Here is a 115,343-nt window from a genome sequence, read left to right as displayed (position 1 = left end):
CACCTGCTTGCCGCAAACGCTGCGCCAAAGCAGGGAAACGTAAGTCAAAGCAGACCATCATGCCCAATTGATAAACAGCATCATTTACCTCAATCGGTACAACCACTGTCTGCGTGCCCGGCTCAAACGTGGCGGCTTCATTATAGCGGCCTTGCTTATCTGCTACCGTCGCTGTAAATAAATGAATTTTGTCATAGCGTGCAACCCTTTTGCCATCAGGGCCAAATAACTGGCTGACTTGGCGCAATCTACCATCAGGTACGACCAACCCGTCTGGCCGATAAGCGCAGGGTAGGGATCCGACCAGTACATAAATGCCATAGGTGCGGGCGTAGTTTGCCAACGTCGCTGACAGGACATCAAATTGCTCAGCAGTAGCAAATTGCTCACCCATGCTACAGCAGTTTTCTGGTAACACAACCAGCTGAGCACCTTGGGCGCGGGCATCAATGATGGCGGCTTTTATGTCCGCTAAGTTATTGTCAATGTTTTGCTGACTGTTCATTTGGATAGCAGCAATAGTAAATTGCGCATTATTTATAGAATTATTCATCGTTTGTTTCTCAGTTATTTTTAAGCTGACAAGGCGCTTATCCCATCTTTGTTATCATAATAGGCTTGTCATTATTAATAGATTATATACACGTAGGACTCTATTTATTCAGCCCATCATGCTGGTGACTAAGCGGCTTTGTGAGATAGAAGTCAAAAACTCATGCGCATAGGGTATAAATTATCATAGCAAAATTGTGGCAAAAAATGCTATCGTCATGACCTGATATCATAAAGTCACCGCCTGAATCAGCATAACACATAGTCGATTTGATATAATTGAGACACCAGAAAGGCAAAGGCATGTGCGTGACACTACGGCCACTAGTAGACTAAGCAAGCCTGATAACGTATCTGATTTATATCGGGTCGACTATACCACCACGATTGGAGTGTAATAAGCTACCCATGAGTATGTCGTTCGGATTGGCGACCACGCTAAGCACGTCACAGAAGCTCACCCCGCAAATGCAGCAAGCCATCAAATTGCTGCAGCTCTCTAGTCTTGAGCTTGCGCAAGAGGTTCAGGCCAAGCTGGATAGTAATCCGCTGCTCGAACGTATCGAGGAGGAGGAAGACGAGTACGAGAGCATTAATGATGCGATGAGGGAGGAGTTTAGTGAGCCATTAACCCTCGATACTTGGAACCAAGGTGCTAGCGCTGATTCATTCGCCGCGTCATCGAGCACTGCCACTTATGATGATGACAGTACGAACGACTATAGTGATGGCTCCATGGATAGCTTCGATAAGCTGCAACAGTCTGGTGTCGATGATGGCGCGATAGATTATCAAGCGCTGGATAACGATGACTATGGGCGCTTTGATACGGACAGTTTTGATGCCAGTCATTTCAGTGCGGGCAGTGCCTCCAGTGCACTAGCACGACCAGATTATGATGAGTTTGATAGCTATCAAGGTGGCACCTGCGCGACGATTCAAGACCATGTACGTTGGCAGCTTAACTTTAAGCGTCTCTCCGAAACGGACACGCTGATTGCAGAATATCTGGTGGACTCGATGGATGATATGGGCTTTGTGCGCCTCGATATTGACGAGTTACTACAAAGCTTTGAGACCATGGCAAGCTTCTATCAATGGGAAGAGCGCGTTGAGCACGATGAAGTCATGGCGGTACTGCGTGTTATTCAATCGTGTGATCCATTGGGCGTTGGTGCGCGCAATCTGAGTGAGTGCTTAGCGATTCAGCTGGCCAAGCTCGATGCTGATACTCGCTATCTAAAAGAAGCGCAAGCGCTATTGTCCGCCAGTGAGCATCTGGTCAGTAATAATATCAAGGCGCTGACTGAGCGCACAGGGTTGGCGCCTGCGCAGATTACCCCGGCGCTTACTCTATTGCGCAGCTTAAATCCTTCGCCAGGTCTACTGTTTCAAAGCTATCAGCCAGACTACGCGCAACCACCTGCCAGCTATGATATCCCTGATGTGCTGGTTACGCCTATCCGTCGCCACCATACTCAGAACATCAGTAATGGCAACAGAGCCGATGCGACTGCGCAAGTCGATGGCTGGCAGGTACGCCTGAATCCTGACACCTTACCAAAACTACGGGTCAATCAAGAATATGCCAATTTGGTCAAGCGCGGCGATGACAGCCCAGACAATCAATACTTGCGTGAAAACCTCACCGATGCGCGGCTATTTATTCGTAGTATTGAAGAACGCAATCAAAACTTATTAAAGGTAGCGACCAGTATCGTGCGCTATCAGCAAGATTTTTTGCAGTATGGGGCAACTGCCATGCAACCATTAATTCTAAAGGTCATTGCTGAAGAGGTTGATTTGCACGAATCGACCGTCTCGCGCTTGACCACCAGCAAAAGCATCTTGACACCGCAAGGCTTGTTTTCGCTTAAGCATTTCTTCTCCTCGCATGTCAGTAGTAGCGACGGCGACATCTCATCAACAGCCATTAGCGCGATGATTAAGCAGTTAATAGGGGATGAAGACCCTAAGAAACCGCTGTCTGACAGTCGCATAAAAGACCATTTGCTTTCAGAAGGCATCGATATTGCTCGCCGAACGGTGGCCAAATATCGTGAAGCGATGAATATTGGCTCATCTACCCAGCGCAAGCAAAAATATTAACTGTCGTAACTCAATGACTTATCATTAAAGTCAGGCAACCTTCAATATACCTGATTATAAATATAAAAAATAAAATTTTTTGATTATATAGAAACCTGAAAGAAACAACAGTTTTTATTACATTTAATTACAATTTACTGTCTTGCTACTAACCTGCTTTCATGACAAATTAGAGTCATACCAAGGACAAAAACGAAGCAGATTTTTATTTTGGTAAAAAATTGGCGATACTAAATTGGCAATACAATAATACGTCAGTTTTTACCGAAAATTTTGTAGCGGTCGTTGGTAAGGCAAGATGATAAAGGCAGGAATGCTATCTCATCTGTTGATTGTAAGTCATAAATAAAAGGACAATAATATGAATGTTTCTATCAGTGGTCACCATATCAGTGTTACCGATGCGATGGACAAAGCAGTTCGCGAAAAACTTGAAAAAGTAGAGCGTCACTTCGATCAGATACAAAGTATTAAAGTGATCTTATCGCTAGACAATAGCGGCGCAAGTGATGGTGGTAAAAAAAGCCATAAAGCCGAAGCGATTATGCGAGTCTCAGGTCAAGAAATGTTTGTCCAAGCACTTGAGGATGATATGTATAAAGCCATTAATGAGATGGCAGACAAGCTTGATAGACAAGTGCGTAAATACAAAACCCGTCAAGAGCGTAAAAAAACTCAGGGTGCAGGGCGTGATGGACGCTATGAAGACCTTACTACCGCTGATGTAGCGCCAGCCGTTTAGTTTTATTATGATTGACGCTCAATATATAGTGGCTAATAAACCCATAAATAGTATAGTCATTCCACTATAAAAGTATTACAGCGTTAACCTCGCTTGAAGTATCACATATACATCTACACTCGGTTGCCTTGTACTACTTTTAAATTGAATCGACTATATGAATAAATAATATAAATAGCCCATCGATTGAGTAATGACGTAATAAGCAATAAAAAAGACCTCAAACGTATGTAACGTTGAGGTCTTTTTATTGGCTATCATATCGTCATTCTTTAACGCAAAAGATAGTGTAATTAATAAGGTTCAGTTTGTCTTAGCTACTAGTTTTTTCGAGGTGACTATCTTCAAGTGGCTATCTTCAAGTGACTATCTTCAAGTGACTATATTAAAACGACTAACGAATCAACCGCTAGCCGCCACCAACTGCTTGTACCACCTCAATATTCATCCCTTCTACGATACGTAGTTGACCAAGTTCGCTCTTTGGGATCAGATCTCCATCGACCTCGACCGCATAGCGACCTTCGCTAAGTCCTAGCTCATTGATGACCAATTGCACGGTTTGATGGGTGGTCTGTAGGTGTTTACCATTAACACTAATGGTACTCATAAAATGTACTCCTTAATTGGTTAAAATTCCTTTTTTCGCCATATCGTTCAGTGACATCATTGTTATCTATCTTTTTCGCGGCTGTTAATAACTGTGTACGTCAAACAACTACCTTGCTCAAGCGAAACGCCGAAACAGCCAGCCATAGCCAACCTACAATCATTAAGACACCTCCAATAGGCGTGATTGCGCCAAACCAACGCGGCGCGCCCAAGGTCATTGCATACAAGCTACCAGCAAATATAATCACGCCAACCTGTAGCAACCATGCGCTCGTCTGAGTCGTATAGTTCAGGCGAATAAGGATGCCAACGAGCAACAAACCAAGGGCATGGACAAACCAATAGAGCGTTGCCGTGTGCCACCATTCAAGCTGCTGAGTATTAACCATGCTTTTGAGACCATGAGCCCCAAACGCGCCTAAAGCAACGGCGACGGCCATATTAATCGCTGCAATAGCTATCCAATTTACCATGCCCAAACTCTTATCATTAGCCAAGCCTATCAATAGTGCAGAATAGAATGTTTGCACCCGCCTTATTGAATGTCATCGGGCAAAATGACACTATCGATGGTCATAGCATCACGAATTTTATCCATAGCATTTTTTTCGATTTGGCGTACACGCTCAGCCGAGATAGAGTAAACCGCTGCCAATTCGTGCAAGGTAGATTTTTGCTCAGACAGCCAGCGCTGCTCAACGATATCGCGTGAACGATCATCGAGGGTATCCATCGCCGCAATCAGTGCTGATGAGTTGTTCTCTTCCCAATCCGATTCTTCTACCATCTCAGCAGGATCGATACCATCTTCTAAAAACAGCTGCGGCGCATAACGACCGTCATCATCATCGCTAGATTGCGCTTCAAACGAAGCATCATAAGAGGTGAGACGCGATTCCATCTCAAGCACTTGCTTACGAGTGACATTTAAGTCATTGGCAATGGCATCTGCTTCTTCTAATGTTAGCTGATTATTGGTCTTTTTGAGACTGCGTAAGTTAAAGAACAACTTACGATGCGCCTTGGTGGTCGCGACTTTGACAATGCGCCAGTTACGAATCACAAATTCGTGAATTTCCGCTTTAATCCAATGCACCGCAAAAGAGACCAAACGCACGCCTTTATTTGGATCAAAACGCTTGACCGCTTTCATTAACCCCAAGTTGCCTTCTTGGATGAGATCCGCTTGTGGTAAACCATAGCCTGAGTAACTGCGTGCGATGTGAATTACAAAGCGCAAATGCGACATAACGAGTAAGCGTGCGGCTTCCACGTCGCCTTCATCATAATAGCGATGGGCAAGCTCTTGCTCTTGCGTTGGGGTTAAAATAGGGATTTGGTGCACTGTATTGATATACGCGCCCAGATTGACCCCAGGCGCTGATAGATGCGTCGGCATCGCTGGCACTAAGTCACGCGTACTCGTATCTTCAAATGCACTCGCATCATAAGGTGGACGCGCAGCAGCAGCTTTTAGAGCTGCATCGCGCGCTTCGTTTTTTTCAGGCGCTGCGCCATCTTTTTTACGTGTTTTCGCAGCATCATTAGCAGTAGTAGCCATATTCTTGACCTTGGTTAAATAGATAAACAAACAGTCAGATAAAAATCTTTATTGTTGTAATTGTAAAGGATAGCGACGCTTAGTTGCTATCAGTTTTGGTAATGATGAAGTGATATATTGTATCGCAATGCTGGGATGATATGCCATCAGCCAGCGCTTCGTTGATAACTGGCTTAGTATCTTTATTGGTGACTTCGTTAACCATCAATCTTAAGCTGGGAGTCGTTCCAGCCTGTTGGCTTTGTTGACAAAAAGCGGTGATATCCGCTTGCGAGTTAGGGTCAGTGGCCACCACATATAACGACTCGCCCGCTGCCACCTCACGTAATGCTACTTTGGTTTTTAACAATGGCATCGGGCAGGCAAGTCCACGTCCGTCTACCAAGTTCTTTATAATAAGGGGTAGCTGCTTTGAGTCGATCGTAGCACTCAACTCAGTATCACCCTCATAAGAGGCAGACAATAAATCTAATAATTGGCGAATAACATGCTGCTGCGTATCAGACAAACTGGCTGGCAAACAGACAGAATAAGAGCCTGTTACGGTGATTAACTGACTGTCAGCGGACATAAAACCTACCCTTAAAACATTAAAACTGGCGTTTACAACTATAGAGAATTCAATAGCCTATTATTATTAATATTAACTTATCAATAGATTTTAGCTATTAATTAAAAAACAATAATGGCAAAGTCTCTCTACCGTGCATCATTATAGCAAATTGCCGCTATGTAGTTGCAGTTGAATATAGTCATCGTAATGTTTGGCTCACTAGAACAACTAAGCAAGGTGTCTTTTCATGGTGATCTGTGCAGATTGCTAGCAATAAACAGGCTGAAATTCAGCTCTAATAATTACATGGTTATGTTGCACAATAGTGACGCGCAGCCAAGTTATTGGTAGTTAAATGCAGACTAGAATTGACCTTATATAAACAAGCTCGTATAGTCGAAATTACGTTGTTATCAATCGGATAGGATGCGCATTTGTATCACTCTAATAGACAGTCGCTATGTGGTAAACCAGACGTCAATATCTCGAATGCGTGTTTCATCGTTAAGGATGCACAAGACATGATATCGTCTACACCCAAGCAAAAAACGGCTCGTTTGCTCGTGCTTGATGCCATAAAAATAGGGGTATCAGCTGCCTTGTTAGCAGTGGCCACTGGCGCCAATAGTAGCGAAAGTACCGCTGCGCCATTTGCCTATGACTCGTGGCAAGGCCCAGCTTCAGAAGCGCTCGATTTACCTAACTTACGCGGGCAAGGGCTGAGCTTTGCGGAACAATATCAAAATAAGCTACTTGGCGAATGGTCGCTACAAAATATCAATGGTCGTGTCAAAATGGAGCACGATCCTTGGGTGCAAGAAGCGGTCAAGGAAATGACGTGGCGGCTCAATGCGCAAGCGCGTCAGCAAGCACCCTTGGGCGTGGTCATTATCGACAATCCCAGTATCAATGCGTTTGCCGCGCCAGGCGGCGTCATCGGCATCAATACAGGGACGATACTGGCTGCGAGTAGTATGGATGAGCTGGCCAGCGTCGTCGCTCATGAAGTCGCGCATATTAGCCAACGCCATTACGAAAGCGGCGTTGATGAACGTAAAAAAGCCATGCTGATGCAAATAGGTGGCATGCTGGCCGCGATTGCCGCATCAGCGGTCGATGGTGATGCGGCAGCGGCAGTGATGATGGGCAGCCAAACGGCGACGATGAATAGCAGCATGGCGTTTAGTCGCAACAATGAGCGTGAGGCTGATCGGGTAGGGATGCAAATCATGACCCAAGCTGGATATGACCCACGGGCGATGCCCAGCTTTTTTGCGACGATGAATCAACAAAGCCAGCTGAATCAGACAGCCAATCGGTTTTTACCCAGTTTTGTACGTTCACATCCCTTGAGCAATGAGCGCTTGAGTGAATCGCAAAGTTGTGCGCAGCAGTATCCAACCATGTCATTAAGCCAGCAACAGCGTCATCAAGCGCTGTTCGATCTGCTTTATTGGCGTGTACAAAGTACCGGTAAGCATGCGTCTGAGACCACCTTGACGGCAGCCGCCAAAAACAGCTTAGGGGCCAAACTGTCACTGATGACTTGGTATAGCGAGCAACAACGCTTTACTGACGCCAATGAGATATTGGCGGAACTTGTTGCGTTACCAGTGGCGCGGCGGCAGGTGTTAGAGCCCTTGTTGTCGATTACCCACAGCCAAATTCTGAGCGAGCAAGGCAAGTGGCAGCAAGCCGCCGAGGTATTAGAGCGTCAGCAGCGTCTGTATCCTGAGCGCCGTGATTTGCGGTTGTATTTGGCTGAGGCGTTGACCAATAGTAATGAGCCGACCAAGGCACAAGCTTTGTTAAAACCTCTGACCCAGCAGCAGCCAGCCGATCGCTATGCTTGGCAAAGCCTACAACTGGCCAATGAAAAAATCGCTAAAACCACTGATTCTGCGCAACTTAAAAATATTGCTACCATTAATGCGCTACGTTATCGCAGCCATGACCAGCTCTGGAATGGACGTTACGAGCGTGCACTTACTTCCTTAACACAGGCCAAACAGTTGGCTGAACGTATGCAAACGACGGGGCAAGCAAGTAGTGCACGTCCGCTATTAGCGAGCATAAATGCAGAAATTAAAGACGTAAAAACCGCCAAAGACTTTAAGCCTTAGGCGGTTATGTGTATCTTTGAATCACCATTTTTAAAATTAGCACACGCCCTAGGCATTGATATTAAACAATGGTGTTTATTACAAAGTTATCAACCTTGCAACGCGTCTTTTACCAGCTTAGAGATGAGCGCTGGATCCGCACGACCTGCGGTTTTATTTTTTAATACGCCCATCACACTGCCCATGTCACGCATAGAGGTAGCACCTTGCGTGGCAATTTCGGCATTTACCAGAGCAGCAAGCTCATCATTATTCATCTGCTTGGGCATGAACTCATTGATGATATCAATTTCGAACTGCTCTTTGGTTGCCAAGTCGTCACGGCCATTTTCGGTAAAAATGCCAAGTGACTCTTGACGTTGTTTTAGCTGCTTTTGCAAAATTTCTAACACGCCTGCATCATCAAGCTCTATTTGACGATCAATTTCAATTTGCTTGATAACGGAATGCACGTTACGCAATACCTTTACGCGTTCAAGCTCACGGGCTTTCATAGAGGTTTTGATATTGTCTGACAGGGTTTGTTTAAGGTCGCTCACTATTATTATCCTTATAAGGTAAGTTTGTTGATGCGCCGTCTGCGAAAGCGCTCCTTTGAATGAAAAACGCTATTACTGGCAGTATCGACCGCAATAACAAAAATTGTAGCATAAAAAACGCCACTGATATCGATGGATAACAGTGGCGTTAGTGTAGCGCTTGTACTTAACTAATCGTATTATCGATTAGTACATACGAGTGGTACGAATAGTTTCGCGTTGTAACTTTTTCTTATAACGCTTTACCGCAGCTGCTTTTTTGCGCTTGCGCTCTTGCGTTGGTTTTTCATAAAATTCACGTTTACGCACGTCAGATAATACACCGGCTTTTTCACAAGCGCGCTTAAAGCGGCGGATTGCGATATCAACTGGTTCGTTTTCTTTAACCTTAACTGCAGGCATGAAGACTCCTTATGAGGATGAGATATAAAGGCATTAGTTTGGTTGTGTATTAGTATTTAGCCGTAATATCTCAAGATTACAGGCATCAACTCAAACTAGGATAATCTTGTACTATAGCACAAGGGCGAGTATTTTAATAATAAATGCGAATAAAGTCAATGGTTTTCATGCATTTATCTCTCAGTATGAGTAATTGAAAAATATTTGGGCTAGCGCATTTTTTACAACCTATTAGGAAGTTTTTGGGTTTACTTATCTTGTTTATATTTGGTTAAATCCGTCACAGATAATCCAACAAAAAATCCCTACTGTCTATAACGGTTTGTCTTGTCTTGTCTTTATGCTATGATAATTTCTATATAGTCAGTGACACACTAATGATTTTTGGGCATTTTATTGAGGATGTTGGAATGAAGAAAACAGTACTAAATACGGCTTTAAGCACCGCATTGTTGGTCGCTCTTGGATTTAGCGTGAGTGCTTGTAGCAGTGATAAAGAAGGTGGGTCGCATGAAGTAAAAGCCGTTGATCGGGTAGATGAGGCCGCCAAGCTTGCTCTTGCCAATGGACCTGAAGCTGAAGAGATGGATTTTCCAGAAACCGCACCGATGCCAGCGACAGATATGGCAGCGGACGGTACGGCAGTTGACGGCGCTATCACTACTGAAGCGGGTGCTGATACGGATATGGCTGACAGTGCCGATGCGACTATGACTGGTACGGATACAGCTGCTACTGATACTAGTGCCGCCCCGCCCGTAGCGGATACCGCAACGACTGACGCTGAAGCAACTGCCAATTAATAGCGCTCAATGTGCAAGGTCGTGACGGATTTTATGCGCTGTAATGACAGCCGCTAAGATGAACCCTTATATAGAGGTATGATCATGAGTAATAAGCAACCGCGTATGAGTTTTGGTAAATGGACATTGTCGGTGTTCAGTATTAGCGCGTTACTGGCGCTTAGTGCGTGTAGTGGTGACAATACAACGGCTGAAGAACCAGCTGCGGTCAGCGAATCAGCTGACGCCGTCGCTGTCGAGCCAGCAGCGCCGGTCGCTGAGCCTGAAGTGGTGACGCCCGAGCCTGCCGTAGAGAGCGAGATCAGTGAAGCGATAGAAGAGCCAGTAGCCGAAGCCGAACCTGAAGTACTGGCTGCGGACGCTGGGGCCAAGCTTTATGAGGCGCAGTGCAAAATGTGTCACGCACAAGGGTTGTTAGAAGCGCCAAAATATGGCGATACCGCTGCGTGGAGTGCGCGCATTACTAAAGACAAAGAGACGCTGTATAGCCATTCTGCTAAAGGTTTTAATAAGATGCCCGCGCAAGCGATCAATGGCGTCACTGAAGCACAAGTGCATGCTGCGGTTGATTATATGTTGGCGTCTGTGAGCTGATGGGGCGTATTGCCATATATTCGCTATTGAAATTTGTTAAACTGACCGTCATTGTGACTGACAATGGCGGTTTTTTTATGCACGTTTTTAATGGTATAAGACAAAAAACGCTACAGAAGATGACACGCAGACAAAAGCATAAAGGCAAAAGTATGAAAGTATTGGGTTTAGAGACGTCTTGCGATGAAACGGGGCTGGCAATTTTTGATAGTGAGCTGATAGACACTGACAATCAAGGTTTGGTCGGGCAAGTGCTGTATTCACAAATAGAGCTGCATGCACTCTATGGCGGCGTCGTGCCTGAGCTTGCCAGCCGCGATCATATTCGTAAGCTGGTACCTTTGCTCAATGAGTTGCTAGAGCAGTGTGATATTGAAAAAAGCGAGATTGATGCTATTGCATATACCAAAGGCCCGGGACTGATTGGCGCGCTGATGACGGGTGCATTATTTGGGCGCAGCTTGGCATATGGCTTAGATATTCCAGCGATTGGTATTCACCATATGGAAGGACATCTGTTAGCACCGCTGATGGGTGCAAATCCACCCGCCTTTCCGTTTGTATCGCTATTGGTGTCAGGTGGCCATACTTTGCTTATTGCTGCTCATGGCATCGGGCAATATGAGATATTAGGTGAATCGATCGATGATGCCGCAGGTGAATGCTTCGACAAAGCCGCTAAAATGCTAGGCTTGCCTTATCCTGGGGGTCCTAACATTGCCAAGCTTGCCGAGACGGGTAATCCTGATGCTTACTCATTACCACGTCCGATGTTACATCGTGGTTTAGACTTCTCTTTTAGTGGGATGAAGACAGCTGTACATAACCTGATTAAAGACACTCCCTGCTCAGGGGGTTCAGGCAATGTTGCCGACAGTGATCCACAAGTTCGCGCTGATATAGCGGCCAGTTTTCAGCATGCTGTGGTCGATACGCTGGTGAAAAAATGTGTTAAAGCACTTAAGCAAGTAGAGATGAGCCGCTTAGTTATAGCTGGCGGTGTGAGTGCTAATAGCCATTTACGCGAAACGTTAGAAGCTGAGTTGGCAAAAATAAACGCCACTGTGCATTATGCACCACCAGCATTATGTACGGACAATGGTGCGATGATTGCTTATGCCGGTTACGAGCGCCTGCAAGCGGGTCAATCAGATGATTTGGCGGTGAGTTGCGTACCGCGCTGGCCGATGACAGAGCTACCAGCGGTTTAAAGGTGACTTTCTCAATACGCTATTCGCTAACCTTTATTAAACCTAAGGATGACCTATGCAGTGGATTGCGATTGGTTTAGGCGCCGCACTGGGCGCGTGTTTGCGCGGCTGGCTTGCACGCTTCAATCCGCTGCATCATTGGATACCACTGGGAACGCTTGGCGCTAATGTATTGGGTGGACTGCTGATAGGGCTCGCTCTAGTGTGGTTCGGGCGGATGGGTAGCGGCTTGTCTGACAATGTGAGACTGTTCGTAATCACTGGGTTTTTGGGTGGGCTGACGACGTTTAGCACTTTTAGCGCGGAGGTCTTTACCTTCGTCAATGACGGTCGTCTGCTGGCAGGATTGGCGCTCATCGGTCTACATGTAGGACTGACATTATTGGCAACAGCGCTTGGCTTTTATTTGTTTAAGCTGATTTTGTAATCTTTGATAGATGTTACTCACTTAATGGTCTGATTTGAGTAGTTCTTTTATTGCAGTCTATTTTAAGTGATCTATTAATTGGTTTTTGGCACCTTTTAGGTGGTTCCCTTAGGGTATGCCCTAATTAAGGCTTATTAACCTGACCTAAAAACAATATCGCATCGGTTTTATTGTCTTTAATCATAAAGATAAACGGATGATCGGCTTTGAATACAGGTGGCGGAGCAGCAGCAGCAGTTGCATCGGCAACAATACCCGTCGCTGCTGCCGCTTCGGTGCCTTTCTCATCCACGATGACCACTGCTTTATGATAGACATCGTCAATTTTTATGGGCGGGCTATTATCGAATAAGTTGAACCCAGCACCTTTTTCAAAAGCCCTTGGCATACCCATATCCGTGAGTAGGTTTTTCATCTGGTAGCTTGCTTCAAGCTTAAACTTTGGCAGATGAACATTCACTTCTTGAGTGACTAAATCTTTACTCCATTGCTTAATCGTATCAGCGCTCAAATCCTGCACCAGCTGCTGCATTGCTGCTTTGTCTTTCGATTTTGGTAATACTACGAGCATAGATAAGTCATCACCCTTGTAAGGCAATTGCACGACCTGCACTTGCTTATCCTCGCTATAACCAAAATGCTCCTGTAGTTGCATCATTTTGATGTTAGGACTCGTACCTATATGATTATAAAAAGGCTGCTCAGTGGTGCTCTGAACCTCGAAAGGTACTTTCCAATCGCCCTTAAAATAAATGGCGTTGGTTAATACGGCAACTGTAATGGGCTTGATACTGCCCTTTGGTAGCAACTCAGGAATCAATTGATTGGTATGCTGAGCAATTTTTTTATTAATGATGAGGCGCGAAGGATTAGGATTGCTTTCAAAATCAAGGTTAGTCACTTGCCCCCCGTAATAACGTTGTACCGTATCTACGTAGGATTTAGTAGGTGTTAACCCTTGTTCCATCCATAAATCGTTAACCGTGGCAAGTTTATAATCAGGATTGGGTTTGTTAAATTGATTATAGAGCGCGGCGCTATTGGGATTGAGAATATCCATTGAGGGATAATAAAAGGTCTTTTGAATTTGCGCTTTCGTTTCCCCTTCTGCTGCGGCATAGAGCATTGCCATCGCAGTGGACAGGCTGTACGGCGAGAAAAACACGTTGTCATCTGCTTGCCCAGTATGTCCATTGATCTGTCGGTACATGGCAGTGGCAAACTGATTGTTGGCGGTAGTGACTTTTTCGATGCCGTCTGGTGTTGACGCAGAAGCATCAGCAGCAATAAAATAAACTGGGCTATCTGCTTGAGCGTCAGCGTTGCTTTTAGCTTTATCTGGTAAGGATGATTTTTCTGGATTTGATGCGGTATTAACTACGCTATCAGTGGGCTTAGTACCCTTCATTGTGCTGTCACAACCAGTAACTACGAATAATAGGCTGCTGACTGCCAATGCACCCATGACACGATTACCGTATAATTTTTTAGGATAACAATACTGGTTATTCTTCATATCTGCTTCACTAATAATGTAGAGTTAAGATGATGCCATTCTAGTATAATCTCTACAATCGTTTAGTCTATTTTGGTAAGCGTACTATATTTTTAATCCTAATTAGTGACTTTAACAGCCTACAGTTCGAAGCCTGTATAGGGAACTAGACCAGTGCGAGCGTCTGATTGGTTCGCCATAGGTATGCCTAACAATACTATCTACTAATGTATTTAAGATCATCACGATAGGCATGTAAATGATAAATTGTAGTGTTATCTTGATTAACGAACAGGACGAACAGCTATGAAAAAAAGGCTAGCAACATTTTTACTGACTGGCATTCTGCTGACAGGGTGTCATAAAGCCATTGTTACTCAAATAAGTAGTTCTCAAAACGTAGTTTCAGCCGTAAAATCAGCTGTTGAAAAAGAATTTGAAGACATTGCAGTACAAGCTAATCAAGGCGATGCTGAGGCTCAATATAGCCTTGCAGTAATGTATGACGAGGGCGAAGGTACACGCGAGGATAACGCTAAAGCCATTGAGTGGTATACAAAATCTGCCAACCAAGGATATGATCTTGCTCAATATAACCTTGCAATTATGTACGACGATGGCGAAGGGGTAGATCAGGATCGCTCTAAAGCTATTGAATGGTTCACAAAAGCCGCTAATCAAGGCTATGCTAAGGCTCAACTTGAACTTAGTAGAACTTACTACAATTACGATGGCAAAGGTACACGTGAGGATTACGATAAGCATATCGATTGGCGCACAAAAGCTGTTAACCAAGGGATTGGTCCGATGAAATTCATCAATGGCGTACCACATCGAAAGAGCGAGCGTGTGCGTCAAAATGATGCCAAAGTCGTTGAGGCGTGGCAGAAATTAGCTAACCAAGGCGATGTTGAGGCTCAATTCAACATTGGTAACGCTTACTACGAGGGTAAAGGTGTACGTCAGGATTATCCTAAAGCTATCGAGTGGTATACAAAAGCCGCTGACCAAGGATATGTTCCTGCCCAATACCAACTTGGAACAATCTATAGCTATGGCGAAGGTGCTCCTCAGGATTATGCTAAAGCCGGTAAGTGGTATCTAAAAGCCGCCAATCAAGGAGATGCTAGATCTCAATATAATCTTGGCATGATGTATCTTAATGGCATAGGCGTACGTCGAAATACAGTTATAGCGAAAAAGTACTTTTCCAAGGCTTGTGACAATGGATATCAATTAGGTTGTAACAACTTGGGTATAAGGACAGAGGATGAATAAAGACTAGGTTATTAGGGAATATCCTAGTCAAAGAATCACAAAGCTAATCTTATCAAGTACACTCAGATGTACACTAATTAAACCCAATAGCCTATAACTATTGAAATCGCTTAGCTACAGGCTAAAATTCAAGTCCTCACTAGGGAACCGTCATTTACCATAATGCTCGTCATAACGTAAGAGAGCGGACGATATTTCTTAACTGGAATAATTTAGTAAATAGCGAAATATTAAACCGGCTTTACTATTCCTTGTAGCAAACTCGCAAACCCTTGCATATAAGCGGTATCTTGGCTCGATGTGCGTGTCGCTGCATACAGCTGGCAATGCACACCATCACCCAGCGGTCGCGAGACGACCCAACCTTTTTTCTCATATTCAGCAACGACCCAATCAGGTAAGGCCGCCACACCGCGTTCACTAGCGACCAGCTGGATCAGCATCGCCGTCAACTCTGTCGTACGAATACTATCAAAACTGACCTGCGCTGGCGTCATAAAATTGGCAATGATATCGAGACGCTTGGCCTCTACCGGATAGGCAATCAAGGTTTCTTCAGTCAAATCACTGGGCTCAATAAACTCTTGCGCGGCCAAATCATGCGTTGGTGAAAGTACCAAGCGACTTTCATACTCGAATAGGGGCTGATAGCTGATACCCTCTATTGGTAAGTCACTGGTGGTAATTAATAAATCGATATCACCTTCCATTAATAAATGATGTGGCTCAGGTTCAAAACCCGTTGCAAAGTCCAGCTCAACGTCTGACCACTCGCGGCGATAATGATTGAGAATCGGCATCAGCCAATCAAAGCAGCTATGACATTCAGAAGCCAGACGCAATCTGCCTGCTTGACCATGCGCTAAGCGTTTAAGGTTGGATTTGGTACGGGTAACTTGCGGCATTATGCTGTCTGCGAGGGCGAGTACCGTTTTACCCGCAGGCGTAAAGGTGAGCGGGCGTGTGCGGCGATTGACCAAGCTGATATCGTAGTAATTCTCTAGCTCTTTTAGCTGATGAGACACTGCAGAGGCGGTGACATGCAGCTCATCGGCGGCCGCAGCAAGTGAACCATGCGCTCGTAATGCAGTTAACGTATTGAGATGACGAAGCTCTAGCATAAGACAGCCTGCCTACTAAGTTGAGAAAAATTCATTATAGTACATATGTTGCTGACTTTCATTCATAGCGTATGATTAATGATTAATGAGCCATGAACAGCTAGCGCTTGCGTAACAGTAGCTGTGAGATAATGACCAATATTAAAGAAGCGACTAATAATAGTGTACCAATAGCATTAACTTCTGGCTTGAGTCCTACTCGTACCATGGAATAAATACGTAGCGGTAAAATCTCATAGCTGGGGCCAGTGACAAAAGTGGAAACCACTACGTCATCTAGCGATAAAGTAAAGGCGAGTAGCCAACCTGCCATTACCGCTGGCAGAATGACGGGAATCAGTACCGTACGCACCATCGTTGATTCGTTAGCACCCAAGTCGCGGGCGGCTTCCATCAAGCGCTCATCCAAGCTGCTTAAACGTGCAAACACAGTAATAACCACAAACGGCAGGCAAAAGGTAATATGAGCTAATAGCAGCGATACAAAGCCCAACTGTAGACCAATCAATAAAAATAATGCGAGTAATGAGATAGCCAATACAATCTCAGGCGACATCATCAGTACAAACAACAGCCCATTTAGTAAGCCTTTGCCACGAAAGTTGTAGCGATGTAAGGCAAGAGCAGTCAATGTACCGATCAAGGTTGAGACGGTGGCAGCGACCAAACCCAAAACGATAGAATGCCAAAAAGCATCGAGCATCGCTTGGTTATTAAATAGCGATTCATACCACTTTAAGCTAAACCCGCCCCAGTTATAGCCAATTTTTGACTTGTTAAATGACATCACCACTAGGACAATAATGGGCAGATATAGCAAAGCATAAATCAGTCCGAGATAGCCTTTAGCCGCTATGCTGCCGATGCTAGGTTTCTTGATGTGACGCTTGTTCTTCACGGGTGAGTTCTTTAATGAGTTATTAGACATTAAGCCACCTCATTAAAGTCGGTCTTGCCGATGCGGCGACTACTGGCACGATAAGCGAGTAATAGTACGGCCATCGCTAGGGTCAATAATACGCTGGCAGCTGCGCCAAACGGCCAATCACGCGCATCCAAAAATTGATTTTTGATAATATTACCAACCAACAAGTTACGGGAGCCGCCCAAAATATCGGCCACATAGAACATGCCCATCGCGGGTAATAAGACTAATAGCACCCCTGAGATAATCCCAGGTGTGGTCAATGGTAGTACCACATGCCAAAATGTCTGCGTTTTCGAAGCACCCAGATCCTGCGAGGCCAGTAGCATGTCATTGCGCAAGTCAGTAAAGACCGCATATAACGGTAATACCATAAAAGGAAATAATAAATAGGTCAGTCCTGCTATGACCGCGCCCTGCGTGTATAAAATATCGATAGGGCTATCAATCACGCCTATCGTTAGCAGCAATTTATTAATCAAGCCATTATTGGCAAACAGCAGTTTGAGGGCATAAGTACGTACTAGAGAGTTCGTCCAAAACGGCAGGATGAGCATCATCATCAATAGCGGCTGCCAACGTACATTGGCTTTAGAGACCAGCCAAGCAAAAGGATAACCGAGCAGCAAGCAGATGACCGTGGTGATACCTGCCATCCATAACGAATGGACAAATACCTCAAAATACAGCGGATCAATCATGCGTACATAGCTGTCGATACTGACAGGCAAGCTAATAAAAGCGCTGCTATCGCGAGTCAGAAAGCTGACAGCGATGACCAATATATTTGGCAATAACGCAAAAATAAGCAACCAGCCCCAGATCAGCCATAGCGTTGCGGTCCGAAAAGGACTTTTGTTGCCCAAATTGAAACGGCTATTAGCTGCCATTAGCTGACATCCTTTTGCACAGACATGCCTTGATGTTCGCTCGAATTGGCGGTTGAATGGTCGATTGAATCGTCATCTGGTAGCACCCATTCCCAGCCATCCACCCATGAGACCTTGACCGCTTCATTTAACTTGTAATCAAAACTGGGGTCATCTTCATCAAAGAATTCAGAGGCTTTAATAATATGACCGTTTGCGAGTTCAATAATCGAGTCTAAGGTGCTGCCTTTATAATTACTCTCAATGACTCGGCCGAGTAAGCCACCATGTTCTTTATCATTGGGATCATAAATCCGTAAATCCTCAGGACGGAGTAGCAAGTTAACGATATCACCCACTTGCACGTCATTGGCAAAGTCCGGACGACGCAAATTACGTAATGTCGTCGGTCCGTCTTGCGCTTGCGATTCACATACTTCGACTTCGATACGCCCATTGCTGACTTGTCCATCACGATCTGGCTGGTCAGCGTAGACGCCTTTGACTTCTGCTCTGAATAAATTGGTCTCACCGATGAATTTGGCGGTAAATAAATTGGCGGGGGTTTCATAAATCTCGATAGGCGTGCCAATCTGCTGAAATCTGCCATCTTTCATCACCGCGATACGGTCTGACATTGACAGCGCTTCTTCTTGGTCATGAGTGACGAAGACAAAGGTGATGCCCAGTTCGCGCTGCAAGCGTTTGAGCTCAGACTGCATTTGCAAACGCAGCTTGTGGTCGAGCGCCGACAGCGGTTCATCAAGTAATAATAGTTTAGGACGATTAATCACCGCCCGTGCGATCGCCACACGCTGCTGCTGACCACCGGATAAATCTTGCGGTTTGCGATTGGCCAAATGCTCTAACTGCACCATGGCCAGCATCTCACGCACCCGCGTTTGAATCTCGTCTTTAGGAATTTTTTTAAGTTTAAGACCATAAGCAACATTTTGCGCAACGGTCATATGCGGAAATAAGGCGTACTGTTGAAACACGGTATTGACCGGACGCTTATCGGCTGACAAGCCTGCCATCTGTACACCATCTAGATAAATCGCCCCAGCGTTTGGTTGCTCAAAACCAGCAATCAAGCGCAGCAACGTCGTTTTGCCACAGCCTGATGGCCCAAGCAGTGTCAAAAACTCACCATGCTTGATATCGAGATTGATGTCCTTTAGCACTTCGGTTTGATCGTAGGTTTTTTTTAGACCAGTCAGTTGTAGCAGCACCTTATCGGCGTTCGGCGGCATAGAAGTTCTATGTGTGTTCATAGGTGAGTCATTCATAATATAGTTTCCTAAGCGCTCGATAGACTGGGGCCGCGACCAAATAAAATCGCTGCAATTTCGATGACTGGCCTGAGCGTAAGCGTGGTCTGGTTGCTGCGTATTATAACAAACCCTTGATATAAATCAGTGCAAGTTCGTTATAAGTTCGCCATACCATTTTATTATGGGCCAAAAATTCGTTCTGATAACCTTTGCTTTCTTCTTAGCATTCTTAGGGTCTGTTGAACATTCAAATATTAGGACTGCTGATTGCTAAAATCGTCCCAAACCTTTTATCAAATCAGGCGTAAACCGACGATAATGTCGAGACCTTAGCTAGGTTTACAACAACGTTTGGGGTGATTTTAGCATCAGCCTTTTAGGGCAGAGCTATTTTTTGCCAATACATGGCGAAATTATCTAACCTAGAATGACTAGGCGTCAAAAATTTCACTGCGTATTGTCTAAAAAATAGCCACTGCCAGTTCCACATTTGAATGTTCAACAGACCCTAGTGTCACAGGCTTATTATTGGTTATTTTAATGTGACTGACTGCCGCTTTACCAGCCATGACCATCTTTAAATAACGAGATTAAAAGCAATTTTTTTATGATTTTTCTCCCTTTATTCCTATACAATAATTTTGTGGTTAAGAAATACAGGAAGCCTGATATGTCGGGCAAAACGCTTAGCCAAGCCATGGTCAAAAAAAGAGATTTATTATTCTAATCATTTTATAATCAAGGAACCCTTATGCCTACTGATATCCGCCCAAAAACAGGTCAAGAAGCGCTCGAACTGCTAAAAGAAGGCAATACGCGCTACATGGATAGCCTCACCAACACTGATCCAATGATGCAAAGACGACCAGAACTGGTGAGTAATCAAGACCCGTTAGCCATCATTTTGGGTTGCTCCGATGCCCGAGTACCGGTCGAAATTGTATTTGATCAAGGCTTGGGTGATTTGTTTGTGATTCGGGTAGCAGGTAACGTGGTTGCGCCTTCGCAAATCGGTTCAGTAGAATTTGCCGCCGAAAAGTTCGGTACAAAGTTGGTCGTGGTCTTGGGACATTCGCATTGCGGCGCCGTCACTGCTTGTGTCGATGCACTGATCAACCCTGAGCAAAATTACTCGCCCAATTTACAGTCAATCGTCGATCGTATCCGCCCAAGCGTTTATAACTTACATGAGCTTGCTACTGCCAATGGGCAAGATGTCGATGCTGATGAATTGGTCAATCGCTCAATAAGTGCCAACGTGCGCATGTCGGTCAGCCAGCTTAAGCATGGTTCGCGGGCGCTAGAAGACTTGACCAACAGTGGTCAGTTATTGGTCGTTGGCGCAGAGTATGATTTAGAAACAGGGAAGGTACGGTTTTTAGATAGTTAGTCGTTATAAAGTTAATGGCTATTCTATTGTCAATATTATCAATAAAATAGCGCTAGCCTTACCTTTATTTTGGGTGAGGCTAGCGCGCTTGTGTTTAATAATTGAATATAACTATCCATATAGATTGACTGTATAGATTATAAGTTCTTACAAAATCCTATCATTAGTCCTGCCATTTTTTATTATGATGAGAGAGTTAAGCAAATCACAAATAGCGTGATTTGCTGATTTTTAACTTCCATAACTTGTCAACTATTAGGATAACTATGTCTACGTCAGCGTCCAATTCAACCAATAATAATGAAGCAACGATAGCGCAGCCTGCAAGCAGTGTAAATACCGCTGGCATTCAGCCCATTTCTGCACAGACTTCAGGCTTTACCTTTAACCACACCATGCTACGGGTAAAAGACCCTGTTAAATCATTGGAGTTTTATACTGGCGTGCTTGGCATGACTTTGCTGGCGGTAAAAAAGTTCCCTGATATGGAATTTGATTTATATTTCTTAGCCAAACTGACCGATAGCGAGCGTGAGAATTTACCCGCTGGTGAGGATTTAGAAATCTTTGCCTTCCGTCAGCGCGGTATTTTAGAGTTGACCCATAATTATGGTACCGAGACTAAATCTGACTTTAGCTATCACGATGGTAATAGTGAGCCACAAGGTTTTGGACATATCTGCTTTAGTGTGCCGAATCTTGATGAAGCGGTGGCTTGGTTTGATAAAAATAATGTCGAATTCAAAAAACGTCCCGAAGATGGCAGTATGAAAAATATCGCTTTTATTAAAGACGTTGACGGCTATTGGATCGAGATCGTACAAGCCGATTTGATGGGCTAGTTTTTAGGACCTGACAAACAACAGCGATGGCGTATCATTGACTTAAAAAGTTCACATATCAAAGGAGTGACCCCTGAATGCCTACCTCTGAGGCAGAAACCGCGGTAAGTAGTGAGACAGTTGCTGGATCGACAACGACAGATGCGTTGACGTATCAAAGCATCATCGATTCGGCGAATGGCATCCTGATTGGCTTTGTTGAGCGTATACCGCATTTTGTGGCTTCGCTCATCGTTATCCTGATTTTTTGGTTTTTATCGATTGTCTTCAAAAAAGTCGTACATAAACTATTGGGTAGCCGCAGTCGTCATCAAAACTTAGTTAAAGTGTTTCAGCGGGTAGGCGGTGCACTGATTATTTTCATTGGTTTTATGATTGCGATGGTCATTGCCGTACCAGGATTTACGCCTGCCAAACTGATTGGTGCGCTCGGTATTGGTTCGGTCGCTATTGGTTTTGCTTTTAAAGATATTTTTCAAAACTTATTATCTGGTATTTTGCTCCTTATCTCAGAGCCGTTTCGTATTGGCGATCAGATTGTCTCAGGGGAGTATGAAGGGACGGTTGAAGATATCAAAATCCGTGCGACGACCATCAAGACCTATGATGGTCGACAAGTGGTCATTCCAAACTCGGATTTGTATACTTCAGCATTGACTGTTAATACCGCCTATAAGCAACGCCGTTTGCAAGTCACCGTTGGTATTGGTTACGAAGATGATATCGAAGCAGCAAAGGCTGAGATTTTACGGGCGCTGGATAAAGTGGATAGCGTCTCTACTAAAGCCAATCCAAGCGTGATTGCGACAGGTTTTGGTGGCTCCTCAATCGATTTAATGGTGCGCTGGTTCATCGAAGATGGCACCCAAGCCAATAAAGTTGCCTCAATCCATCAAGTTATCGTAGAGATTAAGACAGCTCTTGATGCGGCAGGGGTGAACATACCTTTCCCAATACGTACCATAGATTTGAGCGACCCTTCTGTCACCTCTATTGTTAATAAAATGAACGAGCAGCAAGCGCTAGATGTGAATAAAGCTGCCACAGAGTAGTTGGGTTGATACACTGATAAATGTGTCATGCAACTGTTTGAATAGGTCACATTTTTAGACTGCAAAAAAACCGCCGTATCTTTTGATACGGCGGTTTTTTTATGCATTCAAACGTAAGCTTAAAAGCTTAATTTCTAGTCAGCTTTCACTTTAAAATCTGTGTGACATGATTTACAGCTTTGACCGACTTGGCCAAAGGCAGGCATAACGTCATCCATACTGGTAGCGTTTTGTGCTGCCGCGTTTAGCTCAGCCGCTGCTTGTTGAAAGCTATCTGCTTCAGCTTTGAAGCCGTCGACATTAGACCATACTGCTTCGGTGGCATTGCCAGCCGCTTCTTGATTTTCAAAATGACTCCAAGGCGTGGCAGCATCTTCTGCCAAAAACGCCGCCTGTTCTTTAAATACTTCTGCATCGAATGTATCAGGTGCTTCAGCCATATCACCCATGACACCCATCGCATCACCCCAACTTTTCATGCTGTCTTGGCGCGCTTTAACATCGGGGTCAGCTGGCGTGCTACAAGCGGTTATACCTAAAGCTGCTGCCATTAATGTGATGCCAAAAATTGATTTTAATGATTTGTTATTATGAACCTGTGCCATGAAAGTTACTCCTTTAATCTGGCTAATAGTAGGCGCGCTTGCAAATGCTAGCCCTAAATAAAAATATTATTATAAAACTGACTCTCGCCCTTTAGAAACGCAGTCGCTTCTAAAGGGTTTTTGCGAAAAATACATTCTATTGTAACGGTTATCTAAGTAATGACCGTTACAATAGTTGTTATCACATCGTAAAATTTGACTGCACAACATAGATTGTATAGTCAGCGAAAAGTAATATCGATACATCACGTGCTGATATTAATTTTTTGTAGCTTCTGTCTGCGCAGGCACAGCAAGCAAGAAAAATTGATATCAGCAATACCGTAGCGTTTTTAGAATATGTTGACTATATATTGTACAACTAGCTACCACAGTGGTTTTATAACTGAGGTTTATTATGACTAAGAGTTGTTATCATTGAGCTTCAGTGCAAACGACGCTCGTAGCACAACTATAGTTATAGCGACAGCCAATCACGTGGCTTGAGATAAAAATCTGTCAATTCAAACTCAGCTGAACCTGGCTCCGGCTCAAAGCGATAATGCCAGCTGGCCAGTGGCGGCATACTCACTAAGATAGACTCAATGCGTCCGTTACTTTGTAGACCGAACAGCGTACCGCGATCGTAGACCAGATTATACTCGACATAGCGTCCACGGCGATACAGCTGGAACTGGCGTTGCTCATCGGTGTAAGGTGTTTCTTTACGCTGCTCAAAAATGGGCATAATACCGTCAAGATAACCATTGCCTACCGCTTTCATAAAGTCAAAGCAGGTCTCAAAGTCCCAGCCGCGACTCTCTGTATTGACATCATCATAGAATAAGCCACCGATGCCGCGTTGTTCATCACGGTGACGCAGATGGAAGTACTCATCGCACCACTGCTTAAAGTCAGGATAGACGCTCTCGCCAAAAGGCGAGCATAAGTCATGACAAACTTGATGCCAATGGACACAGTCCGCTAGTACTGGATAAAAAGGTGTCAAATCAAAGCCACCGCCAAACCACCAAATGGGGTCTTCGCCCTCGGCTTCGGCGACGAACAAGCGCACATTGGCATGGCTAGTTGGGACATTGGGGTTTTTTGGGTGAACAACCAGTGACACACCCATCGCTTGAGCTTTACGACCTGCAATATCAGGGTGACGTGCGGTGGCAGAGGCGGGCAAGTTATGGACATGAATATGGCTAAACATGACCCCTGCTTTTTCAATCACCTCGCCATCTGCCAGCACGCATGAACGTCCACCGCCGCCCTCAGGGCGCTCCCAGTCATCAGGCACAAAGGTAGCGGGTTTAGTGTTGCTGCTGCCGTCACGCTCTTGTGCTTCTAACGCTTGGCAAATACGCGCTTGTAAGTCGACCAAAAATTCACGCACACGCATGATGTCATTTTTGGTTGGCGTCGTTGAATCTGCTGCTGACAGATTTGGAGAATTATCACTATTTGAAGTACTCATAAAAATATCTATTTATTCAGGTGTAGGGCGGTATTGAAATCTTTGTCGAGTAGATGACCCATGCGATCACGCTTGGTAGCCAGATAGTCTGCATTCATGTCGTTGACACCGACGACCAATGGTACGCGCTCCACGACGTCGATACCATGGCCAGTCAAGTAAGCGACCTTGTCTGGGTTGTTGGTAATGAGTCTCACCGCATCAACGCCCACATGGGCGAGCATCGGGCTGCACATATCATAAACGCGCGCGTCAGCAGGCAAGCCTAACATCAGATTGGCATCTAGGGTATCATGCCCTTGATCTTGCAGGGCATAGGCACGAATCTTGTTGGTCAGCCCAATGCCGCGACCCTCTTGGCGCAGGTATAAAATAGCGCCGCACCCAGTCTCTTGTATCGCTTGCATCGCGGTATTGAGCTGAGGGCCACAGTCGCATTTTAGTGAGCTAAAAGCATCGCCTGTCAAGCATTCAGAGTGGATGCGCACTAAGGGAATAGGTCGTTCTGCTAGCGCGTCATCCTTTTGCTGCAAGCCCGCGGCCTCTGTCTGTTGATCGACCACAGACAGACCGACAGTCAGCATTACATGCTCTTGACCGTCATCATTTTCAAAGATATGAATATCAAACTCGCCGTGACGAGTCGGTAATGTGGCACTGGTAATAAATTGATATGACATTAATGTCCTACATGAGCCGATCATCGAGGCGGTAGCGGATTCTGACATAGCCATATTATTATGGTTAAGGTGTTATCAGTATAACCGGTTCGTGAAGGCAGTGTGTTTATTGTGCTTATTATAAAAACACACAAAGTTCACAGACGACGCACGATGATTAAAGCGACAATTAAAAAAAAATGCTATTATGCCATACTATTTTAAGGGATACAGTGACAAGTCTTTGCCCTTACATTACTATGTCGTCACTAACGGCTGATATTGATGCCAGGCAATAAGGCATAATAGCAACGGTTGATGTCACAGCGTTAAGACTATCGTCGTCTATTATGGCGGCGTATTTATTGCTATGCGTGATTATATAGTTGCTAGCAGTAATTTTATAGTTAACGATATCAATATAGTCAATGACATCCATAATGGTGTCGTGATTATTGCTATTATTAACGTCACTCAGTTATTTATAGTCATAGTAATATTTTAAATAGACCCTTGTCAGCAGATTGGTAGGTATCGTACGGTTTATGCAGCAGTCACCTCATTCCCCACAGTCTCAGTCAGTATCCGCGTCAGCCATTGAGTCTGCTGCTAAGCTATCCAGTCTGCAACAGACGTATGCAGTGATTCCGCGTGCGCGTCCCCAAACGCCGCTACTTGATGCGATCAATACGCCTACTGACCTAAAAACACTCACTACCGCGCAGCTGATAACCTTGGCTGATGAACTGCGGCTTTTTTTGCTGTATTCAGCCGGTCAGAGTGGTGGACATTTTGGTGCCAATTTAGGGGTGGTTGAGCTGACGATTGCGCTGCATTATCTCTTAGATGCGCCGCAAGATCAGATTGTTTGGGACGTCGGTCACCAAGCCTATGCGCACAAAGTTCTGACAGGTCGACGCGATAAGCTCGGAACGATTCGCTCAAAAGATGGTTTAACCGCTTTTCCAGAGCGGGCTGAGTCGACTTACGATACCTTTGGTGTTGGGCATTCATCGACCTCTATCTCAGCTGGTCTTGGCATGAGTCTAGCGCTGCGTTACCAAGGCCGTGCACAAACGGTTGCTTGTATTATTGGTGATGGGGCTATGACCGGTGGCATGGCGTTTGAAGCCATGAATGACGCCGTGCAACAAGATGCCGATCTGCTCGTTATTTTAAATGACAACGATATGTCGATATCCTGCTCTATCGGTGGCTTTTCCCGGCATTTAGCGATGCTATGGGAGTCAGGCTATCAAGTTGATATCTCTGATACTGGCGAGCCTGTGCTGTGTCACCGTCCTGATATGCAGGCCTTTGACCGCCGCAAACGCCATAAAGAGATGCGCGATGTACCGCAGTTAGAAGACAATCTATTTAAAGCGATTGGCTTTACCTATTTTGGCCCCTTTGATGGTCATAATATCCCTGAGCTGTTACGAGTATTGTCGCTTGCCAAGCAAGTAACAGGTCCGGTCTTAGTCCATATTTATACCACTAAAGGTAAGGGCTTTGCGCCAGCAGAATTAGATCCAGTCGGCTACCATGCTATCAGTAAATTGCCTGATGAAGTGAAACCTACAGAACATAAAACTGCAGCAATCCATACTCAAAAAACTAATGTTCCAGAAGCTGATATTTCAGAAGCTAAGCCTGCCTTAAAGTACTCACAAGTATTTGGTCAGTTTCTATGTGACAAAGCAGCGGCGGACGATAAGTTACTGGCGATTACCCCAGCAATGGAAGAAGGCTCGGGGATGATCGACTTTGCTCGTCATTTCCCCGAGCGCTTTTTCGATGTCGCTATCGCTGAGCAACACGCCGTAACGCTGGCCGCTGGTATGGCGACCCAAGGCGTTAAACCTATTGTCGCGATTTATTCGACATTCTTGCAGCGTGGTTACGATCAGCTAATTCATGATGTCGCTTTGCAAGACCTTGATGTGACGTTTGCTATCGATCGCGCGGGTCTTGTCGGTGAAGACGGCGCTACTCATGCTGGCGTGTTTGATTTTGCCTTTTTACGCTGCGTGCCCAATATACTGGTTGCCGCGCCAAAAGATGAAAATGAATGCTACCATTTGCTCAATACTTGTTATGAGTACCAAGGATGTACAGCCGTACGCTATCCACGCGGCGTCGGTACTGGGGCTATTATTACTCAGCCAGCGCAAATTTATAACATCGGCGAGGCGGTAGTAGAGGCCGTATTAGGTAGTGCTGATGCCCCTAAAAAACTGGCGTTATTGGCATTTGGTACGATGGTTGCGACGGCTCAGCAAGCGGCAGAAAGCCTTATTAATGATAATATAGAATCAGACTGTCAGATACACGTCGTCAATATGCGCTGGGTAAAACCGTTAGATACTCAATTGCTCGAAACCTTAATTGAGCAAGGTATTAGCCATATAGCCACTCTAGAAGAACATATGATAATGGGCGGCGCGGGTAGTGCGGTCAATGAGTATTTGCTGAACGAATCTGCTGCTTTTAAAGCCAATCGTCCAGCTGTCTCTAATATTGGCATCTCTGATCGCTTTATCGCACACGGCTCTCAAGTCGAGCAATGGGCTGACTGTGGTTTAGACGCTGATGGTGTGGTCAGTCAACTGCAAATATTATTGTCTTAATTTTATATTGCGGAAATGGATTTATAAAAAGCTTTAAAGGTTACTGTTTTGATTATAAAAATTCGAAAAAAGATAGTCGTATAACCAACAGATATAACGCCTGCTTAGCCGTGGGTGCTGACTTTTTTACAACTTGCGCAGTTTGTGACGACCATTAAAATAGTGGTTGGCTTAGTGAACGTGAAGGTTTTTTCGTCTCTATCGAACAATTTTAGTATAATGCGGTTATTGTTTTTAAAGGCTAGATTTTTAAAAACGACGTTTTTTAATCGTGTAGCAATAGTGTGATGCGACGGCTGATTGGCATGTTGTGAGCACAGATTTAGTATTATTTTTGACAGTTATTCATCAAGTAAATGTTTTATTCATTCATCAAGCAAATAGGTTATTTATGGAACCCATGGTCGTCATCGCAGCGCGTACTGCTGAAAAAGTTGGTAAAGAGATTTTATATGCGCATCAAAACCGCCACAAAATTGAATTAGATATCGAGTCGAAAGGGCTTGATGGACTGGTCACGCGTATTGATCGCTTTAGCGAAGAGCTGACCATTGAAACCCTAAAAGCCAGCTATCCAAATCACTCGTACTTGGGTGAAGAGTTTGGTATGCAAGAAGGTCGCGGTGAAGATGCTGACTGGTGCTGGATTATCGATCCGCTAGATGGCACCAAAAACTTCGTTCATGGCGTGCCGCAGTTTTGTGTGTCTATCGCGGTACAGCATAAAGGCGTGACTCAACATGGCGTTGTCTATGATCCTGTCCGTGATGAGATGTTCTCTGCTAGCCGTGGTAAAGGCGCACGCTTGAACAATCGCCGTATGCAAGTGAGCGAGCGCAAAACGATTGATGGTGGTTTATTTACTACTGGTCATCCGCTTGAGCGCAAACGCAATGGTGAAGTTGTTTCTTATGCCAAAGAGCATTTTGAAAGCCTGCTAAAAATCTCTGAGTCTGGTGGCCAGATTCGCCGTTTAGGCTCTGCTGCGCTTGATTTGTGTTATGTAGCGGCTGGTCGTTTTGATGGCTACTTTGAGATGTCTATCAAGCCTTGGGATATTGCGGCCGGTGAGCTTATCGTGACCGAAGCACGTGGTGTGGTCGTCGATCATACAGGCGCGCACAACTCAATGACCTCAGGCTCTATCTTTGCTTGTAACATCAAATTATTAAAGCCGTTGATGCAGGTGGTTGTCCCAACATGGGGCGACGCAGTCTAGTCAGTTAACGACAAGCTAGTGATGGCATGAGATTGGTCAAATGATGAGTAATTAATACTGTTTTGCTAGTGCATGTTCTAGGGCTAGTCTTCGAGTTTTTAACATAAAAAAAGCTGGCATTATAATGGTGCCAGCTTTTTTATTGCGTCATGTTTTACTGCTTAAACGTTTTACTACTTAAACGCTTTATTCACTGGCCGCTACAGTCTTGGCGTCACTAATACCTTCTAATAAACTCAGCTCATCTTCGAGCAACCCTAGCATATCTTGCAGATGCGGCAGCAGTTTGCTACAAGCAGTGATACAAAATTCAATTTTATCTTGATAGCTAGAAAGCGTGATATTCAGCGCTTGACCATCGACGATGATTGAGGCTGGATATAGCGCTTTTAGCGGTGCACCATTCCAATATAGCGGCTTTTTGGAGCCCGGCACATTAGAGATAATAAGGTTAAATGCCTGCTTCCTTGGGAATAAACCTGTCAACACATTGATGCCTTCCCATGCATAAGCAATGGCGCTGTAGTTGATAACTTGCGCTTTATTCATCCGTCTAAAACGACGCTTACCACTATTCACACTCTTATAAATCAATTGTAAACGCTTGGCTGGGTCGTCTAAGTGCGTGCCCAAATTGGCCATCAAAAATGAGATTTGATTGCCTGAGGCGCTCTCATCACAGCGTAATGACATGGGCACAAAGGCAATTAACGGCTTGGTCGGCAGGGCATTCATAGAGAGCAAGTAGCGACGTAATGCCCCCGAACAAACAGCGAGCACCACATCATTGACGTTAACCTCAAACGCATCAGCGATAGTACGAAAGCGCTGAATGTCATAAGATTGAGCGGCAATGCGCCGCGAGGCTGAGATACGCTGATTAAGAATACTCATTGGCGCATCAAAGGTGCCGACGTAATCTTCATCATCACCATGCTTAAAGTTGTCGAGCAGTTCGGTAAAGACGGGCTTGATGGTAGACAGTTGCTCTTTTAAGATACTGCGCACTGAGCGGTCAGCGGGTAATAACTTATCCACTGACTTACGATGACGCGCTATCAGCGACCATATGGGCAAACTGACAGGTTCAGTCGGCGATTGCGACAAGGACTTTTCGACCAGACGCATGGCAGCAACACCATCGACCAACGAATGATGGATTTTGAAATACAACGCAAAACGTTCAGGGCTACCCTCGGACTCAGGCAAGATACCTTCTATCACGTGACATTCCCACAATGGCATGGCGCGGTCTAGCAATCGGCTATGCTCTTTGGAGATATACATCAACAGCTCACGGACACGTCCGGGGTTGGGCAGCGCCACATGGCGAAAGTGATGTTCGACATCGAATTGATCATCTTCCTTCCAAAACAGCAGTCTTTCGAGCACTTGGTTGAAGGGAAAGCTCGGTGGTACTGTGGCATTTTGCATTTGCTGCACCAGCTTGTAGACGAAGTCACCGTTCGCATTTTGTCCATCTTGTGGTAATTCAAATAAGAACAAGCCCCCCACGTGCATGGGCTGTTTACGCGACTCAAGAAGTAAGAACAACTGGTCAACAGCGGTGAGAAGTCGCATAATAAATCCTTTTATGGCGATAAGTTATCAGTAAAAATTATAGAGTCTACCCACTATAAAGCTGCTACAGCGTTAACCAAGTGCAAACCATACGAGGGTATCGCTTGCACTTGGTTTTTTTGTATCGACCTTTACTGTGGGCTGACCGTCATTAATAAGTGGCTATTTGGCTGACGACTAAAACAATGCTTTTAAAGTATCATAGCTCCAGTGTCATCGCACCGAGTAGCATTACATTGCCTCTATCTTATTATTTTATAACTGGCTTTTCATCAAAAATATATATTAAAAAATGATGGCAGCCAGTCAATAGCTACTGGAAAAAATAGCCCGTTTGTGGCGAGCTGGCAGTCGCCATCTTGCGCATCGGCATACGACCAGCTAAGAAAGCCTGACGTCCTGCCCAGACAGCATGTTTCATCGCATGAGCCATCATCACTGGATCTTTGGCATTGGCAATCGCTGAGTTCATTAGCACGCCATCACAACCAAGCTCCATGGCAATCGCGGCATCAGAAGCCGTGCCGACGCCAGCATCAACCAAAACGGGCACTTTAGCATTTTCAATAATAAGGCTAAGGGTGTGGCGATTAAGCAAACCAAGACCCGAGCCAATTAAGCTACCAAGCGGCATAATGGCGACACAGCCCATGCTTTCTAATTCTTGTGCGACGATAGGGTCGTCTGAGGTATACACCATGACTTCAAAACCATCATCGATTAACGCTTTGGCGGCTTTTAAGGTTTCTATGATATTGGGATAAAGGGTTTTTTCATCACCCAAGACTTCCAGCTTCACCAGATTATGCCCGCCTAATAGCTCGCGAGCAAGCTTGCAAGTCCGTACCGCAGTTTCGGCGTCAAAACAGCCGGCAGTATTGGGCAAAATAGTGTATTTATCAGGGGAGATTACATCAAGCAAATTGGGCTCATCGCTATTCTGACCGATATTGGTGCGACGAATGGCGACCGTGACAATTTCTGCTTCTGAGGCGCCAATGGCAGCCCCTGTCTCGGTCATGTCTTTATATTTGCCAGTACCGACCAACAGCCGCGACGAAAACGTACGGCTACCGACAGTGAAGGTGTCTTGGGAAAGTGGTATAGGGTTGGTAGTAGTGGGAGCCTGTGACATAACTGAAAATCCTAATAGCGAGCATGCAGGGTTGGACAGAAAAATTAACGTTAATGATATGAGCGTTAAAGAAGCGAGCGTTAATCACTAGTTATTGATTAGCCGTTAACTAATCGCTGGTAATTACTGACTACTGGTAATTACTAACTAACTGACTAATAGTAACGCATTGTCAGCAAAATAAGAAATCACATGATAGTCTTATTGAGTATAAAGTGGTTAGCAAATACGCCAGCCACATAAAATGCTACTCGCCCAAAACAAAATGCTATTATAACAAACTCATGCGCGCTTACTTGCAGTCTTTTTGGGTTTAGTCAATGAAGTGCGCCATGCCTTTTTGAGGCATGAAAAGGCTTTTATTTCTGCCGTTATATCTATTTATCAGGTCGTCTATATGATGCAACTGCCGTACAGTTTTGCCAAACGCCATCAACTCTTGGCCATTCTTGCTATTGATCCTGAGCTGCCAGCGACTTTAGTGCTGACCGAAGCCACGCCGTTATCAGCGATTAATGAGGCGGTGCGTTTTTTACAGCAGCAAGGCATACGTGGTGTGCCGACTTACGAGAGCATCAGTGCCGATGACTTTGAAAGACGTATGAACGCCGCTTATGCAGGCAATACGGGCGAATCACAGCACATCGCCGCTGGGCTTGAAGATCATCCCGATCTCGATAGTTTAGCAGATAGCGTGCCTGAGACTGAAGACTTGATGGATCAGCAAGACGATGCGCCAATTATTCGACTGATTAATGCGCTGTTGTCCGAAGCGATTCGCCTTAGCGCTTCAGATATCCATATTGAAACCTTTGAAAAACGTCTGGTCGTGCGCTTTCGCGTCGATGGCGAGTTAAAAGAAATTATTACCCCAAAACGCCAGCTGGCACCATTATTGGTCTCGCGTATCAAGGTGATGGCTAAATTGGACATTGCCGAAAAGCGCGTACCGCAAGATGGGCGTATCAGCTTAAGACTGGCAGGACGAGAAGTAGATGTGCGGGTATCGACCTTACCATCGAGCTTTGGTGAGCGCGTGGTCATGCGTTTATTAGACAAGCAAGCAGGTCGCCTCAATATGACCTATTTGGGGCTTTCTGATAACGACTACACCGAGCTTAAGCGCTTGATTCATCGTCCGCATGGCATTATTTTGGTGACTGGACCGACAGGTTCGGGTAAAACCACCACGCTATACTCAGCATTGACGGATCTCAATGACCAAACTCGTAATATCTTGACCGCCGAAGATCCGATTGAGTTTCAGCTCGATGGTATTGGGCAGACGCAAGTCAATAATAAGGTCGATATGACCTTTGCCAAGAGTCTGCGCGCGATGTTGCGTCAGGATCCAGACGTGGTGATGGTCGGTGAGATTCGCGATTTAGAAACCGCTGAGATTGCGGTACAGGCATCGTTGACAGGACATTTGGTATTATCAACCTTGCATACCAATACCGCCATCGGTGCGGTGACGCGCTTGCAAGATATGGGCGTAGAGCCATTTTTATTATCTTCATCACTGATTGGGGTGGTCGCCCAGCGTTTGGTACGTACGCTATGCACGCATTGCCATACGTGGCAGCCTGCTGATAGAGAACAAGCCAAATTATTTACTGAAATTGGTATAGGGTTACATGCTGAAAGTTTAATAGCACAGACGATTAACTTACCCAAACCCGTTGGCTGTGATAAATGTAATAATTCAGGCTTTAAAGGGCGTACCGCGATATATGAAGTCGTTCCCGTTGATGATACTTTGCGGCGGATGATTCATAGCAATACAGCGGAGTACGAGCTAGAAGAATATGCGCGCCAACAGACACCATCGATACGTGCTGATGGGTTGCGTAAAGTCATCGCAGGAAGGACAACATTGGAAGAAGTATTGCGAGTGACCAAAGAGAGCGCACTCACTGATGATATGATTGTATAAAGCGTGATTGTATAAAGCAGAACGGTTATTGAGTCAACGTCAGGTCAATTGACTCAATAACCGTGTAACGAAAAAAGCCAGTTTGGCTTACTTTTAATAGCGCTACTATTTTGCGGCAGTGCATTCAACTTCAACGCTAGCACCCGCCGCTAACTCTGCAACGCCAAAGGCGGAGCGTATAGGGTAGGGCTTAGCCAATTCAGCTTTATAGACTTTATTAAAATCATCAAAATCGTCCATGTCGGTCAGCATCGCCATACATTTGACGATGTCTGACTTTTGATAGCCGTATTTTAACAAGGTTTCATTGATATTATCTAAGGCTTGTTTGGTTTCGGCTTTGATACCGCCTTTGACCAATTTGCCATCTTTAAAACCGATTTGCCCTGACATGTATAAAGTGTCGTCGACGCGTACCGCTTCTGAAAATGGATAGTTGCCGCCATCGCCCAAAAAGACAGGGCTAGATTTAGTCATGCTTGTGCTATTCGTTGCGGGTGCTGCATTGGCGCTAACGGCAAATCCTAATGAGCACGCAGCCACTAAGAGCGCCTTGGATAAATTGGCAGTAAGTTTATGAGTATATGTGGACATCGCTGTCTCCTTATTATAATACCAAACCTAAAAATTATGATTAGCCTTGTTAAACGCGTTTAGTCTACGGTAAGTAGTACTTTCAGCCGTTTTACTCGCTACTTTCATTTTTGTGTGTGAATGGTATAAGTTTATGGATTAAAAGTGCGCTATAAAAAAAGTCGTTAATAGCGCAGTCGTTGTTATGTCTGTTATTACGTTATCATTTGCTTTCGATTTTATCATCGTTTTCGGTTGTAACGCCGTCTGTTGCAGCAGTCTCAGTCTCGAATTTGGACTTATTATTTTGTCCTTGACGGCGTGCTTCTAACTCTGATTTTGGCACCCAAGCCCAGAGCATTTCAACGACGATAGGGTCACGCTCACTATCAGACTCGCGGTCATGAATCACGCAAGGAATAACCATTTCACCTTTTGGCGTGTTCAAAATGTCCAAGCGTTGCTCATCAGACAAGGTCGCCACTGCAGCCACTTGACCTTTTTTGATTGGGCGATAGAAATTCACCGAATACGATTTAATCAATAATACGCGGTCAGAAGGTAGGTTTAGACCTAAAATAAAGCCAGTCGCGGTTTCAGCCAGTAGGGTAATGGCAACGGCGTGGATAGAGCCGATATGGTTTTGCACCGCTTTGCTATTATTTAAGCTGACCACGACTTGGTTGGGGTCAACTGTTTCATAATAGACGCCCGTCGTGCCGACATAAGGTACAACCTTGCCAAACGCTTTGGATAAAATAGTAGAGCGTGCACCAGCGGGTAAATATTTTGTCACTGATAAGAGTTTGGTAAATTGATTGTTCACAGGCTTTAGGGTGCTCTTGGGCTTTTCGACTGGCGATTTTGTGCTGTCAGATACGGTAGCTGGCAATTTATTGCTCAGCTTGCTAGGGAGTTTTTTTAATAATCCTGACATACAAAAATCCTTCTTTAGATGGGTTAAGTAAAATTTCTAGCATGATACATTGTTCATTATAGTGGCAAATGTAGTGCATGTTATCGTAGCCGCTATGGCGACTATGGTACCTCAACCTAGATGTGGCTACTATTATTAGCATGAACTGCTGCGCTTATTAAATGGCAGTAACGTAACCATAGCATTAGCATTGATTGGGCGTTATGAGAGATCATAAGATATTTTTAGACGAAGTTATTTGCTAGATTAAGTGGCTAGCGATGTTGAGTGCAAAATAACCATGACTTGATAGTGGTATTTTAGCACGCGTTATTTATCATTTTTTATTTCCATTGTGATTGCCGGAAGAAGTTATGCCTGAGATGTCTATTCATGAGCCAACCAATATCATTTATACCGGCGTCGCTGGTACTGGTAAAACCTACCAATTGCTCCAAATTGCTCAGCAATATACCGACTATTTACCGAGAGCGAACGATGCTGATTTGCTGGCACAGCTATTACAAACGTTAAGCTGGCGTGATGTGGTATGTTTGATATTTTTAGATTTTCACTCTGAAAAACAAGATCTTATAAAAGTACCCGAAATTGTCAGTCATGAATTCTTTGTTGCCAAAGCTGCCCAAAATGCGCGTGAGAAGAACTTAAGTAATACAGCGTGGTCGGTGCTGCAAATGCACAGTCCTAGCAGCTCAAAAACCGTGACGTATAAAAACCGTGCTAGCCAAGCTTACTTTGATAAAGACCATAGCGGCGCTTGGTACTTGCTACCCGAAAGTATGGATTTATTAAGCAACTTAGCGCAGCAATTGGCAGAGTTTCAGCAAGCGCAGCGTGACAATACCGCAAGCCAGCATCAAGCTTTTAGCGAGCAGCGTTTTAGTATGGTCAGCTTTCACCAAGCCTATGGTTATGAAGAGTTTGTCGAAGGTATTCGACCTGTCATGGCAGCCTCTGGTCATAACGGTCACCATTTAAGTAAGAACCATGAGACGGGCAATAGCCAAGCACAGATGAGTTACGCCATTCAAGATGGGACGTTCCTTAAACTTTGTCAGCGTGCTGCGCGTGACCCTAAGCGGCGCTATGCCATGCTGATTGATGAGATTAACCGTGCCAACGTCTCACGGGTATTTGGTGAGCTACTGAGCCTGATTGAAGCTGATAAGCGCGCTGGTATGGCAAACGCTATGAGCGTAAATTTGGCCTATTCTGGTCGTGCGTTTAGTGTGCCAGCCAATGTCGATATCTACGCCACGATGAATACACAAGACCATTCTTTAGCGCCACTAGACATGGCCTTGCGTCGGCGCTTTCGCTTCATTGATTGTCCGCCTAAGCCCGAATTGTTACCCATTATCACCGCTGTTGGCAACGCTAAGCAAAGCCTAGAAGATACGCAAACATCAGAAACCATAGATTTGGCTAAGTTGCTAACGGGTTTAAACAATCGAATTACTCAGGCGTTGGGGGCGGAGGCGCAATTGGGTCATGCATTTTTATTCAACGTACAGCATTTGGCGCAGCTACAAACTGTATTGGCGGAGCAAATTATTCCGCAATTGGCGCAAGCGGCTGGCGGGCAAGTCGCTATCTTGCAGTATGTGTTTAGAGATGAGCCGCAGCCGATGAAGGCGCAGTTTATTCAAGATAGCCAAGCGCAGATTAGTGATCATGTGGATGACGAGATAAATCATCAAACGAATGACGTGCGACCCAATCCATTATTTAACGGTCATAATGCCTTTTTAGGACAATCGATTAACACTGGTAGCTATCGGATTAATGCCGATCTTATCGAAAGAACAGGCGAGTTCGCCACTCTATCCGTCTACCAGCGTTTATATTGATAAGGTTGCTAGCTAGTGACGAGTAGAGTAATACAGTCTGAGAGTAAAGCGATAGGTAGCAACGCTAACAGTATCGATATTGCTAATAGCGCCAGAATAAAAGCGCTCGATGCTAATATTATGACGGTATTTGAGCATCAACGCTTAATGGCGCACGATTTCTGGCAAGCGTCTGACTTTCATTGGTTGATGGCGCAAGAGTTTGCTGTATTTACTATTAAACGAAAACAGGGACAATGGCAACTCAAGGTCGGGCATTATATCGGCATCGTATTGTTACCGAGCGGTATGACGCTTGAGATATTACCCAAATTAATTGCCTCAGCATCTACCAGTCGCCCGCAGCAGCAGTCCTTTGAGCCCCATCAAAACAGCGATAGCGATATTGGACAAATCCGTCAATGGGTACAAAACATGCTGTCTGATTTGATTAATAGCAGTAATCAACGTAACGGTAAATCAGCCAATACAAAAAGCTTGGGTCAATTTAACTCGCAGGTAACACCGCTGCCGTTAGCTGCACCATCGCTATCAGATTGGCTCGCTCGCCAGTTTTTACAGCGCTTGGCGCATTATCAACCAACCCAGCATTACCAAGCTCAGGTGGATAATCAGGCAACGCTACAAGGTCGGCTACTTATCAAAGAGCAACTGCGCCGCAATAGTGTACAACCGCATAAGTTTGTCTGTGAGCGCAGCGTGCTCAGTCAAGACATGCTGAGCAATCGTTTGATTAAAAGCGCGCTGGTATGGCTGGCACCGCTCCTGCAAACAGCCATGCCACCCAAGTCCATACAGCTCTGGCAACAAGTGCGGGCGCTTAATTACCATGAGCGGCAGCGCCTAGAGTCGGTATATCAGCAAGCAAAGCGCCAGCTAGCACTACAACCGTTGAGTCAGCTACAAGCACAGGCCGCGCAGCAATTGTTAGAGTTGGCTTACTGGCTATTGCAGCGCTCAGATATACAAACCGGCAACGGTATCGCTGCCAGCCTATCCTCTCAACCTCTATCGCGACCACGCTTGTGTCTATTGATGGATATGAATCAAGCTTTTGAGCAATGGGCAAGCCTACGTATCGCCTCGATGTTTGAGCAACTAAATAAAAATTATCAGGCACTGCATCAAGCACAAAGCGTGTGGCTAAATGATGCAGAAGGACAGACGTGCCTGTCTATCCGTCCGGATTTACTTATTTATCAGACCCCAAATGATGATATTCGTGAGGAGAAAAATGCTAGAAAACATCCCTATGACGATAACCAGAGCATGGCTAGCGCAAAAGAGACGCGTAACTACAGCCATGTAATCGATATAAAGTGGAAGCATCTGAGCCATTCAGGTGCGCTCAGTGCCAGCGATGCCTATCAGTTGACCAGCTATGCGCAAGCGTATCAAGCAGGGCAGGTGTGGTTGGTCTATCCTGTACAAGGTAACGTCAGACAACCTGTCGCGCTCAGACAACAGATTCATGGAAGTGGTAACGCCGATAGTCATAACTCAGCTTCTGCAAAGCTGTGGCTTATGCCTTTTGATGTGCTGAGTGGCACGCTGAATGGTGAACTACCACAAGAGTTATAGACGCTGTAATTACTTCGGTTCATAAGCAAACATTCCCACCGAAAAATGGCTCTCCAAGATAATTTTAATATAATTTGGCTAATTTATAAAATATTCGAAAATAGGTGTTGACACACTCGCCTTTTCCCCTTAATATGTGCACCTCGATAGCGAGGAACATTAAGCAGTTAGCGGCATTGCCAATAACCAATTAATCAACTTAACTATCGTGATAATAGAAAATTTCGGAGTGTGGCGCAGTTTGGTAGCGCATCTGGTTTGGGACCAGAGGGTCGTAGGTTCGAATCCTATCACTCCGACCATCTATTTTAAGAGCCTTACAGGCTTTTTTTTATGTATAATGATATTGTTTTGATGCTATAAGTTTTTGCTATTATAAACAAATCAAGATGTATAAAAGTCCTCTAAGAGCGCCTGTAGCTCAGCTGGATAGAGCATCTCCCTTCTAAGGAGGTGGCCGCAGGTTCGAATCCTGCCAGGCGCACCATTTAGCCTGCAAATCTTGCCTTCCTTGGCAATAGTTATGGCGGTTGTAGCTCAGTTGGTAGAGCCCCGGGTTGTGATCTCGGTTGTCGTGGGTTCGAGTCCCATCAGTCGCCCCATTTTATTTAGTATAACTTTCTACATAACTTTTATACCCACTAATTGCCCTCGTTGGCATTTTTTTTCGTCTGCGTTTTTTATATTTGTGCTTTTTATATCTGAACTTCCTATCTCTGTACTTTCTACCTTTGCATTTTATTCCTTCTATCTCTTCAATTTTTTCCACTGCTCTGACTGTTTTTTGCCGGTTAGACAATCTTATTTTGTTCCTTGTTTTTTACGCACGCACTGTTGGCTTCTTTAGTTGCCAACGGACTTGTTAGGCGCTAAATTTCTTACCAGTGTTTTATGAGCGCTACAGTGAGTGAAAAATAATATCAAACCATTACGCACTGCTGATATCTATTTTCCTTGCTTGCTTGCTTGCTGTGCCTGCGCAGACAAAGATTACAAAAAGTTGATATCAGCAATAGCGTCGCGTTTTTAGGATATTTTATGAGTACAGTTAGTTTTGATTAGGGCTTAACTTTTATTTAGTTATAACTCCCTACTGCTTTTGGGGTAAAATATTAATTATTAAGTAAATATAAATCGTTAATTAAGAGTTTCGCATGATAATGTGGGGGTCATTACGAGGATTTGGCTCATTTAGAGTTATTTACAGTCATTAAGCGCTGTCAATGTTGCCAATATTAGCGTTCTTTACAGAGGCTATAAAAAATCGTATTGTTAAAAATTAGCGTTCGATATGTGTTTAGCGTACGTATAACTTTAATCGCAGTCCACAATAAGTGATTTTTCTTGTGTAATATCTCTTAGGTGGTTTATTTTGCAGGGTTAGGTTCAACTGCCATAGATTATTGAGGAAGTTATTGATGGACGCACTGAGTGTATTGCTACAAAATGTGCATTTGTTTGAGACAAAATACTATCGTTTAAATGGTGCTGGTAACTGGTCGTATTCGCTTACCAGAAAAGACACTATTCTGTTTTATTTGGTGATGTCAGGCAGCTTTTGTATCGATGTGGGCAACGGCTTACGAGAGGCACATGCTGGCGACATCATCATGGTTCCCAATGCCTATCAACACGTCAGTTATGCGCTGAATCATCATGGTGATGATGCCAAGCCATTGGATGAGCTGCTCACTAACTGCAAAGATAATACGCTTGATCTCACCAGCAATGGCGATGCGAAGTCGTCTTTGATACTGATTGAGTGCAAATACGACAAAGAGATGGTTCGTCCTTTATTATCGGTATTGCCACCGATATTGCCTGAGATTAATAATGACACCGATGGGCGATTTGAGGTTATTGATGTAGAGATTAAGCTGTTAACCTTAGAGTCTAAGCATGAGCGTATGGGCAAAACGGCGGTGATCAACCATTGGGCAAGTATTATGATGATTGAGTGTTTGCGCGTTTATATCGAAAGCATCCCCGAGGTCACAGACAATTGGCTAAAGGCAATGAAAGATCCGTTTTTGACCAAAGCGCTAGCAGCGATGCACGATGAACCGAGCAAAAACTGGACGATTTTGACGCTTGCGGAAGTCGCTGGAATGTCGCGTTCCAGCTTTGCGCAGCGTTTTAAAGACACCATTGGTATGCCACCATTGACCTATCTAATCGATTATCGCTTGCGCCTAGCAGCCCGTTATTTGCGCTTGCAGCAAAACAGTATCAGCCGTATTAGTGAGCTGGTCGGTTATGCGTCGGACTCGACCTTTAGCCAAGCTTTTAAGCGCGTCTATGGGGTATCTCCAAAAGCCTATCGTCAGCAGTACCAAAGACAGCTATTGGCTTAGTATCTTGCAATGTGTTGATTGTTAAGACAAAGCGTTAAGGTTAACGATTCGACCTTAACGTTTTTTTTGTCTTATGCCTACTTGGTTATTCAGTATTGTTGTTCAACAAGCAAACTTAAATGGCGTTATTTGATTGAGGCTATTTTGCTGCGGTACAGCTGACAATGTGTTTAGGTTCAGGTACTATGGAGTCATGAGTTGCCTAAGTGCGACCACTTGTTTTTAGCGCGTTATATTTTACTGTTTGGCATTGATATGTGGCGCGCCAAGCGATGTTTATTTTTGAAGCTGATGGTGTGTTATGACTGAACCGACCGCAAAACCAACGACAAAATCCAATAGCCAACAAGGCATCTCTACGTCTATCGAAAATAATAGCAGTATTAATAAAGACGATGTCGAAAACAATCAGCCTCTGTCAGAAGATAAGCCAAAAAACAGTGAAGAGACTTTGCCTGATAAAGCGGCGCTGCTCGCGTTATTTACCTTACCCGCTTCAGAAGAGGTTAGGAACGACAATGTAGCAATTGAAAATCCAGAGACTGAAAGCACAAGGACAGAAAGCGCAGAGACCGAAAAAAAGGCTGCTAGCGAAACCAATACTGCTGCGCAGCGTGTGGCACTCTATCGCGCCCAGCACGAGCGCACACGACTACTATATATGGCTTCTACCGCCACGCGTCCCACTTATCTAGTACAAACGCTAAAAGCACAATTCGCCGAATATCAACAATATCTGCTTGCCCAGCAGCTTGATAAGCGCGGTCTAATGGATACTGATGCCATTGAGCGCCTTTGGCAGCAGCTGCATGTGGTCGACGATATTATCGCGGATATCGTGCGTCATATGCCGGCTCAGCAGCCAGCGGGTTGGCAACTGACCACTCAGGATGGTCATAATCCGCTACGTCTCGCGACGGTTGGTAAGCTTAAACATGACAAGCCTATCTTAGATCAAGCCAGTCTCAATAGTTACGTTCTTGGTCACTTTGGGGTCAGTAGTTTTACCTATGATCGCAGTTACTATATTGGCCATGTGGTCGGCTATTTATTCAGTTGTTATTTTTGCGCGCATCTGTCTATTAGCTATAGCGTGACAGCGCTCGGGCAAAAGGTCGTTGCCGATTATGATTATGCCAGTCTTGAGACCCCGCATATGGTGCGTCTGCTACAAGGCTTAGACGGTTATTGTAAAAAGCGCATTTATCAATTGGCAGTTATTTGCGCGCGGCTCAGTGTTTTTGCCAGTGACAAACGTATCGAGAGAATGTTGATCGCTGAAGTGAATGATTTTGATAAAAAATTGCAGCAACAGCATCTCGATGTTTTATTATTGCAAGGGCTAATGCCTGATAGTAATGACTCGACGCCACTCTTTTAAGTTACTTTTCATCTAAGTAATCCGTTATCTAAGTAATCCGTTATCGAAGCAAGCCATTATCTAAGAAATTTATTGTTCAAGCACTGATTCAACCCTTTTTTTGACTACCTTAGGATATCCGCTGCTATGCCCGCTTATCACTATAAAGCGCTCGACGACCACGGCGGTGTCCAAAAAGGCTTACTCGAAGGCGATTCTGCGCGGCAAGTACGCCAGCAGCTGCGTGATAAGCAGTGGACGCCCGTTGAAGTCAGTGCGATCAATGACAGACAAAGCCAACATAAAAGCCGTTATAAAAAACCGTCGGCTTATGAGTTGGCACTGCTCACGCGTCAATTATCAGTATTACTGGCGGCTGGTATTCCTTTAGAGGAAACGCTGGCTGCTGTTGCTAAACAATCCCCAAAAACCCATATCAAATCCTTGATGCTCGCCGTGCGCTCACACGTGTTAGAGGGCCTAAGCCTCGCGCGTGCCTTGCAACAAGCGGCCAGTTTTCCACCGTTATATATTGCTACTATTGCAGCGGGAGAGAAGTCAGGCCATTTGGATTTGATCCTGAATCAGTTGGCTGATTACACCGAAAACCGCTTTGCGCTACAAAAGAAAATCCAAGGGGCGATGGTCTATCCGATTGTACTGATGGTCATGGCGGTCGGGGTCATCATGGGCTTGATGAGCTTCGTCGTGCCTAAAATTGTTAAAGTATTTGAGCAGTCAGAGCAGGCGCTACCGCTGATTACCCAAATTGTACTTAGCCTATCGAACCTCATTACCCAGTGGTGGTGGCTCATGCTGCTAGTATTATCAGGAACGGCTTTCTTATTTTATCGCTTTGCCCAGACGCAAGCAGGTAAGCTGACGATAGATAGTATCGTGCTAAGACTGCCGATATTGGCGCGGCTATCGAAGGGGCTTAATGCCGCGCGTTTTGCCAGTACCCTTGCGATATTGGTGCGCTCAGGCGTACCACTGATTGAGGCGCTGCATATTGGCGCAGCCGTTGCGACCAACTTACATATTCAAAAAACCATTATCACTGCTGCCGATAGAGTGACAGAAGGCTCAAGCTTATCCAGTCAATTAGAGAAATCCTCATACTTTCCGCCGATGATGGTACAGATGATCAAAAGTGGCGAGAACTCAGGCGAGCTTGAAAATATGCTCAGCCGTGCAGCCAACATGCAAGAAGCGGAAGCCACCAACTTTATCAGTACCTTGCTATCATTACTTGAGCCTTTGATGTTGGTTTTCATGGGCGTGATAGTAATGATTATTGTGATGGCAGTCATGCTACCGATTGTGAATATGAATGATTTGGCGGGCTAGCTAGGGTCTGTTAAACATTCAAATATTAGGACTGCTGATTGCTAAAATCGTCCCAAACCTTTTATCAAATCAGGCGTAAACCGACGATAATGTCGAGACCTTAGCTAGGTTTACAACAACGTTTGAGGTGATTTTAGTATCAGCCCCAAGTATACAAGCAGGGGCAGGGCTATTTTTTGCCAATACATGGCGAAATTGTCTAACCTAGAACGACTAGGCGTCAAAAATTTCACTGCGTATTGTCTAAAAAATAGCCACTGCCAGTACCACATTTGAATGTTTAACAGACCCTAGGGCGTGTCCTCAATTCAACCGATAGTAATCTAAATGGGCTAAAAATTGTTAAATCTTGCCAAACATCGTCAAATAGCTAGGTAATATCTCGATATTGTCTGCACTATTTTCCTTGTTTGACTGCAATTTACCTCATTTTTATCACCATTTTTAAAATGAGGACACGCCCTAATATCTTTCTAAAACTTACGCCAGCTTTCTTAAGATTTACTTACTGTTGCCTATTGTTGAAACGCTGCCATCCCCACTTTTATAACATTAGACATTAGACATTAGACATTAGACATTAGACATTAGACATTAGACATTAGACATTAGACATTAGACATTAGACATTAGACATTAGGCTATAGTAAGTGACATTTAACAGTCATATTTAATAAGTCACATCTAAGCAGATATCATTTCTTTTAATGCTGACTAAACTTTGTCTTAAATTTGTCGCTGTTTTTTAATACTGCTTAAAACTTGTCACTGTCTCTTACGGTAAATTAGCAACGTCTATATTGATAATCTACTTGCAGAGCTGGATAAAAATAAAATCATGGTCTATAGTGATAATCGTCTTAAAATTAATCAATACGACTTGACCACCATTTTACGGTTTATACTATCTTGATACTAAAAGCGATGATAAAAGCGATGACTATGATTGACAATATTCAAGTAAAGACAATGCCACAACCTGCGAAAAGCCAAGCCAATAATTATTCAGATACAATTAATGATAAGACGCCATTGTCGGAGCAGCGCCGTCCGTCAAAGGCGTATCAGCAGTCAGGGTTCACCCTTATTGAAATCATGGTCGTCATTGTAATCTTGGCGATTTTGGCTGGTTTGGTTGTGCCAAAAGTGGTCGGGCAAAGTGATAAAGCCCGCGTTAAAACCACTGAGACCGCATTAGCGACCGTCTCAAATGCTTTGGATATGTATAAGGTGGATAACTCGCGCTATCCGACCACCGCGCAAGGTCTAGATGCCCTTACCACCCCGCCTGCAGATGCCAAAAACTATCCTGACGGTGGCTATATTAAAGGTGGCTATCCGACCGATGGTTGGGAAAACGAGATGCAATATGTCGCACCCGGTAACGAAGGTCGCCCTTATGACTTGTTTTCGTTAGGGGCAGACGGTCAGCAGGGCGGCGAAGGTCAAGATGCGGATATTTATGCCAAGCTATAGAATCATTTGACGCTATTAATGAGTGCTGCATATCAATCAATAAGGTGTTATTGGTTGATATTTTTTATTCATAGAGCAGATGCTTTATTCTACAGTCAAAATATCCTAAAAACGCGACGGTATTGCTGATATCAATTTTTTGTAGGCTTTGTCTGCGCAGGCATAGCAAGCAATATTGATGTCAGCAGTGAGTGATGTATTGATATTACTTTTCACTCAATATAGGTGCGTCTCTACATTTAGCTTTAAGAGCATTAATCGTAGCGTTAGGTGTTTGGCATATAATGAGCACACTATTAGGGTTTGTTGAACATTCAAATGTGGCACTGGCAGTCCTAATATTTGAATGTTCAACAGACCCCAAACATCGACAGTTGTAATCAAAGGTAGCCACTCATGATCATTTTTACGCCAGCCACTACAGTAGTAGTAAGCAAAGCCAGTGCGAAAAAGTCTTACTTATTGTCTTTTGTTTTAGCGGCCAGTACGCTATTCACGGGCCTAATGGCGACCTCAGTGACGGCGCAAGCGGCTAGTTTGAGTGATTTATTTGGTAATCAAAACAGTGCTGCGAAGTCGAAGTTTCTGCCAGTCGATCAGGCCTTTCAAGTCGTCAGTAGCGGCAAAGCAACCAGCAACGGTACGCGCCTATCGATCGCTTTTGAGATTACGCCCGGTCATTATGTCTATAAAGACAAGCTTACCTTGAATTTTCCTAAGGGCGTGAGCGCGACACCATTTACCTTTAGTCAATCGCCCGTCTCAATTGATGATCCTACTTTTGGTAAGGTACCTGTATTTACCCAAAAAAACGTAGTGGCGACTACTACGTTGACCACTAATAACGGTAAAGGTGCCAAGAATGTACCAGTGATTATTGGTTGGCAAGGCTGCGCTAAAGCTGGCTTGTGCTATCCACCAGAAAAAATTAAAACCACGGTTAATATCGCTACGCCACGTAAATAGCATTTAACGCTAGGGCGTGTCGTCAATTAGTCTATGTGTTCATTGATGATGCGCCTTAGTTGAGTAGTTAAGCCGCTTACTCAAAAAGCCAGTCTGCCCCAACATTCGCTCTAAAAAGGTAGTTCTTAATGTCTAAAAAGACGTCAACAACAGAATCATCATCAACGTCTGCCGCCAAAACGTCTGCTGCCAAAAACCATCTATTGGCATTTGCTATCGCTAGTGGCTCGCTGCTTGCTGGTATGACAGCGACCTCGATGACGGTACAAGCGGCTGGGCTTAGCGACCTTTTTAGTAGCGATAAAAGTGCTGCCCAGTCGAAGTTTTTGCCGGTTGATCAAGCCTTTCAAGTCACTAGCAGCAGTAAAGGCACAACATCAGGCACGCGCTTAGCGATTAACTTTGATATTACGCCTGAGCATTATGTTTATAGAGATCAAATCAAGCTAACTTTACCGGCTGGCGTGAGTGCGGGGCCTTTTAGCTTTAATCAATCCCCTAAGTTAATTGATGATCCAACGTATGGAAAGGTAGCCGTCTTTGATCAGGCTAATGTAGTGGCGACCACCACGCTGACCAATAGTAGCGGCAAAAGCGTAGACAATGCGGCGATGATTATTGGTTGGCAGGGTTGTGCTTACGCAGGGCTATGCTATCCGCCTGAAAAGATCAAAACGACTGTTAATATTGCTGCTGAAAACTCTACCAATCAAGCTAGCGTTAATAGCAATAGCCAAAATACTAATAGCCAAAACAACAGTGCTCAAGAAAATAGCAGTGCTACCATTGCAGCAACGCTACCAGTAGCTACTGAGACAAATGGTACTAATACTCTAACGTCTAACGCCGAGCAAGCGCTAGTGGATGACGAGGTTATTGACTATGCCTTGATGGATGAAGGTGCTTTAGACAGCGAAATCACAGCTAGTAACACCCTCTCTGGCGCGGATACCAGCATCGTAGGCGGGATAGCCAGTAACAATGGAGCGCTCGATAATAACAATAACAATGTCACTAATATTGACAGCAAAAACGTGGTTGCCAATAGCTTAGAAGAAAGCGACCCCTTTGGTTTGTCGACCCATCCTTGGTTGGCATTAGGCTTGTTATTTTTAGCAGGTTTGGGCTTAGCATTGACGCCTTGCGTATTACCAATGCTGCCCATTGTTGCTAACATCGTCGCTCGGCAAAAAAATCCAACGGTCAAAAAAGGCGTAATCTTAACCACAAGCTATGCGATAGGCGTGTCTATTGCTTACGGTATTTTGGGCGCAGTGATTGCCGTCTTTGGCGAGTCACTAGGTATCATCGGCTGGCTACAAAACCCTATTATCTTAATCAGCTTCGCGATTGTATTTGTCCTGCTGGCGCTATATATGCTCGGCGTTTTTACGATTCGTTTACCGCGCACCATTACCAGTAAGATGCAAGGCTTGAGCCAAGCCGGTGATAGTAAGTTGGGCAGTACGGGTGGCAGCTTGGTGGCTGGTTTCTTATCAGCCTTGGTGGTATCGCCTTGCGTGTCTGCACCGTTATTTGGGGCGTTACTAGCGGTCTCGACCATCGGTAGCCCACTGTTAGGGTTCGCTGCGTTATTTATGCTGGGCTTTGGTCTGTCGGCACCGCTTATCTTAATTGGCGCGACGCAGGGCAAAATCATGCCAAAAGCTGGTGAGTGGATGAATTGGGTTAAGCTAGGTTTTGCCTTATTATTATTCGCTGTGGCGCTATTATTGATTGAGCGCGTCTTCATCTCACCAGTGATGCTACTGGTTTGGGCGTTATGGTTTATGGTCGTGGCGACATGGGCGTGGAGCTGGATAGGTAAGGGTCTTATGCTGACCCAAGCATTGGCTTTGATTGCGGGTATTTGGGCGACGACGCTGGTTATCGGGGCAGCATTGGGAAATGATGACAGCCTACACCCTTTGGCTTCATTAAGCTCACCTATGATGGGGCAAACGACGGGGCAGACGACAGGAGTGAATAACGCCAGTCGTAATGCTAATGATGTACGCATTACTACCCTTGCAGAGCTAGATGTGATTACTGCGGCTAATCCCAAAGTCATTGTCGATGTGACCGCTGAATGGTGTATTGAGTGCCGCATTATGGATAAAAACCTATTCCACAATCGTCCTATGCAAATGCAAGATTGGCAATTGGTGCGCTTAGATATCACAGAAACTACGGATGATTCAAAAGCTATCTTGGCGCGTTATCAATTGTTTGGTCCGCCGACGCTGTTGTATTATCAAAACGGTCAATTGGTAAATAAGCAAGTCGGTGAAATCGGTCGCCAAGAGTTTGAGCAAACCTTAACAGCGCTGAATAATACCAACTCACTCTAACGCCCTAGTCAAAATATCCTAAAAACGCGACGCGGCTGCTGATATCCATTTTTTGTCGCCTCTGTCTGCGCAGGCACAGCAAGCAAAAAAATGGATATCAGTTGTGCGTGATGGTTCGATATTATTTTTCACTGACTATATAACTAAAAACAAGCGAAAAGCCAGCATCTCCCTCGGCCTAACCGGTTGAGAAAGATGCTGGCTTTTTTATCGCTTATAATCCGGTTTCTTATGACCAATAATTGGTGTTTCTCTTGAATAAATAACGGATAGCAAAGCACACTTGCACGAACAAAGAGCGCGTTGCTATATGTCTGAATCGGTAGGGGAGTGACAGACAATACGCTGAGCAATGACAGCGTGAATGATTTAGGAGCAGCAAGAATATAATTATAGCTGTTAAGGTGTTATTAATTGAACATGGGCTAGATTAAGTTCTGATAACGCTAGTATAATGATGATAATTTTATTACAATAACGCAACAATGTTGAAGTAACAACGCTATGACCAATTGCTACCAACATTTGGTTATGAGCCACACGCCCAAATAATTTTCAATCAAATATCGATATCATTGACTACCAATTTTAGCTTACCTGTTATTGATGCCATCTGCATTAGATAATCTACCGGCATCAATGCCAATTACGACAAAGGACACTTATGTTTGCTCCTCTTACACCCCAGCATCAGACTCGACGCACCATGGCTTTAGGGTTTGGTTCAAAGACACCGCTGAGCATCGCTATGGGTATCGCCTTAAGTTGTACGGCTCTGCAAGTACAAGCGGCGAATGACGGTCAGGTTTATAATGAGATACCTGTAGCGGACGCTGCGGTTGAGTATGAAAGTGACAATGCTCAGCAAGTGGTTTCCGAGCGTCTAAAAATGCCTAATAAATCGCTTGATCGCAGTAAGTTGTCGAATAGTGAATTCGTCGCCAAGCAGGCGGAATTGTTTTTTGAATGTACCCAAGTACAGACCAGTGCTGCCCGTCTAGCCTGCTTCGATAAGGTCGCTGAAGATGGTGAAACGCCAAGCTACACCAGTACCAAACAATCCCTGGATTTGGCGAAAACCTTTAAATCAACCCTTTCAGGCAATCCGCAAGTTGTCTTTGCTGAAGAGAATACCACCAGCATTGTACAGACCAACAAGACAGATACTGGTCTACTGACCAATCAATCCGATTCTACTGAGAGTTTAGATACGGTTGGCTTGACGCAAAGAGAAGCAAAAGTCTTAGAAAATGTGGGTGTCACACAAAACGATATCGAAAAATATACGCCGCTAAGCTTAGCCTATGACCTTGACAAAAACAGCGAACGTGGTATTTGGACGGTCAGACCGTACCGACCAACCTATGTACTACCGTTATTTTATACCTTTGATCCCAACTTAAACCCAGGGACGCCCTCTCAAGAAACAGAGTCTTTCTCTTCGAATGACATACGCGAGACCGAGCTAAAGTTTCAGTTGTCTCTAAAGACCAAAGTCGCAGAGGATTTATTCGATACCAATGCTGACTTGTGGTTTGGTTATACCCAAGAGTCGCACTGGCAGGTCTATAATGAGGATAACTCACGAGAATTTCGCGCCACCGATTATCAACCTGAGATATTTTTGACCCAACCTGTAGCCGCCGACCTACCTTTTGGTGGGCGTTTACGCATGTTGGGTGTAGGCGCTATTCATCATTCTAATGGGCAAGGCGATCCGTTATCACGCTCATGGAACCGTGCTTATCTTATGGCAGGTGCAGAGTGGGGCAAGCTATCCGTCATCCCGCGCTTATGGGCGCGTGTGAATAATGAAGATGACAGTAGTGAGGACAATCCAGATATCGAAGATTATATGGGCTATGGCGATGTCAAATTTTTATATGATTTGGCCAATCAGCAGAGCCTAAGCGGTACTTTACGTTATAACCCAAGCACCAATAAAGGGGCTGCACAAATCGACTATACCTATCCATTATCAGAAAACGTCAATGGCTTTGTGCAGCTATTCCAAGGTTATGGCGAGTCTATCATCGATTATAATCATGAAAATACCTCGATTGGTTTTGGTATCGTACTTAACGATTGGAAGGGTTTTTAGTATTAATATTCATCCTAACTACAAAGCATGCAGCACCAAAGTATGCAGCACCTAGCCCATTATCAAACCGGACTATGGCTGGCAGAGTATCTAAGTATACGCTGCCAGTTATGCCGCGTTCATCGTAGCACCTCACAGCACTCATCAAACATACTCAATCCTGTATCTGACTCCTTACCGAACAATCCTTCGAACCTTACCAATCTGCGTCGTTTTTTTGATAAACGACTAAATCATGGTCTGCTCTGTTCGCATTGTCATCATAGTATAGGCTGGTTGCCCAAGCCCTTTCAGGTCGACATCGCGGCTGCTAGTACGCTCTCTATCCAAGCAGCGACTTATTATGATTACCCGATGCGCCAAGCGATTCGTGCGTTTAAGCATTCTGAGGACATGACCAAGCTGCCCTTATTGCTACACGCTCTGCGTCAATTGCCACGCCCGCACGGTTGTCATCATGATAACAGTGTGATTGTCGCCATGCCGACCACCGCTCAACGACTGATCAAACGTGGCTTTGATCCCGTTAGTATTTTATCAGCGCACTTATCTAAGCATTGGCAGATACCATTGTGGCATGGGGTGCAACGTATTGATAACACCATCAGTCAGCAAGGACTGAGCCGTGCTGAACGCTTGAATAATTTGGACAATGCCTTTGCCTTAATCGAAAAGCCAGCCGTCAAGCGTATTATCTTATTCGATGATGTTGCCACGACTGGTGCTAGCCTGCAAGCATTAGGACGTACACTGCACAGCTCATTCGGCGCTGCACCGCTTGATCAGCATCAACCCTCCCATGGATATCATCTTTTTGCCTATGCATTAGCGCACGGTAACCAGTGATAGATTGTCACTAATCTATTATCACTAATCTATTGGTGTCTACTATTATGTTGCTAATGTGTTACCTTACCGCTATATTATGAATATAATTTAGTTAAATTTGTTATTTCTCTATACTTTTCGATATAACCGTTACCACAAGGCTATTTACGAAATTAAATGGAATAAGAATTGCATGATTGCATAGAAGTTTTATAGTTAATTAAAAATATAAAACAAGCGATATAAGCTTCATTACCATAAAGACTAAGTATTTATTGCCTTTAAGAAATTAGAGCTGCACACAGCCATAAATAGGATTTGATGTGAACGCATCTGCGAAAAATGTACCTTACCAATTGCGAATGAACAGCTCAGGATTCACCCTGATTGAGCTGATGGTAACGATTGCTGTGCTTGCCATTATTGTCGGTATAGCAGCGCCTAGTATCAGTACTCAGCTGGCCAATCAGCGCGTAAAGTCGACTGCGGCTACTTTAGTTAATGCACTGAAAGAGGCCAAAGCTGAAAGTATTATCCGTCGTCAAAATGTGACTTTGAGTTACAATAATGGTAGTGACCCTAGAGTAATTACGCTTACGGCTTCAGATTCAAAAGCAAGTGTGATAGCCACTTATAATTATGCTGCCCAAAGTACTATACAACCTTCATCAAGTACTACTACAGTTATTTTTGAGCCCAGCAAACGTGTCACTACAGGGCGTACTTTCACTATTTGTGATAGTAATGATGTGGCCAGTCCTCGTCAAATTGTGGTCAGTGCTATTGCCAACGTGACCAGTCAGATAGGAGGTACGTGCTAATGCGTCAGCTTAGTCATCAATATGGAGTGGGGCTGATCGAAGTGATGGTAGCCGTACTATTATTGTCCATTGCTGTCTTAGGCTTTAGTGCACTACAAGTACGTGCAGTTAGTGCAACCGATGAGAGTCTTGTGCGTACCAAGTCATTGACATTAGTACGTAATCTGGCAGAAGTGATGCGTGCCTATCCTGATGCCTATGTCACTGGTAGTGGTACAGCTTTTACAACTAGCACATCAAACGTAACTGGCGCGATTCCTTTGGTTCAGGCCGTTGCGAGTATTCCATCGTTGGCGAGTAGTGCGAGTGGAGTTTATAGTGCGACTATCGATGGAACACCTATTACCATAAACGGAACTAACAACTGTCTTTCTACGGGTACGAAAACTGTCGATAGGAAAAAAGTACCAACGCAATCTTGTAATATCAATCAACTCGCTGCCCGCGATACATTATTGGTCAAACAAATAGCACGAGAGGAAGATATCAGGCTCGCTGTTATCAGATGTCCTGCAGATGTGGGTCAAGCAACTATTCAGCAGCAAATGTGTGTGATTGCCGCATGGAATGATACCAAGCCATTGTTAACTGATGAAAATACAGGTGCGAATGCTAATGCGTGTGCCAATAGTAACGGTGTTTACAAAAACGGTAGCCAATGCTTGATCTCGGAGGCTTATTAATGAATGCTTCTAACCGTAGGAATCATCGAGTAACTAATATTATTAGTTACAGTGATACTAATCATTATGCTAAGACGATGGCAGGATTTACCTTAATTGAACTGATGATATCGCTAGTCTTAGGCTTACTTATATCTGCAGCTGTAATACAGGTTTATGTTATCAATACTCGTACAATTACTATTCAGCAAAGTGCCTCTGAAGTACAAGACAGTAGTATATTTTCCTTACAAGTGTTAGAAAAACATATACGTCTTGCAAATTTAGGTAATCCTATTACGAGTATTAGCAGTACGAGCAGTCATGGCGGAATCGTATTAGCTCCGACAAATTTGGGTGCGACTAATACTACAGCTACCACATTGCTCACCAATAGCGCAGGTTCTGTAGGATTTACTAGCGTATCAAATATAGCCAATATAATGAGCGATCAGTTGACTATACAGTACAAAAATATCACGCCTAGTCCTTTGTATGACTGCCAAGGGACTGAGATTGCTGCTAACAGTCCTAATTGGGTAGTTGAGCGCTACTTTGTACGCTTAGCAACAGGTGCTAATGCTGGTACGGGAGTGCAAGAGCTATCATTAGCCTGCGCCGCAGGTCGAGTAAGTGAGGAAGGTGCTGTTTTAACTGATTTTGATGGAAGTGGTGAAGTTATTGTACCAGCAGTTGATCAATTCAAAGTACTTTTAGGCGTTCAAGTAGGTATCAATCAACTGACCTATTTAGCACCCAGTACTTACCTTGAATTGGCAGATAAACCGCCAATCACAACAATTAAAATAGGCACTATTATCCGTAGCACGACGCCACTGATAACGAGCGCGGATCAAGAAAGCTTCACTGTTCTAGGCGTTACCCAAAATCTAAAAACAGATACTGCACGCAGAAAATTCTATCGTCGTAGCTATGAGTCTACTGTGCTACTGCGTAATGCTCGGCTGATGGCTATTACCGCAACATCACCCAAACTTGCACCATAACTGGAGGGTAATATGTTCAATTACCAAAAGTATCCATACCCAAAAATGCAGTCATCAGATGCTCAGCAAGGTGCAGTATTAATAGTGGTGTTATTATTTTTAGTATTGATTATATTGGGCGGCGTGATTGCGGTCAAAAATAGCACCACTGATCTACGATTAGCCACTAGTGATCAGATCAATACTTTGCTCATGCAGTCAGCTGATAATGCCAATCAGAATATAGAACAAACTATCAATGGCGATAGTAGTAGTGATATATATATTGCGATGACTTCGAGTGGAGGACCATTTGGTCATTTTATGTCAAAGACCGGAAACATAAATGATGAGTATATCTTTTGTTTTCGTCCACGTGGTCAATTTTTTAATATTAACAGAGCGACTATAACCACATCAGGTGGTGGCAACGTATTGGGTAATAACAACGGCTATTGTAATCCTGCTGAGCCAAACGATTATGTCAGTCAGCGTAACGCTAGCATGACTCAGGTCAATGTTTCTTTGACACCGCCTAGCCCTAAGTATGAAGTCTTTCGGAACTATACAATTGGTCAAGATGGTAGCAGTAGCTCTAGTCAAGCCTATCTTTTTGATATTAATAGTAGTGCTATATTACCCGCTTATGCAGGGGCAGAGGATGCAGCTAAAGACTGTCTGAAAATGACAAGTAAGTATGAAAGCGTAGCCGATAAAGAAAAGACTATCGCAGGCTGTATGGCGGCGGCTGGTGTACCTAGTACTGTTCTTTATGAGATAGCCAATGTTGAAAACCAATCTCAACGTACTAAATGTGTGAATCTTGGTAAAGGAAATGGTAAGTTGACTACCGAGCTTGCGCTACTATGCAGCCTAATACCATAAACGTAAGTATACTTTCTAGTTGTAGTGATAGCATAAGGATAAGATCATGAAACACCCACAAGATAGACAGTCTGGTAATCGAATTTTACGTATTACGACTTTGTCAGCAGCGGTACTAGTTGGTCTTACAGCTATCAGCACTTTAGCATACAGTGCCACCAATGGAAAAAAAATTGGTGATTTAGAGATATATGAAGCGGCTGAAGGTGGTAAGACGACTATCATGATGATGCTAGACACTTCAGGCAGTATGAGTATAAATCTGTCTAATAGTAACACTGACTATGCTTGTGATTTACCAGATGGTACATCTCTGACAAAAGGCGTAGAACCTACTGGCGTCATTCCGTATCAAAGGTATTACTGTGAGACAGCAGGTGAGAAAAGATATTTCTATCGTTATAAATATTCTAATGATAAGTGGTATCGTTGCGGCGATAGTGGGGGTAGTATTGACAATACTTGTAATAATGCGATTAATACCCCTTCAATCTCATTGTCAGAATATGAAGTGGAATATTATAACGGTAATGCTTATGTCTATAAAAATAATATTAGCAAGGTTAAAGCATATGATCGTCTGACTCGTCTTAAAGATGCTATTTTCACTTTAATGGACAGCACACAATTAGACTCTAGTAAAATAGCTATTGGAATTGGCCAGTTTTCATCTCAGAGTAATAGCAGTAACACGCCTAATGGCGGTGACGGTAGTAGTGGCAAAATAGTTGTACCTGCTGCATTATTAACTACAGTGCAACGCGCTGCTATCAAAACAGCAGTGGCGGCTCTAAAAGGTGAAAACGGTACACCAACAGCAAATGCCTATGCAGAGGCAGGTGCTTATATGCTGGGGAAAAACACCTCTACTGCTTCTATTATTACTCCCAGAGAAGAGTATGTTAAAAGCAACTCAGAAAATACCTATTATCAGTGTAGGGGATGGTCTGGTTCATCTTGTGTGAGCTATAGTGGCGGTGACAATATTTATTCTTCGAACGGTTACATACTTAGTGACTGTCAAGTTTTTGGTAATAAATGTCTATCAAAAAATAAAACTCAAAGCGCTAATGCTTGGGGTTTTAGTGGTTTTGCTAAGTCTATAACAGCTTCTAAATCTAACCCTAGCACTAACTATGCTAGCCCGCTAGCCTCGTCATCAACATCAACTTGTGATGGGCAAGGCATATATTTCTTAACAGATGGCCAACCAAATAGCTCACCTACACCTTTACCTTTGATGGGATCTGCCTTAGGCAATAATTCTTTTAGTGTGCCTTCAGTCTCTTTACCAAATGGTAGTAGTGGAGCAATTAGTGGTATGCCGGCAGTCGGTGCATTCGCTCAAGCTTTACGTGATCCGACAAAAAATCCATCGAAGGTTAGTATCTTGACAGCTGTGGTTGGCTTTGGGTCAGTATTCGATGTGGATAGAGTCGCAGATGCGGCGAAACCTGAAGCAAATAGAGTGATTCGTAATCTTTCTTATACTGATCGGTTGGGTAATCAGACGACTCGTGAGTACTATAACTGTAAAAATATTGGAGACGAAGATGCAAAGAATGCTTGTAACTGGGGTGCAAAGTCACATCCTGATTTAACGACGGACGTTGGCGGTTATGGTGAAGGTGGCTTTTACTCAGCGCAATCTACAGACGATATTGTCAAAAGTATCATTACCTTCGTAGATGACTTAGACCAAACATTACCGTCTGCACCTTCAGGTACTATTACCGTTCCAGAAGACCCTTATCAAGCCTCAAGTCAGTTAGCGTATGCTTATCTACCGATGCTTGCTCCCAATGTGAGCTCAAACGGCAGTACATGGAAAGGCAATCTTAAAAAATACAATTTAGACCAAGGCACACTATTTGGTAATAGTAATCAACGCTTATACACCAATGTTGCGGGTGATTTAAGTAAAACAACGCAAGACGTATGGCAAAAAACAGATTATATGAATAGTAAAGGTGAGACTGCCAATAATGACATTGGTGCAGGTGGTGTCTATGCACAGTTACGTACACCAAGATCAGATCGTGGCAGTGTGCGAAAAATATATGTTGAGGACTATGATACTGCCGCAAACAAGAAACCTGTCTTACGAGAACTGAGCGTCAGTAGTGCAGGCAAACCAATAGGGTTCAACTTGTTGGTCGATACAGCGACTTATACTCAACAAAATCAACGCCGTTTACTTAACTTTTTAGGATTCGAAAAAGCCACCAAGACAGACGGACAAGAAATAGACTTGGTAGTCAGTAGTGAGCTATCTTTAGCTAATATTGTAACAAGCGATCTTACCTTGGTTCAGCCAACCAAAGACATTAAGGTACTAGGTGGAGTCGTGCATTCGATACCAACTGCAGTTTCTTATGGAGCGGCACTAGACAGTAACGGCCGCATTATTGATCCTCGTGAAGATTATGTATTATTTGGCTCTATGGATGGTGCTCTACATCTAGTAGATGGCAAGGATGGCAAAGAGACTGTTGCTATCATACCAAGATCTATGCTGATCAATCAGCCAAGTGCTTTGGTCAGTAATTCAACCAAAAATGAGATAGGTCAGCCTTATTTTGGTGTCGATGCACCATGGCTTGTGACTACAGACTATAAATATGATTTGGGTAATAAAAAAGTAACTGTAGACAATGCTACGGGCAAAGGTGTGTTTGCTTATGGTGGTCTACGTATGGGTGGCGAAGCTCTATATGGTATTGATATCACTAAAAACTCTATTCCTAAAGTGAAATTCACGATTACCCCAGATGGACTTAATTACACGGCATCTAATAACTTTAAGCGTTTGGGACAAATTTGGAGTAAACCCACAGCGGCTAAAATTCGTCTAAAATCAAGTGATGCTGAGCCAACAGATGTACTTATTTTCGGTGGTGGTTATGATATGGGCTATGAGAGTGAAGCGTATATTCCTACAGTACTGACTCCTGCCAAGGGTAATGCTATCTATATGATCAATGCCAAAACTGGCGAGCTAATATGGTCAACGAGTGGTCAAACTGGTATTGGACTGAGCGCAGATCTAAACACCATAAAACCTGAGATGATTCATAGTATCGTTGGTGAGATTACAGTGCTCGATAGAGACAATGATGGACTGACCGATCATATCTATGCTGCTGATTTGGGTGGACAGGTCTTTCGTGTCGATTTGCAGAATGCGCGTACTGCACAGTATGGATTTACAGTAGTGCCGAGCTTTAGCGCAAAGCCAGCGATACGTATATTGAATACTAAACCGAGTGTAGTAGATGGTAATTTTGCTTATCGTTTTTATGAGCGTCCAATTATTAGCTTTTATCGTAGAGAGAGTGGGCCTGATAACGGTAAGATCTTTGGGCTTGTTAACGTAGTTTCAGGTAATCGAAGTGCTCCTCTATCCAAATTACGAGATAATAATACTTATGCCAATCGTGTCTACGGCATCATAGACACCGATCTGACACGCAGTGATCTTTATACAACATCTACGTTTAATACCCAAGACATCACAGAGACGGATTTAACTAACCTATCAACGGCCCTTGGAAACACGCCAACTGAGGCCGTCAAAAATACTGCTAAAGCGGGCATGATTGCGGGTACGAAAAAAGGTTGGTATTACCCACTAACCCGTTTCGATGGAAAAACCAATGTAAAATATAATAAGAGCTTAGGTGATAGCGCGGTCATCAATAGCCTACTGTTTACGACTGTCTATAACCCTGATAAGCAATATGGCAGCGTGAATAGTTGTACGGCCAAAATCAGAGGTGGCTCTGAGCGTCAGTTGTATTGTTTGCCTTATGGTGTCTGTATGGAAGCAACGTCTATAACAGGGACAGGCGGCTTTATACCTGCAGGTCAGGGTATTCAAGAGCTCACATTGGGTGCGTTCAACAAAGACAATACGAATCTAAAAGTACTAATTGGCACAACCACACTAGCAGAGCGCATCAAAGCCGAGAACAGACTCAACTATGATGGAGGCGGCGATGGTAGTGCCTCAGAGTACATATTTAACGAGCGTTATACTATTCAGCCTAGAGTCTGGTATGAGCGTGTTCAGTGATAAACATGGTTGATAAAGTGACGTCGAATACTATAGTGGCGATAGCAACTATGCGTACATATAAAGATAATGTACGCGGCTTTACCCTTATCGAGCTGATGGTGGTTATAATGATTGTTGCCATACTTGCTACTATCGCGATTCCCAGCTATCGGCAATATGTGGTCAAAAATGCTGAACGTGACGTGCAGGCAAAAATGCTACAGCTAGAGATAGAACTAGAGCGCTGGCGAGCTAGATCATTAACGTATCAAGGGTTTCAACCACGAGTCATCGACAGCTCTACTAATGCGGTGACTTATAGTTATGCAGATAGTCCAACGAACAAAACTATCTATGTACCAGATGGTAGTGATGCCAGTAATTATCGCTATAAGATTACGCTCGTCGATGGGACAGCTCCTGCCAATTCATTAGTAAATGCAGGAATAAACACGACAGGACGTACGTGGAAGATGATCGCTGAACCCAAAGGTTCAGGAATTACCACTTATGCAAGTAGGATGATGATGACTAGTAGAGGTTTACGTTGTCAAAACCTCAGTACGAGTGATTTTGATATTACCTCTACTGACTGTGGTACTGGAAAGGAGAGCTGGTAATGTCGTTTTTCAGCAAAATAGTAAAAGCGCCCTTTATACAGCAGCGCGGCTTTACTTTAATAGAAATGATGATCGTCGTCGCTATCATCGGGATTTTAGCAGCTGTTGCTTATCCTAGTTATCAACGTTACGTCATTAAGACTAAGCGCACCGATATGATGAGCGAGATGCAAAATATTGCCTCCATTATAGAGAGCCGCAAGCTAGCACAAGGCAGTTATAGCAACGCGCTAAGAACAGGGCTTACTGGTAATTATCCTCAGCAAGGCACTGCGCTTTATAACGTTACTGTCGAAACAATAGTTGCACCAGTTTCGCCGCCACCAGATCCACTACCTCCGCTAGGTCCTTTGACATCCGAATGGATCATTACCGCAACGCCAATAACAGGAACTCAGATGGCCAATGATGGCAGGATGACGCTCAATTACGTGGGGATTAAGTGTCGAATGATTAAAACAGTTAATACTTGCGGTACAGATGGCGAATGGAACAAATAATAAAGTTTACAAATTTTGTAGAGAAGTGACAAATTTTGTCAGAGGCGTTTACTTTTCACTACTGAAATACAGCCAAATTGACAATTTTCAGTAGTTTGGTAGTAACATTAGTAATGCTATGTAAGGATAATAAGACAATAAATGTCTAAGTAAGGCCGAAATTAGGAGTTACAGCCCTGTTTTAGCTATAAAAACAATAATAGTGATGTTTTGGCACGCTACCTGCAACACTTATAGTAAGAAAGAAATTTATTATATCATTAAAGATAAAAAATGCGCCCATAGCTAGTTATCTTTATATACCTCTAAAGGAGTTCATATGAACACTGCACAAAAAGGTTTTACCTTAATCGAACTAATGATCGTTATCGCCATTATCGGTATTCTAGCGGCAATCGCGCTACCTGCGTATCAAGATTATACTGCTCGTGCAAAAATGACCGAAGTAGTATTAGCTGCTACAGCTTGTAAAAACACTGTTTCTGAAGCGGCGGACGCTGGTCTACCTGTAGCTGCTGCTGATAATGGATGGGGTTGTGGTGAAACAGCTGGTGCAGCTGGTGATGCTGTGCCAGTTAGTAGTAAGTATGTTAGTAAATTAACAACTACTGCTGCAGGTGCGATATCAGTATATGCACAAAATATTGGTTCTGCTGTTAACGGCAAAGCCGTTACTTTGACACCTTATAAAAGTTTAGGTGCTAACGGTGTCCCAGGTACTGCGATGGTTGCAGCTGATTTTGTATCTGGTACTAACCAACCAATTCGTACTTGGGGCTGTTCATTCGATGGTGATAATAAATATGTACCTGCATCATGCCGTGCAACTGCTGCTGCAGCTCCAGCTCCAGCTCCAGCTGAATAGTCTTAATCTTATGACTAAATTCGGTATTTGAACTTAATATTTTTAGATGAAAAGAAGAGCGTTAATTATGCTCTTCTTTTTTTTATTTTAAATTGTTCAAAGTGGTAGTTTTTTTAATGGATAAATATGGACAACTCATCTAATAAACAGAATAAGCTATGGCAAGTTATTGTATTAATTTTTGCTTTATTTGGATTAGTAATAGCCGTAGATCAGTCGCCCTATCCTAAGATAGCTTCTGATTGGTATCGCTGGAAGAAACTAGAGCATGATTTGCGTTGCCAAGGTGACGCTGCTTGGCTGCGTAGCACAGCTATAAAATTAATAGATCAGCCTAACGACCGTGACCCTATAACCAATTTATCTCTAGCTTATTTATCACCAGCAGGTAAGCTCACTACTTGTGTGTCAGGATGGATGAATAAAATAGATGAAGAGCCAAAAGTAGAAACCACTACCACTTATCAATTCGCTAGTGTGACTAAAGTATTTACAGCCGATCTGGTTTTAGATTTAATACGTAAGGACAAGCTTAGCCTTGAAGATAAAGTGGTCAATTTACTACCTGAATTACGTGGGTTAGTTTATCGAGATGATCGCGTCAAGGACATTAAAGTTAAAGATTTATTGTCTCACAGAGCAGGCTTTGATCGTCAGACTCTAGGAATAAACGATGATATGTTCGAGCCTGAGCCATGGTGTCCTAACAGGGTGCAGCAACTGGCATTAGTTAACTTGCAATTTGATCCTGGTACAAAGGTAGCATACTCTAATACGGGTTACTGTCTTCTATCGCGTATTGCAGAGGAGAAGTATCAACAGTCTTATCGAGATATTGTAAAACAACGTTATCAGTTATCTAATTTTGAAAACTTTGATTTTGCTAGCGATGACAGTAGTCTACCTATTACTAATAGCGCCATAAAGCTACTGGATAAGTCTTATAATTATGAATCATTAGCGTCTGTAGCAGGATTATATGGTGATGCGTCATCTTTAGTGACTATCGTCCATGATATGGAAAAGTCCCAGCGTCCTAATATTACCAATAGACCTTCTAATAACTTATGCGATTTCTCTATAGTGAAGGGTTGTCATGGCTATATGGGTTATGAATATAGTATAGATCCGCGTTTACGCTTTTATTGGCGCGACGGTAGTATGTCATCTGTTGCTGCGTTATTAGTGATAGACGACAAGGGAGGAGTAATGACAATGCTAACCAACGTCAAACAAAATCCGGGTAACATATCAAAATTAGTTAAATATATTTATCAATATCGACTTAATCAAAAATTGTAAGAGAATGTATGAATATTTCTTTGGTATTATTAAATAAAAATAATTTAATAACGTTGGTTGCTTAAGTATATGTAGTGAGTCATTTCATGCAGAAACAAGTTATTACTATATGTCTGATTATTGCCCTGCTTGAAGGTTTTGCTGGCCTCGGTATTGAGATATATGCCATTAGAATATCAGCTACTTATATCGGATCTTCAATTTCTATCACCGGTGTAATATTAGCGATGGTATTAATTGCAATTGCTATTGGTTATTGGTATGGCGGTCGTTTATCACAATCTATCCGTACGCCAAGAGAAGCATTATTAAAAGCAGGTCTCGTATTGTCACTATCTGCCGCTTCTCATGCAGTGGCTTGCATTATTCAATTGCCGCTATTAGAAGCTATGACCGCTAGGATTGATAGTCCGATACTCGCTGCAGTAGGGGTAGGGCTACTTTATGGGGTGGGTTTAGCGTTTGGTTCAACCAGTATTCCTCTAATTACGCAGTTTTTGACATTACAGTACGAAAATAAAAACCATGTTGATGCAGGTAAGAATGCCGGGATGATGGTATCTGTAACTACTATTGGTAGCGTACTTGGCTCAACCTTGACCCCCATTTTTTTATTGCCATATATTGGTCTCATGAGTAGTTTGGCATTGTTTATAGCGGCATTAGCAATAAGCGCATTGCTCTGTACTAGACTGGCAGTGCTCGCGCGAGGCGCTGAGTCTGATAAACGAAACCTACCTTATAAAAATTATATTATAGCCACTTTAGCGTTTATTATAACCATAGTGTTCATCTACTTTAATAAAGTAGATACGGGATATCAAACGGCGACAGGTGCTTGGTTTGTGAAGTATATTGACTATGAAGGACAGCCTGCCGTCACTATTACTGATAAGCCCGGACAGTCAATAAGTAGTTGCTGGGTATATGAAACCAAAAAAAACTGTACTCAATATGGAGAGATTACAGTACAGGGCATAGAAAAAACTTCACCCAATAGTATAGTAATAATAGGCGGTGCCGGTATGGGAACGCCGAGTGAGATCGCTTACGCCAACCCTCATATGGATATTACGGTTATAGAAATAGATAAAGAATTACCAAAAATTATTGAAACTTATTTTTTAAAAGCATCAATAGCGCAAAATATCAAGTTTATCGGAGAAGACGCTAGAGGTTATTTGACGCGTCGCAGTGACTTAAAGTATGATTTTATGTTAATTGATGCTTTTCAAGGTAGGTTTGTGGCCAGTAATTTATATACACTTGAAGCACTCACTAAGTTTAAGGCTACTAGCAAATTTATTATGGCAAATATAATAGGGAGACCGGTAACAGAACATGGGTATACCCAAACCCTTTTTAAAAATTGGTATGAAGTGTTTGGCGAGTCGGCATATGTTATTACCAGAAATAATAGCGCAGATTTGCAAAATATTATGCTGTGTAATTTTGCTTGCCCAAATAGTCAAAAGCTTTCGCAAGTGGAATTTTTTAATAAAAATCAGAAAGTTCATACTGATGATTTGCCCAGACTGGATAAGTATTACTATCATTCAATTGAAAGACTTTAACTACTCGATATCAAAAATAATAAATTAGGAGTGTGACAGGTGATATCAGCAGTTATCAAAGATAAAATGAAAGCGACTTTTATTCACTTAGGTATTAGCGTTATCCTAGCATTGATATGCTATATGATCATTACAAATGCATGGTATCCCGCACCTTTGTTCAAAGCTACGGATGTTAGTAAGATATTTATAATGATACTGGCAGTAGACTTAGTATTAGGGCCGTTATTAACGTTTATAGTATATAAAAAGAATAAAAAAACTTTAATAATGGATTTGTCAGTTATCGCCTTGTTTCAATTGAGCGCTTTAGGCTACGGTTTATATTCAGTGTATGAAGCGCGACCAGTTTGGATAGCCTATGTGGTCGATAGATTTGAGTTAGTTAGGGTTAATGAGCTAATTGATGACCCAGAACATCCTATGGTTTTGCCTACATTTGGTCCTGAGTATCGTTATGTCGATATTTCTACCAATAATCCAAATGAGCAACTTGATATAATAATGACAGAGACGAATTATGGTATTAAACCTGCACAGCGTCCAAAGCTTTATCGAGACTTCGAAGCTGCTAAACCACTTATTATAAAAAATAGTTTACAGTTAGCAGCGCTAAATCAGTACAACTCTTCAATAAAGATAGATGAAATACTTAAAAAATATCCCCAAGCTGATAGCTTTTTACCCCTTACTTCAAATAAAGATATGACTGTTCTTATTAATAAAAATAAGGGCGGTACTGTGGTTGCTATTGTTGACTTACGTCCTTGGTAATAATTATACCTTTGTTTATAGAAAGAACGCGTAGTTCAAAAAATGAATATCGCCATGTGAAGCGGAGTGGCATATGCGGAGTGGCATATCTTGTGCAATAAGAGAGTATTACTCATTATCTGATTTGCTACTATGCTGTTATTAAATTCAAACCGTTATCTTTCATCCGAGTCAGGATTTACCTTGATAGAACTAATGGTAACTATCACAATAATTGGTATCTTGGCAGCGATAGCTACAGTTAGCTATCAAGTAAATATTAGAAGAACTGATTTAGTGATAGTTTATCAAGAATTAAATCACTTCAGACTACCATATGAGATATTGATTGACGAAGGAGAGAGTGTAGTAGATTTTACGGTGAGCGGTTTGAATATGCCAACTGATAGCGATTATTGTCAGTTTAGTGTGACAGCTCCGAGTACAAACGGCATAGCCCAAAATGCTATAACTTGCCAAATTAAGAAATTAAGCTATTTATCTAATCAAAGTCTTATTCTTGATCGCGCTGCTGATGGTACTTGGCAATGCCGAGCTTCAACAGGTATTCTTAAAGCTTATTTACCGCCCGCATGCAAGTAATTTTATCAATCATAGTAATAGAGTATTAAGATAATAAAAAACTATCTAGCAGTATATATCTGTTAGGTGGTTTTTTTATCTTCAGAAATCTAAAGAGCTGTAATCGGTTAGCTACTTCTCTAAATACTGAATCTTACCTTCCACGCCATCCCATTTCTCAGCTTCTGGCAACTGACCTTTCATCTCAGTAATGTTTGGCCATTTTTGCGCCAGCTCTTCGTTTAGCTGAGTGAACATCTCTTGCCCTTTGGGCACTTCATCTTCTGAAAAGATGGCATTGGCGGGACATTCAGGCTCGCATAGCGCGCAGTCGATGCACTCGTCAGGATCGATGACGAGGAAGTTCGGGCCTTCATAAAAGCAGTCCACAGGACAGACTTCCACACAGTCGGTGTATTTGCAAAGAATGCAGTTATCTGTAACGACAAAGGTCATAGTGATGTCTACCTGTTATTGGATTGAGCAAAATAGAATATTTGAAAAATAAAGCATATTTTAGCGCCTTTACCGCTATTTGACAATTCCCTTTAATGACTAATGAATTTCTTAAGATGATAGAGCAGGTCATGCGCTTGCTTGGGTGTTAGGTTGTCAGGGTTAATAGCGTTAAGCTCATCTTGCAAGCTAAATAGCTGATTTTGCTGTGGATTATTATTCGTAGTTCTAGTTTGGTTATTACTGCTGCTATTTGCTTTTTCTGCCTCGTCATTATAAGCCTGCTGGCGTTTATCCTTTACTGACTTAGCTAAGTCATTTTTGTCATCAACTTTATCTATTGCAACTTTTTCGTTTTCTGTTTTTACGCTATTTATTTTCAAGTTGTCTACTAAATAGCGCTTGGCATCATTCAATACCTGAGTCGGAATACCAGCCATCTTAGCGACATGTAGTCCAAAGCTAGAGCTTGCTGCCCCTGCGCGTATTTGATGCAATAGCAATAATTGACCATCGATTTCACTGGCGGCGACATGGACATTACGAATATTGGCATGGCTACTTTCAGCGTAATTTGTACTCTGCGCCAATTTTGTCAGTTCAAAATAATGGGTGGCAAATAAGGTCAGGCAGCCAATCTCGACCAAGCGATTGACACAGGCATGAGCAATAGCGAGACCGTCAGTGGTCGCCGTACCGCGTCCGACTTCATCCATTAATACGAGTGATTTGCTTGTTGCTTGATTAAGGATATTAGCGGTTTCAATCATTTCTACCATAAAGGTGGATTTACCGCCTGCTAAATCATCAGTTGAGCCAATACGAGTAAAGATACGGTCGATATCACCGATATGGGCACGCGCTGCTGGGACGAAGCTACCACAATGCGCCAGTAAAACAATCAATGCTGTTTGGCGCATAAAGGTAGACTTACCACCCATATTAGGACCGGTAATCATTAACAGTCTTTCAGGGTTTGCATGACTGCCTAAAGCGCAATCATTGGCGACAAAATGGCTCGTAGGTTGAGAATTGTTGATTTTATTAACAGTATTTCCAGTATTGGCTGGATTTAGCGCCGCTTCAACAACCACATGACGACCTGCTTTAATATCGATACTGGTTTGACTGTTATTATTCAAGCCATTCTTCGAATGACTGTTATTATTCAAGCCATTCTTCGAATGACTGTTGTTTAAGACACTATCATCTTTTGAGTCATTGCTCATGGCTGGACGTTGCCAGTTATAAGTCATGGCAAGTTGCGCCCAATTACTAAGCACATCTATTTGCGCAATAGCCGCGCTTAGCTGTTGTAGTTCCGCTAAATGGCTGCTTAATAGTGTCAACAGTTGGTGATATAGCTGTTTTTCACGAGTTAACGCTAATGTCTGTGCGCTTAGATACTCGGTCTCGACTGTCTTTAGCTCATCGGTGATAAAGCGCTCGCTGCTCTTTAGCGTTTGCCGACGGATAAAGTGCGCCGGTGCATTTTTTGCCTGCATTTTAGGCAATTCAAAATAAAAACCGCTGACCTTATTAAAGCCCACTTTTAGGCTGGGCAATTGGCTTTCTTGACGCGCGCGCTCTACCATCTCATCCAAGGTCACTTGGATATTGTCATGCAAATGAGTCAAGCGATCAAACTCAGCATCAAAACCTGCGGCTAGCATGCCACCATCACGGATATGCGCTGGTGGCTCGGTGATAATAGCGCGCTCGATTAGCTCAGCAACGGACTGTACGGCAGGTAGCTGTACAGGCAATTGCTGCATCAGCATGGGCAACAGTCCTGCCTGCTCATGGCTAATACCTGCATTTATCAGTAGAGTATTAAGCTGGGTGCTACTAGCAATACCATCAGCAAGTTTACGCAGGTCACGTGGTTTAGCGCTCATCAGCCCGATACGGCTACTGATACGCTCTATATCACCGATGGCATTTAAGTTATCGCGTAAATCACTGACCAATGAGCTGTTTTCTAAATTTTGCTTAAGCTGTTTGTTTTCATCCGATTGACTGTCTGTCTGTAAAAGGCTGGCTATCGCCTCTAAGCGCAGATTGATACGTGCATGTTGCCGTAGTGGACGCTTCATTTGCTGCATAAGCAAACGACGTCCCATTGGTGTTTGACAGTGATTGAGCACCGATATCAGCGACGTACCGTTACTGCTGACGGGTGTAAATAGCTCAAGATTTTGCTGACTATTGGCATCAATGATTAGATAGTTATCGCTGTACTCGACGATAAGCTGATTAACTTGTGGCACATGGCGCTGTTGGGTTTGCCGTGCATAATGAATAAGGGCGGCACAGCTAGATTGGCTAAGCGTGGCATCGCTAATTCCTAGACCATCGAGGCGTTGTACCTCAAACTGCTGACAAAGCGTCTCGCTGGCATGCTCACGGTGAAAGTCATTGGCAGCGACTTCGATGATAGGGCAATCAAGATTTTGCCGTAGCCATGTCAACCAATCTTCGCCATTACCACTACTATTTACATCGCTGTGACTGAGTGCCTCGCTAATGATACATTCACTCGGGGCAAAGCGTGCGAGCACCGTCAGCATTTGAGTTTGCAAACCTTCGATATCATTATTATCTGCTGCTAGGCTTTGGGTGGTCAACGTCCCAGCGGCTAAATCCATTTGACTAATGGCGGCTTGCAAAGCTTGGTTGCTGTTACCTTTTGGCATTGCAATATCAATCGCGACCACGGTCGGTGTATGATTGGGCGCAATGAGCGCATCATCGGTAATCGTCCCAGCGGTCAGCGTTTTAACCACTTCACGGCGCATGATAGTACCAGCGGCAGATTTGCTTTTGTCTTTTTTTTGCTTATCGCCCATGTTAGACAGTCTAGACGCATTGGATTTATTACTCGTATTGACAGTGCTATTACCATTAAAAGTTTCGTCAATTTGCTCACATACGACCACGGTTTGCCCAGCCGCAATCAGCCGCGCCATATAGCTGTCAGCGGCATGAAAGGGCACGCCTGCCATCGCAATGGTGTTACCTGCTTTATCCGTACCACGGCGGGTCAAGGTGATGTCTAAGATTTGCGCGGCACGCTTGGCATCATCAAAAAATAATTCATAAAAGTCACCCATCCGGTACAGCAGCAGTGCTTGCGGATAATTGGCTTTCATGGTTAGATATTGCACCATCATCGGCGTATGGTCTGCCAAATGATAGATGGCATCGCCTATGACTAACGGTTCAGCTGAATGAGGATTTTGAGCGGACGGCTTAGCGGTCATGCAGAGTCTCTTTTGGTTCTTATGAGTTTACTGTGGGCGAAATAAGTGTTTTTATAATAATAAATAGCTAAGGATAGTGAGCAAATCATGCCGTTAAATGAGGTGATTAAAAAGCTAAATAATTTAAAGCCATAAGCGCTATTTTAACACGTCCTACAACGTTTTTACGTCGGCAAATATCTACTCATTGCCCTTGTATCCATCGCCGTCATAACCATATATAATGACGGCACACTTAATTGGGCGATACTTCATTAGGCAAGATTTTATTATAAAGTTATTAGGCAATCGTTTATTGGACTGCCTCAAATGAAACCGTAATCAGCCAAATAATGAATAAGCAGCGAGTAAAGCGCTGTCATGCGTACTAATTATCGAATATTTCCATAGGTCAAAAAATTATGTTATCAAAGATTATAGGCAGTGTGGTTGGCACCAAAAATGACCGCGAATTAAAACGCATGCGCAAAGTGGTCAGCAAGATCAACGCACATGAGGCGACGATACAAGCCCTGTCTGATGAGCAATTACAACAAAAAACCGAAGAGTTTAAAGCAAGACACCAAAATGGTGAAAGCTTAGATGCATTATTACCAGAAGCGTTTGCGGTTTGCCGCGAGGCATCGCTACGTGTCAATGGCATGCGCCATTACGATGTGCAGCTGATCGGTGGTCTCACCTTGCACGAAGGCAAAATTGCTGAGATGAAAACCGGTGAAGGTAAAACCTTGATGGGTACCTTGGCGATGTATCTCAACGCTATCAGTGGCAAAGGCGTCCATCTGGTCACGGTCAACGATTATTTGGCCGCCCGTGATGCGGAATTGAACCGTCCGTTGTTTGGCTTTTTGGGAATGACGGTTGGGGTGATTTATTCACAACAACCACCTCAAGAAAAAATCGACGCCTATCAAGCGGATATCACCTACGGTACCAATAACGAATATGGCTTTGATTATCTACGCGATAACATGGTGTTTAGTTTAGGCGAAAAAAAGCAGCGCTCATTAAACTTTTGTATTATTGATGAAATTGACTCTATTTTGATTGATGAAGCGCGTACGCCCTTGATTATCTCGGGTCAAGCCGAAGATTCATCGCGTATGTATGCGCTGATTAATACCATTATTCCGGTACTTATTCGCTCAAAAGATGAAGAAGCCAATAAGAATAACGAAGAAGAAGATTTTTGGATTGATGAAAAGAACCGTCAGATCGAGATTAGCGAAAAAGGCTATGAAAAAATTGAGCGTTTCCTAATCGAAGTGGGCGAGCTGGGCGAAAACGAAAGTTTATATAGCCCAAGCCGTTTGCCGCTATTGGCACACGTCCAAGCCGCCATTCGTGCCCATCATGTCTTTGTCAAAAACGTCCATTATATTGTCGATGATGGCGAAGTGGTCATCGTTGATGAAAACACTGGTCGTACTATGCCAGGTCGTCGTTGGTCAGAAGGGCTGCATCAAGCGGTCGAAGCCAAAGAAAACGTCGAGATCCAAGCGGAGAACCAAACGCTGGCAACCACCACTTTCCAGAACTATTTCCGTCTCTATGACAAATTGTCTGGTATGACCGGTACAGCTGATACCGAAGCGGCAGAGTTCAAATCAACGTATGACCTAGACGTCATCGTGATTCCAACGCATGAGCCCATTGCGCGTATCGATATGGATGACCAGATTTTCTTGACCAAGTTAGGAAAATATAAAGGCATCATTCGCGAGATTAAAGACATTCAAGCCAAAGGTGCGCCAGTATTGGTTGGTACGGCGACGATTGAAGCCAGCGAAGAATTGTCGTACTTACTGGATCAAGAAGGCGTCAAGCATAACGTGCTAAATGCCAAGCAGCATGAGCGTGAAGCCGAAATTATCGCGCAGGCTGGTAGCCCAAAATCGGTCACCATCGCCACCAACATGGCCGGTCGTGGTACTGATATTATCCTTGGTGGTAACTGGCAGTCGTTTATCGAAGACATTGATTCGGTCAGCCCAGAAGAGATGAAACGCTTGAAGGCAGAATGGCAAGTCAAACATGACCAAGTCGTTGCGGCTGGTGGTTTGCATATCATTGGTTCTGAGCGCCATGAATCACGCCGTATTGATAACCAGCTACGTGGTCGTGCCGGTCGTCAAGGTGACCCTGGTATGTCGCGCTTCTTCTTATCGCTCGAAGATGACTTGATGCGTATCTTCGCCGGTGACCGCGTTGTCAATATGATGCGCGCCATGGGACTCAAAGAAGACGAAGCCATTGAGCACAAAATGGTCTCCAAATCGATCGAAAACGCGCAAGGTAAAGTTGAGAGCCGCGATTTTGATGCCCGTAAAAATCTTCTAAAATATGATGATGTTGCCAATGAGCAGCGTAAAGTGATCTATGCTCAGCGCGATGATTTGCTCGCAGATATGGATCTATTAGAGGCCATCGAAATCATGCATCATGAAGTCTATAACGCCATGATTAGCCAATTTATCCCACCAGGTTCTATCGATGACCAATGGAATGTTGATGGATTGGAAGATGAGCTTGAGGATGAGTTTAAGATATCAATGCCGATTAATGATTGGCTAGATGAAGATCGCCGCCTAGATGAAGAAGGGCTACGCGCCAAAATCATTCAGACAGCACTGGATCATTATCATGGTCGCCGTGAGCAAATGGGTGAAAAAGATGCCGCTCAGCTTGAGCGTCATTTTATGCTGCAAAGCCTAGACAAGCACTGGAAAGAACATTTGACGCAAATGGATCAGCTGCGCAAAGGTATCCATCTGCGTGGTTATGCGCAAAAAAACCCTGAGCAAGAATATAAGCGGGAATCGTTTGAGTTGTTCCAAATGATGCTAGGGGCGATTAAGTCAGAGACGGTACAAGATTTATCACGTGTCCATATCCCGACCAAAGAAGAGCTGGCGGCATTAGAAACGCAGCAACGTGAGAATGCTGCTCATATGCGCATGCAATTCGAGCATGATGATATCGACAACTTAGATAGCAATGCGGACAATAATGCAGCAGAGCAGGGGCAACCACAAAATCGTAACCCTAATAGCGGCGCGGCAGGGATAGGCGCTGCGATTGGTGCTGGTAATAATGCGGATCGCAACTTTAAAATCGGTGATGAGCCAAATCCATACGCTGGTATGAATATCAGCCGTAACGCACCTTGCCCTTGTGGTTCGGGACTTAAATATAAGCAATGCCACGGCAAAATCTAAAGCGTTACCATTAGGGATAAGTAAGCCGTCCTAAAAGCGTTTTCAATGGTCGTAACAAGCCCTTATCTAACATAGATGGGGGCTTTTTTTAAAGCTTATGAAAAGTATAGTCACAATCTCCTAAAAACGCGACAATAGCAGCAGTGCATGATGGTTCGATATTACTTTTCATTGACTATACTTGCTAAGTGGATAAGACTATTCAGTTAATTATTCAAACAATAAGCAATGGCTTTGTAGCGATTGTTTACAAATTCAGCATAGGCGTGAATTTATGGACACGCTATAGTGTTTAACATATTTATTTGGGAGCGTATTATGAATGTAGAATTATTAAAACAGTTGCGTACCTCTGTTGTGATGACAGGTTTATTGGCCGGTGCTCTAACGGTTGGAGCCTGTCAACAAAAGCAAGAGCCTGAGCAGAGCCTAGAAGACAACATAAGCGAAGAGCAATCTGTTCCTATGTCTGCCGAACCTGCCGAGCCCAATAATATGATAGTCGCTCCACAAGATGCGTCAGCCAGTGAGGTAGAGGATGATACTGTTGCTTCGGTGAACGGTGGTGTGACGCAGATAAACTACCTGTGTGCTCCTGAGTTACAAGTTGCAGCAACTTATAAAGATACCGATAACCAAGTGGTCATTGCTACTGCTCAAGGAACAACAACCTTGATGAAAACCAATGACGCTAGCAATCCTGAAGTTTTTGAAGCAAAGACTGCTATGGACGGTGGAGAAGGTTTTGTGCAGTGGCGTGTGGCACACGAAGCGCGTGAAACGGGCGTGATGCGCACAGCAGGTGCAGATGCCGCTAATGTGAACACTTATGAATGTAAGAAAACATCATAATCAATAAGCAATCAATCAAGAAAAAAGCAACGTTGTCGTTGCTTTTTTTATATCTGATTTTTGAGTTATAGTCAAAATATCCTAAAAACGCGACGGTATTGCTGATATCAATTTTTTATTAACGGTCTATTTCTTTTGAATAGGGCTGCGCTCATGTTCCAAAAACCCTTCCTCTGTCACGTCTAGCTCTTCATGCTTAAGTGTGACTTCGATATTGTCAGTATGGGTGTGCGTACTCTTGTTGACATCGACTTCTTGAATGACATAGGTGTCTTTAGTGATGGTCGCCACTTGACGCGATAAGATAATTTCGATGGGCGCATCACCGATTTCAACTTGCTTGCCATTGATAGTCACGACCGCCTTGCTGTCGAGCGCTGGTTCAACATGGCGCAGTATGTCCTTATCATCGTAATTACCTGACAGTAAATCCTGACTTTCGGCATCATTATAGTCGGTGCGGACAGTGATATATTCTTCTACCAACTCAATTGGCACTTGTATCGTCTTGGTTCGAGAGTGCTTAGTGACCGTGACCTTACCCACATCCAAGCGTTCTTTGTTAACGACAGGACGTTCTTCCAGTAACTCTAAACGCCCGCCATTGGCTTTTTGATTCAAGGTAGCCAATGGCTCTCTATTATGTTCAGGAGCAGGAAGTTTGTTTTCAGCACTATGATCAGCAATAGGCGGATTGGTATCGGTTGTTAGGGTTTCATTATTATTATTGGCTGTCATCTTATTTTCCTTATTTTTAAATAAATTCCAAAGATATTTTATTAAAGATTTCTTTTTCATTAAAGGTTTCTTAATGATTATAAAACATCAGAGCTATCAATTACTGTTAACTTGATTATACAACTTGTCATCATTATAAAACTCGCCACAAAGTACGCTGAATTATAAAAATATGAGTTAGGGTGTGTCATCAATTAGCACATTGATACATTTAATGGTCTTAAAATGGCTAAATTTAGCCAAACATCGTCAGAAATCTTGTCGATATGTTCATATTTATGGCAATTCATTCCTTGTTTGGCTGCAATTTTCCTCATTTTAAGCCTCACGATCTAAATGATGACACGCACTGGCATAAAAAAAGACCAGAGAGAAACTCTGATCTTTATGAACTGAATGACATATTTAGCTGCTATTAACAGCCATTTAATGCTTATCTACTTAATGAATCTAGTTTTCAGCATCAAGTGATCATTTTTGTATATTGTGTGCCACAAGTTACATGCCACGGGCGCGGCGTACATCTTCAGCAGTGATACCGTCGCGGTCGACAATATTGCCTTCACGATCAACCACATTACCATCACGATCAATATCTAGCTCTTCACGCTGAATGGTCTCTACGATAGTCTCAGTATGACGCTCAGTTGTTTTACCAACGTTCACTTCTTCAGAAACGTAGGTTTCTTTACCAACGCGGGCACGTTCTGCTGAGAGCTCTACTTCGATGCTTTCATTGCCATTCACATCACCGATATGACGATCAGTAGGGCGGTCAACATTGGTACGCTCGATGTTGGCATGTTCTTCTTCTAGTTCAACATCTACATTACGTTCTTCGGTCACGACATGCTTACCGACTTTTACTAAACCGGCGACGATACGATCTTTATTAACGGTCAGACGCTCTTCTAGCAGCTCAAGCGTGTTTGGGGCTTCGTAGTTGTGCTCAGCAATTTCCATACGCTCTTCTGTTGGTACGCTGTCAGCAACGAACGATTGACGATCTTTTTCGTACTGCTCTTTATAGCTATACTGATAGTCGTGGTCATAAACGTCCATTGCTTCTACTTGCGCTTGCGTTAGACTATCAAAGAACACGTCATCACCAACGATACGAGCTAAACCTGCTGGTACCAATACTTCTTTTGAGCTAAACCAACCGCCTGCATCGACGATTAAGTAGCGAATACGACCAGTCGTATCTTCTACTAGCGCGCCGTCAATTTTACCGATTTTTTCTTCATTGACGCCATAGGCTGTTTTGCCCGTTGGATCATAATAATCGTCACCGATAAGATCACGGTGGGTAGCTTGGATATCTTTTAAACGAATTAGTTGGCTCATTATTATCTTCCTTCTATATGAGTAAATGATTAATGGTTCTGTTATAAAGCTAAATTGTTATAAAACAGTGATTCGTTATTTTTATGAAAATTTCATTGCTCTATCTAAATCAAGTGCTGTAACAAGCTGTGTTAAGCAATCTCTACATCAACTTGTAATTATCCTAACATCACGATTTCGGATGAGATATATAAGCAAGGTAGCAAAGTGTGAGCTTGAAGTAATTGCGTGTAAGAGGCTGTAAAGGGAACGACAGATATATATATTTGAGTTAAGGATTTCTTACCGAAAAGAACACAATCCGTTTTCAAGAAATGTTACGTATAAAAAAACCGCAGAGCGCTAAGCAATGCGGTTTTATAAAGCGAAGTATTAGAATTTTAATTACAGTCTGCTTTTAAGTAACCTGACTGTCTTCTAAATAATCTAATTCTTTTTTAAGTAATGAAGCTTAGTTTTACCAATCGATAATTAAGGCAGTTCGATAGCCACGGCTACTGCTTCACCGCCACCGATACATAGGGTGGCAACGCCTTTCTTACCGCCAGTACGCTGTAAAGAGTTGATCAGGGTAATTAGGATACGTGCGCCAGAGCAGCCAACTGGATGGCCAAGGGCACAAGCACCGCCTTCAATGTTTACTTTGGCATGCTCAATGTTTAGCTCATCCATTGCAGCCATGGTCACCATCGCAAAGGCTTCATTGATTTCCCATAGATCAACATCGGCAACTGACCAGCCTGCACTGGCTAATACTTTTTCGATTGCGCCAATGGGTGCAATGGTAAATTCGCTTGGATGACGCGAGTTCGAAGCCGTTGCCACGATACGTGCTTGATAATCAAGGCCTTCAGATTTTGCTTGCGACTCTTTCATAACTACGACAGCAGCAGCGCCATCTGAGATTGAGCTAGCATTGGCGGCGGTAATCGTACCATCTTTAGCAAAGGCTGGGCGCAACGTAGGAATGCGCTCTGCATTGGCAAGACCGGGCTGTTCATCGGTGTCGACGGTTTGCTCGCCTTTACGCGTCTCAAAAGTAACGGGTTCAATCTCATTTTTGAAATGATCGTCTTTAATAGCAGTGAGGGCGCGATTCAGTGACTCAATGGCAAAGTTATCCATTTGCTCACGGGTATAGCCTTTTTCAATGGCCATTTCTTGGGCGAATTGACCCATTAGTTTACCTGTTTCAGCATCTTCTAAGCCGTCTAGGAACATATGATCCTTGACTTCTTTATGGCCCATACGATAGCCACCACGTGCGCCTGGCATAATATAAGGAGCATTGGTCATGGATTCCATGCCGCCCGCAACTGCGACATCGAAGCTGCCCGCTTTGATACCGTCATGTGCTTGCATCACAGCTTTTAGACCTGAACCACAAAGTTTATTGATAGTGACAGCACCGGTGGCATCAGATAGACCAGCTTTACGCATGGCTTGACGCGCAGGGCCTTGACCCAAACCCGCTGTTAAGATACAGCCCATAATTACTTCGTCAATCTTGTCCGCGCTAACACCAGAGCGAGCAACAGCGGCTTTAATGGCTGTTGCGCCTAGGTCGGTTGCACTGACGTCTTTTAAAGCGCCTTGGAAGCCGCCCATTGGGGTACGTGCGCCGTTTAAAATTACAATTGCATCATTTGACATTATTGTTGTTCCTTTTTATTCGTTTTAATAAAAGTCTGTGTGTTTAAACAAAAAAACGTGACTAAAATCATTTCTGTTAACGATAATATAAGTACGGCTGGATTTTATTCAAGGTTAAAACAATGGCTCATGAATGTGACTACAATATTATCTATAGCAAAGTCTTAAAAGACTAAAATCAGCCATTATTAAAAACCAGTGATAAGCTTCTAACTTAAGCAAGCTCATCCAAACGAATGCGAACCACTTTATCGGTAATGGTATTTAGCTTTTCAATTTTTTCAATGGCCAGATTCATCTGACTCTCGACCACTGGTAGCGTCAAGATAATGACGGGTACTTGACCCAGCTTATGGGCAGGCTTTTGTAAGATAGCATCGATGTTGATACCGGCATCGCTAAGTATACGAGTGATATCAGCCAATACGCCAGGATTGTCAAAAGCATGAACGCGTAAATAATAGCCCGTGATCATCTGCTCAGCACGCAAGATAGGCGTATCTGATAGTTGTTCAGGAATAAAAGCTAAGTGCGGCACATGGTGGCCGTGGTTGTTTTGATTACTGTTGCTTTGATCGTCGTTGTCCTTGCTGCCCAACACCCGAACCAAGTCCATCACATCTGCCATTACTGCAGACGCCGTAGCACCAGCGCCAGCGCCATCACCACAATATAGCGTCTGCCCAAGCGGGTGCGAATTGACCAACACCGCATTTTTTACGCCATTCACATTTGCTAGTAGCGCATCTTGAGGAATCAGTGTGGGGTGAACGCGTAGCTCAATACCTGCATCGTCGCCATTGCTGCCTCCGCTATCACGGCGCACCGCAAAGCCTAAGTGTTTGATACGATAACCAAGCTCTTCGGCATAGTTGACGTCTTGTAAGGTGATACCAGTAATGCCTTCACAGTAGACTTTATCAAACTGTAGCGGAATACCAAAAGCAATCGAGGCGAGGAGGGCCAGTTTGTGCGCTGCATCAATGCCTTCGACATCAAAAGTAGGATCTGCTTCGGCATAACCCAGCTCTTGCGCCTCACTCAGCACGTCTGCAAACGGACGACCTTTATCGCGCATTTCGGTCATGATAAAGTTGCCAGTACCATTAATGATACCCGCCAACCAATTGATTTTATTAGCAGCCAATGCTTCACGCATCACTTTGATGATTGGAATACCACCTGCGACCGCCGCTTCATAAGCGACGTGGACATTATTGGCTTCAGCGAAAGCAAAAATCTCATTGCCGTGCTCAGCCAATAAGGCTTTATTTGCTGTCACCACATGTTTGCCGTTTTTGATGGCGTGCATGATGACGTCTTTTGCGAGGGTAGTACCCCCGATCACTTCGATGACGATATCGACATTGTCACTGGCAGCAATGGCCATCAAATCACTGTTTTGCATAATATCAGGATCGATATCATCACGCTGACGGCGCGTACCGACTTCGGTAATAATAATATCGCGTCCGCTACGGCGTTTTAGCTCATCTAAATTATCATTGATTAAGTTGATCACGCCCGTTCCGACGGTGCCCAGACCAAGTATAGCTAGTTTGATGGAGTTGCTCACAGTATCCTCAAAAGGTTAAATATAGTGCAGCAATGACCAGCTGTTACGGTATCAGATGCGCTTACGGTACTAAACGTACGGTCTGCGCTCATCTTCCTAATGTCAGTCTTGCCATTGCTTCACTATAGTGGGATAAAAAATGCTTAGATAAAAAAGTATGTGGCTGATGTTGCCTTGCGCTTTATCGTATCATACCGACAAGCGCTTGTGACGTCTACTCAATGTCGCTGTGGTCAACAATATCAAAAATATATAACAGCTACTGAATCAATCGCTCGCGTTTAATTCAGTAGCTTACGTTCAATAGCCTGCGTTCGCTTAGATAGCACCAACTGCTTGAGCCAACTCGGCGGCTGGGAGATAACCACCTACTTGTTCGCCTGCTTCAGTAAATATCGCTGGCGTACCACGCACACCAAGTCTTGCGCCCAATGCCATATGCTCTTGCACCGGATTGATACAGCTAGGCCCTTGGATATCTGCGCCTATTTTGGCCTGATTCATGGCAGCATTGCGATCCTCACTGCACCAAATCGCCTCCATTTTAGGCACTGATTCTTTACTACGTGGCCATGCGAGATAACGTACCTCGATACCGCGTGCATTGATGTCATCCATCTCTGAATGCAGCTTACGACAATAGCCACAGTCAGCATCGGTAAAGGCGTAGACCACAGCCTTGGTTTCACCTTTTGCAGGATAAATAATCATCTCGCTTTTATCGACGGCTGTTAGCGCTTCTTGCGCAGTACCAGCGACTAAGGCGGCGCTAATATCGACGGGGGCAGCGTCACCAACCGCAATGATTTGCCCTTGAATAATATGCTTGCCGGATTTGTCGGTAAAAAAAGCAGGCAGCCCTTCAGCGGTGACCCAATAGATATCATCCATATCAGTCGGCACGGCGGAGATGATTTTTTCTTCAATGCCAGAGGCGTTTAAGTTGGCTTGTAGTGCTTTGACCACAGCAGCGTCGCTTTCAGTCGTGATTGGGGCAGTGCTGGTTTTGGCTTGAGCGCTATTAACCACGCTAGCATTAGTACTGGTGGCATCGGCGGCATTGTTTGAGCAGCCAGCCGCGACGATGACCAATAAGGCACTCATCATGACCCGAGATAAATGGTTGCGTGAAAAATTAGCAGCAGTCGGCACGGCTTTCGAAAAAGGAGAGAAGGACATAGGGTGTTTCCTTTAGGCAGTCACGCCTAATCAAGGGTTCATAATAAAAGGGCTTTGTATGGTCTCTGACCCATCATGACGAGTAGGTCGTGTGGTAAGAAGGGCGACATTGGCTGGTTTTATCGCATTTATCAATCATAAAGGATAAGTAATCATATACGCTATATTAACATAATTTTTTTAATAACCTCTAAAGGCTATTTTTATGCCCATCATAAATATAATGCATCGATGGCGGTTAAATTTGGAAAAATAAAATACATTTGTACTATTTCATATCGTCGCACCTATAGGTAGTCTACTGCTTATAATCACTTTTTATGATGACATCACTATTATGTTGCAACATTTATTTTGAAGTACTGTCATTTTGAAACATTTACTAATCTAAGCAAATTTATACTAAGGAGTGCGTATGGCAGGTGCCAGTTTATTAACCCTACTTGATGATATCAGTGTAATACTCGATGACGTTTCGGTCATGACCAAGGTGGCCGCCAAAAAAACCGCAGGGGTGCTAGGTGATGACTTAGCCCTGAATGCGGAGCAGGTAACAGGGGTCAAAGCCAATCGCGAGTTACCAGTGGTTTGGGCCGTCGCTAAAGGTTCATTCATCAATAAGCTCATTTTAGTACCGGCCGCGTTATTAATCAGTACCATTTATCCACCCTTGGTGACGTTTTTGCTGATGTGTGGCGGGCTATTCTTAGCCTATGAAGGCGCTGAAAAGGTCATTCATAAGTTTTGGCCTCACGTCTTACCACACGACGAGGAGCAAAATGCCCGTCGGCAAGCCAATGCGGATGAAACCATCGATCTTGTTGCTTTTGAAAAAGAAAAAATCAAAGGCGCTATTCGGACAGATTTTATTTTGTCTGCTGAGATTATCGTCATTGCCTTAGGCTCAGCTGCAGGGGCAAGCTTGCTAGAAAAAAGCTTGGTACTCTCCATTATTGCGATAGCGATCACGGTTGGGGTATATGGCTTGGTTGCTGGTATCGTCAGAATGGATGATGCGGGTCTTTATCTGATGAAAAAATCAGGCAGTGTCACGCAAAAAATCGGTGAATTTTTGGTATCGGCGGCACCCAAGCTGATGAAGTTTTTAACTATCGCTGGGACATTGGCAATGTTCTTAGTCGGTGGTGGTATTCTGGTACACGGTATCGACTTTTTGCATCATGAAGTCGAAGACTTGGCGCATCTGACTGGCATATTTGAAAGTGCGACGACGATGCTGCTAAATGGTTTGGTCGGCTTGGTAGTAGGTGTGATCATGGTTGGCATTATGACGATGATTGGCAAAATACGCGGTAAGGATGAAGACGCTTCTTCTGCGCATTAAAGCGCTATAGTCAGAGCACTTTGAAATCGCTACAGTGTTACACGCCTTAGATGTACTCAGTGTACTATCTGCGGTCGGTCGCCTTGTAGCGATTCTAAAATTCCTTGCCTATACATTAAATATAATGCATATAAGCGATCACTTTTAAGGCTTAAAGAATCCTATAGAATAAAAAAGCCCCAAAATTGCTGACAACTTTGGGGCTTTTGCTTTTAGGCTCTACAATTAGCTTTCGCTGTCTGACTCACCAGACTCTAGCTTTTCAGCTTGCGTTGGCTTTTTATGGTCAGTCTTTGGCTTACGGCTGCGTGCCTTTGGTACTTTTGGCGTGGTTAAATTAAACATACCTGTTTGTGGCAATAGTTGCTCCGCCACATTCTCAATCATGTTTTTATAACTGGCAATCGTGGTTTTTGACTTAGCTGCCTGACTTTCTTCTTTAGTCAGTTGCTCCACTATAGGCTGCTCAGTTTCTGCTTGCTCAGCCTCAACATCTTTGACATCAGCAGTTCTATTATCATTGCCATTGCCACTGGCATTTGCCTCTTCTAGCGCTTGCTCTGCTTTTAGCAGTTGTTCGCTCTCAGCAGTGATATTGTCTGTCTGTGCTTCACTGGTCAAAGCAGTAGCTTCGACTTTATGCGCATCAACGTCGTTACCAGCTTGCTTAGACTCAGTGACTGGCTCGCTAGCGGTCATGGTTGGCTGCGCTGCTTGCTCATCAGCAATAGTGAGTACCGCTGGTTCCTGATAATCAGGATGTTGACCGCGCGGATCGTTGCTAGCACGTTTGCCAATAGCACGTGGCTCAACGGCTGTTTTACCTTGTGCTGCCGCAAACTGACTGACTGCTTGCGTCATCGCCTCAAAGCGGGCAAGGTAATCCGCGGCTAAAGGTTGATAGCCGTAGTTGCTAAAGTCAAAGCGACGAGTGGCAAAGTCATTGTCGTCGCCTTTGTTCTCGCTTGAATCGCGTTCAACCTTAGCGCCATTAACAGCCGGTTGGGCTTGCTGCGTATGTGTTTCGATAGCAGCAATAAAGCAGCTGATGACACCATCATTTTTTAAACGACTTTCTGCATCGGTTAATGCCTTACGAACAAAGTCACCAACTGTACCACGAATGCTTGGTGCGCTTGTTACTACTTGCTCAGTTGCTTGCGGCTGCTCAGCAGATTGCGCTTGCTGACTACGAACGACACGTGGGTCATTGCTCGCTTGCCCGAACTTCTTAGCTGTCACGTAGCGTTTGGCAAACAATGCGTCATGCGTCAGCTCAAGCGCTGAGTTACTAGGGTTGCTAGTATCCGTCGCGGGCGTAGTTGCATTGCCGTCGTCAGTTTTTTGTGCGCTTGGTGCTGCTACGCTAGCTGCCTCAGTAGTGACTGGCTTCTGACTATCCGCTTGACTGTCAACACTGTTTTTAGACGCTGTTTGCTCATCTACCGATGCTGTTTTGTCATTGACTTTACGGTCGTCTGTAGGTGCAGCCTGTTGCACCTGATCTGCCGTAGTGCTCACTTCTGCATCATTGCTTTTGCCAGTATTGGCTTGGGTATTGCCTTTTTGCGTCTCACTAACAGACTCATTATCCTGTTTAGCGTTACTTTTTATATCAGCGCTTTTTTCTGCAGTGATTTTTTCTTCAGCGCTTTTCACCTGAGCACTTTTCACCTGAGCACTTTTCACCTGAGTACTTTTCTGACTGGTAACGTGCTGACTGGTACCGTGCTCATTCGTACCATGCTTGTCAGTATTTTTCACCGCGCTATTTTGCTGGTGGACACTTTCTTTAGCAGCGTTCTGCTGAGTATGACTATTGTCTGTACGCTCTTTCGCTGCTTCGTCTTTCGTCGTATCGCGCGCGGAGCTTTGTTCTTCAGCTGACTGACGAGTTGTCTGTGTAGACTTGCTGTCATCTAAGGATAAGTGCACCACTTCTGGTGTCTTAAGCTCATTGGTTGCTTCATTGACCTGTAGCACTACTTCGTTAGGGTCTTGGTTTCGGCGTGTGCTTGATTGGTTCTTGCTAGCGCTGGTAGCCGTTTGCTGAGCGTTTTGCTTAACATTGTCAGCTGTTAGTGTATCGCCGCGCTCAAGCTTGCCGCGTGAGGCACGCTGAGCGTTCGACTTACGTTTAGTGCGAGTCTGCTCGTCTGCTGCCGCTGCCTCGTTACTGTCTTTTTGCTCAGTATCATCGCGATTGCTGTCGTTACGCCCGTTGTTATTACTATTACGGTTGCTATCTTGACGATTATTGCGATTACGATCGTTAGGGCGTCTATTGCTATTGTCCTGCTGACGTTTGTCTTGGCTACTATCAGCTGATTTGTCATCAGTATTGGTTGCAGCGCTGCTATCGGCATTATTGTTGGCTACATCATCATTGCTCGTCTCGTCACGCTGCTCTTTTCTTTGATGCGGCTTAGAAGATCTTGATTTGCGCGGCTTACGTCTTCTTCTATCCTCAGCATTGTTGTCGTCACTGTCATTATCACTGTCCGTGTTGCGACGTGCTTGCTGACGGTTAGCGTTGGTATTCGACGCTTGGTTATCGCTTTTTTGGCTGCTCTCTGGTTGAGTCGTTTGCGATGTGCTCTGGGCATTGCCAGTCAACGCGCTATTATCAACTTGTCCGAAAGAGCCTAAACTTTGCCCACCATTGTTTACGAGGGCTTCGATGGCTTCTGCGGCATCACGACTACTGACACTATTGGTTGTTTGCGCCTGCGGGGCTTGTGCAAATAGATTCGACAACCATGCCACAGCTTGCGGCTGCACAGTCGTTGCAACACTAGCAGCTTGAGTGGTTACAGGCGCGGCAACGCTCGCTTTATTGTCTTGTGGTGCACGTGCTGACACAGCGTTATTGGCGTTCGTATTCGTATTATTACGACGCTCATTGCTATGACTGACGGTGCTAGTCTGCTGTTGCTCAGTTGCGCTTGGGGCAGTAGTAGGTGCGCGGTTAGCTGCTTGGCTTGTGGCGCTATTGTCTGCTACTTGACGTGGCTGGCGGGTCGGCTGCTGCTCGGGACGCTCTTTCTCAGCAGTTTGCCAGTCAACCTCGTAGCCAAGATCACTATGTTCTTGGGCTGTATCCGTAATACGCTCGTAGCTTGAAGGCGCAAAGCCATCACGGTTAAAGTGTAGCTTAAAGTTTGGTGACTCTAAATGCGCGTGCGGCAAGATGGTGATACGCGTACCACTGTCTTGCTCAAGATAAACTAAGGCATCGCGCTTTTCATTTAATAAGAAAGCTGCGATATCAGTCGGTACTTCGGCTTGCACTTCACCTTGACGCTCTTTTAGCGCAATTTGTTCAATCTGACGCATAATCGATAGTGACAGCGAGCGCAAGTCACGAATCATACCGTTGCCATGACAGCGCGGGCAGATATAACCCGTCGACTCTTCTAATGACGGACGCAGACGCTGACGGCTCATCTCCATCAGACCAAACTTAGAGATATCCCCAAATTGCACGCGCGCGCGGTCATATTTGGTGGCATCAATCAGACGTTTTTCCACTTCTTTTTGGTGCTTATTGTCATTCATGTCAATGAAATCAATGACAATTAAGCCGCCCATATCACGCAGACGCAATTGACGAGCAATCTCGTCTGCGGCTTCTAAGTTGGTATGATAAGCCGTCTCAGCGACATCTGAGCCTTTGGTTGATTTGGCTGAGTTGATATCGATAGAGACCAAGGCTTCAGTTTGGTCGATAACGATTGAGCCGCCTGATGGCAGGCGCACTTCACGCTGATAGGCAGTTTCGATTTGTTTTTCGATATTAAAGCGCGAAAACATCGGCTCATAATCGGTATATTTACGCAGTTTTTCAGCTTGTTTTGGCATGACCGCATCGATGAAGCCTGCCGCTTCTATATAAGCGTTTTCGTTATCGATCCAAATCTCAGCAATGTCATCGCGTAGATAATCACGCACGGCACGAGTAACAACGCCCGCTTCTTGATGTACCAAGCGCGGTGATGGATATTTTTGGTTTTGCTCTTGGATGGCTTGCCAGATATTGAGCAGATGGTTTAAATCGTGTTGCAAATCTTCTTGAGTTTTACCAATACCAGCAGTACGAATAATGACGCTCATGCCTTTTGGCAAGTCAAGCCCGCCTAGCATGCGTTTCATATCTTCGCGCAATTTACCTGAGATTTGACGTGAGATACCGCCGCCACGAGGGTTGTTTGGCATCAATACCAGATAACGTCCGGCTAATGACACATAAGTCGATAGGGCAGCGCCTTTATTACCGCGCTCTTCTTTTTCGACTTGGACGATGAGCTCATCACCTTCTTTGATGAGTTTTTTGATATTTTCGTCACGTGGATTGCCGCTTAGATATTCAGCAGAAATTTCACGAATCGGCAAAAAGCCTTGACGCTGTGAGCCATATTCGACAAACACGGCTTCAAGCGACGGCTCGACACGGGTGACGTGGCCTTTATAGATGTTAGATTTTTTTTGTTCGCGGGTACGGTTTTCTAAATCGAAATCGTAAAGATGGTTGCCTTTACATAAGGCGACACGAATTTCTTCGTTTTGAGTGGCGTTAATCAGAATGCGTTTCATACTATTATCCTATGAATACACAGGACAACGACTAATATATTGAAAAACTCTGAATGAAAAAACTTTTATGGTAAGTGGCTTTTATAACAAGCCACATTAACGATTTATTCAGACTGCCAATTGGACAGTGATCAATATAATAATAACCAAAGCAAGGAAGCGGTGGTAGCAAGGGACGCTAATATTAAGATTAGCTAAAAATACCAGATGATAGAGCAGCGTTGTGCTCAGATAAAATTGAATAAATAAAAGAGCGTATTAAGTGGCACATATAAAAAAATTGCCTATTAATTCACAATGAATTGACTGCGTTTGAGCGTAGCAAACAGAGAGCTTTAAGTAGTTACTGATACAGAGTGTAAGGCTGTAATATTATCTACTGTCACACTTTAAGGGCTTGAAAACTACCGCTAAAATATCGACACCGACTGTCAACCGTTTTTATCGGCCTAGAGGCTTGGCGATTAACATCTTGCCATCGTAAGTTTTACCAAGATGATGAACATCTAAAGTGGTGAAGGGCATGTAATATACTTTGTAAGAGTCTATCGAAGCGCTTGCCACATGGTCACAATTCATTCGCTGTTCGGTTTATTCGCTAAACCGTTAAATTCAACGAACCTCTCAATATTAGCTCAAATCAAATCAATTGTTTTATCTATTATTTTAACTTATAACATCTATGTATTTTGGTGTCTGACCTTAAGAGTGCCACTGCGCTGCTGCTCAGCGGGGCGTACTTGGCAAACAGAATAGTAATCGGCAAATCGCTCGATTGGGTATATATCTTTTATATGACATCTATTATATCTGTTTGACCGCCAATATTCAGGCAGCTCTAAACTCTTAATATCGGACTACCATCACTTGCTCAATTGCGCGCGCTTGCATGATTAAAAATCAAGTCGTGGTCGTGCGTTAAATGAGTAGTTGTGTACTGCTATCGCTTGATACATGGGCGCGTTTGCTACCATGGTCAAGGCGATTATATTTGGTATAAATACCGTTTACTGGACGCTATGCCATGTGTTAATTGGCATTTTATCCTAAAAATTAGATGATGCGTGCAAAATTAGCTTGAAGTACAATGTAGGCCTCGTTACTAGCAAGTAGTAAAGATGGCGATAAGTTGTTTGAGACAATAACGATTATTGCCGCAACCTCTGCTTAATTGGCGCTCAACATGCTAAACTATAACAAATCTTTGTGTAAATACCTAACTAAAAATGACAAACTCCAAAATGACTGACGACGCAACTACCCATGAAGCTCCTGCTATCTTCAATAGCAAAACTCGCCCGCAAAGCGCCGACGATGAGATTAGTAACTTTGAAAAGGTCAATTACCTTGAAGTCACTCGCCATCAGCACGACCAGCGCTTAGATAACTTTTTATTGAACCGCCTAAAAGGTCTGCCTAAGTCGCATATTTATAAAATGATTCGCTCAGATGAGATTCGAGTCAACAATAAGCGCTGCAAAGCACACGATAGAGTACAGCGTGAGGATGTAGTGCGTATTGCGCCAGTGGTACTGGCTACCCGTGAAAAACCCATTATCAGCACTGAATTTGCCAATAGCTTATTGGCGCGAGTGGTCTATGAAGACGATGGTCTGCTAGTGCTCAATAAGCCTTCTGGTATTGCCGTACATGGTGGCAGCGGCCTTGATTTTGGCGTTATCGAAGCCATGCGTGAAGTGACTGGTAAAAAATACCTAGAGCTGATTCATCGCATCGATAAAGATACCTCAGGTCTGCTGATGATTTCTAAGAAGCGCTCAGCGCTGAAAACTTTGCAGCAGCATCTCGTCGATAAAACCATCCAAAAGCATTATCTATGCATTGCTAAGGGTCAGCCTGCCCTGAATGAGCAACGTATCGATGCACCATTGCTACGCTATACACTGGCTAGTGGTGAGCGCCGCGTGAAAGTAGATGCGCAGGATCCTCAATCTAAAGAAAGCCAGACAGATATTATCGTGCATGGCCGTTTTATGATTGCCGGTCAGCCGGTCAGCTTAATCGAAGCGAAGCCACTAACGGGTCGTACCCATCAAATCCGGGTGCATTTGGCTCATCTGGGTCACGCTATCCTAGGTGACGATAAGTACAACGTACATGACAAATCTGGCGTGCATCGTCTGTGCTTGCATGCATGGCGCTTAGACATTCCGGGTTATAAGACTATTACTGCACCATTACCAGATGAGATGGCTGATTGGCTACCAGAGCAGACCAAGTTACCTGAATAAACTTAACCGTTTTTGGCTCAATGTTAAAGTGTAGCCAGTATTAAGTGTTAACCCTAAACGTCATGCTCACTTATTGATTTGTATTAATAAGTCGGCGTGACGTTTTAGTATCTGTAATAAATGCACACCATTTACTAAGGCAAATTTATGAGTGAACAGTCTGAACAGTCTGATCATGGCTTAGCTGATAAGACGCTAGTTATTTTTGATTGGGACGGTACGTTGATGGATTCAATTGGTCTAATCGTTGAGTCTATGCATGTGGCTGGAGAGGCGCATGGCTTTCACACGACTGATCAAGCAGTCAAAGACATCATTGGTCTTAGCCTGATGAACGGTATTGAGATTTTGTATCCACAGGCCAGTGACACGCAAAAGCTGGCCATTCAGCAAAGCTACGCTGACTACTATATTCCAAATAGCCATCGCACACCGTTCTTTGCCCCTACGGAGGCCATGCTAAAGACTTTGCAACAGCAGGGTCGTAAGCTTGCCGTGGCTACTGGCAAAAAGCGGCGCGGACTGGATCGCGTATTGGATGCTTCGGCAAGTCATGATTATTTTGACATTACCCGCTGTGCTGATGAGTCAGGCTCAAAACCTGATCCACAAATGCTGACCGACATCTTGAATCATACGCAGCAGCCAATATCAGGCGCGGTATTCATCGGTGACAGTATCTATGATATTCAAATGGCAAATAAGCTGGGTATGACTAGCATTGCTGTCAACTATGGTACCGCATCCAGCGCCGAACTGGCTGCTCAGTTACCCACTTATCAGGTAGAGACACCGCAAGAATTAGCGAAACTGTTGTGCGGCTAGAATCAATGTGAACAAATACATGACAGCAAAAAAGGGTGTATCGCTATTAACGATACACCCTTTTTTTTATCAACTTTTATGAAGTACTACTAATACTCTGCTATTTACTTATCAGTTGGCAACTCATGGTTAGGCTGCTCATTATCTTCAAACATATCTTCTTCTGTAAGTGGCTCATCATCAAGCAGATTAAAAGAAGATTCAATGATTTTGTCATCACTAAGCTGGTACTCATACCAATTGCCCATTACCCCAGCCAATTCATCAAGCCCTTCTTTTCTTAAGGCAGAAAACAGCTGAATGGTGCATTTAAGACCTAACTTTTTTAGTCTTTTACGGGTATTGAGTAAGGCGTTTTTAGAAGCGCCATATTTCAATTTATCCGCTTTAGTCAGCAAAATATGGACAGGTAGATCACCTTCTTTGGCCCAAAATAGCATTTGCTCATCAAAGAATTTGAGCGGATGACGAATATCTGTCATCAACACCAAACCTGCTAGGCTTGAGCGCGATACCAGGTATTCTTCCAATTCGACCTGCCATTCTTTTTTCATCTCCAGCGGCACGGCAGCATAACCATAGCCTGGTAAATCAACCAGACGTCTGTGCTTGTCACCAATACTAAAAAAGTTAATCATCTGCGTACGCCCAGGCGTCTTGGACGAGCGCGCCAACTGCCGCTGGTTGGTCAATGCATTGATAGCCGAGGACTTACCCGCGTTTGAGCGTCCTGCAAAAGCAACCTCTAACCCGACATCAGGCGGACAAAGGCGAAACGTAGGTGCTGACGTCATAAACTCAGTTTGCTGAATTCGTTGGCGCGATTTGGTATTAAACACCGCATGTTCGGCGGCGACATCTGTAAACGGGGTACTCATAAATGGCTCATTAATCTGCAAAAAATTGGATACGGTAGTGAGAGTTGGGGGTTGGCTAATCGTTCAAGCGGCGCATCGAATAAATAAAACGCGAGTGGCTAAGGCTGATAGCAATGATCGTCTCAAATTAGTGACTATTCTATACTATTAACCGTCTTACTTATTGAAATGATGGCGATTAGTCTCATATAAACGACAGCATACCATTAAAGCGTAGTAGCGCTTAGCGAAAGTTCTTTACAGCACAATAAAGGCGTTACGAAAGCCAAACTCGATTCATGTATATTAAGTCGACATATATTGTTACAATGTTTAATGAAAAACGTTTAAGATCGTATTTAACTAAGCAAATATTAAATTAAACGTCTGAAAAACACATAAGGGGGTGTCCCATGTCTTCAATCACCACACTTTTTACCAAAACCTGCCGTCTGTTAGCAGGTAGCGGCGCAGCACTTGTCCTGACAACGGCAATGACAACCAGTGCCGGTGCTGCTGATATTGCTACGACCTATAATAACTCATGTGCGGCTTGTCACGATAGTGGCGCGTTGAATGCTATCAAAAAAGGCGACAGTGCTAAGTGGCAGCAGCTCATCCAACAAAAAGGCATGCCAGCTCTGATCAACTCAGTCAAAAGTGGTATGACACAGATGCCAGCTGGCGGACTCTGTGATAACTGTAGTAATGATGACTATCGCAAGCTGATTGACTATATGAGTAAATAGCAAAACGCATAAATAGCAGGTGCCTGACCAAAATTTTAGACGGATATAATAAAGCGCTAGGGGCATACCCCTCATGCGCTTTTTATTTTTCAGGCAGTTTTCTGTGGTAGCACCAATAGAAAAACCATTGGCTACTGTGACTGAGTAGGTATTAATTAGGGATTAAGTAGGCAAATACTATAAAGTCTTGCTATAATAATCCAAAATAAACCCTGATGTTAGTAAGTACTTTCAGACTGCTTGTAACAAGTCCATAAGATATATGCTGAACTCGCTAAATAGTAGCGCGACGTATATCAATGGGCTCGTCTATGCAACCACTCTAAATAATGCTTACGCCGAGCTAGTAGGATTTGTATCAATGAAAAAGTTAATCGCTGCTGCCAGTTTATGCGTTGCAAGTTTCAGCGTACAAGCTGCTATTGTTGTTCCCGAATATGACGTTAACGCCGGCAAGCAAATTGCAGAAACAGTCTGTGCAGCTTGTCATGGTGTTGACGGTGTCAGTGTTGTTCCTGCTCAGCCTAATTTAGGCGGCCAAAATGTTAAGTATCTCTATAAGCAGTTGGTCAATTTTAAAGCAGGCTACCGCAAAAACGGTATTATGCAGTCGCAAGTGGCGAATTTGTCGCAACAAGACTTGGCCAATGTGGCAGGCTATTATGCAAGCCAAGCACCTTGGGGCGTTGGCTTCGGTAATCCAGCGACTAACCAAGAAGCGACCAAGCTGTTTTTAGGTGGTGACAAATCTCGTGGCATTATTGGTTGTGCAGGTTGTCATGGTCCAGATGCGGCCGGTAATACTTGGGCGGCGTTTCCACGTTTAGGTGGACAACACTCGCAATATATTGCGACTCAGCTAAAACTGTTCCGTGCCGCTGGCCGCGAAGATGATATCGCAAGCGATGATCAAAAGCGTGCTAACGATGCAGCGAAAGAAGGTGAAAAGGGTATGATGCAGACAGTAGCGTCTAAGCTGTCGGATCGCGATATCCGTATTTTGGCCGACTATGTGAGCGCCGTTCACTAATTGATATTGCTTAGCGTCGGCTATATTATAAATTGGCTGTATCATAGATAGCACCTTGCTATGGAACCGTCGCTTAGGTGTCAGCCATTATTTAGTTATTAAACCCCGATTTCGGGGTTTTTTTATAACTGCTAGTCCCTTATATTAGATAGTCCCTTATATTAAACAGACCTGTGTATTGTACAGAGGGTTATAAATTATCGTTATTCACTTTAGATCGTTTGGATTTAGATTATGATGATCCGCTATGCTTCTTATTTTATCGCCGCGTTGCTACCACTATTGTTGTTTCGCTGGTTTGCGCCTGCGTCCATTGGTGAGATTGACTTTTGGTTACTTTGGCTGTTGGCAATGCTATTGGTCTCACTGCCAGTGGTATATGCTGAGATTGCGCTCGCTTATCGTAGTGTCGATGCCCCGTTGGCAGGTATGCAGAAACTCACTCGTGAGGCTGATGCCAGTCCGTTATGGCGAAGCTTTGGTTGGTTGGCAGCCCTAGTTTCGATTATTATTGCCGCGTTAGTCATATCGGGCGCTAGCACGGGTATTGTATCGGCGCTTAGCGATATTCATAGTGCACCTGACATTCCAAGCTTTGCTATCGCTGCGGGATTGATGGTCATCGCCGTCTTATTAAGCTTACTCGGTGTTACGCCTTTACCGATTGGCTTAGGATTAATGCTCGTCGGCTTGCTGCTAGGGGTGGCGAATGGTTTGCCGAATATTGACTTTGCGATGACGGGTATCAGCTTAAGTGAATGGGCGCGCGCGGTTGCTTTAGCGCTAGTCAGTGTGGGGGCGGGTACAGGACTGTATTGGTTCGGTCAACATTTATCAACCAAGCAAGTCGTCACAGCGGTAGAGGTAGACAATATCAATGCGCAAAGGCCAGCACGCACTCGTGCCAATCAAGAATATCGCGCGACCAAGCTGGTATTGCCTATATGGATATTACAGTTATTGGTTGGCGTTGTAGCATTATTCATCAGTGGCATGGCACTACCGCCGATCGGACAACTGATTTATTGGCTAGGGGTGGTGTTTGTGGCGAGCTACTTGCTACATTATAGTGCACAGCAGTTGGCGCATAAGTTTGGACTGTTGGTTAGCTTGATGATAACTTTTGTGGTAGCGCTGGTACTAGTCCTCGTTATACCGACTACATGGCTGGTAGGTATACTGGTTATTATCAGTAGTATCACGGTATTGTTGTTGTCGATTTTCGCCGGCTGGCAGATGAAGATAAGCCATTTACGCAAGTCTCTAAACTTTGGCAATGAAGCGTTCTATAACCTATGGCGGGTAGCGATACGTCTCATTGTACCAGTGGCATTGCTATTGGCATTAATAGGCTGGGTGATGCAGTGGTTGAGCTAACGGCTGATGCGGTTGAATTTAACCATACTCGTAACAGTAATACTGTGGCCCAGTCTAAGCGGAGCGCGTTCATGACAGTATATCTGGCATATGCTGAAAAGGCGCAGCGTCAACATTATCTGACGTTGTCAGTCGCTGAGGGCACTACTTTGTACGAGGCACTCGCGCAAGCAGGCTGGTTGATGCAATTTCCAGCATTGGCAACGTGGTGTGAGGAAGTGGAACATGTGACAGCACCAGCGGCTAAGCGTTGGCATGTAGGTATCTACGCCCAAAAGCAGCCGCTAAATTATCAATTGCAGCCGTTTGACCGGATAGAAGTCTATCGCAGCTTAAGCGCTGATCCTATGTCTCAGCGCAAAAGTAAGTCTCGAGGTTAATCATTTAGCCGAACCGTTAAGCTTAAGCATTATCAAGTCTGCCATTTTGAGACTAACAATTAATAAGCCTAAATTTACATCAGAATTATTGGGCAGGCAGGGTTTCGATACCTTCGATGCGACTGACCAAGCCGTTCTCATCAAAATACACCACTAAATGTTGGCTAGCGTTTTTGACATTAGCGATGCCTTTACGTTTACCTTCTGTGCCCGCTTTATAATCGTAAATATAGTCCCAACGTTTAGGCTCTAGCGTATCTTTAATCGCTGGGCTGCCCAAAATATAAAGGACTTGGTTTTGGTTCATGCCCACTTGCAGTTTTTGTGCTTGCCCTTGGGTAATCGCAGTCCCTTGTGGCAAATCAATCTTATACACACTCAGTAATGAGCAGCCAGACATCACAACCGAGGCACTAAGCATACCGGTCAGGACAATCTTGCGTAATGCGCTTGCGCGGCTTAACGGACGAAAATTTAATGTCTTTATCATGGTAAGATGACTCATAAAAAATGGATTAGGTGCGGTCAAGAAGCGTTGCTGCTGGTCTTGCCGACAATCTTGGACAAATGATACGTCATTTACTTGCAATTGCCTACCACTTACGACATTATTTACCAAACACTACCTCACGTATTGGATGTTTTATATTTTAAATTCATAGACTTGCGGTGAGGTTTAACCACGCTAACCATGCTAAAAATTTACGCAAGATAAGCCAGTTTAGGGCTATTTGAATTTTTAGTATTTAATTAATAATAATCATTGGCGATTATTTACCTCATGTTCTTTAGTTTTTATTTGCTAAGACTTAACAGTCAGAAGGGATATTATGGCTTCTTTTACCAATCAAGATTTACGTAAAGCAGGATTAAAAGTCACGTTACCGCGTATCAAAATTTTAGAGTTGCTTGAGCGCGCAGAGCTGCATCATATGAGTGCAGAAGAGGTCTACAAAGCACTGATTGAGCAAGGTGAAGATGTAGGGCTAGCGACCGTCTATCGCGTACTGACCCAGTTTGAACAAGCAGGGATTGTTGAGCGCCATAACTTTGAAAACAATTTATCTGTGTTTGAGATTACCCAAGCAGAGCATCATGATCATCTGGTTTGTGACGTTTGCGGCAAGATTATTGAGTTTCATAATGAAACTATTGAAGAAGAACAAATCAAAGTCGCCGCTGAGCATGGCTTTAAGCTATCGGGTCATTCATTGGTACTATATGGCATTTGTAACAATCAAGAATGTCGCGACAGCGCAAAATAATGGCTATATGACCACTTAATAGATGCTGATATTAGGGCGTGTCCTCATTTTAAAAATGGCGATAAAAATGAGGTAAATTGCAGTCAAACAAGGAAAATAGTGCAGATAATATCGAGATATTACCTAGCTATTTGACGATGTTTGGCAAGATTTAACCATTTTTAGCCCATTTAGATTGCTATCGGTTGAATTGAGGACACGCCCTAATGCATGCAAAAAACAGCCCTCATGATTGAGGGCTGTTTTTTTATTGACTGACTTATTTGCTACAGATTAGCTGACGTCTAAGGACAAGCTATCAGCACCTTCGTCTAAATTGGCGTTACTATTTTTGCTGCTGAGTTTGATTTTTAAGCGCAGATCATTGGGGGAGTCGGCGTGCAATATCGCTTCTTTATAAGTGATTTCGCCATGCTCATACAAGTCAAAGAGTGCTTGGTCAAAGGTTTGCATGCCGCTGTCACGCGAGCGCGTCATGACATCTTTGATTTCGTGCACTTCGCCTTTACGGATATAGTCGCTGATCAGTTGTGAGTTTAATAAAATCTCAATAGCTGCCCGTCGACCTTTACCGTCTGGGGTTGGAATCAATTGCTGGGCGATAATGGCTTGCAAGTTCAGCGACAAATCCATAAACAACTGATTGTGGCGACTGGTTTCAAAAAAGTGAATGATACGGTCAATTGCTTGGTTGGCATTGTTGGCGTGCAAAGTAGCAAATACCAAATGGCCTGTTTCTGCATATTGGATCGCATAACTCATGACCTCGCGGTTACGAATCTCACCAATCAAAATAACGTCTGGCGCTTGGCGCAAGGTGTTCTTTAGACCGGCCTCAAAGGAGTGAGTATCGATACCGACTTCTCGCTGAGTAATGATACAACCACGATGTTTGTGGACAAATTCAATCGGGTCTTCGATGGTAATAATATGACCATGAGAGTTTTGGTTACGGTGACCGATCATGGCAGCCAAGGTGGTCGATTTACCCGTACCAGTTGCGCCGACCAATAAGATAATACCGCGTTTTTTCATGGCCAGCTCTTTTAACGCTGGCGGCAGACGTAGCTCTTCGACGGTTGGGATCTTATTTTCGATTTTCCGTAAAATCATGCCTGCCATATCGCGCTGTATAAAGGCACTGACTCGAAAGCGTGCTTGCTGCGCTTCATCAGTAATGGCAAATTGACACTCATTGGTCTCTTCGAACTCTTGGCGTTGGCCTGCTGTCATCACACCTTTAACCAATTTCATGGTTTGTTCAGCGCTCAGAGGCGTCTTACCAACCGGTAGAATCTTGCCATTTATTTTCATGGAAGGCGCTACATCAGCGGTAATAAAAAGGTCGGAGCCGTTTTTATTGATCATCAACTGTAATAATTTATCAATATCCATATCGTACCTGCATTCGATGTAAATCGATTAAAAATTGTCTAAAATCAATTTCTAAAGATCAGTAATCATGACCATTAAAAACAAATAAGGGATACAAAAATCACTGACTATTAGGGATTTTCATCAAATAGGAAGTGTCAACCAATCAGCAATACTATAACTATAAAAATGCTTCAGGCTGTTTGGCATAAGGACGAGCAACGTCTTTGCTAATCGTGCCTTTGGTCACAAGGTTCTTAAGCGTTTGATCTAGGGTAATCATGCCATCGCCAGCCCCTGTCTGGATAGCCGAGTACATTTGGGCAATTTTATTCTCACGGATCAAGTTACGAATCGCTGGCGTACCCAGCATAATTTCATGCGCGGCAACCCGTCCCCCAGTTTGGCGACGCAATAGAGTCTGTGAGATTACCGCTTGTAGCGACTCTGATAGCATGGCGCGAATCATGTCTTTTTCGGCCGCAGGGAATACGTCAATCACGCGGTCAATGGTCTTGGCTGCTGAGCTGGTATGCAGGGTACCAAAGACTAAGTGCCCCGTCTCAGCAGCTGTGAGCGCAAGTCGAATGGTCTCAAGGTCACGTAGCTCGCCGACGAGGATAACATCGGGATCTTCACGCAATGCTGAACGTAGCGCTGGCTCAAAACCCAAGGTATCACGGTGTACTTCGCGTTGGTTAATCAGACTTTTTTTAGATTCATGCACAAATTCAATCGGGTCTTCGATGGTCAAAATATGCTCTTTACGGCTCTCATTGATATAATCAATCATAGCCGCTAGGGTCGTTGACTTGCCTGAGCCTGTCGGACCTGTTACTAGCACGACGCCACGCTTGAAGTCGGAGACGCGTTTAAACACTTCACCCATACCCAAGTCTTCCATGGTCAGAACTTTGGAAGGAATGGTACGAAAGACAGCACCAGCACCGCGATTTTGGTTAAAAGCGTTAACCCGAAAACGTGCTAAGTTAGGAATTTCAAAAGAAAAATCCGTCTCATAAAACTCTTCAAAGTCAGCGCGCTGCTTATCATTCATGATGTCATAAATAAGCTGATGCACCACTTGATGTGTCATCGTTGGCATATTGATGCGCGTCATCTCACCGTCGACCCGAATCATCGCTGGCATGCCGGCTGAAATATGTAAATCCGACGCTTTATGTTTGACCGTAAAACGCAGCAGATCTTCGATGCTTAGATTGTTTTTTTCAGCCATAATCAGGCATTCCTATCAATGAATAAAGGTAAGGCAAAAAGAGCTTAGCAGCAGGTTCTAAACAATAACTTTTTCACTCATCCTATGCTAGCTCAGTTATTTGGCGATGGAGTAGGTCATGATTGTTACTATTACTACTATCTTTAGTAGCATATGTTAAACCATGTAACAATATCATAACAAGACTCTTGGCATTTAACCATCTACTAGGCTAAGAAAATGTAAAATTAGGCAGTCATTTATTTATTGTTTAAATTTTGCTCATGGCAAAATTTTTATAAAAGTCTTAATAACAGCCAAAACAAATAATTGAGTAATTTATCCTTGTGAGCCATATATGAAAGATGCTGAAAATAATATTGATAAGGTAAGCCTCGTTGACAATTGGCAACAGGTAAAAGAGCAGGTCGCGCAGGCAGAGCAACGAGCCAAAGACAGTGCAGTAGATGAGGTCATTTTACTTGCAGTTTCTAAAACCAAACCTGCTGACATGATTGCGGCGTTAGCCAAGCAAGGTCAGTATCACTTTGGGGAAAATTATCTACAAGAAGCTATCGAAAAAATCAGTACTTTAAAATCTCAGACGGTTGGTGACGCTATCGTTTGGCATTATATTGGCAGTATCCAGCGTAATAAGACGCGCGATATCGCTGAGCATTTTGACTGGGTACAAACGGTTGAGCGTGACATTATTGCGAAGCGTCTAAACGACCAACGTCCAAGCGAGTTGTCGCCACTAAACGTTTTGATTCAAGTCAATATTGATAATGAAGACAGCAAGTCAGGGTGTTTACCAGCCCAGTTACCAGCATTGATCACCACGATGAAAGGCTGTGAGCGTTTGCAGTTGCGTGGTCTGATGATTATTCCCGCAAAAGCCAACACCGATGCTTTTGCTCGCACCAAGCAATTATTTGAAGACATTAAGCGCGATCATCCAGAATTAACTGGTTGGGATACGCTTAGCATGGGTATGAGTGATGATATGGCAGAGGCGATTGCCAATGGCTCGACCATGGTGCGCGTCGGTACCGCCATATTTGGTGCTCGAGATTAGGGCGTGTCCTCAATTCAACAGACCTTAACTACGCTAAACAACCACTTCAAGTTTGGTCACCAGCAGCTGATTGATTTTCAGCTTATCCGTGTCCAGAATCTCAAAACGATAATTGGCATATTCGATGCTATCGGTTTTCTTAGGGATTTTGCGGAGCATATACATCATAAAACCGCTGATCGTTTCATAGTTTTGGCTGTTGGGTAAATTGACGATACCCAATGAGCGAATGACATCCTCGATTGGCGTCATACCGTCGATTAACCAGGAGTTATCGGTACGTTGGACGATAGGCTGCTCCTCTAGCGTGACCAGCTCGCCCATGACAATACTCATCACATCTTTTAGGGTAATGACGCCTACCGCCAGCGCATATTCATTGACGATCACCGCAAAGTCAGCGCCCGTCGATTTAAACATCTCAAGCACTTCAAATAAAGATAAGGTATCAGGAATAAAAAGCGCCGGTTTTAATAATGCCTTATCGGTTAAACTCACCTCTTGCTGATTCAACACTAAAGCTAAAAAACTGCGTGACTCCACATAGCCCATAATATGTTCTAAATCATCGTCAAGACAAACCAAAAATTTATTATGCGGCTGCTTAATCATCACCTCGACAATTTTTTCGGTACTGACTTTGCTGTCAAAATATACAATATTCTCGCGTGGATTCATTACTGAGGTGACGGTACGCTCTTGCATCTCAAAGATATTTTCAATCAGGTGATGCTCTTGGTGTTTGATGACACCCGCTTCCGCACCGGCATCCATCACCGCGACAATATCCTCGGATGTCATCTCATCTTTACGTACCGTAGAGATGCCTAGCAGCTTAAAGAGAAAATTCGCCGCACCATCAAACACCCAGATGATAGGTTTTAAGATAAAAATCAAAAATATCATTGGTCGTACGACTTTGATGGCGATAGGTTCAGAGTTGGACATGGCGAGACGTTTTGGCATGAGGTCGGCAAACAGGACAAAAACGCTGGTGACAATGATAAATGACACCACAGAGGCGAGCGCTTCATGACCGAACAAGTGCACTAAATAGGGGCTGATGGCTGACTCGCCGATGACACCGGCCAAAATGGCCACCGCATTGAGCGCGATTTGTACCACGGTAATAAAACTGCCAGGGTGTTCTTGCATATTGAGGACATCAAGCGCGCGTACTTCGCCTTCTTTGGCCATCACTTGTAGTTTGATTTTTCGGGCGGAGGCTAGGGCCAGCTCGGAGCTAGAGACAAGGGCGCTGAGGGCAATTAGCAAAAAGATAAACACACTAGCAGTTAGCAAGCTCATGAAATACTCGGATAGAAATAGGTAAGGGTAGATAAATTAAAAGTAATGGATTGAATCGTCGGAATAACAAGAAAAATTTGTGGTCAGAAACTAAAAAAAGCTGGGCAAGCACCCAGCTAATAATAAGCAATCGATTTATAAGTAAGGTCTGTCGTCATCTGACTTTCTATGTAGCAGCCAGATGGCGATTACACTCTAGCCTTTTATTGACCATTTATTCACTAATGGATAACGGCGCTCACGACCAAAGGCTTTATGGCTGATTTTGGTGCCAATCGGTGCTTGGCAGCGCTTGTATTCGCTATTATCGACCATTTGGATGACTTTAGCGACCAAGTCTGCATCAAAGCCTTTATCCACGATATCTTGATAGCCCATGTCTTCATCGATATAAAACATTAGGATGCCGTCTAATACGTCATAGTCAGGCAAGCTGTCTTGATCTTTTTGGTCAGGACGTAGCTCGGCTGATGGCGGACGGGTAATCACGCGCTCAGGAATAACGGGAGTGTCTTCTAAGCGGTTACGATAGCTGGCTAATTTATAAACCTGTGATTTATAGACGTCTTTTAGGACATCAAAGCCGCCTGCCATATCGCCATACAGTGTCGAGTAACCAACCGCCAGCTCTGATTTGTTGCCGGTGGTGATGACCAAATGCCCAAACTTATTAGACAGTGCCATCAATACAACGCCGCGCGCACGTGCTTGGATGTTTTCTTCGGTGGTGTCCGCAGGTGATTTATTAAAGAGTGGGGCAAGGGTATGACGAATGCCTTCGACGGCATCAAAAATTGGACAAACGGTATAAGAAACGTTGAGTCGACGGGCTTGTGCTTGTGCATCTTCGAGGCTGATTTGTGAGGTATATTCGTACGGCATCATAACCGCATAAACCTTATCCGCACCCAACGCATCGACAGCGATACAGAGGGTTAAGGCCGAATCAATACCACCTGATAGCCCAACGAGAATGCCAGAGAATCCTGAAAGATTGACATAATCACGCAAACCAACCACCAGCGCTTGATACATCTCTGATTCGCGGCTAAGGGTTAAAGGCGCTTTAGACTGGGTGTTAAACTTGCTGGTTTTGACATCTAACGTCGCCAGTAGCAACTGATTCATAAAACGCGGCGCTTCGTGGGCAACGCTACCATCAGCTTGCACGGCCATAGAGCCACCGTCAAAGACTAAATCATCTTGACCGCCAACCGCATTGACATAGATAATCGGCAGGCCATTTTCACGGCTGCGCTTGGTCAGCATGGTTTTACGATTGTCTTGTTTTTCAATTTCAAAAGGTGACGCATTTAAGCTGATGACCAGATCCGCGCCTTGCTTTTTGAGATCAGCAATAGGGCCTTTTTCCCACAAGTCTTCACAGATGAGCAGGCCAATGGTAATGCCTTTATAATCAAACAGAACTTGATTACGACCTTTGTCAAAGTAACGGCGTTCATCAAACACGCCATAGTTTGGCAATATTTGCTTATGATAAAAGCCTTTTTGATGACCGTTATGCAGGATGGCGGCTGAGTTGAAGGTACCATGGTGATCAACGTGTGGATAGCCGACGATCATGACGATGTCATCGATATCACTTAGAGTAGACAAGGCGCTTTTGATGCGACCTGACAAGCTAGGGCGTAGCAATAAATCTTGGGGTGGATAGCCTAATAGTGCGAGTTCTGGAAAGACAATCACATCAGCGCCTTGCTCACGCGCTTCTAATGCCAGCGTGCGCATTTTTGCTGCATTGGCAGTGATATCACCGACCAAAAAGTGTGATTGGGCTAAAGCAAAAGTAACGCTATCTTGGGTTTTAGTGCTCTTACTCGCCTCATTTGAGACAGTAAGGTTAGGGTTATCATTGTCTTTTGACATTGTTATTGTTCCTATGAATATAGTATTTAAAATTTGGTGAGGCAGTGTTGCTTTAAAATAAAATCAATCCGAAATTCACTCAAAACATCGCGCGTCAATCATAGTTTCTTTTACATTTTTTTTGACCCTGAGTCCTGATATCGAACTCGCATGATGCGTGCAACGCTTGTATAAGCATCAATGTAATGCTTATGTAGTAGACCCAATTTATGCCGCACTACTCTAACGATTAGATATTAATGTCGTTTAGAGAGGAAGGATAAAGAAGGGTTGTGAAAAGTGATGCGCTTTAATAATGACAAAAATAATAAGGTCAAATTAATGTAGCGGCATTTAAAAGTTCAAAATAATTATTCTAGTATAACATCAATTGTTGTTACTAATAGAACGCGCCAGTGATTTACCTTGCTAGATAATGACTGACAAAGTGACGGCGTAGGGTACTTAGTGGTCATTGTTTTTCGGTATTCATTCTGCGTACGATGATTTGGTTATTCAGGTAAGGCTTTAGTGAATCTCGTCTAAGAAAGTTGTAAGTAAAGATTACAACATAGCGTTATTTATTTGAGCCATTTTGTTGCATAATAATCGTCGGTCAGCCATCTGTTTTCTATGACATTACTGGCGTTAACTGTGTTACGGTTGTCTCGGCACAGAGCGTAATGGCCGCCAATAATTGAGCTGTAGATTTATAGCCAACCACCTTCGCTAATGGATACGATTTATGGATGTTGTCCATAAATTGCTGTTCACCCATTTATAAACTTCTCAGCAATACCGTATGAGGTTTGCTGTCCGCTTTTGGTTTATACACTATGATAGAAAACTGGACAAAAGAATTTATTATTCAGCGCTTATTGGCCATTACTTTGTTGGTCGTGTTGTTTATATTATGTTTTCAAGTGGTACAGTTTTTTATTGTACCGGCATTGTGGGCAGCGATTTTAGCGTATGTTACCTTTCCTATTTATAACTTTTTTCACCAACGAGTAAAGTTCAGTTCAAATTTTAGTGCCGCTATCATGACTGTGAGTATTACTCTCATCATCGGTGTGCCGCTGGTGGTTGGTATTTTTATCTTGCAGCAGGAAGCTTTGAGTCTTATCAGCAATTTAATCTATCGTATTAAAGTAGGGTATTTGGATGTGCCTGACTCTGTTAAGGATTTGCCGATTATCGGGCAACAAGTCAAAGATGTGCTGTGGCGCATTAATAAAAATCCTGAGGGGACGCTAGAAGCCTTTCGTATCTGGGTACAGTCTCATTTATATTACGGCAAAGTCGCCTTTGATGTGGTGTTCAGCAGTCTTGCCAAGCTTGGCATGGCGTTAATGACGCTGTTTTTCTTTTATCGTGATGGCACAAGCTTGGTGCGTCAAATCCGCCAAGCCTTACGCAATATCATTGGCAATCGTATCGATGGTTATATTGACTCTGTGGGTACGACCACCCGCGCTGTGGTATATGGTATTGGTCTGACCGCATTGGCGCAGGCAATCTTGGCGGGTATTGGTTATTATTTCTCTGGCGCACCAAGTCCGATTTTACTGACGATTGTCACTTTTATCATTGCCTTAATCCCATTTGGTACGCCATTTGTGTGGGGTGGGGTGTCGATTTGGTTATTAAGTCAAGGTCATACGGTAGAAGGTATTGGTTTGGCTTTATGGGGCATATTGGTCATCAGTTGGGTGGACAATCTTATCCGTCCTATCGTCATTAGTGGTGCCACCAAGATTCCTTTTATCATTATTTTTATCGGGGTGTTGGGCGGTTTAACAGCCTTTGGTTTCGTTGGTTTGTTCATCGGTCCTGTCGTATTAGCTATCGGCCTTGCGGTATGGCGTGAATGGATTTCAAATCATAAAAATGAGCTATTTGCGCCACAAGAAGAGGTATTGATCGATAAAAATACACCATTAGCGGTTGATGAGCAAAATGAAAATAGCGGATATAGTTGATACCAAATAAAACAGAGACGGCGCATTTTAGCGCGAGACTGAAATAATTTTTTCTTGCGCGTTGTGCCTACGCCGACAGCGGTAGTAAAAAATATTTAGCGAAATAATGTCATAGATAACAAGTCACTGATAAATTATGTACTGATTGATAGAAATTTTTAATAAGGTTTAATGCGATGATAGATACGATAAACAGCATAACTATTGTGGCTGACAGTAATATCGCTAGCCTTGATGAGTTTTTTAATGCCACTGCGCTTGGACAGGCGACTGAGCAAATAGTAAATATTGTCAAAGTTGCGGGGCGCGATATCGATGCGGCATTGCTTGCTGAATTACAGCCCACTGTATTGTTGATACGCTCGGTGACGCCAGTGAACGAGCAGTTATTGGCTGATAATGAAAGCGTAGAATTTGTAGGCTCGGCAACGATCGGCACCGATCATGTTGATCAAGATTATCTAGCGACGCGCAACATCACTTTTGCCAATGCTGCGGGTTGTAGCAAGCATTCGGTCGCCCAATATGTACTGACGGCTATTTTGACATTGCGTCCGCAGTATTGGCAGCCATCAACGATGCTATCAACGACGTCACCAACGAGGCCATTAACCTTAGGCATCATTGGCCTTGGCAATATTGGTAGCACGCTCGCTCAGTATGCCAATGATTTGGGCTGGCAAGTATTGGGCTATGATCCGTTATTGCCCCCTTCAGAGACGAATAACGCCAGCTTGGCGCAAGTACTTAGCCAAAGCGACGTTGTCAGTTTACATGTGCCACTGACTGATAAGAGAGGCTATACTCACCCGAGTGGTAGCGATTACCCAACGCGGCATCTAATCAACGCAGATGCCCTGAGTATGATGCCTGCGCATACTATGCTCATTAATAGCGCGCGCGGACCCGTCATTCATGCGCGTGATTTAGCAGCAGATATTGAGCGTACGGGACGCCAAGCAGTGCTTGATGTGTTTGAGCATGAGCCAGAGATTGCCGAGAGTTTGTTAAGCAAGTTGGCTATCGCAACGCCACATATCGCTGGTTATACTGTAGAGGGGAAGCTGCGCGGTACCCAAATTATCTATGATGCGCTATGTGAAAAACTGGCGGTCACACCTGCACAGTCTATGCAAAAGCTGCTGCCACTGAATATGTTTTTGTGGTCTGAATTAAAAGCGCATCCAGATAAGTTGATTAAGTTTTATGACATTATGCAAGATGATGCTTCCTTGCGACGTCAGGTCATTGACGGACAAGTTAATGGCGCTGATTTTGATCAACTGCGCCGTGATTATCATTTGCGCCGTGAATGGCAGTTCTAAAGTCAAAAACCTACTTATCACCCTATTTTTATTATTCATCAGTCACAGTAAATACTAATGAGCCAATCAACCCGTTCTTCTGTTAAGCCAAATACTAAGCCCAGTTACGCGCCCACCATGACCCTAGCGATGGCGCGGCAGCGTGCGCAGTTTATGTGCGATATTCGTCAGTTTTTTAATAAGCGGCAGGTGCTTGAGGTGCAGACTCCGCTGTTGTCGCAAGCTGGCAATACGGATACCTTTTTGCAGTCCGTCGCTGCGCAAGTTACCTATCAAGATCGACCACGCACTTATTACCTGCATACGTCACCTGAATTTGCCATGAAGCGATTATTGGGCAGCTGGCAAGTGCCTATTTATCAAATTTGCCCGGTATTTCGAGATAATGAAATAGGCGTACGCCATAATATTGAATTCACCATGTTGGAATGGTATCAGCCAAACTATAGCTTAGCCGATATGGCGACTGAGCTTGGCGAACTACTAGAAGCCCTATATGGCTACTCGATTGTGATGAATCATTACCGCTACGTTGATGCGTTTATGGACTTCGTTGGCATACATCCACTGACGGCCAGTTTGGCGACATTACAAGCAGTGGCAGAAGATAAAGGTTTGACCGGTTTTAATTTTAATAATGTAGAGAGCGTGACAACCAATAGTGAAGAAGAAAGCCGGCAAAGCTGGTTAGACCTATTATTTAGCCACGCGGTCGAGCCAAATTTGGGTCACGATTTGCCGACTTTGATTATAGAGTATCCACCAGCAACGGCAGCATTAGCAAAAACGGCTTTAGATAAAGACGGTAATAAGGTTGCGAAGCGCTTTGAGCTATATATCAATGGTATTGAGATTGCCAACGCCTATGACGAGCTGGCAGATGGGCAGGCGTTAAGAATGCGTTTTGAGCAAGACAATCAATTGCGCCAGCGCCATAATTTGCCAGTCATGCCAATCGATGAGCATCTATTGGCGGCATCTAATGACTTGATACCTTGTAGTGGCATTGCTGTGGGGTTGGATAGATTGCTTATGGTCATCACAGGAGCCGACAGAGTAGAGGACGTCATTCCGTTTCCAAGTGGTCTGGCCTGATAATTTATTAGATGGTCCATCATAAAAAAAGCGAGTAGACCGGAAGGCTTACTCGCTTTTTTCTTTAATTATAAATAGGGTAGCGCTGAGCTTGATTATAATGTTGCGATAGCTTTATCGATGGCTGTCTCACCGTTTTGCATGCTAAAGACTTTCTTACTTGCGCTATCAGCATTCAAAACCGCTGCTAAAGTCGATGCCACATCCGCAATCGCATTCTCGCCAGCATCAGTACCATTGATCGTAATTTTGCCAGTTCCGGCGCGTTCTTTTAGGGCAGCAGCTTGGACGATGGTGTAATCAAGAGTACTGTCGTTGACTAACCATTGGTCAGCGTAATGTTTGGCGATGTAATATTCTTTTAGATTTTCAATCGCAGGGCTTGTCCATTTGCTGGTGTCTAATGAGAACACTGTGCTAAGCATGATATAGCGATTGATACCTTTATCTTGCGCCGCTTGCATTGTTTTCACCGCACCGTGTAAATCTACTTCTAACAAGTTCTTGTTTCCAGAACCTGCTACAAAGTATATCGCCTCAACGTCATCATCAATCTGATTTCGAATATCGTCTTTATTTGCTAATAAGTCTAAATCCAATTGCGAATAATTATCTGCATCGAACAATTTCTTTTTATCACGCGTGGTACCGATCACTTGATGATCATCTGCTAATAACTGCTTAACTAAATCAGTTCCCACTCGTCCACTGGCGCCAATTACTAAAATTTTCATAGTCATTCCTATTCTTATATACGTTACTGTTGTTGTAAAAACTGTTTGTCTTAAAAGTTGACTACAGCGTAACAACAATGATGGGCACACTTCGTTATGAAGCGTGCCGATTGCATAGTGTTTGGTTATGAATGTATACGGTTTGCAAAGAGCACAGGCTAGGAGGGGGTTAAGATAGATAGCAAAGATTATGGCTATAAAAATCAGCGAACCAAACGATTAAGACCGTCGGCAAAGGCTTTTTTGTCACGGTCACCATAAGGTTTTTGTCCGCTCATTTCTTGCAGCTCTAACACGCCAGTACCGCGCATGGTATCCATAAAGTCGCGCATATTGAGCTTTTGCTTAATATTATTTTTGTCGTAGACCATGCCGCGTGTGGTCAGTACCAAGCCGCCTTTGTCCAAAATATCGTTGGCCAAAGGGATGTCACTGGTGATTGCTAAATCACCTGGCTGTATCTGTTCTACGATATAATCGTCGGCTTTATCAAATCCTGATGGCACCACGGTCATGACGAGCAGCGGTGACTTACGCAATTTAATTGGCTGATTGGCGACGAAAATAGCCATTGTTTGCGTCCGCTCAGCCGTTTTGATAATCAAGTCTTTGGCAATCAATGGCACCGAATCAGCATCCACCCAAATTTGCATTATTTCTTAACCTTCGCTGTTTTTGTCTTAACGTCTACCGCATTATCTGTTTGATCGTCATCAGTATCTACTTGAGGGTTTTCTATAGCTTTAACAGTGTCATTGCCAATAGTTGATTGGTCATTGGTCGCTTTTGGCTGATTATTCACAGGAGCAGACTTTTTGTCGAGGCCGACTTTATTGGGCAATACCGCGACGAGCTTGGCTAAGGCAGGCTCCAAATTAGCGACATCATTGGGCATCAATGTGATGTGTGCAATTTTTCGATCTTCGCGCTCAGCCTTATGATAACTATGATAATGCGCGCCATCGATAGCCAGCACTGCGCTGATATCGGGGTACTGTCCTAAAACGTTGAGCATAATCGCTGGATGAACATTGTCGGTATCACCCAATGGCAAATTAACCACGGCACGGATATGGTTTTCAAACTGACTGGTGACAGCGCCTTCAATACTCCAGTGTCCAGAATTGTGCACACGCGGCGCAATTTCATTGGCGAGTACAGCATCATTGCCACGCACGTCCTTGGTGACGAACAGCTCAAGTGCCATCACGCCCACATAACCCAAATGATTCATGACCGTGGTAATTGCATCGGTCGCTTGCTTGAGTAGATGGCTAGTACCAACGGCGGGCGCTTGAGTTTTGGCCAAAATACCGTGATGGTGATGGTTTTCGACCAAATCATAACAGCGCATCTGGCCGTTCTGTCCCCGTGCCGCGATAATAGAAACCTCACGGCTAAAGTGAATAAAACCTTCCGCAATGAGTGGCGCTGGCGTTGGCGTCAACTCACCTTGGCCACTGACAGCGTCTTTGAGGTCTTGCCACGCCGCTTTGATATCACTGTCTTGCTTGATGACAAATTGACCTTTACCATCATAACCACCGCGGCTGGTTTTGAGGACAATTGGCAGTCCTAGCTCGCTGCAAGCTTGCTGCAATTCAGCTTCAGAGTTAACTTCTTTAAAGGGTACGGTAGCGATCTCAAGCGCATTAAACATCTGCTTTTCTTTTAAGCGGTCTTGGGCGATATCAAGAGCAATCGGTGGCGGAAACATGCCTTGTTTGCTGCCAGATTTTGATAAATTGGCCAGTTGTTCAACGGTCGCCGTCGGCGTGTTTTCAAACTCCAAGGTAAATACATCGGCGGCGGCAATAAAGGCTTCTAGTTGCTCACTATGAAAGACGCGCCCGTAAAGACTGGCAGGGCAGTCGGCGCTGTCTTCTAAAAAAACACACTGATAACCTAATGGCATGGCCGCTTCGGCAAGCATCATGCCAAGCTGACCACCGCCTAAAATACCGATAGTACGAATGTTTTGGGTCACAGGATAAGCGTTCGCTGTAGTCATGGCAGGCTCTTTGAATTGGAAATGGATAAAGGTTATTCGGTTTATTAAGTCTAAAATCTAATCTATTAAAATAGGAAAAGGTGCACTGTATGCACCTTGTATTTAGTAGAGCTCATCTAAGCATAAATATCAAGTTTACAACATTGATCGTTGGATTTGACGGTTAGATTTTATAGTCTAAATGATTGGTCTTGATATTTTCTAACCATTATCGCCAATCTAGTTGTTGATAATGCCCGGTGTGGGGCTGGCGAGAATGGTGTCAGTTTGTGTTTGGCGTAGCGTATCTAGCTTGCTAGCGATTACGTCGTCATGCAAGGCCAAGACCTGAATCGCCAGTAATGCTGCATTATAAGCACCTGCCGCCCCAATCGCTAAAGTACCGACAGCAACGCCTTTTGGCATCTGTACGATAGACAATAGGCTATCCCAACCGCTGAGCATCGAGGATTTTACAGGGACACCAAAGACCGGTAACGGCGTTTGACTGGCACACATACCCGGCAGATGTGCTGCACCGCCAGCCCCAGCGATAATGACTTGTAAGCCATTGCTCTTGGCGTTTTTGGCATAGTCAAATAATCTGTCAGGTGTACGGTGTGCTGATACGACTTCACAAGCAAAAGCGATATCAAAGTCGGCGAGCAATTGCGCAGCGGCGCTCATGGTCGCCCAATCAGACTGCGAGCCCATGATGATGCCAACTTTTGGTTGACCAGCAGGAGAGGTGATTGGACTGTTTTGCTCAACAGAGTTAACACTAGCTGATAGAGTGCTCATGCTTTGATATCCTCAAAACGACCATCATACAAAAATTTTGCCGCCTTCGTAAAGCCAAGTTTACTGATTAATGCGAAAGCGAGTTGAATAGCGCTTTTATTATGACGATATCACTGGGTCTTTGTCGTGGCGATATTGCACAAAATTACCGGCTTTGAGTGGCAAAGGCTGCTCGGTATCGAGCTGATAGCATGTTAGATAACCGCTATCGACCGCTGCCGAATAATCAGTACAGACTACTTGCGGGCTCAATGGTTCAGGCGTCCCAGTTAGCCAATAATGACCGACAAATACGGGTTTATCGGTTTTAAGCGCAAAGTCGATATTTTCTGCCAATATATCCGCTGGAATTTGTGCCAATGCTGATGAAGGGGCACGCGCAACCTCATATAGTGTACGTTCGTTGAGGCCTTCAAGCCACCAACGTACCCGTACTCGTGTGCGCTCAGTTCCTTCTTTATCAACCATTACCATGCCCGCAGGTAGCGGGGTTTCCACACCTTTTAATACCCTCTCCAACGCTTCAAAAGGTTCGCTATGCTCTTGGGCAGTGGCGACAAGTGCTTCAGGCGTTAAGCAATTATCAGCAGTCAATAACGGCGTCAGTACCGCCATACTGTCTACATCCCAACAAGCATGCACAAAGCAAGCATAGTCGGTCTCAAGCCATAGGGGTATCTCATACAAGCGCTGTAGCCAATAGTGATGACGCTCTGAGCCAAACGGTACTTCTGCCAAAAAGGCCTCGTGTTGGCGCATATGTATCTCATTGTGCGAGCGTAGGTATTCCTGAGGATTATTAGGATCAAGCGTCGCGAAAGCCAAAGCATTGTATTCGTGATTGCCCATCACTGCATCGGCCACATCAGCATCTAGCATGGCAAACACGATTTCTAACGTGGCCATTTGCTGCGACCCACGGTCGATCAAATCACCGATAAACAACGCCCGATGACCTGCTGGCGGCACGAAACATTGTCCGTTATGGCGATAGCCTAGCTGGGTGAGTAGACCGACTAGCTTGTCTGCATAACCATGAATGTCACCGATAATATCTATAATCATAATTCGTTATCTAATCTTAAAATGTAAACGTATTTAACCGCTTAAGTAGAGCGATAAAGTTAATAAGGGTTTAATTATTTTCAAAAAAAATTTTAAAAAAATTGCTCTAAAAGCTAGCCTTTACTAAAAGCCTGGCGATAATAGTGCATTTAAAAAGTGTGGTAGCACTTGTGGCTCTAAAATAATAGTGGCGATTATCCCAAACGCGCCGCCCCACATATGTGCCAGATGATTGATGTTTGAGCCACCGCGTTTGTCCGCATAGATGCTATAAGCCACATAAGCGACCGCAAATAATATCGCTGGGATAGGAATGACCGCGAATAAATAGATTTTTTCCCATGGTGCCAGCAAAATAAAAGCAAACAATACGGCTGATACACCACCTGAGGCGCCAAGGCTGAGATAGCTGGCGTTATTTTTATTCTTAAGATAACTTGGAATCATCGCAACAATGATAGCCAATACGTAAAACACCACGAAACCATAACCGAACAAAAACGATTGATATAACCCTTCGATAGCACGACCGAAAAAATACAAAGTAAACATATTAAACAGCAGATGCATACTATCAGCATGGATAAAACCATGCGTCACAAAACGATCCCATTGCCCATTATTTACCGCAGGCGGATAAAAAATAAGCCGATTAAATAGCGCTTTGTTTTGCCAAGCAAGCAAGCTGACAATAACAGTAATAATAATGATAAGGGTCGTGTGGTTAAACAAAGGGTAATCCTTAGGCCGAGCCTAGTGTGTGATTGTGTAATATGGCAAGGTTAAAAGCCTAAATACTATGTATATATACTACGCCTAAATACTATGTGTAAATAATATTATGCCCAAATTGCTAATGGATAAGACGGTCAATAATAATAAGTAGTGACATGGCAATTCCCATGCCAACTCCTAATCATTACGTCAACAGCGACAAGAATAAAGCAAAAACCCATTATGTAGAGAATTGTGCTTTAATAATCATTTGTTATTAGGGTGCGTCTTCATTTCAAAAATGGTGATAAAAATAAGATAAATTGCCGTCAGACAAGAAAAATAGCGTAGATAATATCGGGATATTGACCAGCTATTTGACGATGTTTGGCAAGATTTAGCCATTTTTAGCCCATTTAGATGACTATAGAGTGAATTGAAGACATACCCTAACAATATAGCAGTGTATAAAGATGAGTAAGTAATGCTTCGTATACGGACAGTAACGGTAGCGCTAAATACGTTGATAGCAGTAGTCTATAGTGCTGCTGATATTAAGTGTAAGTACAAATTATAAGCTGGGTCATAGTCATACAAGCGATGTACCATAAGCACTGTCATGGATATAGCTGTTTTATAGAGTGTCATTTATAAGGCATAAGTTTGTAGAAAAAACATCAAATAAAGTGATAAGGAATGATTTATTGCTTTTATAAATATAAACTATAGTCGGTTGAAAGGAATTTAGATACAAGGAAAGCGAGTGACAGGACTGCAAATAGTAGACTGAACGAGCCTGACACTGTATCTGATTTCACTAGGATTAACTATATTAAGCCGATAGAGGCCGTCAGTCATGAGTATCATTGAACAACTAGAACAAAGCGTCACGCCCGCTGTGCTAGGCAATAATAGCAGCGTTGCCCATGTCAGTCTCCTTGAGCAGTTTTATGCGATTTTGGCTGCACGCTTGGCTTTGCCAGAGGTATATTCGCAGTTGTTGCGATCTGATCAAGTGATCGTTGCTGATAGCGTGACAGAAAGCCCTTTATTTGAGCAGCTCTGGCTCGCCCCAAATATGCGGCAGACACTCATACAAGAACTTGCCGCCACTCATCATATCGATGAGCTTGCGACCACCCAATTGCTTATAAATGCTGCGCCACTGGCTTACCGTGAACTAAAGGCACTGGCGAGTGGACAGTTTTTGCCTGCATTTTTGCAAAAAGAGCAGCCCACCTTGCGCCAGTATTTACCCATATGGTCAGCACCAGTTATCAGCGCTGCTCAAGATATTCAGCCATCCAGCAATACGCCAAATGTCATGGCATCGGCTAATACAGCAGCAATGCCAGCACTGCCAATAGAAGCGGCTACAGAGAATAGCAATAGCTCTCTAAATGCTAGTGTGCATTTAGATAAGCATAGCAATAAAGATATAAATAATGCTTCTGATGCTATCCATGCCAGCCCTGCTGCCCATCATTTAGCAGAAAATGGCAGCATGAAACGGGAAAAAGTTCGCACCCGTAATCAACGCAACGATCTATTGGTACGGGTATTTTTATTAATAGCCGCCATTGCTGCGTTGGGCTTTGCCGCATGGGCGCTATTGATCAAGCCCAACATAAAAGCGCCAGTAGAACCTGTAGCGCCTGCGCCTGTCGTTGCCCCGCCCCCTACTGAGCCAGCACCACAGATTTTGACGCCAGTTGAGCTAATCGTCGGGGTAGACGATAGTGGCAGTCTCTATACTTGTAGCGCAACGGTTGGCGATGAGGCGCTACAAAGCACGTTGCAACAAGCGCTTAATACAAGTTTTGGTGAGCAGGCCGGTATCTGTGAGCTGACGATACAAGCGGGCGTGGCTAAGAGTATGGCTAATATGCCAACAGAGGTATTGCCGAATATCTTGACCATGCTGAGATCAACGCCATTTGCTCGGCTACATCTGCAAAATGAGCGGGTGAGCTTGGAAGCACCAGACAGTATGCTATTACAGCGTTTGGTCACTGATATGCGTACGTTAGCGCCAGCGCTGATGATTGATAGCGCGGCACCACTGCCATTACCTAACAATGGCAGTGGCGTAGAGGATATGGCGGCTATGAATGGTCAGAACCCTCAGTTTGACTCCAGTGGCAGCGCTACAAACAATGTTAATAGCGACGCCTATAACAACAATGCAAGCAATAATGGTGCTGGAGAGTATCAAGCAAGCGATGACGATACGGACGATAGTATGATGCCTGCGCCAGCACGCAACAATCCGGTGCGCAGTAATAATGGCAGTCTCACTAATGTACCTAGTAATTTAAATAGTAACTCAAATAGCAATTCCTCTACAAACAATAGGCCGTCAGGCCCCATCTCTTTGTCTGAAGTAGAGGATATGGCGAGTAATGTTATCGTCGCTGAACCTGCACAAGTAAGAAATAAGTAGGTCAGTCGCTGAGCTTTAGTATGAGTCATACCGTAATCACAACTTTTTTTTTAAATAAATAATATGAAAGATAAAATCAAATCGTTTTATTGCTATTGAAAATGACTGTTTAATAAATAATACACATACGACCTTATTTACTATTGTTATGTTAGCGATTTGTACTTCAGCGGCTTTCTAGTTACGTGTAACAACTGAAACATTACTTAATGTAGCATTTGCACAACAGCGTATTGATTGTGAAAAATACCTTAATACTTTTATAATGACGAAAGTCGAATGTAATCATCATCAATTGCGCTTGTTGCTTTTTTATAGTGCTTAAATAGTGACTAAACAGTGAATTAATAGTGACGAACCTTTTTTACAGCTATTTATTTTATAGTGACTTGCATGATGATTTTGCTTTTTAGATGTTTTAACGAATAGGTAAATAGTTGCTACCATCATAATTATCGACTTTGCTTTTAGTGAATTAAAAAATAAAAAAGTAAATTCTAATAATTCTGAGAAAAAACCTTATTCCTATTCAAAAGACAAATTATATTAATAAGAATTAATGGAGGACTTATACTATGGATATTATCAGTCATTTAACGCGAACAGTCAGCCCCGCAGTATTGGGAGATGACCGTAGCCCTGCTAAACAAAATCTACTTGAGCAGTTTTATGCTATTTTTGCGGCGCGTTTGGCAGACAAAGATACGCATGAGCGTTTTGCTAACGAAAATATCGCCCGTGACGATCAAGGATTTTATGATCGGGTATGGACGGATAGCGCTCACCGTGACCAGATAGCTCGCGAGCTGGCTGGCAAACACAATGTCGATGTCACTGCATCTCGTGGTTTGATTGCGATGGCAGCACCGCTTGCTTACCATGAAATAAAAAGCTTGGCAGGAACCACACCGGTGCCACAGTTTTTGAACGACAACCTTGCTAGCTATCAGCATCATATCCCTGCATGGGCAAGTGCGGTTCTGCCTGCCGGTATGATTGCCGCTGCTCCTGCAGGTGCGCGAATGTCTGATACGGTCAGTACCGCACCGCTACAACGTGAAGAAGAGAAAGAAGGCAGCTTTATGAAAGCGCTGCTGCCTATTATTGGTCTGATTATTTTAGGTGCTTTGGCGTGGGCTTTGCTGAGAGGCTGCCAAGACAACCCTGAGCCTGTCGCTACGCCTGCTGTCACCCAAGAGCAAGCGGCGGAAGGCGATGGTGCAGCGGTTGCTGCTGCTGTTGAGCCTGCCTTATTGAGCATTGCTACTGGTGAAAATAGTGAATTGTACGCTTGCCGCATGAATGTGGGTAATGAGACGCTACAGACCAATGTCATGAATGCGCTTACCAGTGCGTTTGGGGATGAAGCCAATAAGTGCCGCGCCGATGTTGATGATAATTTTGCAATAGACATGCCAGCTGCTGCGCAACTTGCCACTATCTTACCTATTGTCAAAAATGTACCAAACGCCAGTATGATTATTAAAGGTGATAACATTACTGTCAATGCACCAGATGCAGCAGCGTTGGATAAACTGGTCGCTGATTTACAAGCGGCTGCACCAGCGATGACGGTGCAAGCTGAGGGGCCACTAGATTTGCAGGGTGAAATTGATAATAGTTTAGCGGCAGCCGATGTTGCTATGTCAAACCTTGGAGACAATCCAGATCCACGTGATGTTGCCCGTGCTTTAAGTCTACAAGTAATTAACTTTGAAGTAGATAAAGCTTTTATTCCTGATGTTAATAAAGCGTTTCTTGACCGCGCTGCCAAGATTATGACAGACGTCCCAGATATGAATCTGATGATTATTGGTTATACCGATAGCCAAGCATCGGATGCTTATAATCTGAAGCTGTCTCGCGACCGTGCCGAATCTGTAAAAGAATACTTAGTCTCTCAAGGTATCGATGCGAGCAAGCTGAGCACCAAAGGCATGGGTGAAACAGATCCTATCGCTGATAACTCAACGGAACAAGGTCGCTTCCGCAACCGCCGTATTGAGTTTTTGGTCAATGATGAGACTGTCAGTGCAAATGATGGTATGACGATCACTAACAATGCCCTTGATCCGGACTTAAACCCATTAGACAGCAACAATGATGATCTCTTGCCAGATGGTGATGATGCAAGTCGTGGGACGGTAGTAGATCCACAAGTTAATACTCAGTAGTCTTTAGACAGTGATTGATAGTAAGAAAACTATTGATATTTAAAAGTCATTAATACCAAAAAACCGCATCTAAAAAGTGAACTGACCCCCATAAGTTGGACACAACTTCTGGGGGTTATTTTATGAAATACGACATAGACTTTAAGATCAAAGTCATAGCATACTATCGTCAAGGACATAGTAGCGGT

Annotated in this window: 92 protein-coding genes and 3 tRNA genes (1 of these 95 running past the window's edge); 55 read left to right on the top strand and 40 right to left on the bottom strand. The window is 43.9% G+C overall.

Going from position 1 to position 115,343, the window contains the following annotated elements:
* On the bottom strand, positions 1 to 553 hold the 5' portion of the coding sequence (locus HQR03_RS04295) for a carbon-nitrogen hydrolase family protein (protein WP_173239265.1). 347 nt of this gene lie to the left of the window's left edge; 553 of the gene's 900 nt are visible here — the first part of the coding sequence; it begins with the start codon at positions 551 to 553; its stop codon lies beyond the left edge, outside the window.
* A gap of 407 nt (positions 554 to 960) precedes the next feature.
* On the opposite strand from HQR03_RS04295, the gene rpoN reads away from it, so the two are divergent.
* On the top strand, positions 961 to 2,661 hold the full coding sequence (gene rpoN / locus HQR03_RS04290; protein ID WP_173239264.1) for an RNA polymerase factor sigma-54: 1,701 nt from the start codon (positions 961 to 963) through the stop codon (positions 2,659 to 2,661).
* 361 nt (positions 2,662 to 3,022) lie between these two features.
* Complete coding sequence (gene hpf / locus HQR03_RS04285) at positions 3,023 to 3,403, top strand: ribosome hibernation-promoting factor, HPF/YfiA family (protein ID WP_025651923.1); 381 nt, start codon at positions 3,023 to 3,025, stop codon at positions 3,401 to 3,403.
* Between the two features lie 409 nt (positions 3,404 to 3,812).
* On the opposite strand, the gene thiS is transcribed toward hpf, so the two are convergent.
* The 4 genes from thiS to HQR03_RS04265 form a co-directional block, all read right to left on the bottom strand.
* Entirely contained in the window at positions 3,813 to 4,013 is a 201-nt protein-coding gene (gene thiS / locus HQR03_RS04280; RefSeq protein ID WP_025651924.1) for a sulfur carrier protein ThiS, read from the bottom strand.
* Between the two features lie 100 nt (positions 4,014 to 4,113).
* Positions 4,114 to 4,488 (bottom strand): DUF423 domain-containing protein, encoded by a 375-nt coding sequence (locus tag HQR03_RS04275; protein ID WP_173239263.1) that lies wholly within the window; start codon positions 4,486 to 4,488, stop codon positions 4,114 to 4,116.
* A 62-nt stretch (positions 4,489 to 4,550) separates the two neighbouring features.
* Positions 4,551 to 5,414: an RNA polymerase sigma factor RpoH gene (gene rpoH, locus HQR03_RS04270; RefSeq protein ID WP_198015432.1), complete on the bottom strand. Its 864-nt coding sequence runs from the start codon at positions 5,412 to 5,414 to the stop codon at positions 4,551 to 4,553.
* Between the two features lie 241 nt (positions 5,415 to 5,655).
* On the bottom strand, positions 5,656 to 6,147 hold the full coding sequence (locus HQR03_RS04265; RefSeq protein WP_173239262.1) for a sulfurtransferase TusA family protein: 492 nt from the start codon (positions 6,145 to 6,147) through the stop codon (positions 5,656 to 5,658).
* A 503-nt stretch (positions 6,148 to 6,650) separates the two neighbouring features.
* On the opposite strand from HQR03_RS04265, the gene HQR03_RS04260 reads away from it, so the two are divergent.
* Positions 6,651 to 8,252, top strand: a complete 1,602-nt coding sequence (locus HQR03_RS04260; RefSeq protein WP_173239261.1) for a M48 family metalloprotease — start codon at positions 6,651 to 6,653, stop codon at positions 8,250 to 8,252.
* A gap of 89 nt (positions 8,253 to 8,341) precedes the next feature.
* On the opposite strand, the gene HQR03_RS04255 is transcribed toward HQR03_RS04260, so the two are convergent.
* Entirely contained in the window at positions 8,342 to 8,791 is a 450-nt protein-coding gene (locus tag HQR03_RS04255) for a GatB/YqeY domain-containing protein (RefSeq protein WP_101210738.1), read from the bottom strand.
* A gap of 186 nt (positions 8,792 to 8,977) precedes the next feature.
* A complete protein-coding gene (gene rpsU, locus HQR03_RS04250) occupies positions 8,978 to 9,193 on the bottom strand; it encodes a 30S ribosomal protein S21 (protein ID WP_025651930.1) in 216 nt (71 codons plus the stop codon).
* 410 nt (positions 9,194 to 9,603) lie between these two features.
* Between rpsU and HQR03_RS04245 the strand changes: the two genes are divergently transcribed.
* From HQR03_RS04245 to crcB, 4 genes are all read left to right on the top strand, one after another.
* Complete coding sequence (locus HQR03_RS04245) at positions 9,604 to 9,996, top strand: hypothetical protein (RefSeq protein ID WP_173239260.1); 393 nt, start codon at positions 9,604 to 9,606, stop codon at positions 9,994 to 9,996.
* Positions 9,997 to 10,080: 84 nt separating this feature from the next.
* Positions 10,081 to 10,590 (top strand): c-type cytochrome, encoded by a 510-nt coding sequence (locus HQR03_RS04240; protein WP_173239259.1) that lies wholly within the window; start codon positions 10,081 to 10,083, stop codon positions 10,588 to 10,590.
* A gap of 152 nt (positions 10,591 to 10,742) precedes the next feature.
* Positions 10,743 to 11,801, top strand: coding sequence for a tRNA (adenosine(37)-N6)-threonylcarbamoyltransferase complex transferase subunit TsaD (gene tsaD, locus HQR03_RS04235; RefSeq protein ID WP_173239286.1), 1,059 nt, complete (start codon positions 10,743 to 10,745; stop codon positions 11,799 to 11,801).
* Between the two features lie 55 nt (positions 11,802 to 11,856).
* Positions 11,857 to 12,228, top strand: coding sequence for a fluoride efflux transporter CrcB (gene crcB / locus HQR03_RS04230; RefSeq protein WP_173239258.1), 372 nt, complete (start codon positions 11,857 to 11,859; stop codon positions 12,226 to 12,228).
* Between the two features lie 124 nt (positions 12,229 to 12,352).
* Here crcB and HQR03_RS04225 read toward each other — a convergent pair whose 3' ends face one another.
* Positions 12,353 to 13,744 (bottom strand): serpin family protein, encoded by a 1,392-nt coding sequence (locus HQR03_RS04225; protein WP_173239257.1) that lies wholly within the window; start codon positions 13,742 to 13,744, stop codon positions 12,353 to 12,355.
* Between the two features lie 285 nt (positions 13,745 to 14,029).
* Here HQR03_RS04225 and HQR03_RS04220 point away from each other — a divergent pair, with 285 nt between their 5' ends.
* Positions 14,030 to 15,001, top strand: a complete 972-nt coding sequence (locus HQR03_RS04220) for a tetratricopeptide repeat protein (protein WP_173239256.1) — start codon at positions 14,030 to 14,032, stop codon at positions 14,999 to 15,001.
* Between the two features lie 230 nt (positions 15,002 to 15,231).
* On the opposite strand, the gene HQR03_RS04215 is transcribed toward HQR03_RS04220, so the two are convergent.
* The 4 genes from HQR03_RS04215 to potA all read right to left on the bottom strand — a co-directional run bounded on the left by HQR03_RS04215 (position 15,232) and on the right by potA (position 19,205).
* The gene (locus HQR03_RS04215; protein ID WP_173239255.1) at positions 15,232 to 16,122 is read right to left on the bottom strand and encodes a LysR family transcriptional regulator; all 891 of its coding nucleotides are present in this window, start codon (positions 16,120 to 16,122) and stop codon (positions 15,232 to 15,234) included.
* Positions 16,123 to 16,222: 100 nt separating this feature from the next.
* Positions 16,223 to 17,050, bottom strand: coding sequence for a spermidine/putrescine ABC transporter permease PotC (potC, locus tag HQR03_RS04210; RefSeq protein ID WP_101210743.1), 828 nt, complete (start codon positions 17,048 to 17,050; stop codon positions 16,223 to 16,225).
* Positions 17,050 to 17,937, bottom strand: coding sequence for a spermidine/putrescine ABC transporter permease PotB (gene potB, locus HQR03_RS04205; protein ID WP_101210744.1), 888 nt, complete (start codon positions 17,935 to 17,937; stop codon positions 17,050 to 17,052). Before potB ends, potC begins: the two co-directional genes overlap by 1 nt.
* Positions 17,937 to 19,205, bottom strand: a complete 1,269-nt coding sequence (gene potA, locus HQR03_RS04200) for a spermidine/putrescine ABC transporter ATP-binding protein PotA (RefSeq protein WP_173239254.1) — start codon at positions 19,203 to 19,205, stop codon at positions 17,937 to 17,939. The genes potB and potA overlap by 1 nt, the downstream gene beginning before the upstream one ends.
* Positions 19,206 to 19,941: 736 nt before the next feature.
* Here potA and HQR03_RS04195 point away from each other — a divergent pair.
* The 3 genes from HQR03_RS04195 (at position 19,942) to HQR03_RS04185 (ending at position 22,474) form a co-directional block, all read left to right on the top strand.
* Entirely contained in the window at positions 19,942 to 20,580 is a 639-nt protein-coding gene (locus HQR03_RS04195; RefSeq protein ID WP_025651940.1) for a carbonic anhydrase, read from the top strand.
* 395 nt (positions 20,581 to 20,975) lie between these two features.
* A complete protein-coding gene (gene gloA / locus HQR03_RS04190; protein WP_413771500.1) occupies positions 20,976 to 21,422 on the top strand; it encodes a lactoylglutathione lyase in 447 nt (148 codons plus the stop codon).
* Between the two features lie 77 nt (positions 21,423 to 21,499).
* Positions 21,500 to 22,474: a mechanosensitive ion channel family protein gene (locus HQR03_RS04185; RefSeq protein ID WP_173239253.1), complete on the top strand. Its 975-nt coding sequence runs from the start codon at positions 21,500 to 21,502 to the stop codon at positions 22,472 to 22,474.
* A 134-nt stretch (positions 22,475 to 22,608) separates the two neighbouring features.
* On the opposite strand, the gene HQR03_RS04180 is transcribed toward HQR03_RS04185, so the two are convergent.
* From HQR03_RS04180 to ribA, 3 genes are all read right to left on the bottom strand, one after another.
* On the bottom strand, positions 22,609 to 23,079 hold the full coding sequence (locus HQR03_RS04180) for a c-type cytochrome (protein WP_173239252.1): 471 nt from the start codon (positions 23,077 to 23,079) through the stop codon (positions 22,609 to 22,611).
* A gap of 457 nt (positions 23,080 to 23,536) precedes the next feature.
* Positions 23,537 to 24,541 carry an oxygen-dependent coproporphyrinogen oxidase gene (gene hemF / locus HQR03_RS04175; RefSeq protein ID WP_173239251.1) on the bottom strand — a complete coding sequence of 335 codons (1,005 nt, stop codon included), beginning with the start codon at positions 24,539 to 24,541 and terminating at the stop codon, positions 23,537 to 23,539.
* Between the two features lie 8 nt (positions 24,542 to 24,549).
* Positions 24,550 to 25,221 (bottom strand): GTP cyclohydrolase II, encoded by a 672-nt coding sequence (gene ribA, locus HQR03_RS04170; protein ID WP_173239250.1) that lies wholly within the window; start codon positions 25,219 to 25,221, stop codon positions 24,550 to 24,552.
* 524 nt (positions 25,222 to 25,745) lie between these two features.
* On the opposite strand from ribA, the gene dxs reads away from it, so the two are divergent.
* Both dxs and HQR03_RS04160 read left to right on the top strand, forming a co-directional pair.
* Positions 25,746 to 27,830 (top strand): 1-deoxy-D-xylulose-5-phosphate synthase, encoded by a 2,085-nt coding sequence (dxs, locus tag HQR03_RS04165; protein WP_173239249.1) that lies wholly within the window; start codon positions 25,746 to 25,748, stop codon positions 27,828 to 27,830.
* A gap of 391 nt (positions 27,831 to 28,221) precedes the next feature.
* Entirely contained in the window at positions 28,222 to 29,049 is an 828-nt protein-coding gene (locus tag HQR03_RS04160) for an inositol monophosphatase family protein (protein ID WP_025651750.1), read from the top strand.
* Positions 29,050 to 29,235: 186 nt separating this feature from the next.
* On the opposite strand, the gene HQR03_RS04155 is transcribed toward HQR03_RS04160, so the two are convergent.
* Both HQR03_RS04155 and HQR03_RS04150 read right to left on the bottom strand, forming a co-directional pair.
* Positions 29,236 to 30,630 (bottom strand): WS/DGAT/MGAT family O-acyltransferase, encoded by a 1,395-nt coding sequence (locus HQR03_RS04155; protein WP_173239248.1) that lies wholly within the window; start codon positions 30,628 to 30,630, stop codon positions 29,236 to 29,238.
* 313 nt (positions 30,631 to 30,943) lie between these two features.
* Entirely contained in the window at positions 30,944 to 31,765 is an 822-nt protein-coding gene (locus HQR03_RS04150) for a thiazole synthase (RefSeq protein ID WP_173239247.1), read from the bottom strand.
* 397 nt (positions 31,766 to 32,162) lie between these two features.
* Here HQR03_RS04150 and gspE point away from each other — a divergent pair, with 397 nt between their 5' ends.
* Complete coding sequence (gspE, locus tag HQR03_RS04145; RefSeq protein ID WP_173239246.1) at positions 32,163 to 33,701, top strand: type II secretion system ATPase GspE; 1,539 nt, start codon at positions 32,163 to 32,165, stop codon at positions 33,699 to 33,701.
* A 105-nt stretch (positions 33,702 to 33,806) separates the two neighbouring features.
* On the opposite strand, the gene HQR03_RS04140 is transcribed toward gspE, so the two are convergent.
* Positions 33,807 to 34,295, bottom strand: a complete 489-nt coding sequence (locus HQR03_RS04140) for a RidA family protein (RefSeq protein WP_173239245.1) — start codon at positions 34,293 to 34,295, stop codon at positions 33,807 to 33,809.
* A gap of 202 nt (positions 34,296 to 34,497) precedes the next feature.
* Positions 34,498 to 35,211: a DUF4442 domain-containing protein gene (locus HQR03_RS04135; RefSeq protein ID WP_025651745.1), complete on the bottom strand. Its 714-nt coding sequence runs from the start codon at positions 35,209 to 35,211 to the stop codon at positions 34,498 to 34,500.
* 353 nt (positions 35,212 to 35,564) lie between these two features.
* On the opposite strand from HQR03_RS04135, the gene HQR03_RS04130 reads away from it, so the two are divergent.
* From HQR03_RS04130 to HQR03_RS04010, 25 genes are all read left to right on the top strand, one after another.
* Positions 35,565 to 37,061 (top strand): McrB family protein, encoded by a 1,497-nt coding sequence (locus HQR03_RS04130; RefSeq protein WP_173239244.1) that lies wholly within the window; start codon positions 35,565 to 35,567, stop codon positions 37,059 to 37,061.
* Positions 37,062 to 37,076: 15 nt separating this feature from the next.
* The gene (locus HQR03_RS04125; RefSeq protein ID WP_336217785.1) at positions 37,077 to 38,642 is read left to right on the top strand and encodes an McrC family protein; all 1,566 of its coding nucleotides are present in this window, start codon (positions 37,077 to 37,079) and stop codon (positions 38,640 to 38,642) included.
* 225 nt (positions 38,643 to 38,867) lie between these two features.
* Positions 38,868 to 38,944, top strand: a tRNA-Pro gene (locus HQR03_RS04120).
* Between the two features lie 108 nt (positions 38,945 to 39,052).
* Positions 39,053 to 39,129 (top strand) — tRNA-Arg (locus HQR03_RS04115).
* A gap of 39 nt (positions 39,130 to 39,168) precedes the next feature.
* Positions 39,169 to 39,244: transfer RNA gene (locus HQR03_RS04110), tRNA-His, on the top strand.
* A gap of 816 nt (positions 39,245 to 40,060) precedes the next feature.
* Entirely contained in the window at positions 40,061 to 40,996 is a 936-nt protein-coding gene (locus HQR03_RS04105; protein ID WP_101210755.1) for a helix-turn-helix domain-containing protein, read from the top strand.
* A 301-nt stretch (positions 40,997 to 41,297) separates the two neighbouring features.
* On the top strand, positions 41,298 to 42,377 hold the full coding sequence (locus HQR03_RS04100; protein WP_173239243.1) for a hypothetical protein: 1,080 nt from the start codon (positions 41,298 to 41,300) through the stop codon (positions 42,375 to 42,377).
* Positions 42,378 to 42,503: 126 nt separating this feature from the next.
* Entirely contained in the window at positions 42,504 to 43,706 is a 1,203-nt protein-coding gene (gene gspF, locus HQR03_RS04095) for a type II secretion system inner membrane protein GspF (protein WP_173239242.1), read from the top strand.
* A gap of 936 nt (positions 43,707 to 44,642) precedes the next feature.
* Entirely contained in the window at positions 44,643 to 45,182 is a 540-nt protein-coding gene (gene gspG, locus HQR03_RS04090) for a type II secretion system major pseudopilin GspG (protein WP_084212285.1), read from the top strand.
* A 396-nt stretch (positions 45,183 to 45,578) separates the two neighbouring features.
* Entirely contained in the window at positions 45,579 to 46,148 is a 570-nt protein-coding gene (locus tag HQR03_RS04085; RefSeq protein WP_173239241.1) for a protein-disulfide reductase DsbD N-terminal domain-containing protein, read from the top strand.
* 128 nt (positions 46,149 to 46,276) lie between these two features.
* Entirely contained in the window at positions 46,277 to 48,499 is a 2,223-nt protein-coding gene (locus HQR03_RS04080) for a cytochrome c biogenesis protein CcdA (protein ID WP_173239240.1), read from the top strand.
* A 664-nt stretch (positions 48,500 to 49,163) separates the two neighbouring features.
* Positions 49,164 to 50,600: a phospholipase A gene (locus tag HQR03_RS04075; RefSeq protein WP_173239239.1), complete on the top strand. Its 1,437-nt coding sequence runs from the start codon at positions 49,164 to 49,166 to the stop codon at positions 50,598 to 50,600.
* Between the two features lie 42 nt (positions 50,601 to 50,642).
* Positions 50,643 to 51,446 carry a ComF family protein gene (locus tag HQR03_RS04070; protein ID WP_173239238.1) on the top strand — a complete coding sequence of 268 codons (804 nt, stop codon included), beginning with the start codon at positions 50,643 to 50,645 and terminating at the stop codon, positions 51,444 to 51,446.
* A 305-nt stretch (positions 51,447 to 51,751) separates the two neighbouring features.
* Positions 51,752 to 52,249, top strand: a complete 498-nt coding sequence (locus HQR03_RS04065) for a GspH/FimT family pseudopilin (protein ID WP_336217784.1) — start codon at positions 51,752 to 51,754, stop codon at positions 52,247 to 52,249.
* A complete protein-coding gene (gene pilV, locus HQR03_RS04060; protein WP_173239237.1) occupies positions 52,249 to 52,932 on the top strand; it encodes a type IV pilus modification protein PilV in 684 nt (227 codons plus the stop codon). The genes HQR03_RS04065 and pilV overlap by 1 nt, the downstream gene beginning before the upstream one ends.
* A complete protein-coding gene (locus tag HQR03_RS04055; protein WP_244951974.1) occupies positions 52,932 to 53,918 on the top strand; it encodes a PilW family protein in 987 nt (328 codons plus the stop codon). Before pilV ends, HQR03_RS04055 begins: the two co-directional genes overlap by 1 nt.
* A 12-nt stretch (positions 53,919 to 53,930) precedes the next feature.
* Complete coding sequence (locus tag HQR03_RS04050; protein ID WP_173239236.1) at positions 53,931 to 54,782, top strand: PilX N-terminal domain-containing pilus assembly protein; 852 nt, start codon at positions 53,931 to 53,933, stop codon at positions 54,780 to 54,782.
* A 46-nt stretch (positions 54,783 to 54,828) separates the two neighbouring features.
* The gene (locus HQR03_RS04045) at positions 54,829 to 58,857 is read left to right on the top strand and encodes a pilus assembly protein (RefSeq protein WP_173239235.1); all 4,029 of its coding nucleotides are present in this window, start codon (positions 54,829 to 54,831) and stop codon (positions 58,855 to 58,857) included.
* Between the two features lie 50 nt (positions 58,858 to 58,907).
* Positions 58,908 to 59,459 carry a type IV pilin protein gene (locus tag HQR03_RS04040; protein ID WP_173239234.1) on the top strand — a complete coding sequence of 184 codons (552 nt, stop codon included), beginning with the start codon at positions 58,908 to 58,910 and terminating at the stop codon, positions 59,457 to 59,459.
* Positions 59,459 to 59,959, top strand: coding sequence for a type IV pilin protein (locus tag HQR03_RS04035; protein WP_173239233.1), 501 nt, complete (start codon positions 59,459 to 59,461; stop codon positions 59,957 to 59,959). The genes HQR03_RS04040 and HQR03_RS04035 overlap by 1 nt, the downstream gene beginning before the upstream one ends.
* Positions 59,960 to 60,278: 319 nt before the next feature.
* Positions 60,279 to 60,824 (top strand): pilin, encoded by a 546-nt coding sequence (locus tag HQR03_RS04030; RefSeq protein WP_173239232.1) that lies wholly within the window; start codon positions 60,279 to 60,281, stop codon positions 60,822 to 60,824.
* Between the two features lie 126 nt (positions 60,825 to 60,950).
* A complete protein-coding gene (locus HQR03_RS04025) occupies positions 60,951 to 62,126 on the top strand; it encodes a serine hydrolase domain-containing protein (RefSeq protein ID WP_173239231.1) in 1,176 nt (391 codons plus the stop codon).
* 86 nt (positions 62,127 to 62,212) lie between these two features.
* Positions 62,213 to 63,700, top strand: coding sequence for a fused MFS/spermidine synthase (locus HQR03_RS04020; RefSeq protein ID WP_173239230.1), 1,488 nt, complete (start codon positions 62,213 to 62,215; stop codon positions 63,698 to 63,700).
* A 39-nt stretch (positions 63,701 to 63,739) separates the two neighbouring features.
* On the top strand, positions 63,740 to 64,474 hold the full coding sequence (gene tfpZ / locus HQR03_RS04015; RefSeq protein WP_336217783.1) for a TfpX/TfpZ family type IV pilin accessory protein: 735 nt from the start codon (positions 63,740 to 63,742) through the stop codon (positions 64,472 to 64,474).
* Positions 64,475 to 64,606: 132 nt separating this feature from the next.
* Positions 64,607 to 65,056 (top strand): pilin, encoded by a 450-nt coding sequence (locus HQR03_RS04010; protein WP_227688873.1) that lies wholly within the window; start codon positions 64,607 to 64,609, stop codon positions 65,054 to 65,056.
* A 111-nt stretch (positions 65,057 to 65,167) separates the two neighbouring features.
* Here HQR03_RS04010 and fdxA read toward each other — a convergent pair whose 3' ends face one another.
* Both fdxA and mutS read right to left on the bottom strand, forming a co-directional pair.
* Positions 65,168 to 65,491, bottom strand: a complete 324-nt coding sequence (gene fdxA, locus HQR03_RS04005; RefSeq protein WP_055123496.1) for a ferredoxin FdxA — start codon at positions 65,489 to 65,491, stop codon at positions 65,168 to 65,170.
* Positions 65,492 to 65,583: 92 nt separating this feature from the next.
* Entirely contained in the window at positions 65,584 to 68,754 is a 3,171-nt protein-coding gene (mutS, locus tag HQR03_RS04000; RefSeq protein WP_173239228.1) for a DNA mismatch repair protein MutS, read from the bottom strand.
* A 401-nt stretch (positions 68,755 to 69,155) separates the two neighbouring features.
* On the opposite strand from mutS, the gene secA reads away from it, so the two are divergent.
* Positions 69,156 to 71,972, top strand: coding sequence for a preprotein translocase subunit SecA (gene secA / locus HQR03_RS03995; protein WP_173239227.1), 2,817 nt, complete (start codon positions 69,156 to 69,158; stop codon positions 71,970 to 71,972).
* A 318-nt stretch (positions 71,973 to 72,290) separates the two neighbouring features.
* Positions 72,291 to 72,824, top strand: a complete 534-nt coding sequence (locus HQR03_RS03990; protein WP_173239226.1) for a hypothetical protein — start codon at positions 72,291 to 72,293, stop codon at positions 72,822 to 72,824.
* Positions 72,825 to 72,950: 126 nt separating this feature from the next.
* Here the strand turns inward: HQR03_RS03990 and HQR03_RS03985 are convergent, their stop codons facing one another.
* The 5 genes from HQR03_RS03985 to HQR03_RS03965 all read right to left on the bottom strand — a co-directional run bounded on the left by HQR03_RS03985 (position 72,951) and on the right by HQR03_RS03965 (position 79,317).
* Positions 72,951 to 73,562 carry a YsnF/AvaK domain-containing protein gene (locus HQR03_RS03985; protein WP_173239225.1) on the bottom strand — a complete coding sequence of 204 codons (612 nt, stop codon included), beginning with the start codon at positions 73,560 to 73,562 and terminating at the stop codon, positions 72,951 to 72,953.
* Positions 73,563 to 74,060: 498 nt separating this feature from the next.
* The gene (locus HQR03_RS03980) at positions 74,061 to 74,909 is read right to left on the bottom strand and encodes a DUF2382 domain-containing protein (RefSeq protein ID WP_101210792.1); all 849 of its coding nucleotides are present in this window, start codon (positions 74,907 to 74,909) and stop codon (positions 74,061 to 74,063) included.
* 471 nt (positions 74,910 to 75,380) lie between these two features.
* Positions 75,381 to 76,562 (bottom strand): thiolase family protein, encoded by a 1,182-nt coding sequence (locus HQR03_RS03975; protein ID WP_173239224.1) that lies wholly within the window; start codon positions 76,560 to 76,562, stop codon positions 75,381 to 75,383.
* Positions 76,563 to 76,776: 214 nt separating this feature from the next.
* Positions 76,777 to 78,138: a homoserine dehydrogenase gene (locus HQR03_RS03970; protein WP_025651716.1), complete on the bottom strand. Its 1,362-nt coding sequence runs from the start codon at positions 78,136 to 78,138 to the stop codon at positions 76,777 to 76,779.
* Between the two features lie 318 nt (positions 78,139 to 78,456).
* Positions 78,457 to 79,317, bottom strand: a complete 861-nt coding sequence (locus HQR03_RS03965) for a DsbC family protein (RefSeq protein WP_173239223.1) — start codon at positions 79,315 to 79,317, stop codon at positions 78,457 to 78,459.
* Between the two features lie 415 nt (positions 79,318 to 79,732).
* Between HQR03_RS03965 and HQR03_RS03960 the strand changes: the two genes are divergently transcribed.
* Positions 79,733 to 80,662: a DUF808 domain-containing protein gene (locus HQR03_RS03960; RefSeq protein ID WP_173239222.1), complete on the top strand. Its 930-nt coding sequence runs from the start codon at positions 79,733 to 79,735 to the stop codon at positions 80,660 to 80,662.
* A gap of 225 nt (positions 80,663 to 80,887) precedes the next feature.
* On the opposite strand, the gene HQR03_RS03955 is transcribed toward HQR03_RS03960, so the two are convergent.
* Positions 80,888 to 85,255: an Rne/Rng family ribonuclease gene (locus HQR03_RS03955; protein ID WP_173239221.1), complete on the bottom strand. Its 4,368-nt coding sequence runs from the start codon at positions 85,253 to 85,255 to the stop codon at positions 80,888 to 80,890.
* A 1,241-nt stretch (positions 85,256 to 86,496) separates the two neighbouring features.
* Here HQR03_RS03955 and HQR03_RS03950 point away from each other — a divergent pair.
* Both HQR03_RS03950 and HQR03_RS03945 read left to right on the top strand, forming a co-directional pair.
* Positions 86,497 to 87,507, top strand: a complete 1,011-nt coding sequence (locus tag HQR03_RS03950) for an RluA family pseudouridine synthase (RefSeq protein ID WP_101210787.1) — start codon at positions 86,497 to 86,499, stop codon at positions 87,505 to 87,507.
* 147 nt (positions 87,508 to 87,654) lie between these two features.
* Positions 87,655 to 88,332 carry an HAD-IA family hydrolase gene (locus HQR03_RS03945; protein ID WP_173239220.1) on the top strand — a complete coding sequence of 226 codons (678 nt, stop codon included), beginning with the start codon at positions 87,655 to 87,657 and terminating at the stop codon, positions 88,330 to 88,332.
* Between the two features lie 104 nt (positions 88,333 to 88,436).
* Here the strand turns inward: HQR03_RS03945 and yihA are convergent, their stop codons facing one another.
* Positions 88,437 to 89,210 (bottom strand): ribosome biogenesis GTP-binding protein YihA/YsxC, encoded by a 774-nt coding sequence (yihA, locus tag HQR03_RS03940; protein WP_025651710.1) that lies wholly within the window; start codon positions 89,208 to 89,210, stop codon positions 88,437 to 88,439.
* Between the two features lie 392 nt (positions 89,211 to 89,602).
* Here yihA and HQR03_RS03935 point away from each other — a divergent pair, with 392 nt between their 5' ends.
* From HQR03_RS03935 to HQR03_RS03920, 4 genes are all read left to right on the top strand, one after another.
* Positions 89,603 to 89,938, top strand: a complete 336-nt coding sequence (locus HQR03_RS03935; protein ID WP_037025007.1) for a c-type cytochrome — start codon at positions 89,603 to 89,605, stop codon at positions 89,936 to 89,938.
* 361 nt (positions 89,939 to 90,299) lie between these two features.
* Entirely contained in the window at positions 90,300 to 90,968 is a 669-nt protein-coding gene (locus HQR03_RS03930; protein ID WP_025651708.1) for a c-type cytochrome, read from the top strand.
* 234 nt (positions 90,969 to 91,202) lie between these two features.
* The gene (locus HQR03_RS03925) at positions 91,203 to 92,345 is read left to right on the top strand and encodes a hypothetical protein (protein WP_025651707.1); all 1,143 of its coding nucleotides are present in this window, start codon (positions 91,203 to 91,205) and stop codon (positions 92,343 to 92,345) included.
* Positions 92,264 to 92,725 (top strand): RnfH family protein, encoded by a 462-nt coding sequence (locus HQR03_RS03920; RefSeq protein WP_244951973.1) that lies wholly within the window; start codon positions 92,264 to 92,266, stop codon positions 92,723 to 92,725. The genes HQR03_RS03925 and HQR03_RS03920 overlap by 82 nt, the downstream gene beginning before the upstream one ends.
* A gap of 85 nt (positions 92,726 to 92,810) precedes the next feature.
* Here HQR03_RS03920 and HQR03_RS03915 read toward each other — a convergent pair whose 3' ends face one another.
* Entirely contained in the window at positions 92,811 to 93,230 is a 420-nt protein-coding gene (locus tag HQR03_RS03915; protein WP_173239280.1) for an outer membrane protein assembly factor BamE, read from the bottom strand.
* Positions 93,231 to 93,555: 325 nt separating this feature from the next.
* On the opposite strand from HQR03_RS03915, the gene fur reads away from it, so the two are divergent.
* Complete coding sequence (gene fur / locus HQR03_RS03910; protein ID WP_173239218.1) at positions 93,556 to 93,990, top strand: ferric iron uptake transcriptional regulator; 435 nt, start codon at positions 93,556 to 93,558, stop codon at positions 93,988 to 93,990.
* A 273-nt stretch (positions 93,991 to 94,263) separates the two neighbouring features.
* Here fur and HQR03_RS03905 read toward each other — a convergent pair whose 3' ends face one another.
* Both HQR03_RS03905 and HQR03_RS03900 read right to left on the bottom strand, forming a co-directional pair.
* Positions 94,264 to 95,385 (bottom strand): PilT/PilU family type 4a pilus ATPase, encoded by a 1,122-nt coding sequence (locus HQR03_RS03905; protein WP_025651703.1) that lies wholly within the window; start codon positions 95,383 to 95,385, stop codon positions 94,264 to 94,266.
* Positions 95,386 to 95,545: 160 nt separating this feature from the next.
* On the bottom strand, positions 95,546 to 96,601 hold the full coding sequence (locus HQR03_RS03900) for a type IV pilus twitching motility protein PilT (protein ID WP_025651702.1): 1,056 nt from the start codon (positions 96,599 to 96,601) through the stop codon (positions 95,546 to 95,548).
* A 337-nt stretch (positions 96,602 to 96,938) separates the two neighbouring features.
* Here HQR03_RS03900 and HQR03_RS03895 point away from each other — a divergent pair, with 337 nt between their 5' ends.
* Positions 96,939 to 97,658: a YggS family pyridoxal phosphate-dependent enzyme gene (locus HQR03_RS03895; protein ID WP_173239217.1), complete on the top strand. Its 720-nt coding sequence runs from the start codon at positions 96,939 to 96,941 to the stop codon at positions 97,656 to 97,658.
* A 33-nt stretch (positions 97,659 to 97,691) separates the two neighbouring features.
* Here HQR03_RS03895 and paeA read toward each other — a convergent pair whose 3' ends face one another.
* The 3 genes from paeA to HQR03_RS03880 all read right to left on the bottom strand — a co-directional run bounded on the left by paeA (position 97,692) and on the right by HQR03_RS03880 (position 101,610).
* Entirely contained in the window at positions 97,692 to 98,966 is a 1,275-nt protein-coding gene (gene paeA / locus HQR03_RS03890) for a polyamine export protein PaeA (protein ID WP_173239216.1), read from the bottom strand.
* A 195-nt stretch (positions 98,967 to 99,161) separates the two neighbouring features.
* On the bottom strand, positions 99,162 to 100,853 hold the full coding sequence (locus tag HQR03_RS03885) for an NAD+ synthase (protein ID WP_173239215.1): 1,692 nt from the start codon (positions 100,851 to 100,853) through the stop codon (positions 99,162 to 99,164).
* Between the two features lie 610 nt (positions 100,854 to 101,463).
* Positions 101,464 to 101,610 carry a hypothetical protein gene (locus tag HQR03_RS03880; protein WP_156915598.1) on the bottom strand — a complete coding sequence of 49 codons (147 nt, stop codon included), beginning with the start codon at positions 101,608 to 101,610 and terminating at the stop codon, positions 101,464 to 101,466.
* A 58-nt stretch (positions 101,611 to 101,668) separates the two neighbouring features.
* Between HQR03_RS03880 and HQR03_RS03875 the strand changes: the two genes are divergently transcribed.
* From HQR03_RS03875 to epmA, 3 genes are all read left to right on the top strand, one after another.
* On the top strand, positions 101,669 to 102,814 hold the full coding sequence (locus HQR03_RS03875) for an AI-2E family transporter (RefSeq protein WP_025651698.1): 1,146 nt from the start codon (positions 101,669 to 101,671) through the stop codon (positions 102,812 to 102,814).
* 188 nt (positions 102,815 to 103,002) lie between these two features.
* Positions 103,003 to 104,139, top strand: a complete 1,137-nt coding sequence (locus tag HQR03_RS03870) for a 4-phosphoerythronate dehydrogenase (RefSeq protein ID WP_173239279.1) — start codon at positions 103,003 to 103,005, stop codon at positions 104,137 to 104,139.
* Positions 104,140 to 104,196: 57 nt separating this feature from the next.
* Positions 104,197 to 105,234, top strand: coding sequence for an EF-P lysine aminoacylase EpmA (epmA, locus tag HQR03_RS03865; protein WP_173239214.1), 1,038 nt, complete (start codon positions 104,197 to 104,199; stop codon positions 105,232 to 105,234).
* Between the two features lie 95 nt (positions 105,235 to 105,329).
* Here the strand turns inward: epmA and HQR03_RS03860 are convergent, their stop codons facing one another.
* The 6 genes from HQR03_RS03860 to HQR03_RS03835 all read right to left on the bottom strand — a co-directional run bounded on the left by HQR03_RS03860 (position 105,330) and on the right by HQR03_RS03835 (position 110,556).
* Entirely contained in the window at positions 105,330 to 105,968 is a 639-nt protein-coding gene (locus tag HQR03_RS03860) for an NAD(P)H-binding protein (RefSeq protein WP_173239213.1), read from the bottom strand.
* A 203-nt stretch (positions 105,969 to 106,171) separates the two neighbouring features.
* Positions 106,172 to 106,621 carry a YaiI/YqxD family protein gene (locus HQR03_RS03855; protein ID WP_101210779.1) on the bottom strand — a complete coding sequence of 150 codons (450 nt, stop codon included), beginning with the start codon at positions 106,619 to 106,621 and terminating at the stop codon, positions 106,172 to 106,174.
* Entirely contained in the window at positions 106,621 to 107,979 is a 1,359-nt protein-coding gene (locus HQR03_RS03850) for a 5-(carboxyamino)imidazole ribonucleotide synthase (protein ID WP_173239212.1), read from the bottom strand. Before HQR03_RS03850 ends, HQR03_RS03855 begins: the two co-directional genes overlap by 1 nt.
* 219 nt (positions 107,980 to 108,198) lie before the next feature.
* On the bottom strand, positions 108,199 to 108,759 hold the full coding sequence (gene purE, locus HQR03_RS03845; protein ID WP_084212283.1) for a 5-(carboxyamino)imidazole ribonucleotide mutase: 561 nt from the start codon (positions 108,757 to 108,759) through the stop codon (positions 108,199 to 108,201).
* 99 nt (positions 108,760 to 108,858) lie between these two features.
* The gene (locus HQR03_RS03840) at positions 108,859 to 109,824 is read right to left on the bottom strand and encodes a metallophosphoesterase (protein WP_025651691.1); all 966 of its coding nucleotides are present in this window, start codon (positions 109,822 to 109,824) and stop codon (positions 108,859 to 108,861) included.
* A 123-nt stretch (positions 109,825 to 109,947) separates the two neighbouring features.
* Positions 109,948 to 110,556, bottom strand: a complete 609-nt coding sequence (locus HQR03_RS03835) for a rhomboid family intramembrane serine protease (RefSeq protein ID WP_025651690.1) — start codon at positions 110,554 to 110,556, stop codon at positions 109,948 to 109,950.
* Positions 110,557 to 111,394: 838 nt separating this feature from the next.
* Between HQR03_RS03835 and HQR03_RS03830 the strand changes: the two genes are divergently transcribed.
* Both HQR03_RS03830 and HQR03_RS03825 read left to right on the top strand, forming a co-directional pair.
* Positions 111,395 to 112,981: a hypothetical protein gene (locus HQR03_RS03830; protein ID WP_173239211.1), complete on the top strand. Its 1,587-nt coding sequence runs from the start codon at positions 111,395 to 111,397 to the stop codon at positions 112,979 to 112,981.
* Positions 112,982 to 113,556: 575 nt separating this feature from the next.
* Positions 113,557 to 115,155 carry an OmpA family protein gene (locus tag HQR03_RS03825; RefSeq protein ID WP_173239210.1) on the top strand — a complete coding sequence of 533 codons (1,599 nt, stop codon included), beginning with the start codon at positions 113,557 to 113,559 and terminating at the stop codon, positions 115,153 to 115,155.
* Positions 115,156 to 115,343: the final 188 nt, after the last annotated feature.

Source organism: Psychrobacter okhotskensis (assembly GCF_013248965.1).
GTDB lineage: Bacteria > Pseudomonadota > Gammaproteobacteria > Pseudomonadales > Moraxellaceae > Psychrobacter > Psychrobacter okhotskensis.
This window is presented reverse-complemented; position numbering and strand designations above follow the sequence as displayed.

What these genes read in the sequence shown, in the direction of transcription:
- HQR03_RS04045 (WP_173239235.1), top strand. Translation starts at nt 54,829, where the DNA reads ATGAAACACCCACAAGATAGACAGTCTGGTAATCGAATTTTACGTATT.
- HQR03_RS04130 (WP_173239244.1), top strand. Translation starts at nt 35,565, where the DNA reads ATGCCTGAGATGTCTATTCATGAGCCAACCAATATCATTTATACCGGC.
- HQR03_RS04080 (WP_173239240.1), top strand. Translation starts at nt 46,277, where the DNA reads ATGTCTAAAAAGACGTCAACAACAGAATCATCATCAACGTCTGCCGCC.
- potB (WP_101210744.1), bottom strand. Translation starts at nt 17,937, where the DNA reads ATGGCAGCTAATAGCCGTTTCAATTTGGGCAACAAAAGTCCTTTTCGG.
- HQR03_RS03880 (WP_156915598.1), bottom strand. Translation starts at nt 101,610, where the DNA reads ATGGGTGAACAGCAATTTATGGACAACATCCATAAATCGTATCCATTA.
- HQR03_RS03900 (WP_025651702.1), bottom strand. Translation starts at nt 96,601, where the DNA reads ATGGCTGAAAAAAACAATCTAAGCATCGAAGATCTGCTGCGTTTTACG.
- HQR03_RS04160 (WP_025651750.1), top strand. Translation starts at nt 28,222, where the DNA reads ATGGAACCCATGGTCGTCATCGCAGCGCGTACTGCTGAAAAAGTTGGT.
- HQR03_RS04010 (WP_227688873.1), top strand. Translation starts at nt 64,607, where the DNA reads ATGCTGTTATTAAATTCAAACCGTTATCTTTCATCCGAGTCAGGATTT.
- HQR03_RS03850 (WP_173239212.1), bottom strand. Translation starts at nt 107,979, where the DNA reads ATGACTACAGCGAACGCTTATCCTGTGACCCAAAACATTCGTACTATC.
- mutS (WP_173239228.1), bottom strand. Translation starts at nt 68,754, where the DNA reads ATGACCGCTAAGCCGTCCGCTCAAAATCCTCATTCAGCTGAACCGTTA.
- HQR03_RS03925 (WP_025651707.1), top strand. Translation starts at nt 91,203, where the DNA reads ATGATGATCCGCTATGCTTCTTATTTTATCGCCGCGTTGCTACCACTA.
- HQR03_RS03830 (WP_173239211.1), top strand. Translation starts at nt 111,395, where the DNA reads ATGAGTATCATTGAACAACTAGAACAAAGCGTCACGCCCGCTGTGCTA.
- HQR03_RS04195 (WP_025651940.1), top strand. Translation starts at nt 19,942, where the DNA reads ATGCCTACTGATATCCGCCCAAAAACAGGTCAAGAAGCGCTCGAACTG.
- HQR03_RS03955 (WP_173239221.1), bottom strand. Translation starts at nt 85,255, where the DNA reads ATGAAACGCATTCTGATTAACGCCACTCAAAACGAAGAAATTCGTGTC.
- HQR03_RS03965 (WP_173239223.1), bottom strand. Translation starts at nt 79,317, where the DNA reads ATGTCCTTCTCTCCTTTTTCGAAAGCCGTGCCGACTGCTGCTAATTTT.
- HQR03_RS03980 (WP_101210792.1), bottom strand. Translation starts at nt 74,909, where the DNA reads ATGAGCCAACTAATTCGTTTAAAAGATATCCAAGCTACCCACCGTGAT.
- HQR03_RS03825 (WP_173239210.1), top strand. Translation starts at nt 113,557, where the DNA reads ATGGATATTATCAGTCATTTAACGCGAACAGTCAGCCCCGCAGTATTG.
- HQR03_RS03860 (WP_173239213.1), bottom strand. Translation starts at nt 105,968, where the DNA reads ATGAAAATTTTAGTAATTGGCGCCAGTGGACGAGTGGGAACTGATTTA.
- hpf (WP_025651923.1), top strand. Translation starts at nt 3,023, where the DNA reads ATGAATGTTTCTATCAGTGGTCACCATATCAGTGTTACCGATGCGATG.
- ribA (WP_173239250.1), bottom strand. Translation starts at nt 25,221, where the DNA reads ATGTCATATCAATTTATTACCAGTGCCACATTACCGACTCGTCACGGC.
- HQR03_RS04155 (WP_173239248.1), bottom strand. Translation starts at nt 30,630, where the DNA reads ATGCGACTTCTCACCGCTGTTGACCAGTTGTTCTTACTTCTTGAGTCG.
- HQR03_RS03950 (WP_101210787.1), top strand. Translation starts at nt 86,497, where the DNA reads ATGACTGACGACGCAACTACCCATGAAGCTCCTGCTATCTTCAATAGC.
- HQR03_RS04100 (WP_173239243.1), top strand. Translation starts at nt 41,298, where the DNA reads ATGACTGAACCGACCGCAAAACCAACGACAAAATCCAATAGCCAACAA.
- HQR03_RS04260 (WP_173239261.1), top strand. Translation starts at nt 6,651, where the DNA reads ATGATATCGTCTACACCCAAGCAAAAAACGGCTCGTTTGCTCGTGCTT.
- HQR03_RS04030 (WP_173239232.1), top strand. Translation starts at nt 60,279, where the DNA reads ATGAACACTGCACAAAAAGGTTTTACCTTAATCGAACTAATGATCGTT.
- HQR03_RS03915 (WP_173239280.1), bottom strand. Translation starts at nt 93,230, where the DNA reads ATGAGTCATCTTACCATGATAAAGACATTAAATTTTCGTCCGTTAAGC.
- HQR03_RS04140 (WP_173239245.1), bottom strand. Translation starts at nt 34,295, where the DNA reads ATGTCCACATATACTCATAAACTTACTGCCAATTTATCCAAGGCGCTC.
- HQR03_RS04225 (WP_173239257.1), bottom strand. Translation starts at nt 13,744, where the DNA reads ATGAAGAATAACCAGTATTGTTATCCTAAAAAATTATACGGTAATCGT.
- paeA (WP_173239216.1), bottom strand. Translation starts at nt 98,966, where the DNA reads ATGAGCTTGCTAACTGCTAGTGTGTTTATCTTTTTGCTAATTGCCCTC.
- dxs (WP_173239249.1), top strand. Translation starts at nt 25,746, where the DNA reads ATGCAGCAGTCACCTCATTCCCCACAGTCTCAGTCAGTATCCGCGTCA.
- HQR03_RS04070 (WP_173239238.1), top strand. Translation starts at nt 50,643, where the DNA reads ATGCAGCACCTAGCCCATTATCAAACCGGACTATGGCTGGCAGAGTAT.
- rpoN (WP_173239264.1), top strand. Translation starts at nt 961, where the DNA reads ATGAGTATGTCGTTCGGATTGGCGACCACGCTAAGCACGTCACAGAAG.
- crcB (WP_173239258.1), top strand. Translation starts at nt 11,857, where the DNA reads ATGCAGTGGATTGCGATTGGTTTAGGCGCCGCACTGGGCGCGTGTTTG.
- HQR03_RS04220 (WP_173239256.1), top strand. Translation starts at nt 14,030, where the DNA reads ATGAAAAAAAGGCTAGCAACATTTTTACTGACTGGCATTCTGCTGACA.
- HQR03_RS04180 (WP_173239252.1), bottom strand. Translation starts at nt 23,079, where the DNA reads ATGGCACAGGTTCATAATAACAAATCATTAAAATCAATTTTTGGCATC.
- HQR03_RS03905 (WP_025651703.1), bottom strand. Translation starts at nt 95,385, where the DNA reads ATGGATATTGATAAATTATTACAGTTGATGATCAATAAAAACGGCTCC.
- hemF (WP_173239251.1), bottom strand. Translation starts at nt 24,541, where the DNA reads ATGAGTACTTCAAATAGTGATAATTCTCCAAATCTGTCAGCAGCAGAT.
- HQR03_RS04150 (WP_173239247.1), bottom strand. Translation starts at nt 31,765, where the DNA reads ATGTCACAGGCTCCCACTACTACCAACCCTATACCACTTTCCCAAGAC.
- HQR03_RS04040 (WP_173239234.1), top strand. Translation starts at nt 58,908, where the DNA reads ATGCGTACATATAAAGATAATGTACGCGGCTTTACCCTTATCGAGCTG.
- HQR03_RS03975 (WP_173239224.1), bottom strand. Translation starts at nt 76,562, where the DNA reads ATGTCAAATGATGCAATTGTAATTTTAAACGGCGCACGTACCCCAATG.
- HQR03_RS04185 (WP_173239253.1), top strand. Translation starts at nt 21,500, where the DNA reads ATGCCTACCTCTGAGGCAGAAACCGCGGTAAGTAGTGAGACAGTTGCT.
- HQR03_RS03990 (WP_173239226.1), top strand. Translation starts at nt 72,291, where the DNA reads ATGAATGTAGAATTATTAAAACAGTTGCGTACCTCTGTTGTGATGACA.
- gloA (WP_413771500.1), top strand. Translation starts at nt 20,976, where the DNA reads ATGCTACGGGTAAAAGACCCTGTTAAATCATTGGAGTTTTATACTGGC.
- pilV (WP_173239237.1), top strand. Translation starts at nt 52,249, where the DNA reads ATGCGTCAGCTTAGTCATCAATATGGAGTGGGGCTGATCGAAGTGATG.
- potC (WP_101210743.1), bottom strand. Translation starts at nt 17,050, where the DNA reads ATGTCTAATAACTCATTAAAGAACTCACCCGTGAAGAACAAGCGTCAC.
- epmA (WP_173239214.1), top strand. Translation starts at nt 104,197, where the DNA reads ATGAGCCAATCAACCCGTTCTTCTGTTAAGCCAAATACTAAGCCCAGT.
- HQR03_RS04020 (WP_173239230.1), top strand. Translation starts at nt 62,213, where the DNA reads ATGCAGAAACAAGTTATTACTATATGTCTGATTATTGCCCTGCTTGAA.
- HQR03_RS03895 (WP_173239217.1), top strand. Translation starts at nt 96,939, where the DNA reads ATGAAAGATGCTGAAAATAATATTGATAAGGTAAGCCTCGTTGACAAT.
- HQR03_RS03960 (WP_173239222.1), top strand. Translation starts at nt 79,733, where the DNA reads ATGGCAGGTGCCAGTTTATTAACCCTACTTGATGATATCAGTGTAATA.
- HQR03_RS04085 (WP_173239241.1), top strand. Translation starts at nt 45,579, where the DNA reads ATGATCATTTTTACGCCAGCCACTACAGTAGTAGTAAGCAAAGCCAGT.
- HQR03_RS03985 (WP_173239225.1), bottom strand. Translation starts at nt 73,562, where the DNA reads ATGACAGCCAATAATAATAATGAAACCCTAACAACCGATACCAATCCG.
- fur (WP_173239218.1), top strand. Translation starts at nt 93,556, where the DNA reads ATGGCTTCTTTTACCAATCAAGATTTACGTAAAGCAGGATTAAAAGTC.
- HQR03_RS03875 (WP_025651698.1), top strand. Translation starts at nt 101,669, where the DNA reads ATGATAGAAAACTGGACAAAAGAATTTATTATTCAGCGCTTATTGGCC.
- HQR03_RS03920 (WP_244951973.1), top strand. Translation starts at nt 92,264, where the DNA reads ATGGCGGGTAGCGATACGTCTCATTGTACCAGTGGCATTGCTATTGGC.
- HQR03_RS03930 (WP_025651708.1), top strand. Translation starts at nt 90,300, where the DNA reads ATGAAAAAGTTAATCGCTGCTGCCAGTTTATGCGTTGCAAGTTTCAGC.
- HQR03_RS04075 (WP_173239239.1), top strand. Translation starts at nt 49,164, where the DNA reads ATGTTTGCTCCTCTTACACCCCAGCATCAGACTCGACGCACCATGGCT.
- HQR03_RS04275 (WP_173239263.1), bottom strand. Translation starts at nt 4,488, where the DNA reads ATGGTAAATTGGATAGCTATTGCAGCGATTAATATGGCCGTCGCCGTT.
- rpsU (WP_025651930.1), bottom strand. Translation starts at nt 9,193, where the DNA reads ATGCCTGCAGTTAAGGTTAAAGAAAACGAACCAGTTGATATCGCAATC.
- HQR03_RS04035 (WP_173239233.1), top strand. Translation starts at nt 59,459, where the DNA reads ATGTCGTTTTTCAGCAAAATAGTAAAAGCGCCCTTTATACAGCAGCGC.
- HQR03_RS04215 (WP_173239255.1), bottom strand. Translation starts at nt 16,122, where the DNA reads ATGCTAGAGCTTCGTCATCTCAATACGTTAACTGCATTACGAGCGCAT.
- secA (WP_173239227.1), top strand. Translation starts at nt 69,156, where the DNA reads ATGTTATCAAAGATTATAGGCAGTGTGGTTGGCACCAAAAATGACCGC.
- HQR03_RS04240 (WP_173239259.1), top strand. Translation starts at nt 10,081, where the DNA reads ATGAGTAATAAGCAACCGCGTATGAGTTTTGGTAAATGGACATTGTCG.
- fdxA (WP_055123496.1), bottom strand. Translation starts at nt 65,491, where the DNA reads ATGACCTTTGTCGTTACAGATAACTGCATTCTTTGCAAATACACCGAC.
- HQR03_RS04025 (WP_173239231.1), top strand. Translation starts at nt 60,951, where the DNA reads ATGGACAACTCATCTAATAAACAGAATAAGCTATGGCAAGTTATTGTA.
- HQR03_RS03935 (WP_037025007.1), top strand. Translation starts at nt 89,603, where the DNA reads ATGTCTTCAATCACCACACTTTTTACCAAAACCTGCCGTCTGTTAGCA.
- HQR03_RS03885 (WP_173239215.1), bottom strand. Translation starts at nt 100,853, where the DNA reads ATGTCAAAAGACAATGATAACCCTAACCTTACTGTCTCAAATGAGGCG.
- tsaD (WP_173239286.1), top strand. Translation starts at nt 10,743, where the DNA reads ATGAAAGTATTGGGTTTAGAGACGTCTTGCGATGAAACGGGGCTGGCA.
- potA (WP_173239254.1), bottom strand. Translation starts at nt 19,205, where the DNA reads ATGAATGACTCACCTATGAACACACATAGAACTTCTATGCCGCCGAAC.
- gspE (WP_173239246.1), top strand. Translation starts at nt 32,163, where the DNA reads ATGATGCAACTGCCGTACAGTTTTGCCAAACGCCATCAACTCTTGGCC.
- HQR03_RS04105 (WP_101210755.1), top strand. Translation starts at nt 40,061, where the DNA reads ATGGACGCACTGAGTGTATTGCTACAAAATGTGCATTTGTTTGAGACA.
- HQR03_RS04245 (WP_173239260.1), top strand. Translation starts at nt 9,604, where the DNA reads ATGAAGAAAACAGTACTAAATACGGCTTTAAGCACCGCATTGTTGGTC.
- gspG (WP_084212285.1), top strand. Translation starts at nt 44,643, where the DNA reads ATGACTATGATTGACAATATTCAAGTAAAGACAATGCCACAACCTGCG.
- HQR03_RS04055 (WP_244951974.1), top strand. Translation starts at nt 52,932, where the DNA reads ATGAATGCTTCTAACCGTAGGAATCATCGAGTAACTAATATTATTAGT.
- HQR03_RS03840 (WP_025651691.1), bottom strand. Translation starts at nt 109,824, where the DNA reads ATGATTATAGATATTATCGGTGACATTCATGGTTATGCAGACAAGCTA.
- HQR03_RS03855 (WP_101210779.1), bottom strand. Translation starts at nt 106,621, where the DNA reads ATGCAAATTTGGGTGGATGCTGATTCGGTGCCATTGATTGCCAAAGAC.
- HQR03_RS03945 (WP_173239220.1), top strand. Translation starts at nt 87,655, where the DNA reads ATGAGTGAACAGTCTGAACAGTCTGATCATGGCTTAGCTGATAAGACG.
- thiS (WP_025651924.1), bottom strand. Translation starts at nt 4,013, where the DNA reads ATGAGTACCATTAGTGTTAATGGTAAACACCTACAGACCACCCATCAA.
- purE (WP_084212283.1), bottom strand. Translation starts at nt 108,759, where the DNA reads ATGAGCACTCTATCAGCTAGTGTTAACTCTGTTGAGCAAAACAGTCCA.
- rpoH (WP_198015432.1), bottom strand. Translation starts at nt 5,414, where the DNA reads ATGCCGACGCATCTATCAGCGCCTGGGGTCAATCTGGGCGCGTATATC.
- HQR03_RS04050 (WP_173239236.1), top strand. Translation starts at nt 53,931, where the DNA reads ATGTTCAATTACCAAAAGTATCCATACCCAAAAATGCAGTCATCAGAT.
- yihA (WP_025651710.1), bottom strand. Translation starts at nt 89,210, where the DNA reads ATGAGTACCCCGTTTACAGATGTCGCCGCCGAACATGCGGTGTTTAAT.
- HQR03_RS04265 (WP_173239262.1), bottom strand. Translation starts at nt 6,147, where the DNA reads ATGTCCGCTGACAGTCAGTTAATCACCGTAACAGGCTCTTATTCTGTC.
- HQR03_RS04135 (WP_025651745.1), bottom strand. Translation starts at nt 35,211, where the DNA reads ATGTCAGGATTATTAAAAAAACTCCCTAGCAAGCTGAGCAATAAATTG.
- gspF (WP_173239242.1), top strand. Translation starts at nt 42,504, where the DNA reads ATGCCCGCTTATCACTATAAAGCGCTCGACGACCACGGCGGTGTCCAA.